This window comes from Dysgonomonas sp. Marseille-Q5470 (assembly GCF_951230145.1).
Taxonomy (GTDB): Bacteria; Bacteroidota; Bacteroidia; order Bacteroidales; family Dysgonomonadaceae; genus Dysgonomonas.
Map to the genome: position 1 here is coordinate 1 of NZ_CATNVE010000011.1, position 115343 is coordinate 115343.

The 115343-nt window shown below is 34.8% G+C and carries 99 protein-coding genes and 1 pseudogene (1 of these 100 running past the window's edge); 45 read left to right on the forward strand and 55 right to left on the reverse strand.

The window, feature by feature from the left end; all coding sequences use genetic code 11:
- The 4 genes and pseudogenes from QOX35_RS14680 to QOX35_RS14695 form a co-directional block, all read left to right on the forward strand.
- Positions 1–1622: pseudogene (locus QOX35_RS14680) on the forward strand (hypothetical protein); the annotation flags it as partial.
- Positions 1623–1741: 119 nt separating this feature from the next.
- Positions 1742–2629: a hypothetical protein gene (locus QOX35_RS14685; RefSeq protein ID WP_283687558.1), complete on the forward strand. Its 888-nt coding sequence runs from the start codon at positions 1742–1744 to the stop codon at positions 2627–2629.
- 112 nt (positions 2630–2741) lie between these two features.
- Positions 2742–3167 carry a hypothetical protein gene (locus QOX35_RS14690; protein WP_283687559.1) on the forward strand — a complete coding sequence of 142 codons (426 nt, stop codon included), beginning with the start codon at positions 2742–2744 and terminating at the stop codon, positions 3165–3167.
- Entirely contained in the window at positions 3164–8887 is a 5724-nt protein-coding gene (locus tag QOX35_RS14695; RefSeq protein ID WP_283687560.1) for a phage head spike fiber domain-containing protein, read from the forward strand. The genes QOX35_RS14690 and QOX35_RS14695 overlap by 4 nt, the downstream gene beginning before the upstream one ends.
- A 48-nt stretch (positions 8888–8935) precedes the next feature.
- On the opposite strand, the gene QOX35_RS14700 is transcribed toward QOX35_RS14695, so the two are convergent.
- Positions 8936–9925 carry a hypothetical protein gene (locus tag QOX35_RS14700; RefSeq protein ID WP_283687561.1) on the reverse strand — a complete coding sequence of 330 codons (990 nt, stop codon included), beginning with the start codon at positions 9923–9925 and terminating at the stop codon, positions 8936–8938.
- A gap of 215 nt (positions 9926–10140) precedes the next feature.
- Between QOX35_RS14700 and QOX35_RS14705 the strand changes: the two genes are divergently transcribed.
- From QOX35_RS14705 to QOX35_RS14720, 4 genes are read left to right on the forward strand one after another with little or no spacing between them, the layout of a single operon-like run.
- Positions 10141–10425 (forward strand): hypothetical protein, encoded by a 285-nt coding sequence (locus QOX35_RS14705; RefSeq protein ID WP_283687562.1) that lies wholly within the window; start codon positions 10141–10143, stop codon positions 10423–10425.
- 4 nt (positions 10426–10429) lie between these two features.
- Positions 10430–10858, forward strand: a complete 429-nt coding sequence (locus QOX35_RS14710) for a phage holin family protein (protein WP_283687563.1) — start codon at positions 10430–10432, stop codon at positions 10856–10858.
- The gene (locus QOX35_RS14715; protein WP_283687564.1) at positions 10848–11396 is read left to right on the forward strand and encodes a glucosaminidase domain-containing protein; all 549 of its coding nucleotides are present in this window, start codon (positions 10848–10850) and stop codon (positions 11394–11396) included. The genes QOX35_RS14710 and QOX35_RS14715 overlap by 11 nt, the downstream gene beginning before the upstream one ends.
- Positions 11393–11950, forward strand: coding sequence for a hypothetical protein (locus tag QOX35_RS14720; protein ID WP_283687565.1), 558 nt, complete (start codon positions 11393–11395; stop codon positions 11948–11950). The genes QOX35_RS14715 and QOX35_RS14720 overlap by 4 nt, the downstream gene beginning before the upstream one ends.
- Before the next feature lie 359 nt (positions 11951–12309).
- Here the strand turns inward: QOX35_RS14720 and QOX35_RS14725 are convergent, their stop codons facing one another.
- Complete coding sequence (locus tag QOX35_RS14725; RefSeq protein WP_283687566.1) at positions 12310–13356, reverse strand: DUF8426 domain-containing protein; 1047 nt, start codon at positions 13354–13356, stop codon at positions 12310–12312.
- Between the two features lie 697 nt (positions 13357–14053).
- On the opposite strand from QOX35_RS14725, the gene QOX35_RS14730 reads away from it, so the two are divergent.
- Genes QOX35_RS14730 through QOX35_RS14745 form a run of 4 tightly spaced genes read left to right on the forward strand, consistent with a single transcriptional unit; the run spans position 14054 to position 22692 of the window.
- Complete coding sequence (locus QOX35_RS14730) at positions 14054–15211, forward strand: T9SS type A sorting domain-containing protein (RefSeq protein ID WP_283687567.1); 1158 nt, start codon at positions 14054–14056, stop codon at positions 15209–15211.
- 4 nt (positions 15212–15215) lie between these two features.
- On the forward strand, positions 15216–18752 hold the full coding sequence (locus QOX35_RS14735; RefSeq protein ID WP_283687568.1) for a SpvB/TcaC N-terminal domain-containing protein: 3537 nt from the start codon (positions 15216–15218) through the stop codon (positions 18750–18752).
- A 12-nt stretch (positions 18753–18764) separates the two neighbouring features.
- Complete coding sequence (locus QOX35_RS14740; protein WP_283687569.1) at positions 18765–22160, forward strand: DUF6443 domain-containing protein; 3396 nt, start codon at positions 18765–18767, stop codon at positions 22158–22160.
- Position 22161: 1 nt separating this feature from the next.
- On the forward strand, positions 22162–22692 hold the full coding sequence (locus QOX35_RS14745) for a hypothetical protein (RefSeq protein WP_283687570.1): 531 nt from the start codon (positions 22162–22164) through the stop codon (positions 22690–22692).
- Between the two features lie 104 nt (positions 22693–22796).
- On the opposite strand, the gene QOX35_RS14750 is transcribed toward QOX35_RS14745, so the two are convergent.
- From QOX35_RS14750 to QOX35_RS14760, 3 genes are all read right to left on the reverse strand, one after another.
- A complete protein-coding gene (locus QOX35_RS14750; RefSeq protein WP_283687571.1) occupies positions 22797–22961 on the reverse strand; it encodes a hypothetical protein in 165 nt (54 codons plus the stop codon).
- Positions 22962–22998: 37 nt separating this feature from the next.
- A complete protein-coding gene (locus tag QOX35_RS14755) occupies positions 22999–24336 on the reverse strand; it encodes a tyrosine-type recombinase/integrase (protein WP_283687572.1) in 1338 nt (445 codons plus the stop codon).
- 205 nt (positions 24337–24541) lie between these two features.
- Positions 24542–25606, reverse strand: coding sequence for a type I restriction endonuclease (locus tag QOX35_RS14760; RefSeq protein ID WP_283687573.1), 1065 nt, complete (start codon positions 25604–25606; stop codon positions 24542–24544).
- An 823-nt stretch (positions 25607–26429) separates the two neighbouring features.
- Here QOX35_RS14760 and QOX35_RS14765 point away from each other — a divergent pair.
- Complete coding sequence (locus QOX35_RS14765; RefSeq protein WP_283687574.1) at positions 26430–27251, forward strand: hypothetical protein; 822 nt, start codon at positions 26430–26432, stop codon at positions 27249–27251.
- 146 nt (positions 27252–27397) lie between these two features.
- Positions 27398–27727: a YnfA family protein gene (locus QOX35_RS14770; RefSeq protein WP_283687575.1), complete on the forward strand. Its 330-nt coding sequence runs from the start codon at positions 27398–27400 to the stop codon at positions 27725–27727.
- A gap of 82 nt (positions 27728–27809) precedes the next feature.
- Here the strand turns inward: QOX35_RS14770 and QOX35_RS14775 are convergent, their stop codons facing one another.
- The 7 genes from QOX35_RS14775 to QOX35_RS14805 form a co-directional block, all read right to left on the reverse strand.
- Entirely contained in the window at positions 27810–28118 is a 309-nt protein-coding gene (locus QOX35_RS14775; RefSeq protein ID WP_283687576.1) for a hypothetical protein, read from the reverse strand.
- A 98-nt stretch (positions 28119–28216) separates the two neighbouring features.
- Positions 28217–28612: a VOC family protein gene (locus QOX35_RS14780; RefSeq protein ID WP_283687577.1), complete on the reverse strand. Its 396-nt coding sequence runs from the start codon at positions 28610–28612 to the stop codon at positions 28217–28219.
- 107 nt (positions 28613–28719) lie between these two features.
- Positions 28720–29754, reverse strand: a complete 1035-nt coding sequence (locus tag QOX35_RS14785) for a 2-oxoacid:ferredoxin oxidoreductase subunit beta (RefSeq protein ID WP_135104343.1) — start codon at positions 29752–29754, stop codon at positions 28720–28722.
- A 4-nt stretch (positions 29755–29758) separates the two neighbouring features.
- Complete coding sequence (locus tag QOX35_RS14790; protein WP_283687578.1) at positions 29759–31606, reverse strand: 2-oxoacid:acceptor oxidoreductase subunit alpha; 1848 nt, start codon at positions 31604–31606, stop codon at positions 29759–29761.
- Between the two features lie 228 nt (positions 31607–31834).
- The gene (locus QOX35_RS14795) at positions 31835–32488 is read right to left on the reverse strand and encodes a hypothetical protein (protein ID WP_283687579.1); all 654 of its coding nucleotides are present in this window, start codon (positions 32486–32488) and stop codon (positions 31835–31837) included.
- Between the two features lie 95 nt (positions 32489–32583).
- On the reverse strand, positions 32584–32889 hold the full coding sequence (gene glpE, locus QOX35_RS14800) for a thiosulfate sulfurtransferase GlpE (RefSeq protein ID WP_283687580.1): 306 nt from the start codon (positions 32887–32889) through the stop codon (positions 32584–32586).
- A 43-nt stretch (positions 32890–32932) separates the two neighbouring features.
- A complete protein-coding gene (locus tag QOX35_RS14805) occupies positions 32933–34387 on the reverse strand; it encodes a sodium:solute symporter (RefSeq protein ID WP_283687581.1) in 1455 nt (484 codons plus the stop codon).
- 564 nt (positions 34388–34951) lie between these two features.
- Here QOX35_RS14805 and QOX35_RS14810 point away from each other — a divergent pair.
- The gene (locus QOX35_RS14810) at positions 34952–36463 is read left to right on the forward strand and encodes a Do family serine endopeptidase (protein ID WP_283687582.1); all 1512 of its coding nucleotides are present in this window, start codon (positions 34952–34954) and stop codon (positions 36461–36463) included.
- 227 nt (positions 36464–36690) lie between these two features.
- Positions 36691–37551: a sigma-70 family RNA polymerase sigma factor gene (locus QOX35_RS14815; RefSeq protein WP_006843542.1), complete on the forward strand. Its 861-nt coding sequence runs from the start codon at positions 36691–36693 to the stop codon at positions 37549–37551.
- 92 nt (positions 37552–37643) lie between these two features.
- Here the strand turns inward: QOX35_RS14815 and rbr are convergent, their stop codons facing one another.
- Positions 37644–38222 carry a rubrerythrin gene (gene rbr / locus QOX35_RS14820; protein ID WP_006843541.1) on the reverse strand — a complete coding sequence of 193 codons (579 nt, stop codon included), beginning with the start codon at positions 38220–38222 and terminating at the stop codon, positions 37644–37646.
- A gap of 240 nt (positions 38223–38462) precedes the next feature.
- On the opposite strand from rbr, the gene QOX35_RS14825 reads away from it, so the two are divergent.
- Both QOX35_RS14825 and QOX35_RS14830 read left to right on the forward strand, forming a co-directional pair.
- Positions 38463–40163, forward strand: coding sequence for a SulP family inorganic anion transporter (locus QOX35_RS14825; protein WP_283687584.1), 1701 nt, complete (start codon positions 38463–38465; stop codon positions 40161–40163).
- Positions 40164–40271: 108 nt separating this feature from the next.
- Positions 40272–41957, forward strand: a complete 1686-nt coding sequence (locus tag QOX35_RS14830) for a B12-binding domain-containing radical SAM protein (protein WP_283687586.1) — start codon at positions 40272–40274, stop codon at positions 41955–41957.
- Positions 41958–42109: 152 nt separating this feature from the next.
- Here QOX35_RS14830 and QOX35_RS14835 read toward each other — a convergent pair whose 3' ends face one another.
- Positions 42110–42814, reverse strand: a complete 705-nt coding sequence (locus QOX35_RS14835; RefSeq protein WP_283687587.1) for an SAM-dependent methyltransferase — start codon at positions 42812–42814, stop codon at positions 42110–42112.
- 6 nt (positions 42815–42820) lie between these two features.
- Complete coding sequence (locus tag QOX35_RS14840; protein ID WP_502846773.1) at positions 42821–44065, reverse strand: hypothetical protein; 1245 nt, start codon at positions 44063–44065, stop codon at positions 42821–42823.
- 379 nt (positions 44066–44444) lie between these two features.
- Between QOX35_RS14840 and QOX35_RS14845 the strand changes: the two genes are divergently transcribed.
- A complete protein-coding gene (locus QOX35_RS14845) occupies positions 44445–45812 on the forward strand; it encodes a methyltransferase RsmF C-terminal domain-like protein (RefSeq protein WP_283687589.1) in 1368 nt (455 codons plus the stop codon).
- A gap of 1 nt (position 45813) precedes the next feature.
- On the opposite strand, the gene QOX35_RS14850 is transcribed toward QOX35_RS14845, so the two are convergent.
- From QOX35_RS14850 to QOX35_RS14945, 20 genes are all read right to left on the reverse strand, one after another.
- On the reverse strand, positions 45814–46635 hold the full coding sequence (locus QOX35_RS14850; RefSeq protein ID WP_283687590.1) for a glycosyltransferase family 2 protein: 822 nt from the start codon (positions 46633–46635) through the stop codon (positions 45814–45816).
- Between the two features lie 3 nt (positions 46636–46638).
- Positions 46639–47520: a glycosyltransferase gene (locus QOX35_RS14855; RefSeq protein ID WP_283687591.1), complete on the reverse strand. Its 882-nt coding sequence runs from the start codon at positions 47518–47520 to the stop codon at positions 46639–46641.
- 147 nt (positions 47521–47667) lie between these two features.
- Positions 47668–48873, reverse strand: a complete 1206-nt coding sequence (locus QOX35_RS14860) for a hypothetical protein (protein ID WP_283687592.1) — start codon at positions 48871–48873, stop codon at positions 47668–47670.
- 51 nt (positions 48874–48924) lie between these two features.
- Positions 48925–49878, reverse strand: coding sequence for an aspartate aminotransferase family protein (locus tag QOX35_RS14865; RefSeq protein WP_283687593.1), 954 nt, complete (start codon positions 49876–49878; stop codon positions 48925–48927).
- Between the two features lie 62 nt (positions 49879–49940).
- Positions 49941–50636 carry a WbqC family protein gene (locus QOX35_RS14870; protein WP_283687594.1) on the reverse strand — a complete coding sequence of 232 codons (696 nt, stop codon included), beginning with the start codon at positions 50634–50636 and terminating at the stop codon, positions 49941–49943.
- Positions 50633–51754, reverse strand: a complete 1122-nt coding sequence (locus QOX35_RS14875) for a DegT/DnrJ/EryC1/StrS family aminotransferase (protein ID WP_283687596.1) — start codon at positions 51752–51754, stop codon at positions 50633–50635. The genes QOX35_RS14870 and QOX35_RS14875 overlap by 4 nt, the downstream gene beginning before the upstream one ends.
- Positions 51755–51760: 6 nt before the next feature.
- The gene (locus QOX35_RS14880) at positions 51761–52615 is read right to left on the reverse strand and encodes a glycosyltransferase (RefSeq protein WP_283687597.1); all 855 of its coding nucleotides are present in this window, start codon (positions 52613–52615) and stop codon (positions 51761–51763) included.
- A gap of 65 nt (positions 52616–52680) precedes the next feature.
- Positions 52681–53526 carry a glycosyltransferase family 2 protein gene (locus QOX35_RS14885; protein ID WP_283687598.1) on the reverse strand — a complete coding sequence of 282 codons (846 nt, stop codon included), beginning with the start codon at positions 53524–53526 and terminating at the stop codon, positions 52681–52683.
- A gap of 10 nt (positions 53527–53536) precedes the next feature.
- Positions 53537–54325 (reverse strand): glycosyltransferase family 2 protein, encoded by a 789-nt coding sequence (locus tag QOX35_RS14890; RefSeq protein ID WP_283687599.1) that lies wholly within the window; start codon positions 54323–54325, stop codon positions 53537–53539.
- Entirely contained in the window at positions 54322–55227 is a 906-nt protein-coding gene (locus QOX35_RS14895; RefSeq protein WP_283687600.1) for a glycosyltransferase family 2 protein, read from the reverse strand. The genes QOX35_RS14890 and QOX35_RS14895 overlap by 4 nt, the downstream gene beginning before the upstream one ends.
- 2 nt (positions 55228–55229) lie before the next feature.
- Positions 55230–56027, reverse strand: coding sequence for a glycosyltransferase (locus tag QOX35_RS14900; RefSeq protein ID WP_283687601.1), 798 nt, complete (start codon positions 56025–56027; stop codon positions 55230–55232).
- Positions 56028–56049: 22 nt separating this feature from the next.
- Positions 56050–56901: a glycosyltransferase gene (locus QOX35_RS14905; protein ID WP_283687602.1), complete on the reverse strand. Its 852-nt coding sequence runs from the start codon at positions 56899–56901 to the stop codon at positions 56050–56052.
- Positions 56902–56977: 76 nt separating this feature from the next.
- Entirely contained in the window at positions 56978–58090 is a 1113-nt protein-coding gene (locus tag QOX35_RS14910) for a glycosyltransferase (RefSeq protein ID WP_283687603.1), read from the reverse strand.
- A 6-nt stretch (positions 58091–58096) separates the two neighbouring features.
- Positions 58097–58813: a class I SAM-dependent methyltransferase gene (locus QOX35_RS14915; RefSeq protein WP_283687604.1), complete on the reverse strand. Its 717-nt coding sequence runs from the start codon at positions 58811–58813 to the stop codon at positions 58097–58099.
- Positions 58803–60080 (reverse strand): ABC transporter ATP-binding protein, encoded by a 1278-nt coding sequence (locus QOX35_RS14920; RefSeq protein ID WP_283687605.1) that lies wholly within the window; start codon positions 60078–60080, stop codon positions 58803–58805. Before QOX35_RS14920 ends, QOX35_RS14915 begins: the two co-directional genes overlap by 11 nt.
- 12 nt (positions 60081–60092) lie before the next feature.
- On the reverse strand, positions 60093–60899 hold the full coding sequence (locus tag QOX35_RS14925; RefSeq protein WP_283687606.1) for a glycosyltransferase: 807 nt from the start codon (positions 60897–60899) through the stop codon (positions 60093–60095).
- A complete protein-coding gene (locus tag QOX35_RS14930; RefSeq protein WP_283687607.1) occupies positions 60893–61840 on the reverse strand; it encodes an O-fucosyltransferase family protein in 948 nt (315 codons plus the stop codon). Before QOX35_RS14930 ends, QOX35_RS14925 begins: the two co-directional genes overlap by 7 nt.
- A complete protein-coding gene (locus QOX35_RS14935; protein WP_135104369.1) occupies positions 61840–62700 on the reverse strand; it encodes an ABC transporter permease in 861 nt (286 codons plus the stop codon). The genes QOX35_RS14930 and QOX35_RS14935 overlap by 1 nt, the downstream gene beginning before the upstream one ends.
- 161 nt (positions 62701–62861) lie before the next feature.
- Positions 62862–63083 carry a hypothetical protein gene (locus tag QOX35_RS14940; protein ID WP_006843518.1) on the reverse strand — a complete coding sequence of 74 codons (222 nt, stop codon included), beginning with the start codon at positions 63081–63083 and terminating at the stop codon, positions 62862–62864.
- 177 nt (positions 63084–63260) lie between these two features.
- Complete coding sequence (locus QOX35_RS14945; protein ID WP_283687608.1) at positions 63261–64928, reverse strand: AMP-binding protein; 1668 nt, start codon at positions 64926–64928, stop codon at positions 63261–63263.
- A gap of 190 nt (positions 64929–65118) precedes the next feature.
- Between QOX35_RS14945 and mtaB the strand changes: the two genes are divergently transcribed.
- The 4 genes from mtaB (at position 65119) to QOX35_RS14965 (ending at position 69083) form a co-directional block, all read left to right on the forward strand.
- Positions 65119–66429, forward strand: a complete 1311-nt coding sequence (gene mtaB / locus QOX35_RS14950) for a tRNA (N(6)-L-threonylcarbamoyladenosine(37)-C(2))-methylthiotransferase MtaB (RefSeq protein ID WP_283687609.1) — start codon at positions 65119–65121, stop codon at positions 66427–66429.
- A gap of 2 nt (positions 66430–66431) precedes the next feature.
- A complete protein-coding gene (locus QOX35_RS14955) occupies positions 66432–67346 on the forward strand; it encodes a lysophospholipid acyltransferase family protein (RefSeq protein WP_283687610.1) in 915 nt (304 codons plus the stop codon).
- A complete protein-coding gene (locus QOX35_RS14960) occupies positions 67343–68371 on the forward strand; it encodes a glycosyltransferase family 2 protein (protein WP_283687611.1) in 1029 nt (342 codons plus the stop codon). Before QOX35_RS14955 ends, QOX35_RS14960 begins: the two co-directional genes overlap by 4 nt.
- Positions 68372–68459: 88 nt before the next feature.
- On the forward strand, positions 68460–69083 hold the full coding sequence (locus QOX35_RS14965) for a DUF4294 domain-containing protein (RefSeq protein ID WP_283687612.1): 624 nt from the start codon (positions 68460–68462) through the stop codon (positions 69081–69083).
- Positions 69084–69168: 85 nt separating this feature from the next.
- Here the strand turns inward: QOX35_RS14965 and QOX35_RS14970 are convergent, their stop codons facing one another.
- Positions 69169–70818: an alkaline phosphatase gene (locus tag QOX35_RS14970; protein WP_283687614.1), complete on the reverse strand. Its 1650-nt coding sequence runs from the start codon at positions 70816–70818 to the stop codon at positions 69169–69171.
- Between the two features lie 519 nt (positions 70819–71337).
- Between QOX35_RS14970 and surE the strand changes: the two genes are divergently transcribed.
- Positions 71338–72111: a 5'/3'-nucleotidase SurE gene (surE, locus tag QOX35_RS14975; protein ID WP_283687615.1), complete on the forward strand. Its 774-nt coding sequence runs from the start codon at positions 71338–71340 to the stop codon at positions 72109–72111.
- A gap of 26 nt (positions 72112–72137) precedes the next feature.
- Complete coding sequence (gene lpxB, locus QOX35_RS14980; protein ID WP_283687616.1) at positions 72138–73280, forward strand: lipid-A-disaccharide synthase; 1143 nt, start codon at positions 72138–72140, stop codon at positions 73278–73280.
- A 17-nt stretch (positions 73281–73297) separates the two neighbouring features.
- Here the strand turns inward: lpxB and QOX35_RS14985 are convergent, their stop codons facing one another.
- From QOX35_RS14985 to QOX35_RS14995, 3 genes are read right to left on the reverse strand one after another with little or no spacing between them, the layout of a single operon-like run.
- The gene (locus tag QOX35_RS14985) at positions 73298–74260 is read right to left on the reverse strand and encodes an alpha/beta hydrolase (protein ID WP_283687617.1); all 963 of its coding nucleotides are present in this window, start codon (positions 74258–74260) and stop codon (positions 73298–73300) included.
- A 12-nt stretch (positions 74261–74272) separates the two neighbouring features.
- Positions 74273–74893, reverse strand: coding sequence for a hypothetical protein (locus tag QOX35_RS14990; RefSeq protein ID WP_283687618.1), 621 nt, complete (start codon positions 74891–74893; stop codon positions 74273–74275).
- The gene (locus tag QOX35_RS14995) at positions 74883–75146 is read right to left on the reverse strand and encodes a DUF2089 family protein (protein ID WP_135104380.1); all 264 of its coding nucleotides are present in this window, start codon (positions 75144–75146) and stop codon (positions 74883–74885) included. The genes QOX35_RS14990 and QOX35_RS14995 overlap by 11 nt, the downstream gene beginning before the upstream one ends.
- A gap of 183 nt (positions 75147–75329) precedes the next feature.
- On the opposite strand from QOX35_RS14995, the gene QOX35_RS15000 reads away from it, so the two are divergent.
- The 15 genes from QOX35_RS15000 to QOX35_RS15070 all read left to right on the forward strand — a co-directional run bounded on the left by QOX35_RS15000 (position 75330) and on the right by QOX35_RS15070 (position 93664).
- Positions 75330–76403 (forward strand): glycosyltransferase family 4 protein, encoded by a 1074-nt coding sequence (locus QOX35_RS15000; protein ID WP_283687620.1) that lies wholly within the window; start codon positions 75330–75332, stop codon positions 76401–76403.
- A 393-nt stretch (positions 76404–76796) separates the two neighbouring features.
- A complete protein-coding gene (locus tag QOX35_RS15005; RefSeq protein ID WP_349630739.1) occupies positions 76797–77627 on the forward strand; it encodes a polysaccharide biosynthesis/export family protein in 831 nt (276 codons plus the stop codon).
- Between the two features lie 5 nt (positions 77628–77632).
- Positions 77633–79975 (forward strand): GumC family protein, encoded by a 2343-nt coding sequence (locus QOX35_RS15010; protein ID WP_283687622.1) that lies wholly within the window; start codon positions 77633–77635, stop codon positions 79973–79975.
- Complete coding sequence (locus QOX35_RS15015; protein ID WP_283687623.1) at positions 79932–80942, forward strand: SDR family oxidoreductase; 1011 nt, start codon at positions 79932–79934, stop codon at positions 80940–80942. The genes QOX35_RS15010 and QOX35_RS15015 overlap by 44 nt, the downstream gene beginning before the upstream one ends.
- Positions 80943–80947: 5 nt before the next feature.
- On the forward strand, positions 80948–82183 hold the full coding sequence (locus QOX35_RS15020) for a nucleotide sugar dehydrogenase (RefSeq protein ID WP_283687624.1): 1236 nt from the start codon (positions 80948–80950) through the stop codon (positions 82181–82183).
- Positions 82180–83604 carry a lipopolysaccharide biosynthesis protein gene (locus QOX35_RS15025; protein WP_283687625.1) on the forward strand — a complete coding sequence of 475 codons (1425 nt, stop codon included), beginning with the start codon at positions 82180–82182 and terminating at the stop codon, positions 83602–83604. Before QOX35_RS15020 ends, QOX35_RS15025 begins: the two co-directional genes overlap by 4 nt.
- Positions 83605–83699: 95 nt before the next feature.
- Positions 83700–84581 carry a glycosyltransferase family 2 protein gene (locus tag QOX35_RS15030; protein ID WP_283687626.1) on the forward strand — a complete coding sequence of 294 codons (882 nt, stop codon included), beginning with the start codon at positions 83700–83702 and terminating at the stop codon, positions 84579–84581.
- An 8-nt stretch (positions 84582–84589) separates the two neighbouring features.
- On the forward strand, positions 84590–85708 hold the full coding sequence (locus QOX35_RS15035) for a glycosyltransferase family 1 protein (RefSeq protein ID WP_283687627.1): 1119 nt from the start codon (positions 84590–84592) through the stop codon (positions 85706–85708).
- A 4-nt stretch (positions 85709–85712) separates the two neighbouring features.
- Positions 85713–86867 carry a hypothetical protein gene (locus QOX35_RS15040; RefSeq protein WP_283687629.1) on the forward strand — a complete coding sequence of 385 codons (1155 nt, stop codon included), beginning with the start codon at positions 85713–85715 and terminating at the stop codon, positions 86865–86867.
- A complete protein-coding gene (locus QOX35_RS15045) occupies positions 86848–88203 on the forward strand; it encodes a phenylacetate--CoA ligase family protein (RefSeq protein ID WP_283687630.1) in 1356 nt (451 codons plus the stop codon). The genes QOX35_RS15040 and QOX35_RS15045 overlap by 20 nt, the downstream gene beginning before the upstream one ends.
- Positions 88203–89351, forward strand: a complete 1149-nt coding sequence (locus QOX35_RS15050) for a glycosyltransferase family 4 protein (protein ID WP_283687631.1) — start codon at positions 88203–88205, stop codon at positions 89349–89351. Before QOX35_RS15045 ends, QOX35_RS15050 begins: the two co-directional genes overlap by 1 nt.
- Positions 89351–89956: a sugar transferase gene (locus QOX35_RS15055; RefSeq protein ID WP_283687632.1), complete on the forward strand. Its 606-nt coding sequence runs from the start codon at positions 89351–89353 to the stop codon at positions 89954–89956. Before QOX35_RS15050 ends, QOX35_RS15055 begins: the two co-directional genes overlap by 1 nt.
- Positions 89957–89966: 10 nt before the next feature.
- The gene (locus tag QOX35_RS15060) at positions 89967–90548 is read left to right on the forward strand and encodes an acetyltransferase (RefSeq protein ID WP_283687684.1); all 582 of its coding nucleotides are present in this window, start codon (positions 89967–89969) and stop codon (positions 90546–90548) included.
- Position 90549: 1 nt separating this feature from the next.
- A complete protein-coding gene (locus tag QOX35_RS15065) occupies positions 90550–91692 on the forward strand; it encodes a DegT/DnrJ/EryC1/StrS family aminotransferase (protein WP_502846774.1) in 1143 nt (380 codons plus the stop codon).
- A 16-nt stretch (positions 91693–91708) separates the two neighbouring features.
- Positions 91709–93664 carry a polysaccharide biosynthesis protein gene (locus QOX35_RS15070; protein WP_283687633.1) on the forward strand — a complete coding sequence of 652 codons (1956 nt, stop codon included), beginning with the start codon at positions 91709–91711 and terminating at the stop codon, positions 93662–93664.
- Between the two features lie 62 nt (positions 93665–93726).
- On the opposite strand, the gene QOX35_RS15075 is transcribed toward QOX35_RS15070, so the two are convergent.
- The 3 genes from QOX35_RS15075 to QOX35_RS15085 form a co-directional block, all read right to left on the reverse strand.
- Positions 93727–95046 carry a TolC family protein gene (locus tag QOX35_RS15075; protein ID WP_283687686.1) on the reverse strand — a complete coding sequence of 440 codons (1320 nt, stop codon included), beginning with the start codon at positions 95044–95046 and terminating at the stop codon, positions 93727–93729.
- A 114-nt stretch (positions 95047–95160) separates the two neighbouring features.
- Positions 95161–98196: an efflux RND transporter permease subunit gene (locus QOX35_RS15080; RefSeq protein WP_283687634.1), complete on the reverse strand. Its 3036-nt coding sequence runs from the start codon at positions 98194–98196 to the stop codon at positions 95161–95163.
- Between the two features lie 67 nt (positions 98197–98263).
- Positions 98264–99364, reverse strand: coding sequence for an efflux RND transporter periplasmic adaptor subunit (locus QOX35_RS15085; protein ID WP_283687636.1), 1101 nt, complete (start codon positions 99362–99364; stop codon positions 98264–98266).
- Positions 99365–99746: 382 nt separating this feature from the next.
- Here QOX35_RS15085 and QOX35_RS15090 point away from each other — a divergent pair, with 382 nt between their 5' ends.
- From QOX35_RS15090 to QOX35_RS15110, 5 genes are all read left to right on the forward strand, one after another.
- The gene (locus QOX35_RS15090; RefSeq protein WP_283687637.1) at positions 99747–100955 is read left to right on the forward strand and encodes a hexokinase family protein; all 1209 of its coding nucleotides are present in this window, start codon (positions 99747–99749) and stop codon (positions 100953–100955) included.
- Positions 100956–101096: 141 nt separating this feature from the next.
- Complete coding sequence (gene nadA, locus QOX35_RS15095; RefSeq protein WP_283687638.1) at positions 101097–102101, forward strand: quinolinate synthase NadA; 1005 nt, start codon at positions 101097–101099, stop codon at positions 102099–102101.
- Between the two features lie 86 nt (positions 102102–102187).
- Positions 102188–103771: an L-aspartate oxidase gene (nadB, locus tag QOX35_RS15100; RefSeq protein WP_283687640.1), complete on the forward strand. Its 1584-nt coding sequence runs from the start codon at positions 102188–102190 to the stop codon at positions 103769–103771.
- Positions 103764–104624 (forward strand): carboxylating nicotinate-nucleotide diphosphorylase, encoded by an 861-nt coding sequence (gene nadC, locus QOX35_RS15105; protein ID WP_283687641.1) that lies wholly within the window; start codon positions 103764–103766, stop codon positions 104622–104624. Before nadB ends, nadC begins: the two co-directional genes overlap by 8 nt.
- Positions 104625–104641: 17 nt before the next feature.
- Complete coding sequence (locus QOX35_RS15110; protein WP_283687642.1) at positions 104642–105691, forward strand: winged helix DNA-binding domain-containing protein; 1050 nt, start codon at positions 104642–104644, stop codon at positions 105689–105691.
- Here the strand turns inward: QOX35_RS15110 and QOX35_RS15115 are convergent.
- The 13 genes from QOX35_RS15115 to QOX35_RS15175 form a co-directional block, all read right to left on the reverse strand.
- Complete coding sequence (locus QOX35_RS15115) at positions 105688–106665, reverse strand: DUF3667 domain-containing protein (RefSeq protein WP_283687643.1); 978 nt, start codon at positions 106663–106665, stop codon at positions 105688–105690. The two genes, QOX35_RS15110 and QOX35_RS15115, sit on opposite strands and share 4 nt — an antisense overlap.
- Positions 106666–106687: 22 nt before the next feature.
- Positions 106688–107452 carry a porin family protein gene (locus tag QOX35_RS15120; RefSeq protein WP_283687644.1) on the reverse strand — a complete coding sequence of 255 codons (765 nt, stop codon included), beginning with the start codon at positions 107450–107452 and terminating at the stop codon, positions 106688–106690.
- A gap of 11 nt (positions 107453–107463) precedes the next feature.
- Complete coding sequence (locus QOX35_RS15125) at positions 107464–108570, reverse strand: PCMD domain-containing protein (RefSeq protein ID WP_283687645.1); 1107 nt, start codon at positions 108568–108570, stop codon at positions 107464–107466.
- Positions 108571–108728: 158 nt separating this feature from the next.
- On the reverse strand, positions 108729–108953 hold the full coding sequence (locus tag QOX35_RS15130) for a winged helix-turn-helix domain-containing protein (protein WP_135104478.1): 225 nt from the start codon (positions 108951–108953) through the stop codon (positions 108729–108731).
- 57 nt (positions 108954–109010) lie between these two features.
- The gene (locus QOX35_RS15135) at positions 109011–109205 is read right to left on the reverse strand and encodes a hypothetical protein (protein ID WP_135104402.1); all 195 of its coding nucleotides are present in this window, start codon (positions 109203–109205) and stop codon (positions 109011–109013) included.
- 6 nt (positions 109206–109211) lie between these two features.
- Positions 109212–110189: a UDP-3-O-acyl-N-acetylglucosamine deacetylase gene (locus tag QOX35_RS15140; protein ID WP_283687646.1), complete on the reverse strand. Its 978-nt coding sequence runs from the start codon at positions 110187–110189 to the stop codon at positions 109212–109214.
- Between the two features lie 24 nt (positions 110190–110213).
- A complete protein-coding gene (locus tag QOX35_RS15145) occupies positions 110214–111161 on the reverse strand; it encodes a 3-oxoacyl-ACP synthase III family protein (protein ID WP_283687648.1) in 948 nt (315 codons plus the stop codon).
- A 29-nt stretch (positions 111162–111190) separates the two neighbouring features.
- Positions 111191–111628 carry a thioredoxin family protein gene (locus QOX35_RS15150; protein ID WP_283687649.1) on the reverse strand — a complete coding sequence of 146 codons (438 nt, stop codon included), beginning with the start codon at positions 111626–111628 and terminating at the stop codon, positions 111191–111193.
- Positions 111629–111630: 2 nt separating this feature from the next.
- On the reverse strand, positions 111631–112536 hold the full coding sequence (locus tag QOX35_RS15155) for a phospholipase A (protein ID WP_135104406.1): 906 nt from the start codon (positions 112534–112536) through the stop codon (positions 111631–111633).
- Between the two features lie 138 nt (positions 112537–112674).
- Positions 112675–113292, reverse strand: a complete 618-nt coding sequence (locus tag QOX35_RS15160; RefSeq protein ID WP_135104407.1) for a TetR/AcrR family transcriptional regulator — start codon at positions 113290–113292, stop codon at positions 112675–112677.
- Between the two features lie 214 nt (positions 113293–113506).
- Positions 113507–114208 carry a LytR/AlgR family response regulator transcription factor gene (locus tag QOX35_RS15165; RefSeq protein ID WP_283687650.1) on the reverse strand — a complete coding sequence of 234 codons (702 nt, stop codon included), beginning with the start codon at positions 114206–114208 and terminating at the stop codon, positions 113507–113509.
- A complete protein-coding gene (locus QOX35_RS15170; protein ID WP_283687651.1) occupies positions 114205–115293 on the reverse strand; it encodes a sensor histidine kinase in 1089 nt (362 codons plus the stop codon). Before QOX35_RS15170 ends, QOX35_RS15165 begins: the two co-directional genes overlap by 4 nt.
- Positions 115294–115295: 2 nt before the next feature.
- Positions 115296–115343: the 3' portion of an ABC transporter permease gene (locus QOX35_RS15175; RefSeq protein ID WP_135104410.1), read on the reverse strand. Its footprint extends 1173 nt past the window's final position; the window shows 48 of its 1221 coding nt (coding positions 1174–1221); its start codon lies off the right edge, out of view — the gene reads right to left on this strand; the stop codon is at positions 115296–115298.

The following is a 115343-nucleotide window of genomic DNA, read 5'->3' on the forward strand; positions in this document are numbered from 1 at the left end:
TGTTAGTATTTGTTAATAAAATAAAGAATCTTAACAACCAAATGAATGTTAAATCATCCTATTTTACTCCCATAGGTGGTATACTTTTGAATTATTCTGGTGGTATACTTTTCAAGTATTATTTACAATTAAGTAATGAGCAACTACGCCAAAAATTAGACTCTAAGCAAAAAGAGATAGATGCGGATGAAGAAGGTTTTAATAAGCAACTAAAACAAAATGCACTCAATTACGAAAAGGAGCTTCAACAGATAAAAGAATTCGAGGACGATAAAACCAAAGAGAGAGAAGAAGCGACACTTAAATTCGGAAAAGATAAAGTTTCTGTACAATTACCAGAGTTATCTGAATCTAATATTAAAGCTCAGGTCGAAAAGCTCAAACAAGACGCGTTATCTGCATTTAATAAATCAGACAATGATGTATTCAAAAAAATAACAGAGCAATATCAATCTTATGCAGATCAAAGACTCGATATAGAAAAGAAGTTCAACAAGGACATTGATACCCTTATAAAATTAAGGGAAAAGGCTCAAGAGAAAGGAGATAAAGAAGCAGTAAATAAACTTAATAGATCCATTGCAAAAGCGACAACTGATAAGGGAAAAGATCTTATATCATTCGACTTTGAGCGCATGAAAGAGGCTCCAGAATATATCAGAGCATTCGAAGATCTGGGAACAACATCAACAGAAACGCTTAATTCTCTTCTTGGTCAATTTGAAAAATTCAAAGAAGAGGCTGCAAAAACATTATCGCCTAAAGATCTTCGGGAATATACAGCTACCATACAATCTATAGCCGATGAGCTTTCTAATCGCGATTTGTACAGTTCTCTTATCAAGCAAAAAGATGAAGCTGTAAAAGCCAATCAACGATTAATAAAAGCTGAAAATGATTTAAGACTAGTCCAATTAGGTATTGGTGATCCACTATTAACGGAAGAAGAAGCAATAAAGAGGGTAAATAAAGCCAAAGATGAATATTATAATAAAAACAAAAAGGTTTTAGATACTCAAAAGAAAATAAGAGATCAGATATCTGCATTAGCTAAAGAAATGTCCGGTCTTGGAAATGCACTTGGTGGCACATCAGGTGAAATAATCTCATTCATAGGGGATATTACATCGTTCTACACAACTGCAAGCGAAGGTATAGAAAAAGTTGCCCAGACTGGTGCACAAGCTATTTCTGTTGTAGAAAAAGCATCTGTCATATTAACTATTATCTCTACCGCTATCCAGTTGATGAAACAGCTTAATTCTATCCTTCCTGACGCTTTCAGTCAATACGAAAAGTATGATGAGAAGATAGAAAGAATAAACGATATGCGTGATGCTGTCAATGAATATGAAATTGCAGTATTAAAAGCTAGTCAAGCTGAAAACTCATGGTTTGGAAACGATAGCCTTCGAAACCTAAAAGACTATAAAGAACTACAAGCTAAGATATTTGATTCTTATAGGGATAAAATGCTTGAAGGGCAGGCTATTTATGAAAATAAAGGTTCTGGCGGATGGCTTACAAACTCACTCAAATCTGCTGTTAGTTGGGTTAGTAAGATACGTACGGATTCGACTTACTTAACAAAAAGTACAAAGAAGGTACTACTGCGGCTGTAAATAATCTAAGGATAGAGACAAGAAAAAAGAGTAGCGGTTTTCTCGGTTCCGGCATCGGGGGTAAATCTCAAAAAACAGAAGATCTAGTAACATGGACTAAAAAAAATCTAGGATTCGATTTGTTTGATGCAGAAGGATGGATCAATAGAGAGGCTTATGATGCAATAATCTCTAAATATGGAGATAAGCTTGTCGGTCAAACAAAAGAGACTTTAGATGAATTAAAAGGGTTAAGAGATCAATATGACGAATATTTAAATCAGCTTCATGAATATGTAAGTTCTTTATATGAGCCGTTAGTTGATAATATGGTTGATTCAATATGGGACTGGTTCGATGAAGGTAAAAACGCTTTAGATAGCTTTAAGGATTATGCCAAACAAACATTCAGAGATATAGTCTCTGATATGATAAAAACTATATTGTTGAAAGATGTTTTCAAAGACTTCAAAGACAATATAGCAAAACTCTACGAAGAATACTCAAAAGGGAATCTGACTGAGGCTCAATTATCCGAAGCTGTAGCAAAAGAAACCAACTCTGTAATGGATAGGTATAAAACCCAACTTCCTGCAATACAAGGTATGGTAGATGCTATCAATAAAAATTTAAAGGATACTACCGGAATAGATTTGAATAAATCAACTAGCTATTCTCAATCTTCATCCAAAGGCAGTTATGAAACAATAACACAGGATCAGGCAGGTGAAATGAATGGACGTCTATCTGGAATACTGGAGACAAATATTCGAAGCGAAGGTTACTTAAAAAGCATATCAGAATGGAATAAACCTATCAGTGAAAAGATAGATATGAGTTCTATTCTAATGCCACTAAACCTAATCAAAGAATCATCAACTAAGATTGAGCAGATGATAGAAGAGAATAAGAGTATTGCAATTCATTCCTATTATGAACTAAGAGATATAAATAAGAATACAAAGGAGTTATATCAAATCAGAGAGGATATAGCGAGTTTGAGGAAAGATGGCATAAAGGTTAAATAACACAAAAGGACTTGCACCTAAGTAATTATCAAACAAAAAAGATACTGTTCGGTTAAAGCTTATTGCTTACAAGGCAGGCTTTTTCTGTATCGGTATCTTTAAAATAAAAAAAATGCTGGGAGAACTATATATAAATGACAAAGATGCTTGGTCTACATGGAAAGCTCGATTAGTTGATGATTCGTTAGACATTCTGGAATCCTCAGCTTCTATGAAATCTTACGTAACGAATAATGCACGATCACAGGATGGAGTTCAAATATTCATCTCCAATCCGAGAATAGATATGAGAAGCGTAATCCTCACTTTTGCAATAACATGTGAATCTCGACTAGATTATTTGTCTAAAAAGAGAGATTTGGAAATGGAGTTAAGGAAAGGTTTGACACTATTTAAAGTCGTACCTCTCTCTTTAATCTTCAAACTACATTTAGATGAAAATAGCACAATGACATTATTATCCGGAACAGGACTCAGAGATGGTAAATTCACAATCCGATTTACAGAGAAAAACCCCAAAGACCGTATATCCCTATGATAAGTAAACTAGAGAACTACAGATATAACCTTTCGTTGATAGGCATTACGATAGATGAAGTTTTGTTGTTGAACCTGTATCAAAATCTACCTATTGATGTTCAGACAGGAGCAAAGGTTATATTATTGCCTATCGCAGCAAAGGAGGATGTTGTATATGCAATGGATAATATATCAGGAGATCTGGTTCCGTTTAACTTCTCGCGTGCTTCATCCGCTACACTATTCGACAAGGATAAAAATATGGAGCTTGTAGGAAACAACATTCCACGTATAGACTATGGGAACTATACGGACGATGTTAAGCTGCTTGTGGAAAAGGAAAGTGCAAATCTGTTAGTAGATAGCGCTTTGGCAACATCATTACAGGCTGTTTACTATACAGGATTACCACTTATAGATTTAGATTGGTTCAATTATATAAAAACAGGGCGAACAGTTCCTCACATTGACAATGTAGATACATATATTTACAAAAGAGGCCCTGTTACAACCGGACTTTCTTATGCCATGTCGGCATTTGTGAGAATGGTAGATAATTCTGTTCCTAATTTCCGACTAAACGAAAGTAATGTAAACGGAGCCCTTTTAATAGATACACAGCCTTTTTCTCCCAAAGCTATAAACAAGTTAATTAAAGATAACATATATAGAGTTTATGGAACAAGATCTGCCACTAGGACGATCACAGGTAATAATGGGATCGTTAAATATAGATCCAATTACGGAGCTGACATAATCACATCAGGTTATCAACTTGAACAAAGCGACACTGTCACCTCTTATATTCCTACAACTACAACGACTGCCACACGTGCCGCCGATAAGCTGACATACACCTTGCCTGCATCATCGGGGATATATCTAAAGACCAATAAGCAAAGTACGTTATTGAACAAACCAAAAGGAATATGGAATATACATGAAGACCTGAATAACGAAGGAATAGAGGCCTTAGCTATTTTCTATGAAGATATAATCATTGGGTTTGACGAAGAAACAGCCATAGAGGAATTCATTATTCCAATTCGTGATAAGAACCAAGTTGTAAAGGCACGATATGCCCTAAAAGATACAGACATCGAGAAAAACGCCCTAATGAGCGAGCATTATATCGAGATATCTTTTGCATTGGATAGCTTCGTGAGGTTCGTACGATCTGATTATATCATCTGGGAAGGTGAAAAGTATATCATCAAGGAAGATTATATACCCGATGAGGTAAATAAATGTAATTACAAATACACACTTCGTTTCGATCACTGGACGACACTACTTCAAGACGATACGTTCTATTATATGAACCAAAACCTTGAAGAGGCGGAGTGGTCTTTGATGAGTAATGCAGCTACTCACTTTCAGTTGCTGGCTAATAATGCAAATCGTTATTTCGGCATTAATTCATTTAATGTCGGTACTATCGAATTCACGGAATTGAAAAATATTCGATTCGATAAAGTGTCGATATGGGATGCAGCGACACAGATAGCAGAGGAATACGGGGGAGAATGGCATCTGACGGGCACAACATTCCATTTGGTAAAGAAATTCTCTTACGGATCAGAAATCGATTTTGATAGTGAAGTATCGGTCGAAAAGATGGAACGTTCAAAAGGTGAAGATTCGGAGAAATATACACGCATTCTTGCATTCGGTTCTACTCGTAATATCCCAGCTAATTATAGAGAGCCAACACCGGGAGAGGCTGTAGATGCTATCTATCAGAAAAGGCTTCGTATCCCTGCTTCCAAAGGCAAGTTCATTGATGCAAAGCCAAACATGTCAGCTGAAGAGATAAAATCGGCTGTTGTTATTTTTGAAAAGGTGTACCCGAAAAGGATAGGAACGATGTCTTCTATATCCACTGTAGAATATACCGATACGGATACCGATACTGGAGTAGTCACCAAGTGGAATGCTTACAGATACAAAGATACAGGCCTGCAATTCAAGGAAGAATATTTAATGCCGGGTGTTGAGCTCCGTATTGCCATTCAAAGCGGAACGACTCTTAATGGTTTGGATTTTGCCGTTAAATTCAATCCCCTTGGTAAACCTGAAACAGATCCCGATTCTCAGCTATTCGAAATAGTGCGCAATGAAGATTACGGTAAAGCCTTACCCAATGATACCTTAAAACCTCAAAACGGAGATACGTATATCCTTTACGGCTTCAATATACAGCTCGTTTCCGATCAATATATACCGGCAGGAGAAGAAGAGTTGTATGATACTGCTGTAGAATGGCAGCAAGATATGTTGAAGGATAAATCGGTATTCGAATGTCCTACCATGATACAGCATTTCGCCGATAATGAGATGGATCTGGAGATTGGACAAAAGGTAAAACTCATACACGACCAATTTGAAGGCGGTTTTCGATCATCACGCATACAAGGGTATGAAAAACGTCTTTTAAATAAATATCAGGCTACTTATACTGTAGGGGATAATGCCGCCTCCTCATGGGCTAAAAGTGTTGATAACTCGATAAAAGAACTACAAATAGCAGGTATTACCTATCAGGCTACAGGTAAGAACGGGGTGTATCTAATTACTCAGTTTGACAATACGCCGGCGAGTGACTTTAATGCTTATTCTGCTAAAGCATCAGATGCCCGATACCTGAATAAACAAGCAGGCGGGACCGTACAGGGTGACGTCCTTTTTCAGAAGAAAATAAAAGCGAAAGAAGCTATCTCGGATCAGTTCGGCAATGAAACATTTACATCGGGCATGTTGGGTAACGGTTTTCGGTTCTGGATCGAGAACGGTTTGTCATTCGGGCAAATAGATTACCTGACAGTAACAAGGGAGATGCTTATAAGCGTCCTCACTGTAGCTGAGGTTAAGAGCGTCGACGGTGGTATACTTATTTCTTCTGCTAATATGGTATGCAGTAAGGTTGAAGATATAACCACAGGTTATAAATGCTACTTCGATAACGACGAAGGAAATATACCCAATAAGTTTATTGTGGGAGATCAGGCGATGTGTCGCCGATTTAACGGTGCAAACGTGAAATACTACTGGCGTCTGGTCACTGAGGTAGGTGCAGATTATATCCTGTTATCAAAGACAGATAAAGACGGCAGCGGAATACCCGAAGCTAAAGACAATATAGTTCAGTTCGGTAATAAGACAGATACACAACGTCAGTTTGCGATCTATTCAGTTGCCTATGGAGATGCAGGTACTTTCTACTATTACGGAGTGAACTCTTATGATTTGACAGGTAAGGCAAAAACATACTTTTCGAAATCCGGAGCAAGAATAGAGGGTGACTCTATCGTATTTTCTTCATCGGGAAAAACGGCAGCTACCGCCATATCGGAGGTCGATACAAAGGCGGGTAATGCCCAGACAAGTGCGAATACGGCAAATGCGGGGTTATTGTCAAAGGTTGCCTATTCAGAGTATAATGCGCAAATGCAGGTGTTGGATACCCGGATATCATCTAAGGTTAGCCAGACTGATTTTAATACTTTAGGCGGCAGGGTATCTGCAACAGAAAGCAGTATTACACAACAGGCGGGGCAGATTTCAAGTGTTGTTGAGAAAGTGAACGTATTAGACCAGAAAGGTATTAATCGTTTTATAAGAATAGGTTGGATAAGCGGGGGCTGGTCTCCTATCATTGGGTCTGTCTTAATAGCACAAACCAACTCTACCCGTATTCGACCAAATACGGATGCTTTTCTGGCTGCATTATCAAATGCGCTATATTCATTCAAAAATGATAATAGCACATATCAGGCAGTTATTTACGAGTTAGACAAGAACAAGAAATTAATAAAAAATCACGGATGGGTAGACGGTAATTACCAGTTTACGACACTTTCGACAACAGCTTATTTTGCGTTTTTAGGTAGGAAAAGGACAGATGCAAACATATCTGCTTCTGATATATGGAGCTTTACATGCAAGTTAGAGCAAGGTGACTTTACCGATTATTCTGAAGCCCCCGAAGACATGGGCTATCTTGTTAACAACGCTCAAGCAACAGCTGACAGTAAAACTCGCACATACTATCAGGATGCACAACCTACAGCTCCGAGTGGCGGCTTCTCGGTCGGTGACATCTGGCAGAAGGTGACTTATACAGATACATCAGGCGTCGTGAATATGGATTCATCTAAAAATGTCTGTCGGTTTGAATATAGGTGGAACGGCACAACATGGGTACAGATCAATTTCAATGTATCAGGATCGTATGTCACACAGACTAATGATTCTATATCGTCACTTGTGACTAAGACGGGAATCAACGGTTTAGGAACAGGAGAAACTCTTAAATCGTTGATAGATCAGACGCCGGATAAAATTACCCTTGCTGTTTCGCAAATACAGATAGGCGGAAGAAATTTAAAGCGAAACTCAAAAATATTGACGGGTTTATTTAGGACAATAGGACAGGTGGTTAATGCTACACCTAATGCGGAATGGATGCGATTTTCTATAGTAGATTTTACAGGTGAGATATTGCAAAGTGGAAGTGTTTCTGTACAACCAGGAGTAGAATATACTCAATCCGTATTATTCCGTACAGATGCTACCAGTGTGGATCTAAATTTCTCATGGTGGAATGCAACCAATGGTCACAGGCTTCGACAGGCAATTATAGAAAAGATAGGGACGAATTTATATCGCGCCTATTCGACATTCAAGACGGTTACAAATGATACAACTATTCGTTGTTTAGACATTTATCCAATATCTAAATCAGGAGGTACATATATTGAATTTGCATATCATAAGTTTGAGTTGGGCAACAAACCCACAGATTGGACGGAGGCACCAGAAGACACCCAATCGCAAATAGACGGTAAGACTACTTTGGCTGAGGTTGCAAGTTCTTTGAGTATTGCCGCCAATAAAATAACGTTATCTTCTAAAACCATAGAACTGAAAGGAGAAACAATTGCAAGTGCTATTAAAGCCGGGCAACTAAACGTTGGCAATGGTAACTTAACAGTAGATCCGTTGGGCATCTTGTCAGCAAAGGGTGCTAATATTGAAGGTGCGTTGAGGGTATCGGGAAACAATCAGATTACAGTTGCTGATGCGAGTGGAAATACAAGAGTAACTATTAAGCCGACGAATATCACTCCGAGGGCAAATATTGGCGGACAACTTACAAACGCTTATGTAAATACTGGAGGAGCAGCGGCAAGTGACTTAGTTACAAATCAAACAAAAGTATGGTACGGTCAAACATTCACATTGCCGGCAGGTAAGGTATACGATTTAACCATACCTGCTATTACAATTGGTGCTACTGTAAGGATGGGTTCAAGCGATCTGACTTATGCAAAAACATCAATTAGACTGCGAAATACTACAACAAATGCAGTATACATGGTAGCTTCGATAGAAGCAATTCCTCGTGAAGATGGAGGAGGAGAGACATCCCAATCGGTAAAGGTTAATAATGTAGTTGCAGGCAATTGGCGGATAGAAATAGAAATAATGGCTATCACAGATATTTATTCAGGTACTGCTTATTTTAGTGTACCGAGCCAGGCGACAATTCAAATAATACCTCTCAGTCAATTTACAGAGATGGGGCTAGATGGATTTCTGACAGCACTGAGCAGCACTAAATATCTTCATGTTACAACAGATGGTGTGTATATTAGTATGGATCCTTACATACTCAGGATAACAAGTGCGGGTATATCTAAATCAGCCAACAATGGAGCTACTTGGACTAATTTGTAAACATAAAAAAGGCTATCTAGTTTTTTAGATAGCCTTTTCTGATATTTTCTAATTGGTTGGCTCCGGAGCATAATACCAATAAACTTTACTGACATCTCCATTCCATCCTTGCCCAATGCTGTTAAAATAAGGATGACTTTTTATTTCCATTAAGGCTGATTTTATTGCTTCATAGACAGTACCGTCTACAGCCACAAAAGGCTCTCCTGAATAATGAATACCACTAGGTGCTGTGAAGGGTTGGCCGTCATTAGTAATCCACCACCATTTAGTCCTAAATGATACCTGATCTGATTCATCCATTAATGTGTAAACCCTTTCTACCTGTTTTACTTCATCGGTATTCGACACTTTAAGCGTATCAGGAGCTCCATACACATAGACATAAAAAGTAACCTTTAAACCTTCCTCAATATTAGAGACATCGTCAAGGCTTAATTTTATACCGAAAACAGAACGCTGCATGTTTATTGCGGGATCGTCGGCATTGTTTCCGTTATATTCTACAACCTCTCCATAGTAACGATCGAGATTAGGGATCTTGTATTCATTAGGATCAGCAACATAATTTTCTTTTGTTGACTTCTTGTTAGACCCTGCAATAGTAGTTGTGCTTTGGTTTAGTAATGTCATTGCTTTCGTATTACTAAGTACAAACGAGTTAGTCAATGGCACTCCTGTATTACCAATCGAGAATGGCTTTAGATAACCATTACCGTCTTTTGCGACCTTGGTTTTACCTTCTATCACAATAGTAGATGTTATTTTGTATTCAGCATCTTTGGGTAATTCGAGTTTGATTTTACTGAAATCATCGAAAAGGCCATAAGCATAAGGGCTATATTGTACTAAGCTACCTGCCTTAATTCCTTTATAAATCTGAACACCCATCAGGTTGTTTGTGCCTGTAGGTGCAGTATTGGTATTGAACTTATACGTAATCGTTCTTTCTTTAGACACGGGTAGGGGATCATTGCCACTATCGCCGCAAGCAATAAGTAAAGGCAAACATAATAAAATAAGTAATAGTTTATTCATAATTAGATAGGAATTAATTTTTAACAAATGTAATAATTAATTTATTTTTTAGAAATGATATATCCATATTATAATATATAAGATAAACTGTATTTAAACTGTTCGCTCTAACAGGTTAACCTTCTTTACTTTTACTATAGACTACTATACCTTTATTCCATCGGAAATAATCAAGAATCATTATATTTTATATAAAATATCAAATTTATACCATTATGCTTAAACTAATAAGTGCATCAGTAACAAAAGAGTCAACTTTGACCGTAGGAGGTTATGAATATCGTGTTGTATATACGATTGTTAACGGAGTGATAACCTTGATTTCATGCTCGATTCGACAAGAAGTTAACTCTGTACCAAATGAGGTCGGCAATATCCGGAAGGAAAACGGACAGGTAAATTTATTTCTCAGGGATACTGAGGATTATATTGCCCATGCCTCTCAATTCAAAGCAATTGTCAGCGAGATAGAAAAAGAAGTACAACCAATAGAGGGATAAGGCTATGGATAACAACTATACAGATGGTTTCCTTATTGGATTACTCGATTTCTTTATTTGGGCTAAATGGCTTTTAGCATTGGCTTTTCTTTTGACAATGGCAGATTTAAAGTTTGGCATATCGGCTGCTAAATATCGAAATGAGATAGTGAAGCGATCGAGAGCTGTAAGGCGCACACTCGATAAGATAACAAACTATTGTCTATGGATCATATTGGCCTATACTTTTGGGCAGGCATTCGGCCAACCGTTCGGAATTGATCTATTACCGCTAATTATCTTACTAGTCATTTATGGTGTTGAGCTTGAAAGTATCTATGTGAACTACTTTGCTGCAAAAGGCAAAAAGGTGAAAGTAAATGTATTCAAATTTTTCTCTAAGAAAAACGATATTATAGAAGTAGAAGAAAAGGAGGATGATAATGGCAACTAAAAAACAGATCGATTTTGTCAAGGCGGTTTATCCAGCAGCAAAGAGACTGCATGAAGAAAAACCGAATGATTCTATACATCCGATCTTTGAAACGATGCAAGCAGCTTTGGAACGTGGTTGGAGTTTAGATGGCAAGCTTCCGAATAATTTATTCGGGATAACTAAAGGTAGTTCTTGGACTGGAAAAACACAGCTCGTAAGAACTACCGAGTACTTCAGCAATCCGAATGTAACTTTTAAGTCTCCTGAAATGGTTGTCGGTACTCCCGAAAAGCTTTCAAACGGTAATTACAAATACGTAGTGTATCGTTTATTTCGAGTGTACGACACACTTGAAGATTGCTTATATGACCATCAATCGTTATTTCGAAAGTCCGGTTATGCAGATGCTTGGCCATATAGGAATGATCCAAGAGAATTCGTAAAAAGGTTAATGGATGATACAGGCTGGAAATATGCCACCGGTCCCGAATATGTAAAGACTGCTCTGTCAATGATAAACACAGTTGAACAAATCGTAAAAGAAGAAGGATTATGAAAAAAGCTACATTAATGGTTCTCTGTGGAATTGTCTGTCTGGTTATAGGCTTCTTTATCGGTCGATCATCTATTGATTCCGAACCGAAGAAAGAATATATAAAGGGTGAAACGATTACAGGATCAGTTAGTCCGACACAATTTGAACCAATAAAAGAAGAAAAGCTAAATATCCATTATCGAGACACAGGGAGTATAAAGTATTTGAGCATTCCGGTTGATACATCTGCGATAATTGCAGATTGGGAGTTAAAGCGAACATATAAACTGACGCCCTTTGATAATAAGACGCAAGGTAAATTAGAGCTATTTCCGGTCATTCAGTATAATAAATTGTCCGCATTAGATTATAATTTTACTCCGGTAATAGAGCGTCAGACAATTTATAAGACCAAAGTATGGCAGTCGTTTATTTCAGCTTCATATTCTACCCTTAATTATATAGGGATTGGAGGAGGAATATTCTATCACAATCTAGGATTCGAATATCAATATCAAAAAAGTTTAGGCAGTCAGAGTAACGGACAATTGTTTGGGGTGAAATATAAGTTTTAATTGTATAGGTTGAGGTTGTTATTGAAGCCGTTTATCTGGTAAGATAGGCGGCTATATATCAAAACAATAATCAATTATCTATATTTAAGAAACGGTAAATACAAATAAAAAAAGAAACAATATTAGGTTTTTAGAAGCTATCAATATATATTTGTTTTATGAAAAAGATCTGGCATATTTTAATTTCTTATATAGGAGCATATTTGTTTTGCGCAGGATCCTTATCTTTTGTATTTAAGGTAATAGGTACTTATTTTATATCTGAAACTCAAAACTCATATTATATAGCCACCTATCTATTGTCAGCTTTAATCTCTTTCATATTCGTAATCAAAACCTATCATCCTGTAAAAAAGTAATTAGCCCTCTAATTTGTGTTCATTATCTTCAATTTTTTTATTGGGAGTTCCTAATTCTTGCATTATAGATATGATAGATTGTGGCGTTTCAATTTCCATATTATCTAATTTGGTTCCTAATTTTTTAATTATTTGTCTCTTAGATCTATCATTTAAGAAGCCATTCAAAGCTGTTGCTATTTTAGCAAAAGATTCACTCATTGTAGGCACTTTTATATTCAAATCAAATCCACCCCAATTAATAGAAAAGGTACCTCCTTTTATAAACATAATAATTAGTCCTATGACAGCAATACCTTCAGGAGAACTCGCGAAAGCTGTAATATCTCCAGGTGACTGAACGCTCATTTTCATTTTAACGTCAGCGGATGTTACACCTAACCCATATTCTTCGGAAAACTCATTAAATAAAGACATTAAATCTCCCACTAGTGTAAAATCTTCGGCAGATAACTCATCCTCTTGCCTCACTCTTAATACAATAAATGTCTTGTCTCCTTTTATGTAAAAGTCATTAAGTAGATTATCTATAAGAGAGCCGTATCCATCAACATTAGATATAATATGTCTAGAGTTAAACATTAATTGTAATTCTGCATGAAGATCATAGCGAGATGAATGCTTCAACCATTCAACACTCCGTCTTTTTTCGAATTGGCAGACCTCCGCTTTATGTGCATTCTCGGTGTACTCATATGTATCGCTTGTCACTATACCAAAACTTGCCATATGTGAATTACGGCCAGGTACAATAATTATATCACCAATAGTTAGCTCTCTTTCAAATCGTAATATTTGTGATATGATATAGCCTGACCTCTCTTTAGGTATTTCAAGTTTGATATCAAGCTTTTCTGCCAATATATCCTTCGCTAAAGTGTAATCTGGAGGTAAATTACGCAGGTCTTCTATTGTAATTTCATTGTATCCGATTGCTATAAATCCATCAAGTACATACTCCTTATAATAGTCTCCACCCATTGTTCTTACAAGCCAATATCGTCTTTCTGTACTTATCGAAAAATCATCAATTCCTAGGTTCTCCATTATATTATTAAAAAGCTTATGTTTCAGGACCGGCATGTCTCTACTCTATAAGCTCTAAATTCTTTTTTTATTTTAAATCAAAATAGATGCCGCTATTGTGATTTTAACTAAATATTTGCGAATATATAAAATAAGTTTAAATAAAGGCTATCACATTTAAATAAAAGCGATTAAGAAAGATGGATATATTTGTGTGGGAGATTCCGAAGAATAAGAGTATTAATTTATTATTTCTGTACTTTTCCCTTCTTATGCTTTCTCCACTGCCGCGGATCGACAGCATTTTTATCTTTCCAGATACCATTTCAAAGTTTCGATAGCCTCTTTTACAGATCGAACAATGACATACTGATCTGATCGAATTTGATGATTTTATTAATTTTCCATTAAAACTCAAACATTTTTTATGCATTTAGAATGTATTTTAAAATAATTTAATACATTTGAATAAGAAGTATTCAGAAGAGAAAAGCAAAGTAATTAAAAGGGCTAATTAACTTTTTAAATAATTACTTATGAAGACAAATTACATTTTTTCAGACTGGATATTCGCTTATATAAATCTAAAAGGGATACATTAACCTTCCATCCCATTAAATACTTTATATGTAAGAACAACTGTGCTAAATCACTAGAAATAGCAACAGAAGGGATATCTTTTTATAATCCGAAATTAACGCTTAATATAAAATATAACATGAAAGCAATTGCATTAACATTGGCAAGTGTTTTGGGCTGTGCTTTTTCTTTGTCTGCACAGTTGAACACTTCCCATAATCAATACCGCGCTGGAGATGTACTTGTCAAGCAGCAGGTAGAGTATATAAATCCCGGCGAAAGCGGAACCAATAAGCTTTGGGATTTCAGTAAGCTCAAATCCGTCAATGATGAGTATACCCTTGCCTATTCTCTTCCTCCTTTGGAAGGTGACAGTGTATATATACTGGGTAATACCCGTTATTTGAAGAAGGACGTATCAGATAATGAACTGATCGTTGGTACAGAACACAATACGATGTACTATTATCATTTAACGAATGATTCCCTCTTGCAAAGAGGACATGAGAACCCTTCGGTGGTATTAAACTATACCGATCCTATGCTACTGGTACATTTCCCGTTAAACTACGGGCAAAAATCTTCATCAGACTACAGATCAAAGGGAGTTTATTCCTCTACAGTGGATATACAGACACAAGGGACAATGATTACTACAGCTGATGCTTATGGAAAGATGATCCTTCCTTCGGGAGATACACTTAGCCCTGTACTCAGGGTAAAGACCTTACAAACAATTTTTGATGTGCCTCAGGAAGGCAGTTCTGTTACATCTGAGGCAGACAATGCAGGTAAGCAACTTGAAACCTGCCGTTGGTATAGCAAAGGGTATCGCTATCCTGTATTCGAAACAATAAAGAATATCAACCTGAAGGACAGTACGGAGATATTTAAGACAGCATTCTTCTTTCCACCTCAGGATCATTTATATCTGGATACCGATCCCGAGAATCAGGCACTGCTGGATGAACTGTGGAAAGAGCCGAAAGACAACAATCAGAACACAGATAAAGGACAAGTCAAGACCGTCACATTGGAAGATGTGATGACTTGCAGGCTGTATCCGAACCCGGTGGAATCATTCTTGAACATAGAATATGAATTAAAGGAAGATGCAAAAGTATCTTTTGAGTTGTATTCTCTGGAAGGTATGCCTGTCAAAAAGATCACTTTGAAGAACAGGACAAAAGGCACATACTATGAAACGATCGATTGTTCGTCGCTGTATCCGAAGAACTATGTGTTAATGATTATAGCAAATAACCTGTTTATAAATGAAATTATTATTAAAAAGTAATATTATGAAAAAATATATTATTTACATCTTCTTTATCTTATGTTCTTTTTTAGTGAGAGGATATGGACAAGATATAAGTATATTACCTTCTCCTGTTGCCCCTAATGTGGAAAGTATCCTTAAATTTAATGAGTTTCCTGTATCATACCATACAGGAATACCAGATATTAATATTCCAATATATACAATAAAATTAAATGATATAAGCTATCCTATATCAATCAAATATAATGCATCAGGCATAAGAGTAAATGAAGAATCCGGCACAATTGGTTTGGGATGGGAGCTCAATTCCTATGGTCTTATTTCGAGGACAATAATTGAAGCTAATGACTTCTCAAATAGTGATCCTAGTTTAGGATACAGAACATATTTTAACAGTAACATTCCAGACTTCTTGATTCCGGATAATTATATAAAATATCCGGTGTTCCACCTTTTTGATTATTATGCTACAGCTCCCTATATGAGAACCTATACAGACTTATTATATTATGCCAATAAATTACCTGACACACCAAGTACACTGGCTGAACTAGCCCCTGATATATACACCTACAATTTTAATGGATTTTCTGGAAAATATGCATTAACTCATACAGGAGAGATATATAAACAATCTATTAATCAGATAAAGATTAATTATAATGATGGAGAAGTTGGACGTAAAGATCCAGATAAATGGACCATTATAACACCTGATGGAACAACATATACTTTTGCTCAAAAACAATTAACAGAAATGCCTACTATTTCGTCGAAACCTAATAATGTTTCATCCTGGTATCTAACAGAAATAAAAACAATAAATGGGAATTTAATTACTTTTAATTATAGTATAGAAAATGAACTTAAATATTCTATTTCTGGTCTTGAATTGCATAATCGTACATCTTGGATGGGAGAACAACCAGAGTCATCTCCTTTTATTCCTGTATTGAATCAGACAATAGTTTTAAAAAACATAAGTTTTCCTAATGGAGTAGTAGAGTTTTCTTATAATTATGACCGTCAAGATTTACCCTCAGATCCAAGACTTACAAGTATTATAGTAAAGAATGTTAAAAATGAGATGGTTAAAAAGGTAGAGCTTACTCATGATTACTTCACTGCAAACGCAACGAACGAATCTGAAATGCTTTCATTGAGTCACATACGCAGTACACTGAATGTACCTTCAACAAATACCCCATCATATTATTGCAACCTAACAGAAAATTGGAATTTAAAAAGACTTAAATTGTCAAATATAAACTTTTATGGAGCTTCTCTTAAAGAAACTTATTCATTTGTTTATAATGAAAAGTCTTTGCCAACAAAGCTATCTACAGCAAGAGATCATTGGGGGTATCACAATGGCAAGAAAAATAATGGATTAGTTCCTAAACAAATAATTTGGAATCCGCTATTAGGAATTGAAACTTTTGAATCTACTAATGGAAATGCTAATCGTGATGTAGATCCTACATATAATCAATCTTTCATTCTAAATTCAATAACACTACCAACAGGAGGAAAAATAGAATATGAATTTGAACCAAATTCACAAAAGTTATTTGACAATGATGGAGATCCTAATATTGAAAATTATTTGAGCACTAAACTGGGGTTTGAATTTATTGGAAGTCGATCAGAAAATATCGGAGCTCTTTTCACAAACGACTTTCGGTATACTTTTACAATACCTAGTGGGTATAGTCTGCAAAGCTTCCCTTTAAAAATAGATCTGGAACTTCTCCAAAAAAGAACATCTGCTGATATGGGTAAACAGTTAGGGATTTATATAAGAAAAAAGAGCGATCAAAGTGTTGTATATCAACTTTTGGAGTCTATGCGATTAAATTCATTTGTTAATGGTGATGATATTAATGCGACCCAATTTAGTATAAAAGTAATACCTAATATAAAATTAGGAACAGGAGAATATGAAATACAAATAATCGGATATTCAGGGTTGGATAAGTCTTACATGTTTAGTAGTATTAAAATGGATGCGAATATATATATAAAAGCTACACCTCCTGCGACAAGAGTCAGTATGCTTACAGGAGGGCTGCGAGTAAAAAAAGTCTCAACGTTCGATAATACTAGAACTTTAAGTAAAAAAATATATGAATATTCTTTGCCCAAATTAATAACAAACTATCCTAGATATCGTCGATTTACTTCCAATAAGATTGATCCAGGCTCTAAACTTCCATTATATAATTTTTTTGAGACATCAGATGGTATCAGAAATAAATCTTATCCAGTAGGATATGGATCTGTTACAGTTTATGAAATAGACGACTTATTAGAGAATAATGGTAAAAGCGTATATAATTATATTACAAAATCCGATAAACAACTAGACTATTCTTCAAGATCTTTATCTAAATATGAATATGAAAACAACTGGGGAAATCAAACTGTTGGACGAGAATTTGATAGAACTCCTGAAGGATTAGCTTCGAATTCATTTATTACTTATGCTGAAAATGGCCTACTTAATAGCGAATCTTTTTATAGATATAATGTCTCAAATAAAGATTATACGCTATTGAGGTCAGTAAACTATGAATATGATATAAGCAATTATGGAATACTATGGGGGATAAAACGAGCAAAGACTCAGAATCAAGATGATGTATTAGATAATATAAACCTTGATGTAATAAAGTCTCTATATTTTCCTGGTATACGTTTTACTTCTGCTTTACCGACCGCATTTATATATCCTGTTATTAATCAGCAAAAAATCAACATTAAAAATAAAATAATAAAAGTATATGATGATCAATCAAAACAATATATTATTGAAAACACATCGTACACATATAATGTGACAAACAATCAGATAAAAGAAGAGCAAACTTCTAGTAGTAACGGTAATAATATAACCACAAGGTATATTTATTCTGTAGATAAGCAGGAAGATATATATATGAAGCTAACGCAACAGAACAGAGTAAATGATATTATTGATATTATCAAAGATAATAATGGAAAAATGCAACAAAGCCAAAATGAATATTCTTCTTTTCTTAATATACCACGTATCAGTGGAATCAAAACGAATACAGATATAAATCAAGTATTAGAGAAAAGGCTAATTTATCATAACTACGATAGCTATGGAAATCCTGTTTATTTATCGAAAGACGGCTCAAATGAGACCTTTTATCTTTGGTCATATAGTGGCCAATATCTGATCGCAGAAATAAAAAATGCATCCTACTCTTATACAGAGTTAGAGACCATAGTGAGGAATGTCTTTTCGGTAAATAGTTTAAATGCTTTATCAACATTGCTAATACCTAATGAGACCAAACTGAAAGATGGTAGCCTTCAAACTGCATTGCCAAATGCTTTAGTAACCACCTATACCTATAAACCTCTAGTGGGTATGTTATCGGCTACCAACCCTTCAGGTATCACGACTTATTATGATTATGATAGCTTTGGACGATTAAAGGAGACTTACATATATAAAGACAATGTTGTAAGTACAGCTAATAAGCAAACTATCCAAAAGTATGATTACCATTACCAAAACCAATAAACGATTTTCATTATGAAAACAAGATATATTTTTATATTTATGTTTGTTGTTTTAGGCATTGCTAATCTGCAAGCTCAAACAGCAAGCCAGAATTATATTCAGACGCGTACTTATACAAAAGAAGATGGGACGACCTATTTGGATGCCATTCAGTATTTCGATGGACTGGGACGTCCTGTGCAAGTCGTTCAAAAGGCTGTAACTCAATTGAAGGCAGACCTGGTGACCTATCAGGAGTATGACTCCTTCGGACGTGAAGAACGCTCGTGGCTTCCGTCAGTAGCTGCGGGTAATAACGGTGCTTATATGCCATTGGCCACTTATAAAACAAAAGCTATGACCACCTATAACAGCACGACATACAATACTGCGGCAGACTCGATAGCATACAGCCGCCCTGTTTATGAAGCATCCCCCCTAAACCGGGTACTTGAACAATACGGAGCAGGTGTGGATTGGAAAAACAATAAAAAAGCCGTACGTACGGGTTCCCTGACCAATATAGCCAAATCTGCGACTACATGGGCAGATGCGGATTCATTAGTTTGTGGGCTGTATAAGACTACTGATGCAACGGGAACGATCAGCCTTTCCAGAGCAGCGAATTATGGAGTGGGAGAATTGTATGTAACCCGAATGAAAGATGAGAATGACAATGTATCTTATGAATTTAAGGATAAACAGGGTCAGGTCGTATTAACCCGCCAGATAAATGCAGGAAAGCTGCATGATACCAATTACATCTATGATAGCTTTGGCAACCTCCGTGCAGTGCTTCCTCCGGAAGCATCGGACAGGCTTTTGAGTTCATCGAGCTGGACAGAAACCGATACAAACCTGAAGCTATACGCTTACCTCTATAAATATGACGACCGCAACCGTTGTATAGCCAAGAAGTTGCCCGGCTGTGAGTGGATATATTATGTCTATGACAAGGCTGACCGTTTGATCTTTACACAAGATGGTGAACAGCGGGCAAAACAACCAACTCCCGAGTGGACTTTTAATAAATACGATGCCTTCGGCCGGTTGATTATCTCAGGGATATATCCATCCTCTGCATCACATGCGAGTCTAATTACTAAATGTCAAAATATTGTTGTAACAGAAAAACCGGGAGGGTATTATGAATATACATGGAATTCCCTGCCTGAAATTTCTTATACAGGCACATTGCTTCTTAATTACTACGATAACTATTACGATTACTTCAATGCCACATTGAGAGAGAAGTTGAAATTTGTAAGGAAGGATGGCTTTCCTGATCGCTATATTCATTCTGGGATGGGAGAAGGAACTCCTAAAGGATTACTTATAGGAACACGGATTAAGACCTTACAGCCAGATGGGAGTTTGGGTGAGATCGCATCTAAGATATATTATGACAACAGGGGACGTGTTATCCAGGTTAAATCTACGAACCACTTGGGAGGAATAGACGAAGAACATATCGCCTATAACTTCATCGGCCAGCCTACGAAGAAAATGTATGTGCATGCCAAGGATGCCAATGGAGGAGGAAAACAAACGGAGGTCTATACCTATACCTACGACCATGCAGGAAGATTGCTGACCACAACCCACCAATTGATCGACGGTACAACAGTCAGGCAACAGGTCACTCTTGCAGAAAACACGTATGATGAATTGGGCAGACTCAAAACCAACAAAAAAGGCGGGGTAGCTAACGCTTTGTCTACCTATGGTTATAATATCCGCTCGTGGACAAAATCAATTACAAGTCCGTTATTTACGGAAACATTGTATTATAATGATACATATGGAGGCAGTAAAGCTCAGTATAATGGTAATATTGGGGCAATGAGCTGGAAGATATCGAGTGAAACCAATACGCTTGGCTATGCCTTTATCTATGATAACCTGTCGAGATTAATTACCTCCAATTACTTGGTAAACGGTACAGCTAATACCAACTATAAAGAAGCATATACATACGATAAGCATGGAAATATTGCAACTTTGCAACGTTATGGTAAAACAGCTGCATCAACTTATGGTTTAATTGATAATCTGACCATGACATATACCGGTAATCAATTACTGAAAGCAGATGATGCCATTGCAACTATCAGCCTTGCCGAATCAGCCGACTTCAAGAACTATAGCAGTGTAGCCACAGAGTACTTTTATAATGCTAATGGGGCGATGTCAAAAGATTTTAATAAAGGAATAACAAAGATTCAGTATAATTCCTTAAATTTACCACGACAGATGGATATCAAGAGTCCCGTTGCGGAGGCAAAGAACGAATATACCTATTCGGCAGGAGGTCAAAAGCTGAAAGTTGTCCAGAAATGGAATCCAAACTATTCCACAACCCCAATTATTGGTTCGGCAATCGATACAGCAGCATTGACCCAGACCAAAACAACAGATTATGTAGGTAATAAGATCTATGAGAATAACGTTCTGAAGCGAATATTGGTAGACGGTGGTTATATTGAGGGTGGAATATACTATTTTTATCTGACAGACCATTTGGGCAACAACCGTGTAGTATTAAATGCCAGTGGAACAGTAATACAGAAGAATCATTATTATCCGTTTGGTGCAGCCTTTGCTGAAACAACGACAACTGAACAAGGCAAGCAGCCGTACAAATACAACGGCAAGGAACTGGATCAGATGCATGGCTTGAACCTGTATGACTACTCGGCAAGGTATTATGAAAGTGCTGTGGGGAGGTTTACGAGTGTGGATCCGTTGGCGGAGAAGTATTATAATATTAGTCCGTATACGTATGTGGCGAATAATCCGATTAAGTATGTAGATTTAAAGGGAGATAGTTTGACATTATATGGACAACAGGATCATATAGATCAAGTTAGTGCGGTGCATAATAGTTATTTGGATGGATATTATACTTTCTCGGCAGTAAGGGGTAGTAAAACATCATTAGTTGCAACAAATAAGGATAGAACAACAGATCCTACTGCATTTGCAAAAGCTAAAACTTATTTTGATGAATTGAATGCAGTTGTAAACGGCACGGAAGGCACGGCATATGTTAGAGTTGTCAGTAATAGTGAGAATGCTCTGGTCGGCAACTTTAATGATGCCATGATTGATATTGGAGATATTCAGCAATTGCCTTTAATACAAGGTAATAATATTGTAACTCAGGGAAGTACATTGATTCATGAAACGGTAGAACAGTATCAAACGCAAGTCATGGGTCAACATAACTATGCGAATGCACATCAATTAGCAACAACTTCAGAATCTAATATTATTGGAGTTGTTATAAATCCTAACAGAGAAATAAATAATATATCAAGATCCGGTCCGGCAACTGGATTTATGACAACTCAAGCATCAGATGGAAGGAGGCAGACTATAATGTTTCGTTACAATAATAATATCAGACTAGGCAACGTATTCAGATAATATGATGAAAAAAATATTTATTATTTTATTGTTAACTTCAAGTTATAATTTGGAGATAACCGCATCCAAAATAGATATAGACTCACTATTTGTGAAAAATCTAACATCTATAGATGAATATCTTAAATTGGTGATAAATGGTTATGTATTACCCTCAGGTAGAATTGATAATCCTATTATGGCTAGTATTGACGGGAAGCCTATAGTAACAAACTATAATGACTCTACTAAATTTTATATTTATGGAGAATCTGTATATTTTTTAGAAATGTTTGAAAATATTAGTGATTATCATTGGGAAAGAAATTCATATGTACCCAATATTTTAATTAGTCGTCAAGAGATTCAAATGATTAGAGACTGGTATCAGATGAATAAGAATAGATTAAATAAGGAAAAAATAGAAAAACTTTTTTTATGGTATCAAGATTATAATAAGAACATGGAAGGTGGCTTATATAATGAGGAGATATCTAAAGCCTATTATGAAAGACTTAATTGTATAAGAAGGCTTAGCTCTTTTATTGAATAATCCCTCGTTTGACATAGGCTCCGCTTCTCGTCTCTTCGGTTTTGCAATCCGAATATTAATAACGTAATACAAATTAATCCTGCCAATATCATCATTGGCAGGATTTATTTAATAGTCCTAATCTCAAACTCAATATACTCCTTTCCTTTCTTTATTATTTCTGTTTCAACGATAGCCTTACGAATAAGTTTATCATTGAACCTGTATTTCTTGCTTAAGATATCTTGAGTCGGTTTTACCGGATTATCCCAATCTGAAATGTATCTCATAGGGGAGGTTGGGGTATCTTTATTCTACGAAATCAATTTATTCGCCTGTAAAATACGGATTATTCTTCATGCTATTAGCTAATTCCTTTGTCGTAATTTTTAGATATTTAACTGTTTGCTCTATTTTAGAATGTCCTAAAAGCCTCGAAATATAAAGAAGATCTATTCCATTTCGATACATATTTGTCGCTCCTGATCTTCTAGCGGTATGGCTAGTTACTAATTCGTATTTGGCCTTGATCTCTTCAATTCGTTTACCTCCCTTAGTGATTGTCGTTTTAATAGGGTTGTTCACTTTGGCTATTTTAAAAATTTCTTTCAAGGCATCATTATGCTTTTGATCTGAAATTTTAGGTAGCTTTAATCCCTTATTCCGTTCAATAATATCTCTCAAATATCTATGCATCGGAAGATATACTTTTTTATCTTTCTTTTTAGTCCATATTGATATCAATCCATCTTCAATATTATAGTCATTTATCCTAGAATAATCGGAAATCCTGAGAGCTGTGCAATATCCTATAAGAAAGCGGTCGCGTTCGGTAGTGAGACTTTTAATCATACTTCTCAAATTATTTTGGTAGATATCCGGATAGAATTCTTTAATTAATTCTTCAGTGAAAATAAGATTATATACTTTGTTTATTTCTTCTATTGTTAAAGCAATAGTATCGGCGTCTTCTTTTTCGACAATAAATCCTTTCGGTTTTTCCCATTTATAAAGATTATCTTCTTTTGCGCCATTCATAAAAACTATCACATTTTTTATTATACCGCCGATGTGATTTTTCGATAAGTCTTTATCTAACAGATATTGCCTGAAACTATTATAGAAATTCATGTCAATATCCGCAAACTTTATAGATATGGGAGTTTTAGAATTTTCGTTCAATTTGGACTGATATTCCATTAAATGCTTGATTGCAGTTGAGTAAGTGTTTATAGTACTTTTACTCTTTGTACTTTTGCTTTTAAACAGTTCCGCATAATCAATAAAACGCTGAGATTTCTCATATTCATCTATTTCTTTTTGTTTGGATTCGGAGATCGTTCCCCCTTCAGTTAAATTCAACTCATCAATTTTATTTTGAATAGCCTTCTTGAAAGTCTCTTGTGTGGGATTAATTAACTTTTCTTGGAACTCATTCAAAGTATCTTCAATCAGTTGCTTGTATTTTTTTATTTGAAGATTGTTTAAATATCCATCTGGGTATTGCTTATTTTCTTTACACCAGCGACTATTATCTATCCAGAATTTAGTTTCAACTGAAATACCGGGAACAAATCTTAATCTTTGCCCTTTTAGACGAATAATAAATTGGATAGTTGTTTTATCCTTACGTTTATCTATTAAATATGGTATTGCTTCAATCATAAATATATGTAACAGAATTTGGAACGCGTCAATTCTTTATATGCAAAATTATAAGAAATAAACATTTGTTGGTATATCATTTAGTTTTATATTTCTAGTTCTAACCCATAGTAAGAAATGTATCGCGCTCCCTTCATGCGCACAGATTAATTTTAAAACCCTTTGATTATCTACAAATAGTCAAAGGGTTTTTCTTTCATATCTTTTATATATAGTTTTTAACTACTTCTTTTATTTCATTGGCATATTGGTATATATCATCTAAAGAAGATATATTGTGCCTTGTTTCCTTTTTTTCTTTATCAAAAGTTACAATGTATTTATTTGTAGGTGAGTTAAAATACAATCGGACTATAGGTTTTCGATTATTATTATCAAATATTATTGCAAAGTAAGTTTGAGCATCCCTATATGTTATTCTCGATACATTTACAACTTCTCGAAGTATAGCCTTAATCAACATGAAGCCTTCTAATTCTTCTTCTGTAGTAACTATACCATTGTTTTTATCTTCAACAATTAGTGATTCTGGTTGTTCGGGTTGCTCTTCTTGGGCAACTTCTGTTTTTAAAGCCGTTTTCAGACGGTCTGAAATAGTATCACTAATTAAACCTGAAATAGATTTTTTGACTAGAGATGTAAATTGTTCTAATAGCTTAGGGGTGATAACACCATCATAAACCTGTTTTGCAAATAATTTAACAAACTCAGGACTCGGATTTGAGAATTCGTTGTTAATAACCATTTTCAACTGACTTGTGTATTTTAATTCACTTGCAGAGCTCAATATATTATCAACATCAAAATATGTTTTATGGAATTTTTTTAATTCCTCGACTGTGTTACTTTTGAGATCAAATAAATTTATTTCAAGAAATGGCTTCTCATCCATTTTATTAGGAGTTTCAAGGTCTGTATAGAACTTGTAGACTATTCCATTAGTCAATAACCCGAATTTAGCATTTGATACATGGAAGTAACGCAACAACTGATTGTCATGTAATGTCAGATCTTGCTTCCAGTGCTTGCACTCTACTAAAACGACAGGCTGATTATCTCTGAATATAGCATAATCTATCTTTTCTCCCTTCTTAGTTCCTATATCACAAGTAAACTCTGGCATTACTTCTAATGGATTGAACACATCATAACCCATTGCTTGAAGAAAAGGCATAATTAAAGCATTTTTAGTCGCTTCTTCTGTTTGAAGGCTGTCTTTTAGTTTTTCGGCTCTGTCTGAAAGCTGTTTGATTTGATCTTTGAAGTCCATGGTATCATTTGTTTAAAATTAATCTTAAAAATGAGCTATTAGATGTTTTGTTCTAAATTAAAATAGTTTCCTCATTTTGTTTAAGTCTATAATAAAATCAATATATTCTGAAAATAGATTTAAGGAATGTCAAGAAGTCTGATCCGAGTCTAAAGCTTTGATTAATTATTTACTTGATAAATTGAATTATCTATAAAAATAATTCAAATCAAATGGATTTTACCAATTAACCTTTCACTTATAAAAAATTAATTTTCTAGGATTAACAATGTCTTCATGTTTGGATCTTGATGATATAACCTTTTTATATCAAGGTGTTTAGTCCTTTTTCAAAAGTAGATAAAAGGAAAATATAAATCAAATAAATTTAAGAAAAACTTATTTAAAATAAACATTTTGGTACTAATACCCGAAACTAAAAAATATTCAGAGGGATTCTATAAATATTTATTTACAAAATATGAAGTAAAAAAGGAGTAGCATAATTTCATCGTAAAGTAAATAGAATAGACTTTAATAAAGAAATCAATCCCTTTTCCCTTTAAATAAATTATTTAAGATACAATAAACTAGAAAGGCAAGGTAGGATACCACCACTACACTCAGCATAACCAAATTAACAGCATTAATATCCATAGCATAAATTGTTTTTGTTTACTCAAATGTATTATATGATTATTTCATTTCGATTAAAATTTTATTAAGTATTTGCTAAATAATAATTTATGTAGGAGTTGTGAATTCTACTTTTGCATGCAACTTTTTATAGAAGACAATCATCTATGTATTATAAAGAGAAGTAGTAACCCTTATATATATTATAATGAAAAACATAAGCTCGTATTTTAAATTATGTCTTGTGCTGGTCTGTTTATTATTTGTAGCATGCTCGGATGATAACAGTATACAGAATTTTCCCGGTGGAACTTCTGCTCTATTATTGCCGGTAAAAATCTCCGGAGAAAAGAATGGTGGTCAGAAAGTGTTCGTATACGACGATTACAATCGCCTTATAAGTTGTAGTTATTTTTCTAAATCAGATAAGAAGCTATCTAAGATCAGCGAACTTAAAATACAATACGATGCATTGGGGCGTGTAGATAAAGCTATACAGGAATCCTCAGAAGGCGAAAGTTATACTTATACAATAACTTATCACGAATTGCAGATAGTAGTTCAGGATAAATATTATACACGATACATTGACATTGATACAAAAGGCAGGGTGTTGAAAATGAAGCAATATTATGCAAATAACAGAGATACATCGATAGAATATAATTACCAATACGATCAGAAGGGTAATTTGATAAAGAACGACTTTAACAACAATTATTATTCATACACCTATGATGTTCATAATGGTATATATAGCTCTGTGAATACACCTCAGTGGTTTTTGGTGACTATGCTGGAGGCTACTCTTATCTATAATAATTATACTCAAATACAAGTATCTTTTTTAGATGAGAATGGAAAAGAGCAAACACCTACCACCTTTAAGATAACCCACACTTACAATGAAAATGGATATCCGGTTAAATATCATGTTCCTAATATGACGTTTTGTGGAACGCCACCCTTACCGGAAAGTGATTTTAGAGTGGAATACCAAGAAGCCAAGGTTATGGGGGTATATTTTTGATTTTAATTTATTCTTTAATTATACAAGGACAACATTTGTTGTCCTTTTTTATTAAGGGAATATCTTATATTGAGTATTCCAGATGAATCTGAGGACTGTTTCTCTTAAATAAATTAATACTTTTGTCTTGTTTAAATGAAAAATCTATGGATATTTTAAGGTCTGTTTTTATATTTATTCTTGCCGGTATATGCGAAATTGGCGGTGGATATCTCATTTGGTTATCTATAAGAGAAGATAAGCCTCTATGGTATGGAATTCTTGGCGGAGCTATTATGATTGCATACGGTATAGTTGCTACTTTTCAGGAGTCTAATTTCGCAAAGGTTTATGCAACGTATGGCGGCTTTTTCATCGTTTTGTCGCTTCTTTGGGCATTTGTGTTTGATAAATATATTCCTACTAAATATGATGTTATCGGGGCAATCGTTGCATTGATCGGTGTTTGCATTATCTATTATTCTCCTCGCGAATAATAAATGCTAGTTGATTATTGTATTCTTTTTGTTGTTGGCTAAAAGAATACACGCTATTTAGATATAAAAGTAAAAATGATAACTATTCCGGGTCAGTATTGAACTTCCATTCTTTGTTTACAAAATCAAATACAATGGATAATTCCGATACAGAAGGGAGTTTTAGGAACTTATATTGAGTAATTATAGCTATTCTTGCTCCTTGTAGTTTCGATACATTCTCATTCCATTCCGAAATTTTATTGAAGTAGGTATTTATACTTTCAATATCGGAAGAGGATATCGCTTTGTTAATATCATTTACTAAACCTGCAATATTAAGATTATTATAAGACTCGTTAAGTTTCTTATAATTTTCCATATAACTATCTTGAATTTCTTTTACGTCCATAGCATTGAGAGTTTTGTATATTAAACCTGTTATATGATATAAAGTTAAGTAAAATAAATACAAATAGATAAGATAGAGGGTGGATATTTTACCTTGTTTTAAATGATTCTTTCAGCAAATGCTATTACATGCCCATCGGGATCTGCGAAATAACATGCTCTGTCTCCCCAATTTCTTTCAATAATGGGACTTATTAGTTTTGCTCCACTATTAATTGCATTCTCAAACTCCAATTGAATATCCTCAACATACAGGTACAGTTCACATCTGGGGATTCCATTGCCATCCTGAGGGTGGGGGAGTTGATTTGCTAATATTCTGGCGATTCCGTTGTTAGGCATTAAGCCTAATTTGCAATGGTCGGATAAATTAAATTCTGTCATCCCGGGGACATTAAGATCCGGAGCTTGGCGAAATATCTTTTGATAAAATAAACTGCTTCTTTCTTGATTATCTACAAACAGAATTGTTTGAGCGAGTTTAATGTGCTTCATGATTTTGACTTTATATTGTCATTTTTTTCTGGACGAGACAAATAATTAAAAAACCTCTGAAACTTTATAAGAGATCAGAGGCTTTTAAGTTTAATATCTATATTGTATTATTTCACTTCCCATACATCCTGTTTCATCAGGTAATCTGTAAGCTTACGAACCGGATTTTTAGCTTGTACTTCTTTTACTTGCTCTTCTATACCTTGGTCGTATGTCGGCTCTTCTACATCACGAATAACACCTAGTGCTAAAGGTAAGCCATTTTGAGGAGACATCAATCCTAGTTTTAGGTGTAATGTATCGTCCTTCGTAGTAGCGTCATGTACCAAAACATCATCGATTGTATAACCATTCTGGCCGATTATTACATCCTTAATTTGCCAGCCATCAATTACCAATCCTTTATCTTTGTTTGCTCCGAACAGCATCTTTTCTCCATGTTTCAACAAGATGGTACGTTCGGCTCTCCATGCTCTGTCTACAACATTATCGTGGATAGCATCGTTGAATATTACACAATTTTGCAATATTTCTACAACAGAAGTGCCTTTATGCTTTGCCGATAAAGTCAAAACTTCAGTCGTGTTAGCTAAATCGACATCTATACAACGAGCAAAAAAGGTTCCACGTGCTCCCAGTGCTAATTCTACAGGGTGGAATGGATCTTCTACCGTCCCAAAAGGAGAAGACTTAGAAACAAATCCTCTGTCAGATGTTGGTGAGAATTGCCCCTTTGTTAAGCCGTAAATTTTATTGTTTAGTAGCAAAATGTTAATATCCACATTGCGACGTACTGCATGTATAAAGTGGTTACCTCCAATAGCAAGACAGTCGCCATCACCGGTAGCAAGCCAAACGGATAACTCCGGTTTTGCTGTTTTTACTCCTGTCGCAATAGCAGCCCCACGTCCGTGAATGGTATGAAACCCATATGTGTTCATATAGTAAGGCAGGCGAGAAGAGCATCCGATGCCTGATATAACAGCTGTTTTATGAGGCTCTATACCCAACTCAGCCATTGCTTTGTGCAAGCAATTGAGAAGAGCGTGGTCTCCGCATCCCGGACACCAACGTACATACTGATCGCTTTTATAGTCTTTAGCCTGATGAGAAGAGGCCATTTTTAAATTTACATCTATCATAATTTTACTCTCCTAACTTCTTTGTGAATGCTTCAATCAATTCAGAAACAGCGAATGGCTGTCCCTCCACTTTGTTGTAACGTGATACTTGCAATCCGGGGATTTTGTCCACCAAATAGCCGGCGAATTGACCGTTGTTTAACTCTGCAACAATAATATTTTTAAATTTACGGAGTATCGACTCTGTATTCTTAGGTAATGGACTAATAAATCGGAAATGAGCTAAAGCCACTTTATGTCCGAGGATATTCATTTTTTCAACAGCTTCTCGCAAATGTCCGTATGTTCCACCCCATCCGATAACCAGTAATTCTGCATCTTCTCCGCCAATTAGCTCCAGTTGAGGAATTATATCCGCCACTTTATCTACTTTTTGTTGTCTGACATCAGTCATTTTTTGATGGTTAGCTGCGTCGGTAGAGATGGCTCCGGTTTTAAAGTCTTTTTCAAGTCCACCAATACGGTGTGTATAACCTTCTAAGCCTGCTTCAGCCCAGTAGCGAACCATTGTTTCATCATTACGTAACGCACTATTCCATTCGTTGCCTGTGTATTGCGATACGTCATGCGGAGTTATTGTCGGATATTGGTCTAAATCTGGAATGCGCCATGCCGAAGAACCGTTTGCTATATAACCATCTGTTAACAGGATCACAGGCATAACACGCTCTAATGCGATCTTAGATGCCCAATAGGCCATATCAAAGCAATCTGTAGGACTAGCTGCTGCCAGTACTACAATAGGACTTTCTCCATTGCGACCATATAGAGCTTGTCTGAGGTCGGTTTGTTCGGTTTTAGTTGGCAGGCCTGTAGATGGGCCTCCTCGTTGAACATCGATAACAATAAGTGGCAATTCAGCCATTACAGCCAATCCTATAGCTTCACCTTTGAGGGTTAAACCCGGTCCGGATGTAGATGTAACTGCTAAGTTACCTGCAAAACTGGCGCCTATAGCCGTACATACACCGGCTATTTCATCTTCTACCTGAATTGCTTTAACTCCTAGCTGTTTAAATTTAACAAGTTCTTGCAAAATATCTGTCGCCGGAGTAATGGGGTATGAGCCCAAGAACAGCGGTTTACCAGAATTTTCGGAAGCAGCAATCAGTCCATATGCTGTTGCTGTATTTCCATTAATATCTATATAGTATCCTTTGTCAATATTTACAGTCTCTACCCTATATGAAGAGATAGACATATTGGTATTATGTCCGTAATTAAATCCATCGGCTAGTACTTTAAGGTTTGCTTCGACCAAAACCGGTTTCTTTGCAAATTTGTTAGAAAGTATATGGTTAGCTACATCCAATGGACGATTAAATAACCAGCATACAAGTCCTAATGCAAACATATTTTTACTTCTGACACGAGATTTCATATCCATTTCCATACCTTCGAGGCTACTCTTAGTTAGAGTTGTTATCGGTACGGAGATTATCTGCTGTGTTGTCAGTCCTAATTCTGTAAATGGATCTTCGGTAGCAAATAGAGCTTTTTCCAAATCACGTTTGCCGAAAGAGTCTGTATCGATAATTATAACAGAATCTTTTTTCAATGATTTGGCGTTTACTTTCAAAGCAGCAGGGTTCATTGCAACCAAAACATCAGACATATCGCCTGAGTTGTAAATTTGATTACCTAAATGTACTTGAAAGCCTGAAACTCCATACAGAGTACCTTGAGGTGCTCTGATTTCTGCAGGAAAATCGGGGAATGTAGCTATCTGATTTCCAAAGATAGCAGAGAGGTTTGAGAAAATGGTTCCGGTTAACTGCATACCATCTCCCGAATCGCCAGAAAAACGTACGACTATGTCTTTTACGTCCTTAATTTTTACTGTGTTTTGCATTACTTACTTTAATAACAGATAGTATTTATTTAATCTTAAACAAAGGAAAAAAGTATTCATGAATAAACAAACTTATTTATATGAAAAATATCAAAATAATACTACTTTATTGATAAAACTTTTCTATGTTCGGATAGGCTAAACTAATAGAGTTCTTATATTTAAAAATAAATTACGTTTTTCTATATTTTTTAGAGAAAAAGCATAGTTGGAATTCCTTTTTTTATGTCATTCAACAAATTGAGAACAATATTCAACAGCCTTTTTTACATCTTCAATGTTTTTGAAGTCAAGATTTAGTTCCTTTAGCTGTTCTTTTATTGTACTTTCTTGGTCTTTAAAAAGCTTGGCTAGGGAGTTGATAGAATTGAAACGCTTAAACTTTGATTCTAATTTTAGGTAATAAGAGTCATTAGGATATACAGAGTATCCACTAGAGTTTAAATTGTATTTCTTATCTTCCGCAAGTATACTGCCAATGCTCATTATTGCTGTTGTATTTGACTTTGTGCCAAATGCACCAGAAGTCCCTTCTTGTATAATGTTAGAGGATCTTCTGATATAAAAAAAGAGATCTTTAACTTTTATTTTTTCATAAAAAACATTGCCTTTTATATGCTCGAATATGCGCTTATTAAATTCAACATATTCAATATCTGAAACATCAGATAATTCCATAATTTTTTTTTCGGATAGAAAAAGTAGCTTCTCACTGACCGTGTCATAATTAAAGAACCCTTTTGATATTTTTTTGTTATCTTTATATATAATTTTTCCATCCATAAATTGATCACATAAATACCTTTTTGTCTGACCTTCTTGAGAACTCATCTCTAAAACAGAGAATAATAAAAATAAAATTACTACACCTTTAGTTTTCATAATTTATAAATGTTTTAAGTGAAAATTATAGACTACAAGAAAGAAGTTTTTATAATTAAATTAGTGATATGTTGATATTTCAGAATCAACTATTTTTATACTTGAAATGATTCCTTCCACTCTTCATATCCTCCATCAATGCTATATACATCAGAGAATCCTTGTTGCGATAAAAAATCTGCCGCTAGTTGGCTACTATTGCCATGGTAACAAATAACTAATACCGGAGTATCTTTCTCTGTCTCGGATAGAAATTTTGGAAGCGATGATTGGGTAAGGTTTATTGCTTGATCATCATGAGAAAGGCTAAAACTTAGTTCATCTCTGATATCTACAAGTACTGCGTGATTCTCAACCAATAATGCTTTAGCTTGAGAGGGATTGATATGTTTAAATGCCATAATAGTCTACTTCTTTAATTTTATATATACTATTATAACAAAACTATACGGATGTTGTTTGTTTATCGTGCTTCAGGCACAATAGTCCAATAGCAGTTAGCAGCCCGTTAAGTAATAATATTTCATATCCTACTGTGTAAGAAAATAACCTTAGGGAAAGAAATTCAATGAGATAGCTTAATGCCGGTGCAAGTATGCATATGTATGGCACATACTTGTCTCGTATGCTAACTTTTGAGAAAAGACCGAAGAAAAATAATCCTAGCAATGGTCCATAGGTATATGATGCTACTTTGTAAATAGTATCCAATACGTTTTCTTGATGAATAGAATTTATGATAAGGATTACAATTAAGAATGCCAGACTCACAAGTTGATGTACCCTTTTTCTTATTTTCTTTGCTTGCTCTTCATTATCTCGTTTGATGTTAAGGATATCTATACATACAGATGTTGTTAATGCAGTTAATGCCGAGTCTGCACTGGAGAAGGCGGCGGCAATTATACCGATCGTGAAAAATATAAGTACGGGAAAACCTAAATATTCGGTTGCCATAACAGGCAATATCTGATCGGAATGTTGGGGTAGGGTGATATTAAATTGGCTTGCAAACAAAATAAGTAAGACACCCAAAGATAAAAATAACAGATTGATGGGGATAAATGCAAATCCGTATGTCACCATGTTCTTTTGTGCATCTTTGAGGCTCTTGCATGTTAAGTTCTTCTGCATCATATCCTGATCAAGTCCTGTCATTACTATTGTAATGAATACTCCACTAAGGAATTGTTTGAAAAAGTTTTGACGGGAAGCCCAATCGTCAAAAACAAATATGCGGGAATGTTCGTTGTTGCTAATCATATTTACTGCTTGTGATATATCTAAGTCCATCTTTGATGCAACCTGCCATATTATGAGTATAACACCCAGTATCAGAGATGAAGTTTGTAATGTGTCTGTCCATATAATGGTCTTGATGCCACTGCGGAATGTATACGCCCAGATGAGTAGGATGATACCGGTAACGGTAATAAAGAACGGTATATTCCATTGATCGAAAACAAGTGTTTGCAATATGATAGCTACTAGGTATAGGCGTGCGGCAGCTCCGATGATTTTAGATAAGATAAAAAAAGAAGCTCCCGTTTTATATGAATAAAAACCAAAGCGCTTCTCTAAATAACCATATATGGTCGTGAGATTTAGCTTGTAATAGAGGGGGAGTAATACGAAGGCTACGACGAAATATCCAATGGTGAAACCAAATACCATTTGCATGTATGTCATATCAAATTTGCCAACCATTCCCGGAACGGATACAAAAGTTACACCGGAGATAGATGTGCCAACCATCGCTATGGCAACAACAAACCAAGGAGATTGCCTATTCCCTAAAAAGAATGCTTCATTATCACTGCTTTTTTTACTTACAAAATGAGAAATAACCAATAGCGTCGTAAAATAGACTGCAATAATAACAAGTATGTATATCCCCATAAGATGATTAGCTATATATTCTTTATATATTCCTGTAAAACGATTCTATGTAGACAGTATTGCTTACAAAGCCAATGTCAGTCATCTCTATATTTTACCAATGTAGAAAAATACAATTAGAGGTGACAATTTGGCATAGGTTTATGTCTGAATCAATTTTTAAGTCTTACTTAAAATAATTAAGCAGGGCTAAAGGTAAGAAATAAAGAAGTTGAAAATAATTCGTTGAATATATTTTTTTCTGAAAATGACTATTAATAAACAAATAGATTTAGTGAAAGCTTATGATATTATGTGTTGATTATATCCTGATTTAACCCCTTTCTCTAGACTTTCTTCAAAGTTAATGATACGTTATATTATTTGGAATAAAAAAGTACTGTTTGATTATAAATCAGACAAAAAGTCGGCTCCAATTGTTAAAATAATAATAAAGGATTTTTACTCGGTTAAAAGTGTTAAAAAATAATCTTATCTTGCATCAAGTGTACAGTTTTTGTATTTAAATTTGAAAATAAATTGAACGACAATAATCAGTTATTAAACAATTAAAGATACTTGCATATGAAAAAGATTTGGAAAAATATTTCAACCTATGCTTTGGTTGCATTAGTGAGTATAGGTGCTACTTATGGTATGTATACCTTTATGGATCATCGTAGAGGATATAGTTCAGCCGACTTTTATAATTATGGGGGAGAGTTTAATCAGAAAGGAGTTCATCTCGCCAGTTTGACCGCGGAAGGATATCCTGATTTTACTAAGGCGGCTGAGAATTCGGTACATGCTGTAGTACATATAAAATCAACCGTAAAATCACAGGCTCCTGCGCAGGGGCGTCAAAGGGCAATCGATCCATTCGAATACTTTTTCGGATTTGGTGATAGAGGTCAGGATTTGGGTACTCCCCAGCCGAGTGTAGGCTTTGGTTCGGGTGTTATTATCTCAAAGGATGGCTATATTGTTACTAACAATCACGTTATAGACAAGGCAAATGAGATAGAGGTTACATTAAACGACAATAGAAAGTTTACGGCTAAACTAATCGGTACAGACCCGCAGACAGATATCGCCTTGCTGAAAATAGAAGGAAATGAATTTGCATATATACCATTTGGCAATTCAGATAACCTGAAAGTAGGAGAATGGGTGTTGGCAGTAGGGAATCCTTTCAATCTGACATCTACAGTAACCGCCGGGATTGTAAGTGCTAAAGGTCGTGGTGGCATTGGTGCAAATAGTGGAGATATTCAATCGTTTATACAGACAGATGCTGCTATTAATAGAGGAAACAGTGGTGGTGCGCTTGTAAATACAAATGGAGAACTAGTCGGTATCAACACTGCCATCTATTCACAAACTGGTGACTTTGCCGGATATGGTTTTGCTGTTCCGATCTCTATCGCAGGAAAAGTTGTGGCAGATATAAAAGAATATGGTACTGTGCAACGTGCTGTGTTGGGTGTTATGATTCAAGATATCTCTGTAGCGAAAGAGGCTAATCCGGACAAGACAAAAGGTCTTAAAGCAAATGAAGGTGCTTATGTTGGTGGTTTTGCAGAAATGAGTCCGGCTAAACAAGCAGGATTAGAAGAAGGTGATGTAATCACGGCTATCAATGGCGTGAAGGTTAAGGGAGTGAGTGAACTTCAAGATCAGGTAAACAGGTTCCGTCCGGGAGATAAGGTGAAAGTAGATATAATCCGTGGAAGCTCTACTAAGACCTACGATGTTACACTCAAAAACAGTTCGGGTAATACATCTGTAGTCAAAAAAGGCGACGGTATAGCTGCTGTAGGAGCTGCGTTTAAAGAGCTGTCGGCAGACAAGAAGAAAGACCTGGGCGTAAGCTATGGTGTTGAAGTTGCAGGTGTTGATAATGGTGGTAAATTCTACAAAGAAGGGATAAGTAAAGGTTTTATTATCCAGAAGATAAATAATCAACCTGTATCATCTCCAAGTCAGGTAGAAAACATTATTACATCAACAGCAGGAAGTCAGGATAAAGTATTGTTCATATCCGGGATAACCCCATCCGGTGCAAGGAAATATTATGCGGTAGATCTTAGCGAATAAGTATCATATTCGTATTAAAATATAAATAACGCTTAAGTTCAAAACAATAATGTTACTTAAGCGTTATTTATATGTATAAACTTTATAAAGTACAAAATAATTATTCTGTTTAATAAGTATTATTTAAGCCATTCAACAATAAAACCAGACTGTTGATGGTGGCTATCTAGTATTTTTTTACTATATTTGCAAACATTTTTGGGGTATTTTATTATACATATCTGTATATGAGGCAGTTAAAGATTACAAAGTCAATTACTAATCGCGAGAGCGCGTCATTAGACAAGTATTTACAAGAAATTGGTCGTGAAGATCTAATTACGGTTGAGGAGGAAGTAGAGTTAGCACAGGCTATTAAAAAAGGTGACCGTGCAGCACTCGAAAAACTTACTAGAGCCAATCTTAGATTCGTGGTATCTGTTGCAAAACAATACCAAAATCAAGGATTAAGTTTACCCGACCTAATTAATGAGGGAAATTTGGGACTAATCAAAGCTGCGGAAAAATTCGACGAAACCAGAGGGTTTAAATTTATCAGTTATGCGGTATGGTGGATTCGCCAATCTATATTGCAAGCTTTAGCGGAACAATCGCGTATCGTACGCCTTCCGCTCAATCAGGTAGGCTCGCTGAATAAGATCAGCAAGGCATTCTCTAAGTTTGAGCAGGAAAACGAACGCAAGCCATCGGCAGAAGAGCTAGCAGAGCAATTAGATATACCGGTTGATAAAATCGCCGATTCGCTGAAAGTCTCAGGACGACACATTTCGATGGATGCTCCTTTTGTTGAAGGAGAGGACAACAGCCTGTTAGATGTACTTGTAAATGATGACGCCCCAATTGCAGACCGTAAGTTGATAAACGAATCGCTCCAGCAGGAGATCGAACGTGCATTATCAACATTGACAGAAAGAGAAAGTGAGATTATCAAAATGTTCTTCGGTATTGGGTATCAAGAAATGACCCTTGAAGAAATTGGTGATAAGTTTCAATTGACACGTGAGCGTGTACGTCAAATCAAGGAGAAAGCAATTAAGCGTTTAAGACAAAATTCGAGAAGCAAATTATTGAAAAGTTACCTGGGCTAAAAATAAATAGTCGGGTATTAAAAATTATAAAGGGAATTAGTAAAACTAATTCCCTTTTTTCTTTTTTGTCAAACCAAATTAGAATTTCTTTTTTAGAAATTCCATTTAAGTGGTTCGAAATAAGCCTGTGGGTGAAGACAAGCAGGACAGGTCTTGGGTGCCACCTTGCTTTTGATTACAAATCCACAGTTGCGGCATTGCCAGTCGATAGCTTCTTCGCGAGAGAAAACGCCATTGCTTTGTACACGAGCCAATAGAGCTTTGTAACGGTCTTCGTGCATGTTTTCTACTTTGGCTATCATTCGGTACATTACTGCAATTTCTTTGAATCCCTCTTTCTCTGCTATTTCAGCAAATGCAGGGTAATCAATAGCCCATTCTTCATGTTCTCCGGCTGCTGCTTCAATTAAATTTTCTTCGGTAGTACCAACTTTTCCGGCAGGATACATGGCTGTTATTTCAACCATACCGCCTTCTAGAAATTTAAACATACGTTTTGCATGTTCTTTTTCCTGATCTGCTGTTTCAAGGAATATTGCTGCTATTTGCTCATATCCCTCTTTCTTCGCAGTGCTTGCAAACATTGTGTAACGCATTCTTGCCTGTGATTCTCCGGCAAAAGATTTGAGTAGGCATTTTTCTGTTTCTGTGCCTTTAATACTTTTTTCCATAACCTTGATGATAGTTTTAAAAAAATGATTTTTACAAATTTAATATTTAAAATCCTTTTCTAAGAAAGAATTCAAATGATTTTATACCTTTGTGCCCTGAAAATTGAACTTCAGGACTTGTTATTACGTAATTGGAAGAAGCGAGTATAAGTGCTTCTAAATATTGTAATTTCAGAATATTAGATTTTTTATGTATTTTATAGCAAATAATAAATCACATTAATCCATTCCTCGTTTGTTATGAAAAAAGATTTCCTAAAAGACTTTACCCCTCAGTTATTTATTTCCTTAAAAACATATAGTAAAGAAAAATTTATAAACGACCTGATGTCAGGCCTTATAGTCGGGATTGTTGCCCTGCCTCTTGCTTTGGCTTTTGGTATAGCATCGGGTGTTACTCCCGAAAAGGGTATTATAACGGCCATTATTGCCGGATTTATTATATCGTTCATGGGTGGAAGCCGGGTACAGATTGGAGGTCCTACAGGAGCTTTTATCGTTATTGTATATGGAGTTGTTCAAACCCATGGGATCAAGGGACTTATTATTGCAACTATTATCTCGGGTGTTATACTTGTACTTTTAGGTGTGTTTAAGCTCGGGAAGATTATAAAATTCATACCATATCCTATTATTGTAGGTTTTACGAGCGGTATCGCCGTTACTATATTTACAACCCAGATAGCAGATGTTTTCGGATTGAACTTTGGCGGTGAAAAACTACCCGGAGATTTTATCGGAAAATGGATAATGTATTTTAAATATTTTGGAACGATCAACTGGTGGAATACACTTATCAGTATAGCCAGTATTTTTATAATTGTGATCACTCCCCGCATTGTGAAAAAGATACCGGGGTCACTCGTCGCAATTTTGATAATAACAGTAGTTGTATATCTATTAAAAACGTATGCCGGCATAGAAGTGATAGATACTATTGGGGATCGCTTCAGAATCAAGGCTGAGATTCCCGATGCAGAAATTCCGGTAATTAATATGGCTGCAATTATAGATTTGTTGCCCGTTGCTATCACTATAGCTATGCTTGGTGCGATAGAATCCCTTTTGTCGGCAACGGTTGCTGATGGTGTGATCGGAGGCGAGAAGCATAATTCTAATACTGAACTTATAGCACAGGGAATGGCAAATATAGTGACACCTTTGTTTGGCGGTATACCTGCAACAGGAGCTATAGCTCGTACTATGACCAATATTAACAACGGAGGACGAACTCCTATTGCCGGGATCGTACATGCAGTGGTGTTGTTACTAATTTTGCTTTTGTTTATGCCGTTGGCTCAATACATTCCTATGGCTTGTCTTGCCGGAATACTTGTCATTGTATCATATAATATGAGTGAGTGGCGTACATTTAAAGCTCTTTTGAAAAATCAGAAATCCGATATTGCCGTATTATTGATTACATTTTTCCTGACGGTAATATTTGACCTTACAGTAGCGATAGAAGTTGGACTACTATTAGCTGTTGTCTTATTCTTGAAGCGAATAAATGAGGTTACGCAAGTGTCTGTTATAAAAGACCAACTAGACTTGACGGATGAAAGTGAGTTTACTCAAAATGAAGAGATCTTATCATTGCCCGAGGGTGTTGAAGTATATGAAATAGATGGGCCGTTTTTCTTTGGTATAGCCAATAAGTTTGATGAAAGTATGCGCGAGATTGGCGAAAGCTCCAAAATAAGAATTATTCGGATGCGTTTAGTTCCATTTATAGATTCTACAGGATTACATAACCTGACCAGTTTGTGCAGAAAATCGATGAAAGACGGAATACAAGTTGTATTGTCTGGAGTAAGGCCGGAAGTGCATGCTATGATAGAAAAGTCGGAAATTCCGAATATGATAGGAGAGATTAATATTTGCGATAACATAAACCTGGCTATTGCGAGAGCAAAAGAGATACTCGAAAATGAAGATTAGAGCATCCAAAGCTCAACATATCATCAGAGGGTAAGGTATATTGTTTAATTGATTAAGTTACGCACGATGTATAAATGTATTATGAGTTAATCATAGTATCTTTACATAATGAAAGTATTACTGACCACGCTCAATGCTAAATATATACATACTTCGCTAGCTCTACGATGGTTGTATGTAGCCAACAAAGATAAATTTGATATCTCGTTTAAGGAATATGTAATAAAAGAAGAGATAACTACAATTGTAGACGATCTTTTATTACAGAACCCTGATGTCATTGGTCTCAGCGTATATATCTGGAATGTGGAAAAGGTGAAACTTTTGATTGATTTGATCAAAGAAAAAAGTCCACAAACCATTGTAATCGTAGGAGGCCCCGAGGTTACTTATGAGCCTGATTATTTTGTGGAAAATTGGAATGTCGATTATCTGATTAGCGGGGAAGGTGAATTTGTACTAGGTGAATTACTTACGGCTATAAGCACTAAAAGTAAGCCTATTATAGATGGTGTGTCGAAAAGAGGATCGGTAAGTAAGATTGTCGCTAAAGCTGATTTGGAGAAACTGGCATTTTTACCCTCTCCATACCAACTGGAAGAAGATAAGGAAAATATGAAAAACAGATTACTGTATTTCGAAACATCTCGAGGTTGCCCTTATCAATGTCAATACTGCTTGTCTTCACTCGAAAAAGGAGTCCGTTATTTCCCCAAGCATCATATTGTAGATAATCTATCTTATTTTATCCGGAGTAACGCCAAACAAATCAAGTTTCTTGATCGTACCTTTAATCTGAATAAGGAACATACACGATTTGTATTTGATTTTTTGATTGATCATTACCGCCCGGGTTTAAGCTGCCAGTTTGAAATATATGCGGACTTGCTGACTGACGAATCAATAAATTACCTCAATAAAAACTTACCGGAAAACTATTTCAGATTTGAGATTGGTATTCAATCTACTTACGAACCTACTAATATTGCAGTAAAACGTAAGCAGAATTTTGAATTGCTGGCAGGCAATATACAAAAGCTGATGGATGGCGGTAGAATATATTTGCATTTAGACCTTATCGCCGGATTGCCTTACGAGACTTATGAGCGATTTGTAAAGTCGTTTAATGATGTATTTCGTTTGAAGGCGAAAGAATTGCAGCTTGGCTTTCTAAAGATGCTGAGAGGTACATCTCTTAGACGCAACGCCGATAAATATGGATACAAATACAGCACTCTCGCTCCATACGAAATAGAGTCGAATAATGATATTACCCACGAAGAGCTGGAACGTATACATGATGCCGAGCATGCTCTCGAGAAATATTGGAATAGCGGGAAATTTAGCCGTACCATGCAGGTATTGACCGATACGTATTATAAAGATCGATATTTCGAGCTATTTGATGAAATCGGGCAGTATTATAATTTACATAATCTTCCGCATCATGGTTATCGGTTAGAAGATATATTTTTGTTTTTGCACAACTTCTTATTATCCCGAGGCATTGATTTGTTTAGAGAGTTAAGAACAGACTATTACTGTAACTTTAAGATACGTCCGCACGGATTTTGGGACGATAAAATAGAAAAAAGAGAAAGAAAGCAGCTGCTGTATCAAATAGGGAATGACAAACCATTTTTACAAAAATACGGATTGAATAGAAAAATTATAGAAAAGCAAGCCGCTATTGATATTGTAGAAAATAGTGACAATGAATATTTATTGACTGTTTTTCTTCAGAAGGATAATAGTGTAGAGCATTTGTTTCTCTCCTATACATTTAAAGAATAATATTATCTTATTGATAGATATTGTTCTTTCACATGATTATCTTTTCAGTAAGAAAAGTGACATTTAAAAAATTATATAAAAGTGTCACTTTTGTCACCTTTTGTCTGTAAATTGCTGTTTGTCAGTTTGATGAAAAAGTGACAGTAGCTATCTTATTTATATAAAAGGAAGATACATAGTTGTTTTGCCATATCGGGTAATTGCTTTGCCCATTGTTTTACGGACAGAGTTCTGATATACTCATTTTCACAAGTAATGTTCATTGCAATGCACAGCTTTGTGGAAGGCGTACAATGCTTGATAATATCTTCAACCAGCTTCTGATTACGGTAAGGGGTTTCTATAAATATCTGTGTCTGGTGCTCGTGATGTATTAGATTTTCAAGCTGTTTGATCTTTCTGATACGTTCTGTTCCATCTATAGGCAAATAACCGTGAAATGCAAATCCTTGTCCGTTAAATCCGGATGCCATAAGCGAAAGAAGAATAGACGACGGTCCTACTAACGGAACTACTTTATAATTCTTCTTCTGGGCAATAGCTACTATGTCGCTTCCCGGGTCGGCTATCGCCGGGCAGCCCGCTTCGGATATAATACCCACATGAAATCCATTTACCATAGGGTTGAGGTAATTCTCGATGTCCTCGGGCTTGGTATGCTTATTCAGCTCGTAGAAGGTAAGTTCATCTATATTGATGTTGCTCTCTACTTTTTTCAAGAAACGACGGGCAGAGCGGATATTCTCCACAATAAAGTATTTTATTTGTAAGATGATCTCTTTGTTGTATGTAGGCAATACCTGTTCGATAGAAGTTTCTCCTAGTGTGACGGGTATGAGATATAACGATGCTTGCATAGCACTTTAGTCTTTTAGTTTATATAAATAATAGGTTTTGAATTTATCTTCAATATATGTGTCTACTATCTTATAATTCTCATTCAAAGCCGGTAAGTTGAAGAAATAGTCGAAGTTGAGAGAGAATTGGGATAATATGATGAACTGGACTTTTTTATTTTCTATGTACTTCGTCTGCTCATCCCTCATTTCGGGATAGATAGAATGAGGTAGATTTGGTGAAATAAAGTATTTGACATTCGGTACAATATTCGCTTTTGTAAATACGCCACTACCGAGGTCTAAACCAAGATTGAGCAGTGTGGGGTTGCTTTCCTTCATTACAATGTTACTAAAAACAAAGGTCGGATTGTCAGGTTCTTCTTTTCTTAATAGTTCCGCTTTGGATAATGAAAAAAAGTTCTTTTCTCTTGTTCCTATTCCAATAGCTAATACAAAGAAGAGGATATAAAAATACCATTTGGGTTGTAGTTTTAGGAATTTGCGAATAATATCTACTATTGCAATCCCCCCTAACAGGCTGAAAATGTAATAAGGAATAGTATAATAGTACATAAAGAGAAATGTCATAGATATGATAATATGTACAGCAAAGAAAGACAATATGATCGAGGCTTTGTATAGTGTATTACGAATATATTTTGTAGGAAAGTAAAAAGAGCCTGTATAGATAAAGAAATAAGTGAGTGGTTCAAATCTTATACGTTGATAAAAGCGTACAATAACTAATTCTATCATCTCATTCGCATTAAATCTGGCATATTTGCTATTCAATACGATATATGTATTCCAAGCATCAGAAAGAGCATTATTGTAAATAAAATAAAAGATTATGGGCAAGAATAATATTAGTAGTCCTGCAATATAGGCAAGAATATTCTGAAATAAGTTTTTATAATTTTTTCCTATGATAAGATTAATAAATACAGCTGCCAATGGAAAGAACCAAAAAACAACTAAATTGATTTTTATCAGCATGGTAGCAGCACACATAATACCATGAATAAGCATGATTAGAGGTTTATGTGTTTTGCTATTGTCTTTAAAATGAGATAAAAAGAAGAAGAGACTAATAGTTGCAAATACAAGTATCATTTCTTCTGCCGAACCTCCTTCCAATATATGTGGCAAGGTGAATAAAGGATAGATAAGAGCTACGATGAAGGCATATATTTTATCTATATATAGCTTGGCTGTAAAATATCCGGCACATATCATAAAAGCCCACATCAGCACTTCAATGATATACATTCCAAAGAAGGTTGTGTTAGAAATAAGATACGCTATGCCATAAATGAAAAATATTAGCGGTCCCTTATGATCAAATAATTCAGAGTAAATAATTTTTCCATTAAAAATTCCTTTTCCAATTGTAAAATATAGATTTATATCATCCCATTCATTAAAAGGGTATAACGGTGACATTTTAGAACAAAAAAACAGTAAAAGGAATGAATAAACGAAAAGTATAATTAGTGTTTTTTTCTCTGAAATTATTTCTTTTCTTATCATTAATTTAAATTATTACTTTGAATCGAAAGTAAAAGTAAAGAATATTATTCAAAAGAATAAATAATTGTATTTATAATAGTTTTGCAAATTAATATAACTTTGTAATAAATATATGATAATGGATTTATCTTCTGACTTTATTACCCGTACAAAAGTCCTTTTAGGGGAAGAATGGGATGCTTTTGTACAAGCTCTAAACAGTCAATCTCCTACGAGCATTAGAATAAATAATCATAAGACTGAGAAACCGTTACTCAATAGAGTTCTGTGGTCTCAATCAGGATATTACCTACCTCAAAGGCCTTCATTTACTTTCGATCCGTTGCTTCATGCCGGATGTTATTATGTACAAGAGGCCTCTTCAATGTTTATAGAACAAGCTTTCAGACAATATGTTGCAGAGGATGATGTGCGTATCCTTGATCTTTGCGCTGCTCCCGGCGGTAAATCGACTCTGATAGCTGATATAATGGGAGAGGGTAGTCTTTTAGTTTCTAATGAGGTAATCCGCACCAGAGCGAATATATTGGCTGAGAATATAACAAAGTGGGGTAATCCTAATACGGTCGTGACTAACAACGATCCGCACCAGATCGGAAAACTACAAGGCTTCTTTGATTTTATATTAGTGGATGCTCCGTGCTCAGGGGAGGGTATGTTCCGAAAAGATGAGGGTGCAAGATCGGAATGGTCGATAGACAATGTCAAGCTCTGTAAAGAACGTCAGCAACGTATTTTGGCAGATATATGGCCGGCTCTCAAAACTGACGGCTTGTTATTATACAGTACATGTACATACAATGTGGATGAAAACGAAGACAATGTACAATGGATTTGTGAAGAGTTGGGAGCAGAGGTTTTACCAATAGACGTTAAAGAAGAGTGGGAGGTAAGCCCTTCTTTACGAGATAGTTTTCCTGCTTATCGATTCTTCCCCCATAAGACTAAAGGAGAAGGATTCTTCTGTGCTTTACTTAGAAAGACTTCTGACGAAGGTTCTTTAAAGAGGAGGAAGGATAAAGAGAAAACATCAAAAAGTATTATTCCATTTGATTGTAAAGACTATGTGAAAGATAATGAATCATTTACATTCTATTCTCAAAAGGATAGATGGTTTGCTTTTCCTTCACTTCTGTATAATGACCTTACTCTGATAAAGTCGCAGTTGAATGTTATCTCAGAAGGAATCTGCTTGGGAGAGGTTAAAGGAAAGGATTTTATCCCGGATCAGTCTCTAGCATTAAGTACATGTCTCAATGCTGTGAATTTCACTACTTATGACGTGGACTGGAAAACCGCTATAGCTTATCTACGCAAAGAGACGCTATTATTGCAAGATCAGCCAAAAGGCTATATCTTAATTACCTATAGGAACAAGCCATTGGGGTTTGTAAAGAATATAGGTAATCGTGCTAATAACCTTTATCCACAAGAATGGCGAATACGTTCAGCAAATATTCCTGAGGCTGAGGTGAATGTTATCTAATCTAATCAGTTTTTATAAAACCTAGGGTACGACCAATCTTTGCAAATACACGGAATCCGTTGTATATCCATGTTTTAGATTTCATTATGTCGGTCACAAATCCATTCTGATCGAGATAATATAATCTTTTGAGTTTTTCTGTCAGTGAGGGACTAAGAAGTTCATTGCATACTTGCAGCTTCTCTTTGTATATAATTGCTCCCCCAATTTGTGTGCTAAAGCCTTCCATATTATAAATGGAAATAAAAGTGTCTACATATCTCACAGGTAAATGGTCGAGTGCAATTCCTTGGAAAAATAACTTCCAGTCGGACATAACTTTAAGGTCTTCGCTGTATAGTCCGTATTGTTCGAAGTTCGATTTGTGTATAAAGAAGGCCTGATGACATAAGAAACCGGCAAACAAGTCATAGATAGCAAAACACCAATCACGACCTTTGTACGATTTATCTGCCTCTAACTTTCCTCCAACTTCCATATAAAAATTTCCGCAGATAAAAGGTTCGTGGGGATCATCATTGAATATATCATGAAGGACATTCTCATTGTATAATACATCGCCAGAATTGAGAAAATATAGATATTCGCCTTTAGCTTGTTGGATACCTTTATTCATAGCATTGTAAATACCACTATCTTTTTCACTTACCCAGTAGCTGATCTTGCTTTTATATTGATCTATTACATCGATACTGCCATCTGTAGACTGACCGTCAATAATGATAAATTCAAAGTCGGAGAAAGACTGTGAAATAACACTCTTTACGGTTTTTTCAAGACCCGCTTTATCATTCAAATTGACAGTTATAATTGATAGTTTCATGATTTACTTTCGCCTCGATTTTATTAAGAAAGGATTTAAGAATACAAGCTTCTGATAAAGTGATAAGACTGTGGCCGCTTTACGCAGGCTATAGCCCTTAGCGTAATATATCTGTATTTTGTACATCCTTTTTATCCGCTCAATGATTGTTCTCTTATAGCTACCGTTTGTATATGTATTAAACTCATGCAATAAATAAACCATCCAGGCTGTTTGATTTAGAGGCTTTAGAGTAGAAGATATTCCTCCGAGATGTTGCCTATAGACCGCCATATAATCAGGTAGGAATTTTATCTTACCCGATAGTGACACAATCAGTTGAAGAGCGTAATCTCCATTTTTTACAGTATAGTACCAGTCCGGTGTTTTATGTGCATCTTTACGAAAAAGGATAGAGGCAGTAAGTAACCCCCAATCTTTTTGAATAATGTCTGTTGTAGTCAATACATCCCGTTCCATCTCTATATTTTCATCCAAATGTCCGCACATCAGAGTATGTACCTTATGAGAGCACATAGCAAAGTCGGGATTAGCCTCCATAAAATCGACTTGCTTTTGGAGTTTGTAAGGGTCAGTCCAAAAATCATCACCATCACACAGCGCTATATATTTTCCACGCCCGCTATTAATATTGTTTATCCAGTTGAGCATCATCCCCTGATTGGTTTCAGGTAATCTTAATCGTATAATGTCGGGATACTTCTTCTGATATTCTATACAAATAGCACGGGTATTGTCTGTACTGCAATCCTCACCGATTACCAATTCGAATGGAAAGTCGGTTTTCTGCATTACAACTCCTTCTATAGCCTCCGCTATAAACTTTTCATGATTATAAGTAATCATGGAGGCAGATACGATTATGTTGTGCTCTTTGTTTATCATTGAATAATGGTGTTCAAACTCTTAAAAGGTGACAAAAGTAACAGGTTTATTATTCTTTTTGATTGTTATTTTATCTTTCCCCAATAAAAACATTTTATAAAGATAATTTTTGTGTAAGAATATATGATCTAATTAATAGAGAATTAATTATAGATAAATATTTAGCTTCCAACCTATATTGTCTTTGTCTAAGAAACTTTCATAATACAAACCTATTGAAAAGTTATGGATATTTTCTGCGTATAATCGAAATCTTTTTGATAATGATATCTTATAGTCAAACTGTTTGTTATATATAAAATATTCAGAAGCTATGGTTATTTGAGCTTGAGAGAATGATTTGTCGGCATAAATAGTCCCTCCAACTTTCTTTTTTCGTCCTATTAGGTAATTAGCACCTAATCCCAAGCTTATATCTTTTATATTATAACGATAAAGAAGAGAGTGATTTTGCCATTTTATTTTGTTATCTATATATTTTAGTTTTCGTATTCTGTATCCGTATGATAAATAATCATTTGAGCTTTTCTTACTTTTTATAAATAGATTATGATAGCCTATAATTGTGCTAATATCATATGATCCTTTGCTATCGAACTGATGAGTCAAAGATAACCCTAGATTTGTCTTTATGTTGCTTATCCCTCCAAAATAGATTTTTGCTTCATAGCCTAACGGTAATCTGGTAGAACCTGAGTATCCAAAAGAATATAAGTCGTATAAGTAGCACATAACCAACATTCCTTCTGTCTTATAACATCCTGTCGCTGAAAATTTAGATTCAAACTTTCTTTTACTTTCTTCTAATTCTAAAATTCCAGATATCTTATTTATGAAATCACTAACTATAATAGCTTCTTTTAATGATCTATTAGTTTCAGGATTCCAATACTTCTTAAAGTGATATTCATCCTTATTTGTATATTCTATACAATAAGTTATGCCATCAAAACCTTGTTTCCATCCCTCAATCTCTCTATCTATTTTTAATTCTAAGATTTTTGAATCGTTTATAATATTGTATATCTTAGCTATTTTAGTTTGGTTTATTTCTTGCTTTAAATATATAGTATCACTGTCTTTATTCGAATTCTTTTTCGTTTTAAATCTATAATTAGTCAATGTCCCTCCCATAAGCCCTTGATCCATCCATATGTCAATAATCTGACCATAATTTTTGAATCTAAAATAAAAATCATGTTTGGAGCTGAGGAGATCGGGTAAATCAAGTTTTTTATAAATTTTTTCATTCGTTTTTAAATACAAGGTATCATCACATATCTTCTTAATATTTTGAGCATTAAGATTCCAGAATAATGAACTGAAAATAATCAAAGATAAACAACGATTCATAATTATAGGATATACTGTTTTATGTTGTTAATATTTATTTGTATCACAAAATCAGCTATTTATCACATTTATTATTCTTTCCATATCCTCTTCATCATATCGATGATCGCAAGGTAGAGGCAACAGGTAGTTGACTATCTTATATTCGGGAGAGCCTTTTTCTACAAGTCCTAGTGTTTCCTTCCAATATGTAGATACATATATTTTGTTATCAATCAGATTCTTTCTTAAATCACGATCTTCTGAATAGAACATATAACTCAGTGGGCACGTATCTGAGGGAAAGTTATCATATTCAAACTTATTATCTTTCCCCAAGACAGAATGTAAATAGTTAAAGTTTTTTATCTGTCTTTCTTTTAGATTTTCGTAGTCTATGTTAGATAGCAATGCAGAAGCAAGATTCGACATCCGCTTTATTGGTTGGCCAACGAGGCTTGCGCAGTAGTCAAGATAATCCTCATAGGCAGCACTGGCATTACCGTATTCGATCCGTTTCATCAAATGTGTCATATGTGGAATAGAGAAGTCTTGCTCAAGCTCTTCATTCAGAAAAGTATCTGTATATAGATAAGCTCCGTCGGGGAGTCCAAAAAATTTGCGTGGAGAATATATTGTGTCGATACCTTCGTAAGGTTTCGAAAAGAAAGCATGCGTATTATCAACTATCAATTGTTTTCCAAATTCTTTGACAAGCTGCAAAACGGTGCAACACTTTATGCCATAAGTGTCGGAATAAAAAAACACTTCATCTTCTTTTAATTCTTTATCGAAAATAGGATTGAGGCGGGAATCTACAGAATAGAATTCAGATTCGATCCCTAGTTTCTTTATAGGTTCCCAGATAACTTCAGAGTTCAAATATGGAATATATATCTTTTTATATTTCTTTGCTCTTAGTATATATTCAAGACAGTTGCGAGCAGTATTTAGATGTAATGCTCCTTTATGATAATGTTCTCCTTTGCGAAGTTGAAGTTCGAAGTATCCTCCTATCTCTTTCATGTCTTTAATATTTTCTATGAAGTATTACCTATGATTAATAATATTTTAGCTTTTTTGTAACGTTAAATCAATTTGTACTCATTTAGCATATCTTGTATTTCTGCCAAACTGTTGAACATCATAACGTCTATAATCGATAGCCAAGGGATGAAATCATTATTGAATTGTTTATAAGCAACAAGATTGGATGATAAGAAGCGGAGGCTTACTCCCTTTTTCTCGAAGTCCTTTGGATGGTACAGTTCTTGTCCGCCAATTGCATTATAATAATCTTTTGCTCCTAGAGTCTTACATATAGCTATTACCCTATCTTGTCCCGCAAGAGTTTGATCTATATCAATTGTTGATGAAATAATAATTTCAGTATGAATATTCAGATATTTACAAACCTCTTTGATTGAATTATAAATATATAAGAAAAGATTTTTCTCTTCGTAGTTGATAATATCTTCCACAATTGGTATCACCTGCTCAAAATAAGGAGCCTTGCGATATGATTCTCTTATCTGATTTATTAATTTTTTCTTATCGAAAGAATCGGCTACAGAGCGATCTTTTATATCCAGATAATCGGAATCTTTTTCTACCGATATTGAGATTAGCGTATCCTTGTTGTTTTGTAGGATGCGATTACGGTTGATCCATCCTTTTTTTGTATATTTAGCATTATCGTATATTACATACTTATCTACGGCATTCAGTAGCTGAAAATAGCCAATGTATGGCATAAAATAAGGCTGCATTATTCCTAAAATCATTTTTCCCAAGGTTTATTTTTAATTAGCTCGCATATTTTTTCTACTTCTTCAAACTCCAAATCTGTGTACATCGGTAAGCATACAATTTCTTTAGACACTTGTGCTGCAACTGGCAGGTTGCTAACACTGGCAGAAGGCAGTCCTCTATATGTCGGGAAATCACTTATAAGAGGATAGAAATAACGGCGTCCGAATATATCATACTCCTGTAACTTGAAGTACAGATCATCACGATTCATGCCATACCCAGCTGTATTTACTCGTATTGGATAATAAGGGTAAGTATGCTCTACTCCTTCGCCTACAGCCATATAAGTGATTCCTTTTACATCTTTCAGCAGGTTGTCGTACAATTTAGCCAGCTCCAGACGTTTAGCGATATAATTATCTACATGTTTCAATTGCAGTGAGCCATAAGCTGCTTGCAATTCATTCATCTTGGCATTTATACCCGGCTCAATAACAGTTGTTTCGTTCCTGAATCCGAAGTTCTTTAATAAATCGATACGCTGTTTCGTCTTTTCATCCTGACAAACAATCGCACCTCCTTCTATTGTATTGTAAACCTTTGTTGCATGGAAACTGAGAATAGATAAATCACCCCAATTCATTACCGACTGTCCATCTTTTTTAACAGCAAAAGCATGAGCAGCATCATATATTACACGTAGCCCGTAGGTGTCTGCTATGCGTTGTATTTCTTCTACATTGCACGGATTGCCATAGACATGCACCGGCATGATGGCGGTTGTCTTTGGCGTAATGGCTGCTTCTATCTTTTCGGGATCTATATTATAGTTCTTGCTATCTATGTCTACAAAAACAGGCTTGATGTTGTTCCACCACAATGAGTGTGTTGTTGCAACAAAGCTGAATGGAGTGGTTATAACTTCACCTGTGATACGTAAAGCCTGTAATGCTGTTATTAATGCCAGTGTCCCATTGGCAAATACAGAGATATGCTTAACGCCAAGATAGTCTGCCAGTTCTTTTTCGAACTGTTCATGAAACGGACCATTGTTTGTCAACCATTTATTATCCCATATTTTTTGCAGATAGGGAATAAATTCATCCAAAGGTGGAATTGCCGGTTGGGTAACCATTATTTTCTTGTTCATAATCTTTTACCTAATAAGTTTATTGTATAAGTTTCTAATCCATAAAGGAGTAAAGCTCTTTATTCTGCCTCTAAAAGATTTATCTCCGTAAAGCAAAATTTCGAGTCTCCGTTTATGTTTTGTGAAGGTTTCTGTATAGTTATAGTTTAAATACTTATCGTATTCATTAATCAGCTCGATAATCTTTGCACACTGGTCTTTTTCGTCCATCCGCGACCATTGTCCGTTATCATGTATCCTATATGCCGAAGTTACGTCTTTGAGATATAGCAAGGGTGCAAATTGTCCCATATACATCCCTAGCATCCAATCGGCTATTTCCATATCAAACAGTTTTGGGTCTAATTGCTGTATATGTTTTCCTCTGAATACGCAACAAGACAGATTACCTATGCGGTTTCCCAATGCCAACTGATCGGTAGTGATCAGTTCATAGTCTGTATCAAGAGTCCAGTCAAATATTTCTTCTGTATGTTGATCTTCAAACAAGCGTATGTGTCTGTTGTAACTCATAGAGGAGTTTGGTATCTTCTCCAGATGATTGATATGATTCTCCAGGTGGGATGCCTTTACCCAATAGTCGTCACCTTCCATGATGGCAACATAGTCTCCTGTACATGTTGCAAAAGCCTGTTGGTAATTGCGTATATATCCTACATTTTGGCCTTTATGTAGATAATGAAAAACAAATTTTGTTTTCGATTCATACTCCTTTATAATCTCTACAGTATTGTCGGTAGAGCAATCGTCGGCAACAATAATCTCAACATTGTGAGATGTTTCCTGCATCAAAATACTCTCCAATGCCGGACGTATATAATTGCTGTGATTGTATGTGATGAGTATGATATTTATTTTCATATTTTGTAAAACTCTGTTCTTACATTCGAATATTGTCCAATGGTCTTTTCTCTGTAAAAATACAGTTATGAAAAGAGCTTTCTTAATACTTTTTGTACAAAACGGAATGGTTTGTATATCATTCTACCCAATTTGTATTCTGGGGTATGATAATGCCAGTAAAGTTCTTTATTGTATGTTTCTGCTTTAATCCGATCTCTAACAGGATTCAAATACTCAAGAAACAAAGGTATATGATTCTTAAACATTTGTAAAAGCATTGCATCATTTTTATCTGTTTCACGGAATATACGCATCGATCGTGAAACTTCTTTTATCCTATAATAATAGTGAAAGTCATTAAGTTTTATAACCCTATCATTCGGTGTGATCAACGAAAGGTAAAAATCCCAGTCCTCTATACCGTCAAACATATTCGGATTGTAACCTCCAGCTTCAAGAAAGTCAGATTTTCGGAATATGGCTGAATTGTAGATTTGATTTTCCGTAAGCATTTTTTCAAATACAAAATCAGGATTTATCCTTTTTTCATTTACATCGCCAAATAATATTGTATCACTATATATTAGTTTTATCTCAGGGTCTTTTGTAAATGCCTTTATTGCCTCGCTAAAATAATGAGGACCTAACTTATCGTCTCCATCCAAAGGAACTATATATTCTCCAATAGCTTGAACAACTCCATAGTTTCTGGTATCACAAACCCCGCTGTTTTCTTTCCAAAAATATTTGAACCGCTTGTCTTTTTCTATCCATAGCTTTGCAACTTCTTCTGTATTGTCAGGTGAACCATCATTAACCATAATACATTCCCAATGAGGATAATCCTGATCGAGAAGTGATTGTAGTGCCTCAGGCATATATTTAGCCTGATTATAGCACGGCATGATAACGGATATGATAGGGTTCATAATATAAAGTTTATAGTTTAAGCCATTTTAGTAAACCTAGCTTCTTTAAGTACCTTACACTTATTGATGTTTTTAATTTATATAGCTCTTGTCTTTTATCCATCCAGTCTTTATATAAGGTATTATAGATAGGATAAGAGCGAGCTATATGTTCGTTGCGCTCATCTATAAGCAATTGCTTGTTTGAAGCATTCGAACTGATTCCATCAATATAGAAAGTAGAGAAACAACCATCAATATGTCTGTATGTACATCTTAGCAGGCATATAGCATCCATAAAGAAAGCCCAGTCTGAAGTTATCTTTTTTTCTTCCGAATAATAGCCATATTTTACCAAAAGTTCTTTTTTTATAAAAGAAGCTGTGTGTGGTAGCGTGTCTTCTGCAAAATATTTAAAATCAGGATTGCTAGGATATTGTTTTATATAGCTTGTATTTGATAAACTATCGGCAATTTCCATATCAAAATATACGATATCTTCCCCTGTAATTTGGGATATAATCGATTGTAAATCACAATCCTCTTTTATTACATCTCCACTGTTTACGAACAATATATATTGCCCTGTTGCTTGCCTGATCCCTTTATTCATAGCATTATATATGCCAGAGTCAGGTTCGCTGATCCAAAAGTTTATTTTGCTTTCGTATTTTTTTATAACATCAACACTTCCATCGGTAGAGTTCCCATCAATAAGAATATATTCAATGTCATACAGATCATTAGAGATAACGCTGTTAATCGTTTTCTCTAACCCTGCGGCATTGTTATAGTTAATTGTTACAATAGATACTTTCATCTTATTATAAGTCTCGATATTAATCTTTTGAGTTCATAATAGGCAACCATCGGGCGTTTTTTTATAAACATTGATAAAATAGCTTTGTTTACAAAATCCGGGTATGAAAATTTTAATTTATATGATTGCCATTTGTAATACCAATTCTTGCTATATTCTTTATCTAACTTCAAATGTAGCCTTTTTGCTATAATTTCGGAAACTTTATAACCCTCTAATATTCCCAGTCCTCTATCTTCGGATTTGTTTGATACATTTACCGAATGTGTTCTAAAATAATTTAGATACTCTTTTACTTCAGACACCGTAACTTCTCCCTCACCGCAAAAGCTGCCCCATAATAACCAGTCACCACAGTATTTGAAATTTATAATATTGTTCCACAGATTTGCGGCGATAGCATCTTTCTTGAAAATCACCATACTGGCATTGCAAATAGGATTGCTATATAATAAGTAGTTCTCAGTGAACAGATTGATATCCATCGAGTAATCGGGTAGGATAGTGGGTTGCTCCATTACTCTATTGCCGCCTTTGTCAACGATTGTTGTAAGAGCAAAGCAGAGTACTGAATTATATTTAGAAATAGAACCCATCGTTTTTTCAAGAAACGTAAGCTCTGCATAATCGTCACTTTCAGCAATCCAGATATATTCTCCTTGGGCTAACTCAATCCCTTTCTTCCACTGTTTGAATGTAGAACCGGAATTAGTCTCATTATATACAATATGCGATATATGAGAATTACTTCTATATTCTTCAATTACATCTTTACTATTGTCCGGTGAACAATCATCCAGAATGATCAGCTCAAAATTCTGGTATGTCTGATTTAGTATTGATTCAATACGTTGTCTCAGATATGGAGCATGATTATAATTGGGAAGAATAACTGATACCATTTTTAGCTGTTTTTAATATCTATTTTCCAGGAGTTGGAATCGCTTGCCGTTTTGAAATAATATATCTCTTCATCTGTTAGATTCTGGTCGTCAATATACCACCCCTTATGTTGTGCTGTATAATCTCCGGCTATTCTTATTGCCGAATAAAAATTCAACAAATTATATTGATATTGTGGTGGATATAAAGCAAACGTTGTATCCAGTTCATTCAAATACAAATTTTCTCCAACAAGATTCTCCCAATGCTTTTTTTCCCACTCTAAAACTTTTGCCTTATGTTGGTAATAGTCAGGAATATCATCAATCTTGAGAGCAAAACCAACTTTGGTAATATGTTTATTATTATCCAGTGTGTTTATCATTTTATGTAAATATTCTACCGGTAGATTTGCGTTTGGGATAATATCCGAATCTGTTACAATATGATATCCTTTAGAATATTTCTTATATAAATCTTGATTTTCCCAAAAAACCATGTGACCATAGTTTTTCTGCATATATTCTATCTTAATATCCTTTTCGATCTCTTTATAGTATTCTAAAAGAGGTGGATATGTTGAATTGTTGTCAACTATAACAATGTTTTTATGTCTTCTTCCCTTTAAAAACTTTACAAGGATTTTTAAATCGGCAAGACGGTTATAATTAATTATAATTATAGGAATAATCAGAGGATCATTTTTTTGTTGACGAACTGTCTTATTGAAAAGATAGATCAAAGAATTCTTTCGACGATTGTAGATATACTCTTTCCAAAAAGAATATGAAAACAAACTCAAAAAAGCAACCCTTTTCATAAATAAAAATAAATTAATTCTATTATTTTATCAATCCGAACTTCTGTTTGATATTTCGTAAAAAATCATTTAGTTTACTGTATTTCTTTACTTTTTCATATTTATTTTTGAGCATTTCATATTCATATCTAGTAACAAAATTTTCTAAGAAGAAATCTTCAATATTTATACCTCTTCTTTTTGCTGCACTAAGTATTGTAAACCATTTCCAGTAGTATGCTTTATCTGAATTAGATAAAGTTGATATTCCAGAGTTATGAACTCTATAATAATAAAGAAACTTGTCGAGGAAAAATGTTTTCCCTGTTTCGTACAATTTATAATATAAATCTTGATCTACAGCTCTAATTAAATATGAATCTATTCCATCTGTTTTGTCATAAAAGCTCTTTTTGAAAGAAGCAAATGCGGTAAATTCCCCATGCATATTGAAAAACATTTTTTCTCCAAAAGGTACATTTTTTGCTGCCGAATATTCTCCTAGTATTTTTAGTTTTTCATCACAAAAATAAAGTTTGGAATGTACTAGAGAACAATCCGGATTTTGCTCATGAACTGCAATCATTTCAGCCAAAGCGTCTTTAGATAGAATGTCATCCGGATCTAAAAAACCACAGATTACTCCAGAAGCTTCATCAACACATCTTCTTTTGGTATATCCACATCCTTTGTTTTCTGTATTACGAAAAATTTTTATTTTCTCATTCTTTTGATAGCTCTCATAAGCATCGGATGACGAATCTGTCGAAAAATCGTCTACAATAATTATTTCCCAATTATTATATGTCTGATCGAATATACTCTGGATAGCATCCTCGATATATATTCCGTTATTATAATTGGCTATAAGAACAGAGAATAATGGATTATTCATTTTATCAAAATATATTCAATTCTATATCTATATTATTTTCTGTAAAAATATCATCAATATTAAATTGATAGTCTTTTTATTTTGCATATTCAGAGATAATAGAGTTTAAATTATCTATATGAATTTTCATACTGAAATTTTCATAAATATTCACTCTTCCCTTTTCTCCCATCTCTTTTGCTTTAAGTTCATTTTCTAATATATATATCATGTTTTGAGCCATGCCGTCAACATCATGTTCTTCTACAAGTAAGCCTGTTTCCCCATTTATTATCACGTCAGGGATTCCTGCATGTTTTGTTGATATTACCGGAAGAGCCGCAGCAGAGGCTTCAATAATAGCAACTGGGGTTCCTTCCATATCGCCATCGATTGCTGTTACGGAGTGTTGCACAAAAGCTCGAACTTTCTCATAATAGCTCATCAATTCTTGATGTTTGGCTTGCCCTATAAATATAATGTTTTCTTCGATCTTTAGATATTTTGAAAGATTGATACATGTATTTAGTAGTACTCCATCTCCAGCCATATATAGTTTAGCCTTCGGAAACTTCTCTAACACCTTTTTAAAGGCCAGTATTGTAAGATATGGTGCTTTTTTGTCAACAAAGCGGCCGATAGATAGAAATGCTTCTGTCTTATATGAGGGGGTAACGGAGAAGAAATTATCTTCAGGACCATAGGTGATATACTTTAGCTTCTCAGGAGGGCATCCTATTTTAATTAAATCCTGTTCCATTATTTTAGAGACAGCTATGATGACTGAGGCATATTTAAACATTTCTTTATAAGCATCCCTGTATTCCTCTAAAACTCTTGTCATCGAAGCATCATATCCATGGAAATGAACAATAAGTGGTAATCCCATTTTTTTGCAGATGTCCATCATTGCATATCCTGTAGGACCATATTCTGCATAAACAATATTAATTTTTTCCCTTTTGAAGCTTTTTTCTAATGCTTTATATTCTGGTGATGGAATATTCTTTATCTGAAATACATTTGCTTTAATATAATCAGCTAATCTTTCTTTGGATGATATCCACAAATGACCACTTCCTTCTAGATATGTCGGGAAGTGCCCACCATAATAAAACTTCACATTTCCTTCGAAATTTTTTTTATGGTTTTGAATGAATGTTTCTGAATATGCATTCAAGTTAGGTGAAATTAGAGCTATATTTTTCATAAAAGTCTATTTTGTAGCTGTGGCAAATAAATTAGGGATCATCAGTCCTTCGTAGAAATTCGTAGGTACAGTATCTTTTTTAATTAAAAATTTTATGATTGGTTTTAGAATCTTGGACAGGATTTTTTGTTTTTGACAAGAAATACCACTTCTTTTGACCCATAATCCTAACATTTGTGCCATACTTGCATGCCATCCTCCACTAGATTTAACTTCAATATTTCTGAATCCGACATCTTCTAAGAGCCGTCGTAAAGCAAACGGAGTGTATCTATATTCATCATGTGGTGTTTCATGTAGTGGCCATAAGAAGGGAACAGTCAGCAGAATATATCCATCTTTTTTCAATACCCTGTACATTTCTTTCAATACTAGCTCGGGCGTAGGGCAGTGTTCTAACACTTCTGTAGCTAAAAGTGTATCATAACTCTCGTCCTTAAATGGCATTTCTTTGCCATCCCATGTATAGTCAGGTTTTATTATAGTGTCGTATTTCATAGCAGTCTCTATATCAAGACCTATATATGTATTCACTTCACTATTTTCTAATATATACTTCTTATATGGCATTTTACCACATCCTACATCCAATAAGGTCCCCTTTAATGATGGTAAAGTATTTTTAACTACATTAAAAATAAAGCTACGCATTAAATATCTATCCAAATTATCTGAGGTAAAAGGAATATTAATAAAATTATCGTATGGTTTCTTATTTGCCATTATCTATTTTTTTTACATCCCATATAGAGTCCTCTACATAAGTCGCATTTCTTGGGCCCCAATAATAATCACGAATTTCTCCAAAAACTTTAACCTCAAAAGGAGTAATATTTTCTATGGTTTCATATTTTTCTCGAGATATCCTATCTGAAAAATGAACGACCAAACTATATGTCCCCGGGTATAGATGTACGAATGGAATAGAAGATTTTAACCTATATATTCCTTCTTCATCACAAAAAGGGTTTTCTTCATATAAGTTCAATATATGGGTTATCGGTACCCCTTCACTATTAAGTACCTGGTAGGAGACAGCTGCTGACGGTATTCTGTAGGGAGTATGAACATCGATAATAATATCCATCGGTTTCCCAAATTGTTGAATATTATTATTGTGAGATGTTTTACATTCAACTTTAATCACATTCGGTTTGTTATTATTTATCTTGCGTTGATATATATTCTCTTGAGTTCCACTCATAGATAAATATTTCTGAATAACAATATCCGTTCTGTCATAAGCACAAACCTGTCCATTTTCTAATAAAACACTGTTCTGTGTTAATGTGGAAACAGATTGCATATTATGACTTACAAACAATACTGTACGACCATCTCCTTTCGACACATCTTGCATCTTGCCAATCGCTTTTTTCTGAAATTCGGCATCTCCTACAGCCAATACTTCATCCACAACGAGTATTTCGGGTTCCAAATGTGCTGCAATCGCAAAGCCAAGACGAACTGTCATACCCGAAGAGTAACGTTTAACAGGAGTATCTATATATTTCTCTACACCTGCAAAATCTACAATCTCATCTAGTTTTCTCTTTATTTCAGCTTTAGTCATTCCCATGATTGAGCCATTCATGAAGATATTTTCACGACCGGTCATTTCGGGGTGAAATCCTGTTCCTACCTCCAATAGTGATGCTATCCTACCTTTAGCTCTAATTGTTCCGGTAGAAGGAGATGTTACTCTCGATAATATCTTAAGCAAGGTTGATTTTCCTGCACCGTTTTTACCGATTATGCCTAACACTTCTCCTTGTTTTACATCAAAAGTTATATCTTTAAGTGCCCAGATATATTTGCTGCTAGCCTTTGATGAACGGTCATTGACTTCTCCTATTTTCAAATAGGGATCATCCTTGCCTCTTACAACATGCCACCAGCGGTTTAGGTCGTGTGCTATAGTTCCTGTGCCCACTAATCCTAAACGATATTGCTTAGATATATTTTCAAATTTTATTGCGATGTCTGACATATTCAGATTTGTTTATTTCTGTTGTTTTTGATATTTATATAATCTTATCTCGGCACATGTATCGTACCATGCCCAGAAAAAAGATAATAAGAGTCCATACAATCCGTCTTTATACCCTTTCATCTTGAGAAAACAGGAGTGAAAAGCTTTGAATGGACGTTTTATGATACCTTTTTTTGAAGCAATAAATCCCATGAAATTTCTTGATTCAGCTTCCATTTTCAAGTATCTTAAATGTTTTTCCCGCAATTGAGAAAAACTGATCATCCAATAATGATGATCTATATTTTTTCCATTGTATGCAATCCAAAACGGTTCATAAGGAGGAAGTACGGTTCTGCCCGCATGTACTACGCCTGTCATTTTACATCTGTCTTTGTGAAACAATAGCATACGGGAGTGAATACCGCCCCAGCGTGTTCCTTTCAATGGATGCTTTTTGTAATAATATATACAAGGAACGAGTATTGCTCCAATATTATCAGGGATTCCTTTTTCAAAAAGTGCTGTTATATCTTTATATAGCTCAAAGCTAATTCGTTCATCGGGATCTATTATAAGTATCCAATCATTTTTTTCCGATTTGTAATACTCTGCAACAATAGCTTCGCCTAGCGGTACCCTTTTATGCTCTATGATTTCATTACTATATTGCTTCGCTATTTCTATCGAATTATCATTAGAGCCTTGATCTACATATTTTATATTCTCGCAAAAAGAAATTGATTTAAGGCAATCTTCCAAAATGTATCCTTCATTGTATCCTGTAACAATGGCGCTGAAAGGAAGCTTTTTGTATGTATTAACATTGTCTACCATATTTGCCAATCTATGTCTATACTTATACATTTAGCAGAATCCATCCTCATGCCTAGATACATCCCCGGATTTGAACCAAAAGTCCCTACGAAAAATGTACTGTTGTTTAGCACATCTAATGATGCAAATAGATTTAAATGTGCTTCTTTTATTATAGATTTATTTTCTTTTTTGAATTTAGTATGGTCGTACCCTTGCTCAGACTCTTTACAGAATGTGAATATCGTCCACTCTTTATATTTATTCCTTATTTCAGATATTACTCTAAAATCATCAGTTAATATAAAAGTATTCTTTATATTACTTATATTTTCTGCTCTATTCAGATAACTTGATGTTTCGACTAAATCTTGTTCAATATGCTTATCTCCGCGCCGTATATGAAAACCGATATAATCTTCTGGTAAATTTAGTAATCTTATTTTATTTTTTATCTCCGGAGCAGTTATTTCATTGTATTGCCATGTTAGTGAGATTAGCTCTCGGCATGCATCCTTTAATGAACAGTTTATAATTCCAATCTCTGGAATATTATATATGTTTTTTTCGTTTTTTCTGTCCCTAAGCAGCAGCCATAAGTCCTGAGATAGAAAATTTATTCCATTAAATACCTTATATGCCTTAATTTTCAGTTTGTCTTTTATCCCTAATCTTTCTTGGATGAAATCGTAGTTTCTAAAGTTATATTTTTTGTGAAAATCATCGTTAGTTTCGTCACAAAAAGGGAAAAAATAGTCAGTCCACCCGTATTGATACCCGAAATTAGCATCTTCAGAATATAGTATAAATTGGATCTTGTGTGTTAGGCAGTATAACATTGCTAATATCATATTGTTATACTCTGAGAAGAATCCTGCATCATATCCCAGATGAAAAACGAATTTTCTCTTGAAGGATTTATTTAGAGCATAATATTTTTCTCTCATTTCTGTAGCTTCCATCACACTACATCAATAAAGCTGCGTTCTACTTTGTTAAATACCCATGAACCGAGAATGATGACTATTATTGTAACAACAAAACTATAGCTGAGCCAAAACCAATCAACTGTACCTGCTCCCATAAATCCATATCTTAATGTTTCTACGATAGATGTTAATGGATTCAGCTGTATAAGCCACATATATTCTTCATATTTTTCTTTCATTACTGAGAGTGGATATATTATTGGTGTTGCATACATCCATAATCCGGTTACAAAACCAAATAGGATAGCCATGTCTCTATACTTTGTTGTAACAGACGATATTATGATGCCAAACCCCAGTCCCAATCCGGCTAGCATTAGAACCAATAACGGAAAAGAGAGAATATATATATTAGGCTTGATGTCTGTGCCGTTATATACAAAATAAAAATATACGGCAAGGAATAGTCCTAGTTGGATTATTAATCGTACTAAATTGGAAATAACACTTGATATAGGAACTACTAATCGAGGAAAGTATACTTTGCTGAATACTCCGGCGTTACCGAGGAAGGTTCCTGAGGCTTTTCCCATACAGTCAGAAAAGTATCCCCAACATAATATTCCAGATAGGTAGAACAATGGCTGAGGTAGTCCATCCGTTGGTATTTGGGCTATATTTCCAAATACAAACATATACATTATTGTAGTAAATAGTGGTTGAATGATGAACCATAGAGGGCCGAGTACAGTTTGTTTGTATATAGTTACAACATCGCGGCGAACGTACATTTGTAATAAGTCACGATATTGCCAGACTTCTTTTATATTAAGGGAAAAATTGCTTCCGCGCGGTTTGATCTCTATATCCCAATGTTCTTTTTCAGTTTCCATTTAGATATTATATTGTTTCTATATTTGTTTGTGTGATTTTGAGTGTGCAAAGATAGTTATTTTTAATGTTAAAGATCTTTAAATAAAAAATAACTATAATAAAAAAACCCGTATGAGTGTATTACCTCATACAGGTTTCATAAATCTTAACTGTCGCTGGATTATTTTTTTACAGCAGTAGCTACAGAGTCAGCAGCAGCTTGAGCAGCAGCAGCGATTGAGTCAGCTTGAGCTTTAGCAGCAGCTTCAGCAGCTACTTGAGCTTCAACAGCAGCTAAAGAGTCAGCTTTAGCCTTAGCAGCAGCTTCTTCAGCAGCTTTGTTATTACATGATGCGAAAGAGATTGCGATAGCAGCAACAGCAAATAAAACTAATTTTTTCATTTTCTTTTCTATTAAAACTTAAACGGTAAATGTATTTGAGTTATAATTTCTGATAACACGATGCAAATATATACATATTTCTTTACATGTTGTACAGCACAATTATATTTTTTTTAGTGTTTTTTTTATTTTTTTCTGAGGGGGGGACTTTTTTACTGTTGCATTGATTGTAATTGTCTAATTATCATATAGATATCTTTTTATGCTTTTTTTAGGAGTTTTTTCAAATTCACTCGGGTAAATTTGTACTGCCGATATATTTTCGTATGCTGCAAGCATCTTATTCAGGTTTTGCCTGTTTTGTTCCATTATTGCCGGCAACATTTCGTGATCTACATGGGCGGCATCCATAGTTTCATAATCAGGATGAGCTAATGCAACCAATTTACCATTTCGCTCTACGACGAGGCTTTCCAATACGAATGGCATATTGTTAAGCTTAGATTCTATTTCTTCCGGGAATATATTCTGTCCATTAGGGCCTAGCAACATCGTTTTGCTGCGTCCTCTTATGAAAATTGTGTTATTTCTATCTATAGTTCCCAAATCTCCTGTTTTCAACCAGCCATCTTCAGTAAAGGCTGCTTTTGTAGCTTCTTCATTTTTGTAATAACCTTTCATTACATTTTCTCCCCTTACCTGTATTTCTCCTACAATATTATATGGGTCTTGCGAGTCTATGCGGACTTCCATAATATTATCTAATATCCTACCGCAAGATGTGGGTATAAAATCGTAATGATGTTCGTATGAAATTAAAGGAGCACATTCTGTCATACCATAACCAACCGTAAATGGAAATTTTATTTTGTGAAGAAAGGCTTCCACTTCTCCATTTAGAGCTGCACCACCAATGATTACTTCATGAAAATTACCACCTAAAGCATCTATTAAGCCTTTTCTTATTTTTGCATAAATCTGATCCTTTACAATCGGAATTTTCAAGGCCATTTTTATTGCAGGCTTCTCTATTTTAGGTAAAATTGCTTTTTTGTATATTTTTTCAATAACAAGAGGTACTGTTATGATAAGGTGTGGTTTTATTTCGGCAAAGGCCTCTGTCAATATTTTGGGCGAAGGAGCTCTTCCTAGTAGTGTCGTATGCGAGCCTTCGGTCAAGGAGTACAAAAATTCAAACGCACAGCCGTAAGCATGCGCCAGTGGAAGAAAAGAAACGATATCTTGTCCTCTGAATAGTAATTTCAGATATTGAGCATGAGTTATATTTCCGGCAAGGTTATTGGCTGTAAGCATAACCCCTTTGCTAAAGCCTGTTGTTCCCGAAGTATAATTAATGAGTACTACTTCCGAGTTATCTACTTTAGTATAATTGATATCATTAGGAGAGTAACCATTGAGGTACTTCTCCTTCATTTTCTTGTCTAACTCTTCTACTGCCAGGGAAAGCTTTTCTCCTTTTCCCTCGTGCAAGCAAGTAAGCTTGAAATCATTAATAGAGAATACTCCTCTTACTCCCGGTATATGATCTTCATCCAGAGAGTCCCATATATTATTGGCTGTGAATAGTAATTTTGATTCAGAGTGATTGATTATATGCTGTATATTGTCTGCATGGAAATCCTGTAGGATAGGTACAATGGTAGCACCATAAGTGATAACGGCAAGATAGGTAACACACCAAGGAATATTATTTTTGCCAATAAGAGCAACTTTATCTCCTTTTGCTATTTGAGCATCATCCAGTAATATGTGTATTCTAGCTATTTCACGAGCCAGATCTTTATAATACAATGTTTTTTTTTCGGAATAGTCAGACAAGCCCTTCAAGTCCCAATTGTTTCTAAAACTGTCTTCATATAAGGTTATTAGATTCTTGTCAATCATGATTTGTTGCTCATTTTTATAAATTTTGTGCAAAAATAGAGACTATCATCATAATCTACAACTATTTTATATGTAAAGTTTCACGTAATTGTGTAGTTTTGTACTCTTTTTATATGACAATAATTAATAAATTGCTTGTAGAACAAAGTTATTTATTTCAATATTATTAAATTAGGTTCTGTAATATACAATGATAGATAATTCAATTTTTGAGAATAAAAAAGCAGCCTATCTCACATTAGGCTGTAAATTAAACTTTGCAGAGACATCAGCTATCGGGCGACAATTGTCCCAAGTTGGTGTTCGTAGATCCAGAGATGGGGAAGTTGCAGATATATGTGTTATAAATACTTGCTCGGTAACCGAATTTGCAGATAAGAAGTGTCGTCAGGCTGTACGTAAAATGATTAAAGAAAACCCCGGTGCTTATGTTATAGTAACAGGATGCTACGCTCAGCTTAAACCCGAAGATATTGCGGGTATAAAAGGCGTGGATATTGTACTGGGATCGGAGCAGAAGCTTGATGTAGTAGCTTATCTTGACGAACTAAAGAAAAAAGATAAAGGGGTAGTACATACTTCTAAAACGAATAAGATAAAGTCATTTGTTCCATCGTGTTCGCAGGACGATCGTACCCGCTATTTTCTGAAAGTACAGGATGGGTGTGATTACTTTTGTTCTTTTTGTACCATTCCTTTTGCCAGAGGACGCAGTCGTAATGGTTCGATAGAAAGTATGGTACAGCAGGCAAAAGAGGTTGCTGAAAAAGGCGGCAAGGAGATTGTTCTTACAGGTGTAAATATAGGAGACTTTGGTAGAACTACCGGCGAAACTTTTTTTGACTTGGTTAAGGCTTTAGATGAAGTGGAAGGTATTGAACGTTATCGGATTTCATCAATAGAGCCGAACTTGCTTACCGATGAGATTATACAATTTGTAGCTCAATCAAAACGTTTTGCGCTTCATTTTCATATCCCTTTACAGTCGGGTTCGGATGCTGTGCTTAAATTGATGCGTCGCCGCTACGATACTGCATTATTCAGGCATAAAGTAGAAAAGATTAAATCTGTAATGCCTGATGCATTTATCGGAGTTGATGTTATTGTTGGTACAAGAGGCGAGACTGATGAATATTTTGAAGAAGCAAAAGCTTTCTTAGAAAGTCTTGATTTTTCACAATTGCATGTTTTTACATATTCTGAACGTCCGAATACACAGGCTTTGAAAATAGATCACGAAGTAGATCCTAAAACTAAGCATGCACGTTGTAAGGCTCTACTAGATTTATCAGACGAAAAATTACAGGCATTCTATCGGTCGCAGCAAGGTACAAAGCGAAAAGTGTTATTTGAGCATACTCAACATGATAGCGTTATGTATGGCTTTACTGAGAATTATATAAAAGTAGAAACTCAGTATCATGCACATAAAGCGAATGAAATAAAAATGATAACTTTGGGCGATTTTAATTCCATAAAAACAGCTCTTACTGAGATCTGAAGATGAATAAGATATTATATTATATATTGTATATCTGGATGTATTTGCATGCGCTGTTACCATTCAGAGCATTATATATTTTATCTGATTTTCTCTATTTTCTAGTATATAAGGTTATTCGTTATAGATTGAAAGTCGTACGTATCAATCTTAAAAATAGCTTTCCCGAGAAAACCGATAAAGAGTTGCACGTTATCGAGAAAGAATTTTACCATCATTTTTGCGATTACTTTGTAGAAACACTAAAACTATTACATATCTCTGATGAAGAGATGCAGAAGCGAATGGTTTTTGAGAATATGGATATAGTGAAAGATTTGATGAAGGATGGAAATTCTGCCTTAATGTTCTTAGGGCATTATGGTAATTGGGAATGGGTTCCGTCAATCACCATGTCGTTTCGCAATAAAGAGGATCAAAATAAGCTTTTAGGACAGATCTATAGACCTTTGAAAAATAAAGCTACCGATGATTTGTTTCTCAAGATACGTAGCCGGTTTGGTTCGTTCGGAATAGCTAAGAATGAAACCTTGCGTGTTATTGTAAAGCTAAGAAAGGCAAAACAGCAAATATTAATAGGCTTCATGGCCGATCAGACACCGTCTTTTCACAATATACATTATTGGTCAACTTTTATGAATCAAGAATCTGCTATTTTTACAGGCGTTGAGCGTATTGCAAAACAAACCGGATTTGCTGTCGTTTACCTTGATATGGAAAAGGTGAAAAGAGGACATTATAAAGGAACAGTAAAATTGATTTCGGATAAGCCCCAGGATGCCCCCGAATTTTATATAACAGAAACTTATATACGAGAGATGGAAAGAACCATTCTGCGTAATCCTGCTTATTGGCTATGGACTCACAAGCGATGGAAAATGACTCGGAAGGAAGTTGAATTAGCACAACATAAATGAAAAAAATAGCAATTGTTATTCTTAACTGGAACGGGAAAAAATTACTAGAAGAGTTTCTTCTTACAGTTGTACGGTATTCATCTTTTCCTGATGTCGAAATTGTTGTGGCTGATAATGGTTCCACAGATGATTCTTTTTCTTTCTTAGAGACATCATATCCTCAAATATCATTGATAAGATTATCTGAAAACTATGGTTTTGCAGGAGGATATAATATTGCATTGAAAGAAGTAGTTGCCGAATATTTTGTTATTCTCAATTCTGATGTTGAAGTAACCGAAAACTGGTTAAAGACGACTATATCCTATCTGGATGAAAATACAGATGTTGCTGCCGTTCAGCCTAAGATATTGGCTCAACGAAACAAAGCTAGTTTTGAATATGCAGGAGCTGCGGGTGGATTCTTAGACAAGTATGGTTATCCATTTTGCAGAGGTCGTATTTTTCAGAAAATAGAAGAAGATCATCATCAGTATGATACGCCAATAGATATTTTATGGGCTACGGGAGCTTGTCTCATTATACGTTCTGCAGACTTCTTTGAAGCAGGAGGGTTCGACTCATCCTTTTTTGCACACATGGAAGAGATTGACCTCTGTTGGAGGTTGAACTCAAGAGGCAGGCGTATTGTTTGCTTACCTTCTTCGGTTGTATATCATGTTGGAGCCGCTACATTGAAAAAGGAAAATCCCAGAAAAACATTTCTCAATTTCAGGAATAACCTTATAATGCTTTATAAAAATCTGCCTCAGGATAACTTAAAGAAAGTGATGACTATACGGCTGATCTTAGATTATATAGCAGCGTTCCAATTTGCTGTAACAGGAAAGTATGCTAACGCAAAAGAGGTTGTTAGAGCCCATAAAGACTTTTATAATAATAGGAAGATGTATCGGTCTGCAAGAAATGAAAACCTTGAAAAAATGATTGTTGAATACCCTGCAACTATCTACCCGAGAAGTATTCTTGCTGCTTATTATCTGAGAGGAATAAAGTTATTCTCAAATTTGAAGTTTGGACGTTAAGCTCTTCAACTGCAATTAAGTTTGATATTTCTTATCTGAATTTTCTTTTTTCTTGTATATTTGGACTGTATTTATACTGCGTAACCCAATGAGAAAGATTGTATTTTCTTTTGTCTTGTTATTGTTGGTTTCTGTGGCTCTCAAGGCACAGGAAAAGCAAGATACGTATATAGATATGGCAGTTATCTATCATGGGGATACGATTGCTATTATGAACCTCAAGCCGGTTTATATATATGCTCCAATAAAATTTAAAAATAACAAGCAAAGACAGGAATACTCAAAACTAGTAAGGGATGTCCGCATAGCATACCCTTATGCAAAGATGATTACAGCTGCTATTGTTGAAACTTATGAATATATGCAATCCTTGCCCAATGATAAAGCGAGAGATAAGTATATGAACGATGTGCAGAAATATATGATGGAGGAATACAAACCCAAGATGAAGAAAATGACCAAGAATCAGGGTAAGGTGTTAGTGAAGCTTATCGATCGTCAATGTAATACCTCGTCATATAATATTGTAAAAGCCTTGGTTGGTAGCTTCAAAGCCGGTGTATATAATGCTTTTGCCGGATTGTTTGGCAATAGCCTGAAAACAGAGTATGATCCTGAAGGTAGAGATGCCGAAATAGAAGCCATCGTTACTCAGTTGGAACAAGGTACATTAGATTATTATTATTCCATCAATTATCATGGATATAAATGATTGATAGCAATTAGATTATATAAATAAAACAGCGACAAGCCCTTTTGAGTTTGTCGCTGTTTTGTATATGAGGATAACTATCTTCTTATAGCTTATTAATTAGGCTTTTAGGAACATAGAATGTGTCGTTCTTGTCTATGTATACAGTCACTGTACTTAACGAGATTGGCTGATTGTTGAGATAAACTACCGACTTGAACGCAGGTATAGTTAACGTCATATTTCCTTTCTTCACTTTTAATAGAGGGAAATCAGTAGACTTATCGATGCTATACTCTAATCCTTTGAAGACTTCTGTGTGTTTAGCAAAGACTTCTTCTGTCATATCTTTCAAAGATGTTTTGAGCCCTATAGCGTCAGATAGATATTGGTTTATTTCTACATTCGTATTCATACCTATAGGCAGATCACCATCAGGATGATAAGCTGCGAGAAATACTTCTTCGCCGGTATGTCCTCCCGTTGTGAAACCGAAATATGTATGTTGATTCATTATATTGATAATACTCGAACCCATATTCACGCTGTTGCTTACTTTCATATAGTCAGCTTCTTGATAGTTCTTAGAACTGAGAAGTAAGTTTAATTCATCGTCGTTCAGGTCTATATTCGTATATTCTTTAAATATGCTTTTGAAATCTTCCGGTTTCGATTTTAATAAGATACGCTCCAAACCTTCTCCTGTTTTTTTGTATTGCGATACATTTTTGAATAGTTGATCGATGGTTGCTTTATCATAGCTTTTCAGGTCTCTACGACCAATTGTGAATCCGCTATTTCCATGATCGGGAAGAACTATTACTGTTGTTTCTCCATTTTTGCGGGCAAAATCCATAACTGTGGCAACTGCTTTGTCGAATGCTAAATATTCTGTAATACAGCCTACTGCATCGTTTCCGTGAGCAGACCAGTCTACTTTACTGCCTTCTACCATCAGGAAAAAGCCGTTTTCGTTCTGAGAAAGCCTGTCGAGTGCTTTTTTAGTCATTTCATTCAGTGACGGAACTAAAGTAGAGTCTCTGTCGATGTCGTAAGGTAGCTCTCTTTCTCCGAACAATGCCCAAACTTTATCTTTTCCATTAAAGTTACGGAAAGCTTTTAAATCATCCTGAATAAGTCTGGTTCCCGTGTTTTTGAAATGTTGTTTAATGTCGTCAGTAAGTATAGAATTACCACCACCAAACATGACATCTAAGTTTTGATATGCCATTTGTGATGCGATATATTCATATTTGCCTCTGGCATAATAGTGTGCAGAGCAGTCTGCGGGTGTTGCATGCGGGAATTCCACCGTAACAACCAATCCCGTAGCTTTGTTTTGTTGATGTTTAGCAGCTTCCAGTATTGTAGCTAATGGTTGGTAAGCTTTTGCCGGATCTACAGGTACTAAGTCATTTTGAGGATCGGCAACAGGATAGATCGATACATTACCTGTCTGTTGGGGCATACCGGTCATATAACAAGAAGTTGTAGGAGCCGAGTCTCCAATGGGAGCATTTGATGAAAATGTTTTTACAGTACCGCATAGATAAGGGTCGATAGCTAAATTGTTGCTTCCAAGCTTGTTGTAAATCTGATACCAACGTGCGGCAGAAACTACACCGATAGATGTTCCGTCAGGTATCATCACAATCACATTTTTGGTAGGTCTGACATGCTTGCGGTACTGCTGTTGGGCATATATCGCGGTCGAAAAAATCAGCAGAAGCAATAAGACCGTACTTGTTTTTCTCATGTTGGGAATATTTTGAATGATTAATAAATTGAAAAAGTATACCAAAGTTACAAAATATGTTTGCATCGCAAAGACGCTGGATAATAATTTAAAGCCATTTCAAACCTTTTGTAAATAACACAAAAAAAGAGTTTGTTTTTAATGGTTATAATTCATTTAAGTCGCACTTTTTATTGTACGTGGGTGTTACTTTTTTATGGTTTTGTATATTGTTGTACATCATTTATTTAGATGTTTAGTGTTGTTAAAAAGTAACAAAAGTAACAGTCTCTATGCTCTTTTTTAATGTCACTTTTACTTCTTTCAGATCACTATAATGTCTTATATAAGATAAATCTGCAATATAAGATTAAAAACAGTTATTTGTTGATAAATATGACTGCTCGGAGTCGTTCCTTTCGTCGATTTCTTTTTACAAAGGAAATAAATACGCTCTAAAAATATTGATGTATCTTTGTTTCTTAACTGAAATTTAATTTTTAGTTCTTAGTTTTGTTTTTTAATGATAAATAAAGATAGATGGAGAATAAGAAGCCTCTGATACTGATTACGAATGACGATGGTTATCAGGCTAAAGGTATAGAAGCATTGATAGATAGCGTAAAAGATTTAGGAGATATTATAGTTGTAGCACCCGATGGACCTCGTTCGGGAATGTCGAGTGCAATAACATCATTACAGCCATTACGGGTATATTTGATAAGTGAAAGCCAGAATATCAAAGTCTATGCGACAACAGGAACTCCTGTGGACTGTGTAAAGTTAGGCATAAGTGAATTAGCTGAACGCAGACCTGATATTGTTCTTTCGGGTGTAAATCATGGTTCGAATGCAGCGGTAGCTGTCCTTTATTCGGGAACAATGGGAGCAGCAATAGAAGGAGCGGTATTTAAAATACCATCTATTGGTTTTTCGTTGCTTGATCATAGTCACAATGCTGATTTTACTTACTCAAAAAAAAATATTCACTCTATTACCAAGCAAGTATTGGAAGATGGGCTGCCTAGTGGAACATGTTTGAATGTAAATATTCCGAAAGGAGACGATATAAAAGGAATCCGTGTTTGTCGTCAGACATCCGGACAGTGGGTGAATGAATTTATGCAGTCGAAAGATGGTGCAGATAAAGATATATATTGGTTGACAGGAAACTTTGAGAATGATGAACCTAGTGATGAAATGACGGATGAATGGGCTTTGGCTAACAGGTATGTTTCAGTTGTGCCGGTGAAGGTGGATATGACAAATCATGATCTTATTGCCTCAATAAAGTTTTGGGAAGCCATTCTTTAATTCTCTATCGATAAAATTACAACACAATGAAATATTTTTTGGTGGCAGGAGAAGCTTCGGGAGATTTGCATGGGTCTAACTTGATGGCAGCACTCAAAGCGCAGGATGCAGAAGCTGAATTTTGTTTTCTGGGGGGCGATCTCATGTTGGCTCAGGGAGGACGACTCGTAAAACATTATCGCGAAATGGCTTTTATGGGATTTATTCCTGTACTTCTCAATCTTAAGACTATTCTTCGTAATATGAAGATGTGTCAAAAGGAGATTATGGCGTTTAATCCCGATGTGTTGATATTGATCGATTATCCCGGATTTAATCTGAAAGTTGCCAAATATATTAAAACGCATACCAACATTCCTGTATATTATTATATCTCCCCAAAAGTATGGGCTTGGAAAGAATATAGGGTGAAATCCTTTAAGAAATATGTTGACGAAATGCTTTCTATTCTTCCTTTTGAAGTCGATTTCTATAAGAAGCATAACTATCGTATCGATTATGTGGGGAATCCTGTGGTAGATGCTGTAGCCAATTTTAGAGAAGAGAATAAGAATGATGTTAAAGATAAGTTTATAGCGGAAAACAACTTAGATAATAAACCTATTATAGCTTTACTTGCCGGTAGCCGCCAACAAGAGATAAAAGATAATCTGCCCGCTATGCTCGAGGCAATTGAAGGCTTTAAAGATTATCAAGCTGTGATAGCCGGAGCACCCGGTATAGATCCTGATTATTACAAAGAATATATAGGTCGTAATTCTTGTAAAATTGTATTTGGTCAAACTTACAGACTTTTGCAGTATGCTGATGTGGCATTGGTGACATCCGGCACGGCTACATTAGAAACTGCTTTATTCAAAGTTCCGCAAGTTGTCTGTTACAAAACGCCTATTCCTCATGTGGTTTATTGGGCATTCAAGAATATACTTCATACAAAATATATTTCGTTAGTAAATCTGATAGCCGATAGGGTAGTGGTACAAGAGCTTTTTGCCAAATTTTTCTCTGTAGATACAATTAGGGAGGAAGTTAATAAGCTTTTGAATGACAAAACCTATAGTGAAACGATGTTAGCCGACTATGATGAAGTTATAAGAATATTGGGTGAGTCTGGTGCGTCGCAAAGAGCTGCAGATATTATTATACAAAAACTAAAGAGAGGAAAATAATTCCTCTCTTTCGCTTTCTAATTTTTTATAAAGTTTATTATAACTTTTCCTATTTCTTTGTTTAGCGGAATACTTTTGTTGCTGTATGTTGGCGTTTGTTCTGCCATGTCGCTACTTTTGCAGTCTTTCAATACATGGTTCATATTCTCTATAACAACCTTTTTTGCTTTAGGATTTGCTACAGATAGTAGGTTTGCCTGTTCTGTGGGTACTTGTATGTCTGTTTTTCCTTGTATAATTAAAGTTGGAATGGTAAGTTTTGCTATCTCTTTCTGAGGATTATATTTCATTACTGATATCATATATGGTTGTACGCTTGGGCGAAATAGTGCATTGAGCGTTGGAGGTACATTTGAAATGGTTTCACCTTCTTTCAATTTATCTAAATAAGAGAATATCAGATCTTTTGTAGCTTGGGGCTGTCCCGCCAACTGCTTTTCTAATTGTTCTTTGAGTATCACATCAAAAGGTACACCCATTCCTGCTATAGAAATGTATTTTGTAACTTTTGGATTGTTTTCTGCGGCAATCATCCCAATCAACGAACCTTCGCTATGCCCTATAATTATTATGTTAGAAAACCGCTTGTCTTTCGATAATAAATCTATCCAGCCTTTTACATCTTCAATATAATTCTCAAATCGGATATCCGATTCCTCTTTCATTGCTGATTTGCTCGCTGATATACCTCTTTTGTCGAAGCAGAGTGTAGCTATTCCACTGTAGAATAATTCATCAGACAACATTTTATATGCATCGTTTTGAGTAAGTTGACTATTTCCATTGCGGTCTGTTGGTCCCGAACCTGCTATAATAATTGCTATTGGTACAGGAGTTTTACTATTCGGAACTTTTAATGAGCCAAATATATCCCCTGTTTCCGTTTTTAATACAATAGGCTCTTCACTTACGATTAATTGTGCTGATATATTTAGGGATAAGAGTAATAATAAAATAAATGATAGTTTTTTGCGATTCATATTGGTCTGTTTTTAGTGTAAATAAGGTATGATGATAAAAATAAGTACTTTAATTAATATTTCGGATATGATAAGAGCTGCTGTAAAAGAGATTCCTCCAATAACTCCTTTTATATTACCCGAAACGGAATAGGCATTGTATTTAAGAACAATGGACCAAGCTAATATTACAACAGACAGTAGAGAGGCTATTACTAATATTCCAATATTATCTTTCAGTATAGAAAATATTTCATTTGTATTTACTGCATTTATGTTTCCAAAATCTAAATGAACAGCGGGTATTAAGCCTACTAGTCCAAACAAGATATGGGGTGCTTGTGATAAAGACATTGTGCCTGCAATATCAATAATACGGACAGAAGATTTGGATACAATACGGACCGCAATATAGAAAATCACTGTCATAGAAATGAGGGTGATGATCTGATAAACTATGTGGACTGCATAGTGTTGAGGTTGATTGGGTGGTGCATATTGCATCCCGATCACTCCATTGAAATGAGTATTTCCCAGATACCCCAAAACCGATAGTAATAACATTACAATTAGCCCTAGTATAAGAGCTTTTGTACCGGCAATGTATTGAAATGGTTTGAATAACCAGCTTGCCACAGAAGGTTTACTTTTCATATTCTTTTAGTTTATCAATTATATCGTCTAATAAATTTCTCACGGTAGGGTAACTCAATTTTAAATCTTTAGCCATCTCTTTTAAACTTCCACTATTTTTCACAAATTTTAGAATAAAGTCTTGATCTTCTACAGACAGACGGGCTAGTATGGGGAGTGCATAGAGACCGTGCACCTCTGTTGCACAGTTTTCACAAACAAGGCTTTTTACTTTTAATTGTGTTTTACAACTTGGACAATTACATGGTAACATATTTACTTCATTTTTTTTACAAACATAATATTTTATTTAATAATATTAAATATGTATTTAATAAAATTTATTTTTATTTTAATTTTATGTTCACTGTATTGTTTTTAGAATTTCTAAATAAGAGTTTTAATAATGATAAAAGAATTGCTAAACTCATTATATTTGTGAAGAAAAGATGAAGAAATGAAGAACAATATAAAAATCAATTTTATACTACCATTCAAGCCTCGTCGTCCGGCAGGTGGATTTCGGGTTATGTACGAATATGCAAATCGATTGGCTTACATGGGGTATCAAGTTCATCTAACATTTCCTATCAAAACAAAGTATATGAAGTACCGTTTTCCATACTTCGTACGCTGTATTTTATCTAAAATTGAACGATTTGATAGAAATAAATGGTTCGAGTTTGATCCGGATATTACGATGTCTTATGTAAAAGAAGTAAAGGACAAATATGTGGTTGATGCTGATATTGTTATTGCTACTTGGTGGTCTACTGTATTGGATATGGGAGCACTATCTCCAGAAAAAGGTAAAAAAATCAACCTTATACAAGGCTATGAAAATTGGGAAGGACATGAAGATTTACTCTTTTCTTCGTATAACTTGAAAGATACGGTTAATATCGTTGTTGCTTCTTATTTAAAAAAAATAGTAGCTAAGCATACCAATAATAGAGTAGAATTGATTGAAAATGGAGTTGACAACAATGTATATTACATTAAGGAAAGAATAGAGAATAGAGAGATTGCAACCGTTGCTATGATGTATTCTGTTCAAGAAATAAAAGGTTCTAAATATGGGTTGGAAGCACTACATCTTGTAAAAGAGCAGATTCCCGAGCTTAAAGTTGATTTATTCGGCATTTATCCCTCACCTGAAGATTTGCCCGACTGGATTCATTATCATAGAGATCCGGATGATTTGTGTGCAATCTATAATCGTAACTCTATATTTATATCCAATAGCTTTACTGAGGGGTTTGGCCTGGTATCTGTAGAATCTATGTTTTGTGGATGTGCTCTTATATGCACTAATATAGAAGGGCATAAAGAATATGCGGTTGAAGGAGAAACGGCATTGTTGGTAGAACCGGGTGATGCGAAAAATATGGCTGATAAAATTTGCTATTTAATTAAGGATAACGAATATCGCATAGACTTGGCTAAAAGAGGACATGAATATGTGCTTCGTTTTAGTTGGGATAATGCTATAGGAAAAATGGAAACCATTATTCGAGGTATGTTGAACTAAAATTTTAATAGAGAGTGATTAACGTGAATAAATGTTGTTTTTCTCATGGTTTGAGTCTTAAATCCTTTATTATGATCGTGGATATTGATATTGTTAAAGTTTTGTAAATAAAGGTTAATTTGATGAGGCTTTTAAATGATTTGTTTTCTTTTTTGTAAAATTTTACAGCAGTTTTTTTATTAATATCCGAATTCTTAAATCCTATATACCATAACACTTTCAAGATTTTTTATAGTTTGATATCTTCTTTTTTTCAGGCTTTTTCCTTTTTATTTATTTAGTGTTGATTGCATTTCTTAAAAAGTTATTATTTTTTCTTTAGTCAAAAAAGATAAAAAATAAATTATCTTTGGCAGGAAATCTCTTTTATAAAACATTATTTATTTTAACACAATGAAACCAAATAGGAGTTTGCTCAGAATTCTTCACTCATTAATAGTTTTTTTCTTAGTCGTTTTTTTAGCTTCATGTTCGGGTTATAAACAGTTACCTTATTTAAAGAACGCAGAAACAGTTTCCCCTGAAATTTTATCAAGCGTGGCTGCTATCCATGAAGCGAAAATTATGCCTAATGATATAATTACCATTACTGTCAATTCTAATATACCAGGTGCTGCAACAGATTTCAACCTACCGATGGTACCTACTAATCTGAGTTCTGTAATACAAACAACGGCAACATATTCTAGTACAGCAGGGAGTCTGCAAAATTATTTGGTAGATAAAGACGGGCAAATAAATTTTCCAATATTAGGGCAATTAAGTATTGGTGGAATGACGTCTAAAGAGGCCCAAGATTACATTGTTTCGTTAATTTATCCACGATATATAGCTGAAAAACCGATCGTAAATGTTCGGTTCATAAATTTTGGAGTATCTGTTCTTGGCGAAGTTGCCCGCCCCGGAGTATATACTACACCCAATGGTCAAATGACAATTTTAGATGCTTTGGCTGCAGCCGGAGATATGACAATATACGGACGTAGAGATAATGTATTGTTGCTCAGGATACAAGAAAATGGAGAGATTGCGATGCATCGAATTGATATGCAAGATAAGAACTTAGTGCTTAATAAAGATCTCTTTTATTTACAACAAAATGACAAGTTATATGTTGAAACTAATAAAGCAAAAGGAAATAATTCTCGATTTGGAACCTTTGAATCGATTAGTTTATCCGCATTATCAATCGTAATCTCAGTAATTGCTATCATAACCCGCTAAATTAAATGGAAACCAATAAAAACTGGAAAGATACAAGTGCTTCAACTTCTGTAACTGATATCATATTTGATTATTTACGCTACTGGAAATGGTTTATTCTATCAGTAGCTGTGTTTTTGATTATTGGGGTCACAATCATTCTTGTTACTCAAAAGCAGTATAAATCTTCACTTTCTATATTGCTGAACGAGGATAAAGGAACAAGTAAAGGAAATGCAGCTGCAGAGTTTGATTTAGAGGCTCTCGGTTTGCTTTCTACAACAAACAATATAGAAAACGAAGTTGCAATTTTATCTTCTCCCGATTTGATGCGTTCTGTTGTAGATACACTGAATTTGCAAACTGTATATTATATTACGCAGAGACTTAGAAAGGTTGAATTATACAATCAAACGCCTTTTCATGTCACTTTAGAACCTGTAGATAAAAAAGGAATAGGAAATATTCAATTCTATATACAGAAAAATGGAACGGGATATGAAATTAGCGGGACATATGAAGATCTATTTGCTTCAGAGGAGAAAAAAATAAATGAAAAATATGAGTCTCTTCCGAACGAAATAAAGTTAGACGATGCCGCTATCAAAATTGAATTGACAGGTAAAAACGTAATTGAACATGAAAAATACTATGTTCAGATAAATGATATATACTCTACTGTTTCTGCTCTAAATGGCGCATTATCAGTTTCGCCAACAAGTAAAACGTCTTCTGTTCTTAATATAGGATTGATTGGTAATAATACTGCCAAGGGTGCTGCTATTCTTAGAGAACTTGTGAAGCAGTATAATGAAATGAACGTAAACATAAAGAATGAGATAGCATACAATACTGCAATCTTTATTAATGATAGATTGAAAGAAATATCGGTAGAACTAGGAGATGCAGAAGAGAATGTTGTTGATTTTAAACAAAAGAATCAAATAACAGATCTGAGCACAGAAGCACAGCTGTTTGTACAACAAACAGGTGAAAATGAACAAAAGTTATTGGAGGTAGAAACCCAACTCAATGTGATATCTTTAATAGAGCGTTTTGTGCAAAATCCTGCAAATAAATTTTCAGTGATACCTAACATTGGAATTGCTGATCTCGGTTTGGCTCAAATAATAAATGATTACAACAATAAGCTACTTGTTTCAGAAGTTCAGTTAAAAGGGCTGGGTGAAGAAAACCCTACACGTATAAGACTAACTGATGATATAAATAATATGCGTAGTAGCATATCCAACTCTCTAAAAAATGTCAAGCAGACATATAATATATCGAAACAAGATTTATTGAAGCAATCATCATCTACCAAATCTAGAGTATTGTCGGTCCCTCAACAAGAAAGAGGACTCATCGAAAAAGTAAGGGAGCAGCGGATTAAAGAGAACTTATTTTTATTCCTAATGCAAAAACGAGAAGAGACTAATTTGTCTATTGCTTCAACCGCGAATAAGGCACGTATAATCGTTTCACCACTCGAAGATATTCATCCGATAGCCCCTAAGTCCAATATCATTGTTCTTTCGGTATTAATACTCGGTTTTTTATGTCCGATTGTAATTATATATTTAATCAACCTATTCAAAGTTCAGATCAGAAGTAGAAGTGAACTTGAAAGATTATCGGAAGTACCTATTATCGGACAGGTAGGGAAAAATGAGGTTAAGGATCAGGTCGTAATCAGATCAAATCAAAGTTCCGGTATCGCAGAGATGTTCCGGTCATTAAGAAATAACTTAAATTTTATCCTTAAGCATAAAGTAAATCAAACAATATTAGTGACCTCTACTGCTTCCGGTGAAGGAAAAACTTTTATAAGTGTCAACTTGTCGATGAGCTTTGCTCTATCGGGTAAAAAAGTTTTAATAGTAGGTGGGGACATAAGAAATCCAAAACTCAGAAATTATGTTCAAGTATCAAGAAACAAAGGTTTGAGTGATTACCTAGTGAGTGATGATTCTTGGCGAAACTATGTTAATGATTCGGGGCTAAATGATAACTTGAAAGTGATGGTGGCCGGAACTATTCCACCTAATCCGAATGAGTTATTAATGGAACCACGCTTAAAAGAATTTATGCTCCAAGCAAGAGAAGAATTTGATTTTGTAATATTTGATACTGCTCCGGTAGGATTAGTCTCGGATACATATCTAATTGATGAGTATGTTGATGTTACATTGTATATTGTTAGAGAAAATGTAACACCTAGAGCTGCTGTAGACTTCATGAATATGCAAAAAAGTGAAGGTAAATTAATAAATATGTATCTGGTGCTCAATGATTCATATTTAGATAGTAGTTACAGATATGGATATGGAAAAGAATATGGATATGATTCAAAATCAAAAACTCGATAATTCAAGAATTCTTATTACTGGAGGAGCCGGCTTTATAGGTTCTAACCTTTGCGAAGAGTTATTAAAGTACAACTGTGAGGTTATCTGTTTTGATAATTTTTCTACAGGTAAAATGGAAAACATACTTCCATTCTTTGATAAAAAAAACTTTCGGTTAATAGTCGGGGATGTTCGCAATTATGATGATTGTTTAAATGCTATAAAAGGCGTTGATTACGTTCTTCATGAAGCGGCTTTAGGCTCTGTTCCCCGTTCTATAAAAGATCCGATAACAAGTAACGAAGTGAATGTTTCGGGATTCTTAAATATGCTATTCGCCGCAAAAGAAGTTGGTGTTAAGCGGTTTATTTATGCTGCAAGTTCTTCTACTTACGGAGATTCTGTCTCGTTGCCCAAAGTAGAAGACGTTATTGGCAAACCCTTATCTCCATACGCAATAACTAAGTATGTTAATGAGCTTTATGCTGATGTGTTTTCACGTACATACGGAATTGAATGTATTGGGCTAAGATATTTTAATGTGTTTGGAAAGCGTCAAGATCCCAATGGAGCATATGCTGCTGTTATACCGTTATTCGTTAAGAGGTTAATTAATCACGAATCACCCGTAATCAACGGAGATGGTGAGTATTCAAGGGATTTCACTTATGTAAAGAATGTGATACAGATGAACTTGCTGGCTCTGACTACATCTAATCTCGCAGCATTAAATACAATATATAATACAGCTTTTGGAGAACGAACAACTCTAAATCAATTGGTAGAATATCTAAAAGAATATCTGACTGAGTATGATCCTCTGATTGCAAATGTGGATATTATACATGGCCCAAATAGAGTTGGAGATATCCCTCACTCATTAGCAAGCATAGATAAAGCAAAAGCTTTGTTAGATTACAATCCGAAATATAGTATGAAAGAAGGATTGAAAGAGGCTGTAGAATGGTATTGGAGTAATTTAAAATAACACAAATGAACAAAATTAAGATCGCAATTATTGGCCTAGGGTATGTAGGCTTACCTCTAGCTAGGCTTTTTGCCACCAAATATCCGGTAGTCGGTTTTGATATTAATAAGGCACGTATTAAGGAATTAATGTCTGGTGTTGATCATACCTTAGAGGTAGATGCTGATATTTTACAGTCTGTTTTGAAAAACGAAAACAGTGGCAATATTGGGTTGTTTTGTTCTTGTAACTTAGAGGATATTAGTGACTGTAATTATTATATAGTAACTGTTCCAACTCCTGTAGATAAAAACAATAGGCCCGATTTGACCCCTTTATATAAAGCAAGTGAAACAGTTGGGAAGGTTATCAATGAAGGAGATATCGTTATATATGAGTCAACAGTTTACCCCGGAGCTACAGAGGAAGACTGTATTCCTGTAGTAGAAAAAATTTCAGGTCTGAAATATAATGTTGATTTTTTTGCGGGTTACTCTCCTGAAAGAATAAATCCGGGAGATAAAGAACATACTGTCGAAAAAATTAAGAAAGTAACATCGGGTTCTACACCTGACGTCGGAGAAAAAGTGAATGCCCTTTATTCCTCAGTTATTAAAGCAGGAACGCATTTGGCTCCAACTATAAAAGTGGCAGAAGCGGCAAAAGTTATTGAAAACTCGCAACGGGATATAAATATTGCATTTGTAAATGAATTAAAGAAAATATTCGATAGAATGAATATTGATACTAATGCAGTATTACAAGCTGCCGGAACGAAATGGAATTTCCTTCCATTTAAGCCCGGGCTGGTTGGAGGACACTGTATCGGTGTAGATCCATACTATCTGGCTCAAAAAGCGCAGGAATATGGCTATCACCCCGAAATAATACTTGCTGGTCGTCGCCTGAATGACAGTATGGGCGAGTACGTTGCTAGTGAGGTTGTCAAGAAGATGATTAAACAAGGTATACAAATAAAGGGTTCTAATATACTAGTTTTAGGAATTACATTTAAGGAAAATTGTCCCGATGTTCGTAATACAAAGGTTGTAGATGTTATTCGCGAACTCAAAGAATACGGTACACATATAACAATTTATGATCCTTGGGCTAATCCAGAAGAAGTGGAGCATGAATATGGACTTAGTATTGAAAAAGAATTTCCGAAGAGAAAGTTTGATGCTATTGTTAAAGCTGTTGCGCATAGAGAATTTAAAAATATGGAATTAGGAGATACTATATATGATTTAAACAATAAATGAAAAGTAAAACTATAAATGGTTTATTTTGGAGCTTTTCGGATAATTTATTACAACAGCTGATAAATTTTATTGTTGGAATTATTCTTGCTCGATTATTATTACCGGAAGAGTTTGGATTATTAGGTATCATTACTATTTTCATTTCTCTTTCTAATGTATTCGTTGATGGAGGTTTTAGTGATGCTCTTATTAATAAAAAAGATGCGACCCAAGAAGATTATAGTACTATTTTCTGGATAAATATGGCAATAGGTGTATTTTGCTTTGGTCTATTATCTTTATTGGCACCATTCATAGCTGTTTTCTTTCATCAAGAAAAGCTTGTTGAATTAATACGTATTACAGCCCTAAGTCTTATCTTTTTTTCATTATCCTCTATCCAACGTACAATGCATGTGAAGAAAATAGATTTTAAAACGATCACACTTGTATCTTTAATTTCCGTATTAATAAGTGGTGCTATTTCTATATATATGGCTTTTAGTGGATTTGGTATATTAAGTTTAGTTTATAGAATTGTGATTGGGCAGATTTTGACTGTATTGTTATTCTATATAATCTCTCCATGGAGACCATTGTTTGTATTTAATACAAAGTCATTCCAAGAAATGTTTGGCTATGGAATAAATTTATTTTTCTCAAAATTATTAAATACATTATATAATAATTTTTACTATTTCATAATAGGAAAATGGTTTTCTCCCATTGTATTAGGATATTATACTAGGGCCGATAGTTTTAAGAATATCACATCTATAAATATATCGAATACAATAACGAGAGTAAGCTTCGCTTCTTTATCTGCCATGGAAAAAGAAAAACAACTTATAAGCTTTAAAGAGTTTCTTTTAGGTACCATATTTATTACGACATTTTTAATGGCAATTCTATTTTGTTGTGCAGATTCAATTATTATTATATTGTTGGGCGATAAGTGGTTTCCTACTATAGAATATCTGAAAATTATTTCTTTATCAGGCTTGTTTCTACCTGCTTATTTTATGAATCTGAACTTTTTAGCAGTCATAAGAAAAACAAAATATTACTTGACATCAGAACTAATTACTAAAATAGCAATTATTCCAATTACTATTTTGGGAATAATATATGGAATAAAGGTTCTTTTATGGCTTATTGTACTTCATTCTGTTTTTAGTTATCTATTTATATCCTATCAGGTACAACGAGCTTCAAATTATAGAATGTTATCTCAGCTAATGATGTTTTGTCGACTTCTTATCATATTTATATCGACAGCTATTATCGTTAATTTAGTTCAAACGGTTTATGAACTAAATGTTTATATAAATATGTTGCTTGGAACTGGAATTGTATTCTTGGTCTTTTTTCTAGGGTATATTGTTTTCAAAAAAGATTTCGCTTATTTAATGATAATCTTAAAAGATAATTTTAAAAGATAATTATAGGTGTGTCTTCAATAATTCCAGTAATACAATTATTTTTTCTGTTTTCAAGAGTGTAGCTTTTACAAATTAGTTAAATTATTAGAATTAATATGGATGAGATTACTGTTTTTACACCAACATATAATAGAGCATATTGTCTTGTTAGACTTTATGAGAGTTTGATAAATCAGACCGTCAAAAACTTTATTTGGCTCATTATTGATGATGGGTCTGCCGATAATACACCGGAACTTGTCGATAAATGGAAGGAAGATGGTTTAATTCAAATCGTATATATATATCAGAAGAATCAAGGTATGCATGCGGCTCATAATACAGCATACGCTAATATTACAACAGAATTTAATGTCTGTATCGATTCTGATGACTTTATGCCGATAAATGCTATTGAGATTATATTAGATTCTATTGAGAGTATAAGAGATAATAAAGAATATGCTGGAATTGTTGGGTTGGATGCAGATTTATCTCAGAATATTATAGGAACTAAAATACCAGATCATTTGTTACGGGTTCGATTGTCGGATCTTTATTTAAAATATAAAGTAAAAGGCGATAAGAAATTAGTTTATAAAACAGATATTGTAAGAAAATATCCGCAGTATCCAATTTTTGATGGTGAAAAATTTGTTCCTTTAGGTTATTTATATCAGCTTATAGATCAGCATTTTTATTTAAAACCTGTAAATGAAATATTATGTATCGTCGAATATCTGAGCGATGGGTCAACTAAAAATATCTTATATCAATATAGGAAAAATCCAAGAGGATTTGCTTTTTCTAGATTGCATAGAATTCAGTTAAGTCACGGATTGAAAGATAAATTTAAGAATTTAATTCATTTGGTATCATCCTGTATCTTTGCTAATGATTATTCCCATCTAAGCAAAATAAAGAATAAAATATTATTATTATTAGCATTCCCCTTAGGACTAATATTAAACATATATATTAGAGTTAACACAAAATAGTATGTTTTATGATAGTACGAGTTTTACAAGTTGTTACAATTATGAATACTGGTGGTATTGAAACTCTATTAATGAATATATACAGAAATATAGATAGAGAACGTATCCAGTTTGATTTTTTAGTTCATCGGACTGAAAAAGGTTTTTATGATGATGAAATTATTCAATTGGGAGGTAATATTTACTACGTTCCACCAATAAACCCATTGAAACATAAGAAATATATAAAAAAATTAGACTCTTTTTTTAAAGACAAAGCATCTCTCTATAATATTGTGCATTCACATATCAATACATGGAGTTTATATATATTACGGGCTTCAGAAAAAGCTGGAATACCGATAAGAATATCACATAGTCATGTTTCATCACCCAAGTTAAGTTATAAAAGTTTTTTTCAAGAATATAATAAATTATTTATTAAACAATATGCGACGCATCTGTTTGCCTGTTCTATAGCAGCGGGAAATTATTTGTTTGGAGAAGATTGTGAAACTTTAGATAATTTTTATTATTTTAACAATGGGGTGGATCTTGATAAATTTGCATTTAATCTAGAAACTAGAAAAAAAATAAGAAAAGAACTACTTCTAGACGATTCTCTTATAGTAATCCATGTTGGTAATTTTAGTAAACCAAAGAATTATCCTAAGCTAATCGAAGTGTTTTATAATATAGTGCAATTAGAAAATAAATCTAAACTACTTCTTGTTGGAAATGGGCCATTAAGAACAAAGGTCAAGAATATTATATCAAAATATGGTATAGAAGAAAACGTAATTTTTTTAGGTGTAAGATCGGATGTTTATGACCTGCTTCAAGCTGCGGATCTTTTTATATTACCTTCTCTTTTTGAAGGACTGCCTTTATCTGTAATTGAAGCTCAGGTTTCAGGTATCTTAACTATTATTTCGGATAAGGTTCCAAAACAGGCTCTAATAACAAAAAATGCAGCAAGTATATGCCTGAAATTATCATCAAAACAATGGAGTAAGGATATTTTAAAAATGTATTTAACTTCTAGTCGACAAACTCAAAGTAAAGAGTTCATAGATGCAGGCTATAGTATTAATCGTAATACAAAATGGCTAACTGATTTTTATTTAAGGGAAATTGATAAATTATAATCATATGGTTTCTGAAATAAAAAGTAATTATAAAGAGATTCTAATCGTTTTTTTTGCTACTTTATTAAGTATCTATTTTCCCTCTTTAGGGAATCTCAGGATATTTGATTTTGTTAGCTTTGTGTTAATATTATACGTTTTGACTAAGGATAAGGAAAGTATAAATAAAGATATATTGCCTTTTTTCCTTTTTTTTACTCTTTTTATTACATTCTCTATTATAATTTCTATAATAAATCAAGCTGAAATTATATATATACCTAGAATATTAGGTAGTTATTTTACTGTAGCTTATTCAATATTATTCTATTCTTATTTTGTTAATAGAATAGATAGATTAGCAATAGCCTTAAAATATACGATTTATATCCATGCTATCTTTTTTTATATTCAATATATAAGCTTCCATCTTGCAGGAATATATATAGATTTTGTAAAAACGATTACAGGTAATGATTCTCGAAATATAGGTGGTATTTTTAACTTGGATACTTCAATTAGAGCTTCTGGGTTATATTCCGAGCCTGCAACATATTCTTTATTCATCTTGTCTTTAATGAGTGCTTTTATATTATATAAAAGGAGGATGAATTTTATAGATTGCATAATATTAATGTCAATAATTTTGTCAGTATCTGCTTCTGGTATTATATATTTATCTGTATTTATTGTTATTTATTTTATATTATACTCTAACTTGAGTTGGCTGAAAAAGACTGTTATATCTATTAGTTTTGCTAGTATATTACTTTTTTTCAATCTAACTTTTATAGAATCAGATTATCTATATACTAAAATATATAATTTTGAGAAAAGTGGTTCATTTCAGTATCGTATAGGGAATATATCAAAAGATGTTGATAATTTACCTTTTTTTAAACAACTTTTTGGAATAGGATATGCAAACTTAGATGCTAGTGTAGATAAAGGATCAACCTTTTCTTCATTATTTATTGAACATGGGTATATTTTAGGGGGATTTTTTTTACTTATACTGCTAGTATTCCTTATTAAAAACCATGTCAGATGGTATATTTTAGCATACATTGCATTGTTATTTATGGGTACTCATACATTTGCACAAATCCAGTTTTGGATTTGGATATTATCAATAGCAATCATTTCTAATTACATATATTATGACCGACAGAATTTATAAGGTAATGCCTCTATTTATTCAAAACTTAATGATAAGTATATTTAATTACTTAGCCTACCGAAAACGTTATGGTGGAAATTATAAATATTATAGAGATTTATTACTTCGTAGAGAAAGCCTAGAACTAAAAGAACTTCTTGAGATACAAAAAGAAAAATATGATCAATTTATTTTATATGTTTTAGAGAACTCACCCTTTTATAAAAAAATATATACAGAAAACAAAAATGAATTTCCGATAGTAACAAAAGAGCAGATACGAAGAAATATAAATAATATATATACAATTAATAAAAATAATGGTATAATATCAAAAACTGGAGGAACTACAGGTAAATCATTGGAGGTTGTATTTACTCATAACGATATGCAAGAGCGGTTTGCTATGCTGGATAACTTCAGATCAAAATATGGATATGAACTAGGAAAGAAAACAGCTTGGTTTTCAGGAAAGGCTTTATTAACTAATAGGGATATTGAGCAAAATCGTTTTTGGAAGACAGATGTGTTTTATAATGTTCGATATTATTCAACATTTCATATTAAAGAAGATTATCTGAAATTTTATATACAAAATCTCATTAAATACAAACCCCAATATTTGGTAGGATTTCCATCCTCGATTCTAGAAGTTGCAAAATATGGGATAAAGCATAATTATAACTTTCCTACTAATATCGTTAAAGCTATATTTCCCACAGCAGAAACCATAACTGATGAAATGAGAAAGACTATCGAGTTTTTCTTTAAAACGAATATATATAATCAATATGCTTCATCAGAAGGTGCTCCTTTTATATTTGAATGTGAGAACCATAAGCTACATCTAGAATTACAAAGTGGTCTTTTCGAAGTTCTGGATGACTTTAATGTACCAACAAATAAAGGTAAACTCGTAATTACAAGTTTTACAACACATGGTACTCCTCTTCTCAGATATGACATTGGCGATATGGTCGAACTATCAGACGAAGTTTGTACCTGTGGAAATAACAATCCTGTAGTAAAAGAAATTCTAGGTAGAATAGATGATTATATATATTCTCCCGACAATGGGAAAATCAACCTAGGGAATGTTTCAAATACATTAAAAGGGACAAAAGGAATTATCAAATTTCAGGTAATTCAGAATGAAGTTAACTCTATTGAGATACTAATTGTAATTGACAGTAAAATATATAATGAAAAAATAAAAAATGCTTTTCTTGCTAATTGGAAGGATCGAGTAGGACATAATATGATAATAAAAATCACGCAAGTTGAACACATACCAAATGAAAAAAGCGGTAAATATAGGATTGTAAAGAACAATATTAAACATCTTCTTAACAAATAATGAAAAGTAAGCTCATTCGCATAACCACAGTTCCAATATCATTAGATAAGCTTTTAGATAAGCAGATGGCTTTTATGAAAGATTATTATAAAGTCATTGCTGTTTCTTCAAATGAATCTTTCCTGAAGAAAATTGGAGAAAAAGACGGTGTTGATACCTACTGTGTTGAAATGACAAGAAAGATTACACCTTTTCAAGATGTAAAAGCGATATGGAAACTTTATTGTTTTCTCAAGAAAGAGAAACCTTTATTTGTGCATACCCATACGCCGAAAGCTGGTATGGTTGGCATGGTGGCGGCATTGTTGGCAAAAGTGCCTAATAGACTGCATACTGTAGCGGGTTTACCTCTGATGGAAACAAAAGGACTGAAGCGAAAAGTACTGAGCCTTGTAGAAAAAATAACTTATAAATGTTCTACAATAATATATCCTAATTCCAAAGGTCTAAGAGACATTATAATAAACGAGAAGTTGTGTCCTGAGAAAAAAATAAGAATAATAGGAAATGGTAGTTCCAACGGAATAAATACATCTTACTTTGATCCCATTAATATTTCTACTCTGGAAAGAGCCGATTTAAAAGAGTCTTTAAATATTGATAGTGATAACTTTGTATTTATTTTTGTTGGACGCTTAGTTACGGATAAAGGAATAAATGAGTTGATCAGTGCTTTTGATGATATATCACATCGTAATAGAAAAGTGAAGCTCTTACTTGTTGGTAATAGAGAGCCTGAACTCGATCCATTGAAAAAAGAAACACTGGAGTTAATTTCTAAAAACTCGAATATTATAGAGGTTGGTTATCAGCCTGATGTAAGACCATATTTTGCTATTTCTGATGTACTAGTATTTCCTAGTTATAGAGAAGGGTTTCCGAACGTAGTTATGCAAGCCGGAGCGATGGGATTAGCGTCTATCGTTACTGATATAAATGGCTGTAATGAGATTATAATCAATGATACAAATGGAGTTATTATTCCCCCTAAAAGCTCATTTGAATTGCAGCGTAGAATGGAATTGTATTTAAATAATAATGCATTACTTGCAAAACATAGGTCTAATTCACGTAAAATGATTGTATCTCGATATGAACAGGAAATTATTTGGAGAACTTTATTATCAGAATATAAATCCTTAGAGTAATGTATCGCAACTTGTTTAAACGCATTTTAGATTTTGTATGTTCACTAATAGGCTTCATAATTCTATTGCCAATATTTCTATTTCTGACAATATTTCTGGCAATAGCAAATAATGGGAAACCTTTTTTCTTTCAACAACGCCCCGGTAAGAACAATAAGATATTTGAAGTTGTTAAGTTTAGAACAATGAATGATAAAAAAGATGCGCAAGGAAATCTACTGTCAGATAAAGACAGATTAACGTCTCTTGGCAGATTTATTAGAAAAACTTCATTGGATGAAATTCCTCAATTAATAAATGTAATAAAAGGAGATATGAGTTTAGTTGGTCCTCGTCCTTTACTTCTCGAATATCTTCCTTTATATAATGAACAGCAGATTCGCAGACATGAGGTTCGTCCAGGAATAACAGGATGGGCACAAATTAATGGTCGAAATGCTATTTTGTGGAAAGATAAATTTGAATTAGATGTATGGTATGTAGATAATATATCTATATCTTTAGATATAAGGATACTACTCCAGACTATATTAAAAGTGTTTAAATCGGAAGGTATAAGTTCTGACACAAGTCTTACCATGGAAAAATTTGAAGGGAACAAATAGTATGAAGAAGGTGTATTTATATGGTGCAGGAGGGCATGCTAAAGTAATATTAGATATTCTTCAGTTAAACAATATCGTTGTTGAAAAAATATTTGATGATGATATAACCATAAAAGACTTTATGGGAATTCCTGTATCAAGAGAGAGCGGATCACCTCTGATTGTAAGTATAGGAGATAACATGATTCGAAAAAAAATTGTTTCTACCTTCTCTAATATTAGATATGAAAGAGCAATATCACAAAAAGCAATAATATCTGAATCTGCTTTGGTAGAAGAAGGTACGGTGGTAATGCAAGGCTCAATTATACAATCTTGTGCTCGTATCGGCAAGCATGTAATAATAAATACTGCATCAACTATAGATCATGACTGTATTATTCACGACTTCGTACACATTGCACCTGGCTCAAATCTATGTGGAGAAGTTGAAGTAGGGGAAGGAACTTTGATTGGTGCAGGATCTACAATTATACAAGGAGTTAAAATAGGAAAATGGTGCAAAATTGGAGCGGGATCAGTAGTTACTCGAAATATTCCGGATAATGTAGTCGCTATAGGAGCTCCTTGCAAAGTAACAAAACTTTTATAAAATGATGAATACTAATGAACGTATCTGGCTCTCTCTAGCACATATGGGAGGGCACGAACAGCGGTTTGTTCAAGAAGCTTTTGATACCAATTGGGTAGTGCCCATGGGCCCAAATGTGGATGCTTTTGAAACGGAATTAGCCGCATTCCTTCAGAGCAATGTATATGTCGCTGCGTTAAGTGCAGGAACAGCTTCTTTACATTTAGCTTTGATTATTTTAGGTGTAAAACAAGGAGATGAAGTCCTTTGTCAAAGCTTTACTTTTTCGGCATCGGCCAATCCTATAGTCTATCAAGGTGCAACTCCTGTCTTTATTGACAGTGAGAAAGATACGTGGAATATGTCTCCGGAACATTTAGAAAGAGCTATAAAGGATCGGATATCTAAAGGCAAAAAACCGAAAGCAATTATACCCGTGCATCTCTATGGTATGCCCGCAAAGATAGAAGAGATACAAAGTATTTCCTCAAAATATGAAATACCGATCATTGAAGATGCCGCAGAAGCATTAGGATCGAGATATAAAAACCAGCATTGTGGAACTTTTGGTGAAATGGCTGTACTCTCCTTTAATGGGAATAAAATAATTACGACATCCGGAGGTGGTGCACTTGTCGCCCATAATGAGGAATATATAAAAACGGCACGATTCCTGGCAACTCAGGCTAGAGATGCTGCGCCACATTATCAACATTCACATATCGGATATAATTACCGAATGAGCAATGTCGTAGCCGGAATTGGTAGAGGGCAAATGCTTGTTTTAGAAGATAGAATCAAACAAAGACGAACAAATAATGAGTTTTATCGTAAAGGTTTAGAAAAAGTTGAAGGAATAAGTTTCCAAACAGAGCCTTCATCTGATTATTTTTCTAATTATTGGCTGACATCTATACTTGTTAATCCTTTAAAAACAGGAGGGAAAACGAGAGAAGATATATATGATGTATTAAACGAAAATAATATAGAATCCAGACCTTTATGGAAGCCAATGCATATGCAACCAATATTTAGCGGTTGCCCATATTATGGAGACGGAACATCTGAACGATTATTTAGAGATGGGTTATGTCTTCCGTCTGGGACTAGTTTAAGTTTTGATGATATAGATAGAGTAATAAAAGCTATAGAGAGTATGTTCTAAACTCAGAAGAATAAAAATGATAAACAACACTACACGAAAAATATATAAGAGATTCTTAGAGAATCGTCTGCTGAGCAGATGGTTCGTCTTGTTGATCGATTTGGCAATAGTCACTTTTGCGACTATCATATCATATATTCTAACACTTCAGATATACAAAAATATTCATATAGTATATCATCCGGTATTCTTCGAATATCTGGCTATAACCGTATTATTTAATGCCGTCTGTTTTAGTATATTTAAAACATATAAAGGAATTGTCCGTTATTCTACAATTCATGAATTTCAAAAGATACTTACATCCTTGTTGTTTGCTGATTTACTTATATTTCTTACATTATATAAAGTTATAGGTCCATCAGGAAGCGTTGCTGTCGCATATTGTAGTACACTCTTTTTAGTTTCATTGGTTTGTTTGTACGGGTTTCGCTTAGTTGTCGTTTATACTTATCAGACATTAACACGACGGTTTGGGAATAATCCTTCTATACCTGTATTTGTGTGGGGGTTAAATGAAGACAATATTGTTCTTGCGCAGCTGTTAAGTACAGGAAACAATAGATTCAGGATTATAGGCTTTCTTACAACAGAGCCTGATTCAAAGTTAAAGAAACTCACAAACGTACCCGTTCTTACTATTCAGAAGCCCGAAGATTTCGTAAAATACAAAATAAAAGATATATTGTTTACCAAAGAAGATGAACTAAAGAATGAAGCTAATTATGTTGAAAAACTATTAAGCTTAAATATTCGCATCTATATAAGTAAACAAATGAATATAGATAGTTTATCTCAACTTTCAGATATTAGTCGAAGTATTCGTCCTGTTCAGATTGAAGATTTGCTTGGGCGTCCCGAAATAAATATCAGCTTGAATGTTATAGCTGAAAATGTTCAAGGTAAAAATATTTTGGTGACAGGTGCTGCAGGTTCAATAGGAAGTGAAATAGTCAAACAGCTAGCTCAATTTTCTCCTGCTTCTATTATTTGCCTCGATCAGGCTGAAACGCCATTGAATGATTTGGATATTGAATTAAAGAAGCTTTACCCTTGCTTAAACTATACTACTATTATCGGAGATGTTCGCAATCATACAATTATCAATTTTGTGTTTGATAAATATAAACCTAATATAGTTTATCATGCCGCTGCTTATAAGCATGTCCCAATGATGGAAAGATATCCATGCGAAGCTATAATTACCAACGTATTAGGCACAAAGGTTTTAGTCGATTTAGCAATTGAGTATGATGTTGAGATGTTTATTATGGTCTCAACAGACAAGGCTGTAAACCCTACAAATATCATGGGGGCAACTAAACGTATCGCAGAAATATACGTTCAGTCTTGTGCTGCTGATCAGAAGAAAAATAAGTCTCATACTAAATTTGTGACAACACGCTTTGGTAATGTATTAGGAAGTAATGGCTCTGTTATTCCATTATTCAGAAGGCAGATAGAAAAGGGTGGTCCAATAACTGTAACAGATCCTGAGATCACTCGTTATTTTATGACCATTCCGGAGGCATGCCGCTTGGTTTTGGAAGCTTCTGTCATCGGTAAGTCCGGTTATATTTACGTCTTTGATATGGGACAGCCTGTAAGGATCTATGATTTAGCAAAAAAAATGATAGAGTTGGCCGGTTTAGTTCCGGAAAGAGATATCGAAATTCAATTTTCAGGATTAAGGCCCGGAGAGAAGCTGTATGAAGAGTTATTGAATGACTCTGAAATAACAGAACAGACTTCGCACAAAAAGATTATGATGGCTAAAGTAAGGGAATACCATTTTCAGGATATTTTACCTCAAATAGAGCAGTTAATTTTAGTCGCCCAGACAAATGATAAATACAAACTCGTACGACAGATGAAAGTACTCGTACCTGAATTTGTTAGCAATAATTCAGAATTTGAACAACTTGATCAAAACAATATAGATACCACTAGCAATTCTCAAATTTGGGTATAAAAGAAATACCTGTATTTATTTTTACAAAACAGACAACAGAATCCGACAGATGCTCATTGTATTTACTCCGAATATGAAATCACTTGCCCACTAATTTGCATAAGCGATATTTCACATAATTTTGTATTATATTCAGCTTGAACAAGTCTTTCTTCGGCTTCTAATAGACTGTTTTGTGCCTCTCGTAATTCTATACCTGACAGGTCTCCAAGTTTGTAGCGTTCGATAGCTATTTCATGGTTTTCTTTTGCTGTTTGTACATTTTCTTTTTCAAGATTTGTCAGATCTATATTATTTCTATAAGCCATCCACATATTCGAAAAATCGGCTTTTATAGAGAGTATAGTTTGCTCGTATTGGAGTTCTTTGTTTTCAACTTCTATACGGGCATTCTTTTGTTTTCTTTTTCTATTGAAGCCATCAAACAGGTTGAAACCTAGAGTTAATCCATAGGTTAAGCCCAAATTGTTTTGATTATCTATAGTCCCCGTATTGTAAATGTTTTTTGTATAACCATAGCCTGCATTAAGTTTCAAATACGGATAGTTCTCACTCTGAGCTGTTTTTAAATCAAGCAAACTAAGATTCTTGTTTTTATTTGATAACAAAAGGAAAGTATTCGAAGATAGCGTTTTTTGCCAAACATCTTCTTTATTTATAAACTGATTGAATTCAATTATAGAGTCCGTGGTTACAATGAGTTGCTCGATATTGTCTGCAGCCATCATTTGGTTAAGTGATATGCGAGATGTATATAATACTTCATATTGTTTAATCAAGCGAGAGCTGTCACTGTTGAAGTCTACCTTCGCTTGTTGAAGATCGAGCCGAGAGCCTGCTCCAATTTCGTATCTAGCTTCAACAATACGCAATCTTTCTTTAGATAACTTAACGGCTGATTTCAAATTTTTTAATCGGATATTCTGCTGGATGTAATTGTAATATTCTGAAGTTAAACCCGATACGAAGTTCTCTATCGTTAAGCGGGTATTCAGTTCCCCCATCTTTTGCAGCTCTTTTAAGCGTTGGTGATTCGTTTGGATATTGAAGCCATCAAAAACAGTCCAATTCAAGTTTACACCTGCATTCAATAATTGATTGTGAATGCCGTTATTCTTATTTTTCTCTCCATTTGCCAAATTCTGTGTTGTATTGTTTACCGAACCCGAGTAACCCGTTGTGAGATCTACAGACGGAAGGTATCCTGCATTTCCCACTGTGAGATTGTTGTCCGATATTTCCTGATTATTACGCATAATACGAATATCATAGTTCTTTTGCAATCCCGTTTCTATACATCTTTTCAGATCGAATACAACCTGAGAATTACATATGCTTGGTGCAGCTATTGCTAGAATGATAATTAATATATATTTTTTCATCATCAAAATTCTTCTTAGTCAAAAGGTGACAAAAGTAACAGCTTTTATCTCTTTTTTATTTGTTACTTTTTGTCCTAGTATATAGTTGTTATATTATAGATAAATTTATATTTACTAAATCCTATCTTTCTTCTTACTTCTGTCGGTAGATATATATAAATACATAGCCGGTACAATGAATATCGTTAATAGAGTAGAAATCATCATTCCTCCAATTACAGCCACTCCCATAGCCATACGCCCATTGGCTCCTTCGGCACTGGCAAATATTAAGGGTAACAATCCCAACACGGTAGAGAAGCTCGTCATAAGGATTGGTCGCAAACGTTGTACTGCAGCTCCCTGTATGGCTTCAAGTTTACTCATTCCTGCTTCTTGACGCTGATTTGCAAACTCCACAATAAGAATACCATTTTTAGCGACCAGCCCGATAAGCATAATAATTCCTATCTGGCTGAATATATTCATCGTTATATCTTTGATATACATAAACAAAAGAGCTCCGGCAATTGCAAGGGGTACTGTAAGCATAATAACAAACGGGTCTTTGAAACTTTCGAACTGTGCGGCAAGGATCAAAAAGATCAGTAATATAGCAAGTATAAATGCAAACATCAAACTGGAAGAGCTTTCGCTAAAATCCTTCGAATCTCCCGCCAATGCTGTTCGAAATGTATCATCAAGGGTTTCTTTCGCTATGCGATCCATTTCTTCCAACCCGGCGCCGATTGTTACTCCCGGAGATAGACCCGCGGATACTGTTGCAGACTTAAATCTGTTATACCTGTATAGCTGGGGAGGGGCAACACTTTCTTCTAAGCGCACAAGGTTATCCATCTGAATCATATTCCCTCCTAAGTTTTTAAGATAAATAGATTTCAGGTCGAGAGGTGTATTCCTTTGTTGGCGATTAATTTCCCCTAATATCTGATATTGTTTCCCATTCATATAAAAATAGCCCATACGTTGCCCACTTAGTGCATACTGCAACGTTTGTCCTATATCTCTGGTACTTACTCTTAGTATGGCGGCTTTATCTCTGTCTATGATAATACGGGTTTCAGGTTTCGTGAATTTGAGGTTTACATCGGCCATTTGAAACATTGGGCTCTCTTGTACTTTTCTCATAAATTGAGGGATGAATTCCTCTAACTTTTCAAGGTTGGTAGCTTGCAATACATATTGTATAGGCATACTCGATCGTCTTCCACCGAAGGTAGACTGTTGTTGCACAAATGCCCGTGCCTCTGTTTCTTTTCTTACAGCCTTTGTCAGTTCGTTGGCAATCTCCATTTGGCTTCTTTCTCTATCTTTAATATTGGGCAACATGAGGTTTATCATCCCGCCTCCCGTCCAGGCTCGCATTGTATTAATGAGACGTTCGGGTGCAACGGAATCAGCTATCACTCCAATCTTTTCTGTATAATTTCGATTAAATTCATAAGTAGAGCCTTCGGGTCCGCTGGTTCTTATTGTTATCTGTGAGCGGTCTTCCAATGGAGCCATTTCGGAAGGGATCGCACTGACTAAATAACCTATTCCTGCGAGTGTAAGGATTATGATAGGCCATATTATTATCTTATGTTTAAGGAAATGTTGCAAACCATTGTCGTAAGCTTTGGTCAACCATTGAAAGAAAGGATCTGTTTTACGGTAAAACCATCCCGCCTGATCTTTCTTCTTCAATAACTTGGTTGCAAGCATCGGTGTAAACGTAAGAGCTACAAATGCTGAAATAAGGACAGCTCCGGCAATAACAATACTAAATTCACGGAACAAACGTCCTGTCATCCCTTCAAGAAACACAATAGGGAAAAATACTGCAACCACAGAGACTGTTGTTGAGATAACGGCGAAGAATATTTCTTTAGAACCCTCTATCCCTGCTTGCTTGGGAGTCATACCTCCCTCAATTTTCAGATAGATGTTCTCTGTGACCACAATAGCATCATCGACTACCAATCCCACAGCCAGAACTACGGCCAACATGGATAAGACATTGATAGAGAATCCTGCAACATACATCACAAAGAAAGCTCCTACGAGTGATACGGGAATAACAACGCAAGGAACCAACGTCACACGCCAGTCGCGAAGGAAAAGGAATATTATGATAACGACCAATGCAAATGCTATATACACGGTTTCTTCCACTTCTGCTATCGAAGCCCTTATAAATTTAGTATTGTCGAAAGCAACATCAATTTTGACATCCTCAGGTAAGTCTTTCTTTAGTTGTTCGAGACGAACCATCGCTTCATCAGAAATTTCAATCTGATTGGCTCCCGGTTGTGGAATAATAACAGTACTTACAGCAGGAACACCATTGCGACGCATAATGCTCTTATAGTTTTCTGTACCCAGCTCCGCTGTACCTACGTCTCTAAACCTTACAACATTATAATTGTCTTCTTTGATAATCATATTGTTGAATTCTTCAGGAGTTTGCATCAACCCTAATGTTCGTATAGAAAGCTCAAGGTTATCGCCTTCTATGCTGCCGGAAGGCAATTCCACATTTTCTTTATCTACGGCACTTTTTACATCCATCGGGGTAATGCCATACGATGCCATTTTTACCGGATCGAGCCATAGTCGCATCGAATAGCGGTTTTGTCCCCAGATCTCTACAGCGCTTACATTGGGTATGGTTTGTAAACGCTCTTTTACTGTCAACTCAGCTATTTCACTTAGTTCGAGCAAAGAACGCTTTTCGCTTTGTATACTTATTTGTATAATCGGGTTGGCATCGGCATCAGCCTTCGATACAGTAGGAGGATCGCAGTCGCGAGGCAGATAACGTTGTGCCCGCGAGACTTTATCCCGCACATCATTTGCTGCTGTTTCGAGGTCTACAGATAATTCAAATTCCACTGTTATACGGCATGACCCCTGACTACTACTACTTGTCAAAGACCTGATGCCCGGTATTCCATTTATATTTTGTTCTAGTGGTTCTGTGATCTGATTCTCTATAATTTCGGCATTAGCCCCGGGATAACTCACGTCTACAGAAATAATGGGGTTATCTATATTGGGATATTCGCGCACCCCTAAATATGTATATCCGATCAATCCTAAAAGGAATATAATCAATACAAATACAGTGGCTAATACCGGGCGCTTTATACTTAATTCAGATATAGTCATCTTTTAGAGGTTTTGGATGTTTAGAAATCTACGATCTTAAATATCCGAAGCTATTATATAAATTGTTTTACTGATTGTTTTCTATAAAATTATCGATAATAACAGGCAAACCGTCACGCAATTGCATGACACCGGTTACTAAAAGAGTATCGTCAACATTTAATCCGTTTAATACCTGAACGGATGAAGCTGTACGCATACCTTTCTTTAGTACTATCTGGTGGGCTACGCCGTTCTTATATACGTATGCAATATCACGTCCCATTTCTGCTATCGTAGATAAACTAGGGATGACTAAAGTATTCTTTATCTCCTGTAATTTTATCTCAACATTAGTAGAGAGACCCGGTTTTAATCTTCCTCCGGGATTGGCATACAAAGCTCTGGCTTTTAGAGTGAGCGTTTGTCTATCGAGGTTAGACTCTACGGCATAAACTGTAGCTTGGTATTTGTTTAAATCATTATCGAATGTAAAGGTGAGAGGTGTTCCGGGCTTTACATTATTTACTTCTGATTCATTTACCGAAAACTCTATTTTTAATGGAGTTATTTTGGTTAGCCGAGATATTATTATAGAAGGTGAAGCATATGTTCCTTCACTCACTTGTCTCAAACCTATGATACCATCAAATGGAGCACGTAGTTCCGTCTGGGCTATTCTTGTTTTTACCAGTTCAATATCAGCCTTCAATTTTTCCAACTCTGTATTGACAGACTCGTAAGCTTCCTGACTTACAGCGTCTTTTGCCAACAATGCCTTTTGACGGTAAACTCTGTCTTCGGCAAGAGGTATTTGTGTTTGTAATTTCTTCAACTCTGCTTGTAGCGGTTTATCATTCACTTTGGCTAAAAGCTGTCCTTTTTTTACATTCGAACCCTCTTTGAAGTGTATTTCTGTTATCATACCTGATGTTTCGAATGATAGATCGACTTCCTCATCAGGGATCAATATACCTTTCACTCTGATGGTATTATCCAGATTACCGTATTTTAAGATCTGGGCATTAACATTCAGTATCGTACGATTGCTTGTCCCTTTATTTCCTGGTGGAGTTGGTGACGGATCGGTATTCGTTGTTAAAAGACCTTTGATCTTTGGGTAAAAAGCCATTCCGGCAATAAATAAAAGAATAATAATCAGAAGTCCTATTTTTGTTTTTTTGTTCATAGTAAATATTCTATTTTGGGCTTATAATACAGGTTTCCAAGAATACGATTTAAAATAGAAGGAAAGGTTTAATCTATCGGATGTATTTTAATTTTTGTTTACATTGCTAAACAAAAATTAAACAACTTATTCTTCTCTCCATTTTCTTTTGGCTCATCGTTTATTGAGAATGTTTTTTAAGTTTTGTGTCGATCTATTTTACAAATATAATATTTAAAATAGAAGTGTTACATGATTATAAAATGTCCTTAAAAAGTGATGTCTGAGAATGTCCTAAAAATAGTTATTTATTCAGATTCATTGCCTCTGTAATGGCTCAATATTCAAATGAGATAGTTATATTTGTAGAGTTTAAAAAATAACCTAAACATAAAGATACCTTATGAAGAAAGATATTTTTCATCTTAAGTCGAAACAACTAAAAGAAATAGCCCAGTCGCTCCAACACAAGGTAGAGGTTGGTCTGAGTAAAGAGAATGCCGAAATACAGTGTATTCCTACTTATATTATACCTAAAACAACCAGTGTGAACGGTAAGGCTACTGTTTTAGATTTAGGAGGAACTAACTATCGGGTTGCTGTAGTTGACTTCGTTGATGGTAAACCAACAATTCATCCTGAAAATGGATGGAAGAAGGATTTGTCTGTTATGAAAACTCCGGGTTTTACAGAAGAAGATTTGTTTAAAGAACAAGCCGATCCGATAGGAGAAATCAAACGTGATCAAGAAACTCCAATAGGATATTGTTTTTCTTATCCGGCTGAATCTCTGCAAAACGGAGATGCCAAGCTTCTTAGATGGACAAAAGGTGTTGACATCAAAGAAATGGTAGGAAAACCCGTAGGACAACCATTGGTAGATTATCTGAATCAACGTAATGATGTTAAATTCAATGGTGTAAAAGTAATCAACGATACAGTCGCAAGCTTATTTGCCGGACTTACTGATTCTAGTTATGATGCTTATATCGGGCTGATTGTTGGAACAGGTACAAATATGGCTACTTTTATCAACGCTGATAAAATAAAGAAACTAAATCCTGATTACAAGCTAAGCGGACTGATTCCTGTAAACTTAGAGTCTGGTAACTTTAACCCTCCTCATCTCACAGCTATCGATGATAAGGTAGATGCTTGCTCTGATGCAAAGGGTGCTCAACGTTTCGAAAAAGCTGTATCGGGTATGTATTTGGGAGAAATCCTAAAATCGGTTTTTCCGTGCGATGAATTCGAACAAAGATTTGATGCTCAGAAGCTGACTAATATTATGAATTATCCTGATATTCATAAGAAAAGATATGTAGAGATTGCTCGTTCAATATACGAAAGATCAGCGAAATTAGTTGCTGCATCTATCGCCGGATTGGTTTTGGTTCTTGTTTCACATGACCCATCTATCAAGAAAATAAGATTGGTAGCCGAAGGTAGCTTATTCTGGAGTGAATACAGAAAAGGCAAAAATTATAAAGATATGGTAATGTCTGAGTTACAAAAACTTCTTACAGAGTTTAATCATGGAGATGTTCATGTACATGTGGCTCAAATGGACAATGCAAATCTTATAGGTTCTGCTATAGCTGCTTTGTCGTAAACTAAAGATATAATAGCAAGTAGGGGTTTGGATGTTTCCAAATCCCTTTTTTCTTATAATCAATATCGGTTAAGTCACTTTTTATAAGTATTTTTGCCCTGCAAATAACTATTTGTCGTTTTATTTTATCTGGACTATTGTATGACTATGTTAGAAAAAGCAGTTGCCGCACTCCCTATAAAAGGATATCTGAATATGGAAATACCGAAAGGTATAAATCTGGTAGAAGAGATTAATAAAATGCGAAAAGAAAAGAATGCTATTATTCTTGCGCATTATTATCAGACAGGCGATATTCAGGATATAGCCGATTTTTTGGGAGACAGTTTGCAACTGGCACGTGCCGCCGAAAAAACAAATGCAGATCTGATTGTATTCTGCGGAGTGCATTTTATGGCCGAAACGGCTAAAATTTTGAATCCGACCAAAAAGGTAGTTCTTCCTGATTTATTAGCCGGTTGTTCTTTGGCCGACTCAGCGTCAGGGGAGGGGATTCGTGAAATGAAGAAGAAATATCCGAATGCCATCGTTGTGAGTTATATCAATTGTGACTCTACCGTTAAGGCTGAGAGCGATATAATTGTTACGTCATCCAATGCCGAGCACATCATAAACTCTTTGCCGGAAGATCAAGAAATTATATTTGCCCCAGATAAAAATCTGGGTAGATATATCAATCAAGTGACTGGACGAAATATGATACTTTGGGACGGCGCTTGTATTGTGCATGAAGCATTCTCTCTGGAACGGATTGCGCAGCAGATGTTAGAACATCCGAAGGCTAAACTTATAGCTCACCCCGAAGCTCAAAAACCGGTTTTGCAGGTAGCTCACTATATTGGCTCTACAGCCAACTTGCTCAACTATGTGGTGAATGATAGCAGTCAAGAATTTATTGTGGCTACAGAAGAAGGTATCTTACACGAAATGAGAAAACGCGCACCACACAAAACTCTAATTCCTGCACTGACGATTGATGATAAATGTAATTGTAGCGAATGTCATTTTATGAAATTAAATACAATGGAGAAATTGTATTTGTGTATGAAGTATGAGCAGCCGGAGATATTGATGGATGAAGAAATCCGACTAAAAGCATTGAAGCCTATAAATAGAATGTTGGAATTGTCTAAGGCTATTAAATAAACAAATAACAAAAAGTGATGATTTATGAATTGTGAGCACATAATGTTGTGTGTTTGTAATCCGTAATTTATAATTCATAACAAAGAATGATATATACTGATGTTTTGGTGATAGGTTCAGGAATATCCGGCCTGTCGTATGCTTTAAAAATAGCACAACAGAGACCCGATACTAGGATAACAATTATCACAAAATCAGACGATGAAGAGTCGAGTACCAAGTATGCACAAGGAGGGGTTGCTGTTGTAACCAATTTCGAAAAAGATAGCTTTGATAAGCATATTGAGGATACATTACGAGCGGGAGACGGCTTGTGTAAACGTGAAGTTGTAGAGATCGTAGTGAAAGAAGGCCCTGAGCGTATCCGCGAAATGGTGGAGTGGGGTGCTAATTTCGATAAAGACGAGTTTCAAAGTTATGATCTGGGACGTGAAGGCGGACATACCGAAAACAGGGTAGTGCACCATAAGGATATAACCGGAGCAGAAATAGAAAGAGCATTGTTGCAAGCTGTAGAGCGACTCGAGAATGTTACTTTGCTCAACCATCATTATGTTATCGATTTGCTTACCGAGCATCAAGTACCTCAATCCGAATTTGATAAGTATAACCTCCACTGCTATGGAGCATACGTATTGGATATGAAAGCCAGCAGGATCATTAAAATGACAGCAAAAATTACACTAATGGCTACCGGAGGATGTGGGCATGTATACAAAAACACTACAAACCCGACTATAGCTACAGGTGACGGTATTGGCTTGGCTCATCGTGCAAAAGCCAGAATCAGCAATATGCAATTTATACAGTTTCACCCGACTGCATTCTATAGTAATACGACCGGTCAACTACCTTTAATATCGGAGGCTGTAAGAGGCTTTGGAGCTAAATTGCGTACTGCTTCAGGAGAGCCATTTATGCATAAATACGATGATCGGGAAGAGCTGGCATCACGGGATATTGTAGCACGAGCCATTGATAATGAAATGAAGCTGCGTGGAGACGATTATGTTTGTCTGGATTGCCGACACTTAGACCAACGAAAGTTTCTCGAACATTTTCCAAATATCTATAAGCAATCTAAAGATGAAGGGCTGGACATGTTCATGGATTTGATTCCTGTAGTACCGGCGAGCCATTATCTATGCGGAGGAATCGATGTCGATTCATTTGGACAAAGTACTATAAAGAATATGTTTGCTGTCGGTGAATGTTCGAATACCGGACTTCACGGTGCAAATCGTTTGGCTTCCAATTCTTTACTTGAAGCTCTCGTTTTTGCACATCGTGCAGCTATCAAAACAATAGAACGCTTGCATGAAGATAATTTTAATTATGATCATCTTCTAAAAATTCCGGAATGGAATCAGGAGGGGATGCGAGTGAACGAAGAAATGGTTTTGCTAAATTATCTTCGAAAAGAATTGCAGACATTGATGAGTGATCTTGTTGGCATTGTGCGCAGCAATGCCCGTCTCAAAATGGCAAAGCAGAAAGAAGAAGAAATATACAAGTCTGTAAAAGAAATATATAAATTTTCGATATTATCGCCGCAACTTTCAGAATTAAGAAATCTGGCTAGTGTGGCTTATCTGATTATAACCCAAAGTATAGAACAAACCGAGAATAGAGGTACATTTTATAATAAAGATTTAGATATTCATGAATAGACCTTCATACGTAACTGATAGTAGATTATATCATTTTATTGATGAGGCCATCAAAGAAGATATTGGCGACGGAGATCACTCTACATTGGCCAGTGTGCCTGCTGATCTTCAACAAAGAGCACATTTGATCATAAAACATGACTGTATCTTAGCCGGAGTTGATCTGGCTCGCGAGATATTTCATTATTATGATAAAAATCTGAAAATAGAAATCCTCAAAAATGATGGGGATCAAGTAAAAGAAGGCGAGATCGCATTTATCGTATCAGGTGCGGCTCGGTCGATTCTCACAATGGAACGCTTAGTCCTAAATTGTATGCAGCGTATGAGCGGAATAGCTACATATACGCATCGGATGGTAGAGTTGCTGGCAGATACAAATACACGTATTCTGGATACCCGAAAAACGGCTCCAATGTTCCGTATGTGTGAGAAGTGGGCTGTGTATATCGGCGGTGGTCAAAATCATCGTTTCGGCCTTTTTGATATGATTATGCTAAAAGACAATCATAACGATTATGCCGGAGGAATAACCAATGCTGTAGAGGCCACAGTGAAATACTTGAAAGAGAACAATAAAAATCTCCGAATAGAGGTAGAAACACGCAACCTGAAAGAAGTAGAAGAGGCCTTGGCTACAGGTGCTGTGGACGTTATTATGCTCGATAATATGTCTTTATATGAAATGAGTGCTGCTGTAAAACTGATAAATGGCAAAGTAAAGGTTGAAGCCTCGGGGGGTATTACAGAAGATATGGTGCATGATATAGCTAAGACCGGAGTTGATTATATTTCTTCGGGAGCAATTATATATTCTGCTCCAAATATTGATTTAAGCCTTAAAGCATTTTAATTTTTATCTGAATTGCCATGAAAGCAGAAGATATTCTATCCTTACGTCTATCAAACCATCAGCTGGATGGTTCATTCGTGGGCGAAGCATACGAGTTGGTTTCGTGGATGGGAGCTATTCAGGCACAAGACTATAATATGGCGAAATGGGGCATCGGCATGCGTATACCCGAGATTACCGATCAGAAGATTGAAGCGGCTTTGGACAAAGGTGATATTTTGCGCCTCCATATCTTACGTCCTACGTGGCATTTCGTATCGAAGGACGATATATACTGGATGCTATATTTGAGTGTTCCCAGAGTGAAAACTGCAATGCGATCTTATGATAAGGATCTGGGACTTACCGAAGCATTTATAGCCCGTACAAATTCAATTATAGAAAATGCACTTCAGGGAAATTCATTAACACGCCAAGAGCTGAAAGATGTAATAAATAGAGCAGGTATAGATGCTGATAATAGAACCGTTAATCATATAATGATGCATGCCGAGTTGGATGGCGTTGTATGCAATGGAGAGATGAAAGGCAAAAAACAGACGTATGCTTTATTGCAAGAAAAAGTTCCCAAAATGACCAATCAGTTCGATAGAGATGAATGTCTGTATAAATTAGCGTTCAAATATTTCAGGAGTCATGGCCCTGCTACTTTACACGATTTTATTTGGTGGTCGGGATTGACTACAGCAGAAGCCAGACAAGGAATAGCTCTGATAGGTAATGATTTTATTCATGAAATAATAAATGATCAGACATATATTTTTCACAGAGACTCTAAACTCGTCAGCAGTGATAATTTGATCAATCTTTTACCTGCTTTTGATGAATTTACAGTTAGCTATAAGGATAGAAAAGAAAGTCTGCATATAGACCATCACCATAAAATAATAACAAGTCCGGGAATATTCAGACCTGCTATCAGCCTTGACGGCAAAGTTATCGGTACTTGGAAAAAATCATCAAAAAAGAATGAAACTCTTGATACCGAATTCTTTTACGCATCAAGTAAGAAAACGCACAATTTGGTTACTAAAGCTATCGAAGGATATAAAAAATACCTACTTTAAGTATATATCATATACACTACAAATACAACATAAAATGTAAAAGTAAGGAAGATAAAGAAGCTATTTATTCCTATCAGAACAAAAGATTTTAAATTCGATACGAATCTGTTTTCTTCAAAAAACACCCTGTTTCCTCTGAAAAAATAGAATGTTACGTATAGCGTAGCAAAAGAATATAAAAGAAAATAGAATGTGGTATTTAAGTTTAACCAATCGAACAGACAGCTTAGAGTCGTTGCTATAGTTATCGTTAGCAAGGTCGTAGAAAAGAAATGTAATGTAAAGACAGCACTGTCGAAATAATATTTTTTCTTTTTATTATGGAACAACCATAGCCAAAAGGCAAAGAGAGGCATATATATAAAGAGAACTTTGGGGATGTTGTGAATGAAAAACTCGATAGCTTTTTCTCCTTTTTCTTTATCTTTTACATTTTTTAATATACCTGCTATAAATTGTTTTGTCTCATTCTCTGTCTTTTCATCTACACCCGAATTATTAATTTTATCTTCTATCTTGCTGACTTTCTCCGGTATTTTAGCCTCATTAATGAGATTTTTTTTATTTACGTCCAGCTTTGCTATAATCGTATCTAAAGAGTCACTATTTACATTTTCGCTGATCTCTTTTTGTATTTTTTCTTTGTTAGGTGCTGATACTTCAGGAAGGAGAGGGGGGATAAAAAAGGCAATGAAACTGATGAATATATAAAGAGTAAAAGGGTTCACATACGATTTTCGTTTTCCATTCATATACTCCAATGAGAGTTTACCGGGAGAAAGAAACAGATATTTTGCTGTTCTCCAAAATGAACTGTCGTAATGCAAAAAATCGAAAACAAAATGAGTAAATACATGATGGAAAGATTGCCTGCTTTCGCTGTTTTCTTGTCCACATTTAGGACAGTAGTGCTGTTCAACAAAAGCTCCACAATTTTGACAAGTCTTGTTGATCCTGATTTTATGTTTACTCATAGTTCAAAAAAAGCTATTATAGTTATTTGCTGAATCGATAGGTGATACCTAGTGTACCGTATATATTGTAGAACGTGAATTTAATAGGATTTGATCCCGAATAAAAATAAGGAAGAAGCCCCCAGGTAAAACTGCCATAAAACCCGATACGATTATTTAAGCGATATTCTCCTCCTGCTAATAGTCCAAAATCATAGTCACGAGAGTCGTCCCCAAAGTCGAATGTTGCACCCTCTCCGCTTATTTCTTGTTTCTGACCTACCGGAGAGTCTATTCTGATGTATCCATCATTTACATATCCGTCAAATGTGGATGAAAGGGTTTTTGCTGCATATACGCCCAGTTTCACTTGCCATTTGTCATTGAATCGGTATGTGCCATATATTGGTATGGTAAGATAAGTCATATCTACATTTGTTACATTCTTTCCTACAAAGTAACCTGTAAGCTTTTCGCTCCCTTCGGTCAGAGTAACACTTGTGTACATGTACTTCACGTGATCGGAAACTCGCATCCCTTTCCAATCGAGACTTAGTCCTGTACCTACACCCCATCGTTCGTTGAGTTTATAGACTAGATTGAATCCTAATTGAGGGTTGAATTTTGGGTTGTAACTATTAATCTCTCTTACTTCAGCCGGAATAGGCACAGGAGCAGTTGCTCCCATATTAAACCCTAGGATAAAGCTCAGATCAAATATTTTGTTATCAGAATTCTGCGCTGAAATATTATTACTTATCATTAATACTGTTGCAAGTACTAGGATGATGTTATATTTTAATCTCATCAGATATATTCTTATTTTATAGGATCACATACTAGTTCAAGATCATCAGCAATAAGAGTACTGCCTACAGCTCCCTGATATTCGTTTCCATCTTTGCTTGATGCTAAAACAATGGTAAGACGATAATCATTCTTCGTAAAATCGAGTTCTTCTTTATATCTGAATGGTATAGAAAAATGTATAAACCCATTGTTAGCTGGCGTTTCCACTATACTTTCGTCAGTATGAGACCATTTGGCTGTTCCTACAACTCTAGGCGATGTAAGAATTGATTCCCCATCAAGAAATTCTTCGTTTGCAGGAGCACCTTTACTCACTTTAAATATTATAGCATACATCGACAGCGAATCTGTTCTGTTTGATATAACTTTTCCATCTTTGCCTGTAAAAATATCGCCCGGTGTATATTTGTAGTAGCCATTGAACATGATTGGTTTACCATTTTCTTTCGGATGAGCCTGTCCCAATATTAGTGATTTTAGAGGGTTAGACATATTCGCGGAAAAAGCTCCTCTAAAAAGTGATCCCGAAAAAATAGGGTAGTCTATTCCAAAAACCTTTGTGCCTTTTATTGTGCGTAGTATCGCAGCATATTTTCCCTTAACACAGTCGGTCGTTTTATCGGTAGGATAATGATCCAACTTTAATGATCCGGTGCCTACCAAAATAGATAGTCCCGAGTTTGCATTACTCCATAATAGATCACTTAAAATCGGATACGGTGCTTTTTCTGTACCCGCTGTTGTCCATTCTTCGAACGTATTTTTGAGACTAATCTTGGAGGTTACTGTTACAGTATATGTTTTTGTATACTTCCCATCTTCGGAAGTTACTGTATACATAACATTTTTTCCATTCGAAAAATCTTGAGAAGTTCCCGATTTTGGTTCGATCGTAGCACCCGCAGTAACTTCAATTATTGGTGTAAGGTGTGAGTAATCAGCATTGTCAGAAACGAAAAGCTGAACAGTATGCTCTGTTATAGCGCGAGTGATAAATACTCCATCTTCAACTTTCATATCTATAATGTCCGCCTCCATATTTAGCGGCTCATCTTTTATGCATGAAGTAATACTTAGCATACACAAGATAAATAGTGATAGATTCTTAATATTCATAAATTATTCTAAAAGAAACGATGATAAAGTTACACAATGATTTTGTGGCAGAAGTTTTTAGTTTTGTAAATTAATGCTTTTTAACGCTAAAATCTTCTGAGATAATTTATCATATTTCCTTCTGAGAATATGATATAGTTCCCGAATAGAGTCACTTCCTAGTAGTATATTTCAGTAGGAGTACTACTTAGTTCAACGTATAGGTTTTCATTTTTGACTGAAAAACGTACTTTGTTTTCCTTCGAGAGCCAACCTAATGCAAGAAGTATCAACGAATTTTTGTAATGTGTTAATTCTTCAATTTCCTGAACCGACATTTTGCCTCTTTCTGACAGATACTGCCAGATAGCTGTGGCGTTTATACGAATATCTTTTTTTAGCATGGCGAATAGTTTTAGTTTGGTTAAATAAAGCATATCTTATATGTAAATATACTAATTTTAATTGATTAACGTGACAACTAAGCCTCCTAATATTGTACCAAAACCACAATTTACCCAAGATTCAGCTGAAAGGGGATATGTTCCCCAATAACATGCAAAATAGTACCAATAGATATATGAGGCTATGAAACCGATCAACATACCTATCAGTACAATTTTGTTATGCAATATAAATTGTAATATATCTTTCATTATTGATTAAGCTAAAGAATATAGACCCGCATGACTTGTTTCAGGCAGTATAACGGATTCTTCTTGTACACTTGGAAATACCGCTTCCCTAATAGCTCTGGCAAACATATTGTTTATTTTATGTCCCGGACAATTAGCTATAACTTTTCCCTTTATAAAACGACCGACTAAGGCTAAATCACCTACAATGTCTAACAATTTATGTCTAGCCGGTTCATTTGGATAAAGCAAAGGCTTGTTCATGATATATCCTAGCTTTGTAGAATCTTTTCTTTTTGCTCCCAGCATGTCAGCTAATAGATCGAACTTTTCTTGCTCTATTGGCTTATCGTATATAACAATAGCATTATCCAAATCTCCACCTTTCACTAAGTTATTATTGAGTAGAGATTCAATTTCTTTTACAAACACAAATGTTCGTGCAGAAGCAAAATCTTTTGGAAACTCAGATAGGTCATGCATTGTTGCATCTTGCCTTTTTAGGAATGTAGAGTTGAAGGATATATGTGATTCTATACTAAAAGACTCATCCGGAATTAGTATCATTGACGATCCGGTGGCTTTATCTACAACCTTAATTTTTTTGCGTTTTATTGAAATATATTCTCTTGCTGTATTCTGTATTTCTGTACCGACTTCTTTTATTTTGCTTACATACAAAATAGAGCTTCCATCTAATATCGGGAATTCAGGTCCATCTACATCTATCAGGCAATTGTCTATTTCGCATGCGTATAATGCAGCCATAGCATGTTCTACGGTGCTCACATTAACACCATTGGCTGATACTACAGTTCCTCTTTGTGTTGCCGTAACGTTCTCTGCCAAAGCATTTATTATCGGTTTTCCCGGTATATCTACACGTCTGATCTTATATCCAAAATTTTCAGGTGCGGGGTTGAATGTGATATGTATATTTAGTCCTGTATGCAATCCTTTCCCTTGTAAGGAAAAACTGTTTTTTAAAGTACGTTGATAAACCATAATAATATTTCTTTAATTTTATATTTAGGGAATCTTGATCAGGCATGAGCCTGCAGAATATCCCCCGCCGAAGACCGAAATGCATATCAGATCTCCCCGTGCGATTTTTTTTATATTTTGTGCCAATACCAATAGGGCACCTGTTGAGCCGGTGTTGCCTAACTCTTGAATATTCGTTAATACCTTTTCTTCGGGTATTGCTAGTTGTTTCGCAACATTCTTTAATATTCTCATATTAGCCTGATGTCCTATAAAAAAGGTTAGATCATCTAACGAATATCCGTTGATTTCGACTATATCCTTCGTGTTTTGCGCCATATATGTGCAAGCCTGCATAAAAACATCCTTGCCATGTGGCATTTTCAAACCATCTCCTTTCGGATCAAGATACACTGCTCTCGAAGCTAATCCTATATGACCTAATCCTTGTGTTGTGATATCTATAATCTGAGGATCTTTTTCTGAATAGGACTCGGTTGAAAAAAAGTAAGCCGTAGCTCCGTCTCCCCACAAATGTCCTGATACGCAATCTGTATCATCCGAATATGTTGAGTTCCGATCGGCACAGATAAGCAATGCTTTTTCGGCTATCTGCGATGCGAAGAAAGAATATATGATTTCTATCGCATTGAGTCCCGATGAACATGCTGATGATACAAAGAATACTTTTGCATTTGATATATTGTATTTGCGCTGTACATAATGCCCTGTTGTAACAATTGTATCGCTAGGTGTATATGATGCAAAAATTATCAGATCTATATCTTCTATTTTGTAGGGAAGATCGGGTAATGCCGACTCTATGGCTTTGCTAGACATATAGTCTATCGTTTCTTCCTGCGAAGCTCTTGAACGAGTTAAGATTCCTGTACGTTGACTTATCCAATCGCTTGTTAATCCGTTTATTTCGGTGAAATAATCGTTTGGAATCCTTGTTTTCGGGACGTAATATCCTATTGAGTTAATAAACATATTAGTGTGTTGTTTTATACTACCTACAACTATTTAGCAATCCTACTATAGATAATTTCCAGATTGGAGGTTGGAACTAAACCCATAATGCGACTTATTTCTTCTCCATTTTTAAGTATCAAAGTACAAGGAACCCCGGATATATTATATTTTTTATATAATTCGGAGTTCTTGTTTACTTCCGATCTGTAAAACTTACTGTTTTTGTTTGTTAGCTGATTTATATTATGCATCATTTTACCACAAATATTCGAGTCTTCTTTGTAAAAAATAATAGACACAATCTCAGTCGAATTTTCTATTTCAGACAAATCATATATTTCTTCTATTTGCGCAATCTCATTTTCAATAGAGTATGAGTTCCCGTTTATAGATATTAGTCCGATAATGTTTACCAGAATAAAAAAAAGGATGAATAGTAGAACAAAATGCCATGTTTTGAAACGAAATTTTTTTAATTCAAACATTCTTAAAAGAAATTATAGAAATTAGGTTTTATACAAATACCTACTCTTATATTCATCGTGTATTGATTGTAGCCGAGGAGACTCTCTCCGTACCCTTGGTAGAAACGAGCAAATAAATACTGGTTTGACCTGTCTGACATTTTAAATGCAGCGGTGAGAGTTGTATTTACATTACCCCATCCTTTCCGCGGATTGATATCTGCTGAAAGCCACCAGCGATGTTTATCACTTGTGTAGTTGACCGATACAAAGCCGAGTCCTCTATAATCTAGCAAATCTTTATTATTCCCCCCGTCTACATATGGAATCCAAACTTCCCCAGAAATATTGAATCGGGCGTTGAAATAATATTTCATAGATAAACTTAAATAGTTCCAACTTCTGGATTCTTCTTCATCACGCCCGTTGGATTCATGTTTCAACTGTACGAAGGCGGCACCAACTACTCTGTCTTTATACAATATATACTTTCCAAGCCCTACACCCGGATTGTAGTTTGTATCCCTGAATGGACTTGATTGAGCATATATGTTCCAAAATGATTTTTGTGTATAAGTTAAATACAAAAATGATTTGAAAGGTAGGATACTCCTGGTCAGTCGTTGTCTTATACTTAGCTGGAAAGTTACATCAGCAGAGTTTTCTGAAATTTTCTCATCCAGTGGTACCCCCGTAACAAAATAGGTGTCTCTATATACGGCGAATGCAGGCATCCGGTCTGCCATTTTTATAGCATCCCTCTCAGATATTTCTAAATGCCTTGGACGAAAAATGTGAGGGTCTTTCATTGCACTGTCGTACTGCTGACGTATGCTATCGTTGCCTAAATACATTAAATCTGTATCATTTTGAGCAAGTAGTGTAACTGATGAAATAATAAATATTATAAATATATAGCTTCTTAACATGAGGTAATTAGTATTATAAATTGTCTAATGATGATGAGTATATAAATGAATTCTCTTTTCTGAGCGTTGTCTTGATATTTTTTTCTATGTTGCTGTTTTTATAATGAACATTCATTCACATTTCATTGTTCATCAACGCTATACTTTTATTAGGCTATATAAATAACGCATTACTTCCATCCTCCGATTCATATCCTGCATTACATTAATAGCGAATGATGAATCGTTACAATCTCTGTCAGAGGTTTCTTTCACACTTGTATTATTAAACAAGATAGCTAAGATATCGATGTCTATATCATCCTTAATTTCACCTGCTTTTATACTGTTTCGCATAGCATCTTTCCATGACTCCAAAGATCGATTGTTTATTATTTTGAAGCGTTCCAAGAAATTGGGATAATGCTTACCGGCCTGTATTACAAGAGCTGTATAATTTAAGAAAATAGTATGAGTAACTCCTGCTCTGGTAAAAGCATTGACAAATATTTTTTGTCGCCTATGCATTACTTCTATAAATTTTTCTAAAGAGTATGTATGCTTATCCATATTGTGCTGCAACTTATCGAATATCTTAAAGAAATATTCGTCAATAACAGCGTTAAAAAGCTCTTCTTTATTTTTAAAATAGCGATACAACGCACCCCTAGACATCTGTAATTCTTCTTGTAAGACAGATATTGAAGCACTATCATAGCCTTTATTCATGAAAACATCAAAGGCTCTCCTTAATATATATTCTCTACTATATTTCATTATTTTAGTTAAAAATAAAAGACGTGAACGATCGTTCACGTTGCAAAGATCATGATAAAATTTAAAAATGCAATATCTTTTTTGTTAAAAAATATTTTGCAAATGCTTAGGTTTGGATATGCAATCAATAAGATTAGCGATAATCTTATTGATTGCTAGAGTATAATGGAGGGTGATTATTTGTCACGATAAAAATCGTGGATGGAGAGGGGATTTAAAAAAAATGTTTGTTAAGAAAATCCATGAATTTACTTTTATATGATTCGGAGACAGGAATATATTCTTTCCCGAAAACGATACAATTTCGTTCTATTGTTTTTATTTTTTTCAGATTGACAATAAAAGAACGATGTACTCTCATAAATAAATTACTTGGCAGTTTTTCTTCAAGCGATTGCATACTCATTAAAGAGCTAATTGGTTCTTTTTGATTTTCGAGATGGAACTTCACATAATCTTTCTGGTTCTCTATATACAGAATATTATCAAAATCTATTTTTTCCATTCTGTAACCCGATTTTATAAATATACTTGTTGTTGAATGGGATATATTTGCCATTTTGAACCATTCTAGTGCTTTGTTTGTTGCCTGTAAGAAATCTGTGTAGTTGATTGGTTTGAGTAAGTAGTCCAAAGCGTTTACACGGAAGCCTTCAACTGCATATTGATCATATGCTGTAGTGAAAATTATACGCGTGGATGCATGTATTGTTTTTGAAAACTCAAGCCCATTGATCTGAGGCATATTGATATCAAGAAATAGTAGATCTATCTGTCTCTCATTTATTGTGCTAATAGCAGATAGTGCACTATTAAATGTTCCAACTAGTTCCAGATAAGATGTTTTTAAGACGTATGATTTTAGTAAATCGATAGCCAAAGGTTCATCGTCTATTATTATACATTTGAGAGTCATGCTGTTATTTCTGTTTTTTTGAAATCTATCCTCAATAATGTAAAGAAGCGATCAGAGCGTTTTTCTGCGATGAATTCATATCTGTCGGGATATAACAACTCCAACCTCTTTGTTAGATTTACAAGTCCGATTCCTGAATTATGAGTTTCCATATTTTCAGCTTTTTCAATCAAGCTGTTTTCTACAGTGCATAAAACACCTTTTCCCGGATCAACCAAGATACTTATATTAATGAAGCTATTATCTCCATTGTTTATTCCGTGTTTAAAAGCATTCTCAATAAGTGTAATAAACATCAGGGATGCAATCAGATCTTTGCTTCCTGCGCTATTTATTTCAACATTGAGCTTTACCGTAGAACTAAGACGAAGTCGCATCAAATCGATATAGTTTTTTGTGAATTCCAGTTCTTTATCCAATGGTACAAATTTCTGATCATTATCATACATAACATATCTCAGCAAGTTGCTCAAGCGATGTACTGCATTCTGAGCTCTGTTTTGATCTATGGCAATAAGCGAGTATATGTTATTTAATGTGTTGAATAGAAAATGAGGATTCAGCTGACTTCTAAGATTTCGCAAATCCGCTTCTAATTGTACGCTTTTTACTTTCTCGAAGGTGATAGAATCTTTATACCAACGGGCTGTCATTTTTATGGCAACACTAAGACCAATAAGAAAGAAAATAGACATATAGTCTATAATAAATTTCATCAAAGGAGGACCTCCGGGACCACCTCTTCGATGTTCTTCCATTCGTGGAAATTCTCTTGGATGTTCCTGCATATTGACAGGTATGGAAAAAGCGAGCAGGTCTGATATTACTGTTTGTAATGCAACAATAATGATAACAAACACAATATTTATACTTATATAGGTAATAATCTTACGGTTGAATAAAAATTTCTCTATTAAGTATAAATAATTGAGGTAGAACAGTATCGCTAGTAGCGCAACACGTATGCAATAATTGTAGAAAGGCTTGATATCAAATACCCCTTCTCTTGACATCAGATAGGTCGGAACAATTAAAACAATTGTCCAGATAAGTACATGTGGAAATATTCTTATAAAGTTTTTCATCGTTATTCGTATCTGAGTGCGTCTATAGGGTCGAGGGTCGATGCTTTTTT

Coding starts and splice junctions, on each gene's coding strand:
- QOX35_RS15010 (WP_283687622.1), top strand. CDS start 77,633: ATGGAAACCAATAAAAACTGGAAAGATACAAGTGCTTCAACTTCTGTA.
- QOX35_RS14815 (WP_006843542.1), top strand. CDS start 36,691: ATGAGGCAGTTAAAGATTACAAAGTCAATTACTAATCGCGAGAGCGCG.
- QOX35_RS14810 (WP_283687582.1), top strand. CDS start 34,952: ATGAAAAAGATTTGGAAAAATATTTCAACCTATGCTTTGGTTGCATTA.
- surE (WP_283687615.1), top strand. CDS start 71,338: ATGGAGAATAAGAAGCCTCTGATACTGATTACGAATGACGATGGTTAT.
- QOX35_RS14750 (WP_283687571.1), bottom strand. CDS start 22,961: ATGAGATACATTTCAGATTGGGATAATCCGGTAAAACCGACTCAAGAT.
- nadC (WP_283687641.1), top strand. CDS start 103,764: ATGAATAGACCTTCATACGTAACTGATAGTAGATTATATCATTTTATT.
- QOX35_RS14955 (WP_283687610.1), top strand. CDS start 66,432: ATGAATAAGATATTATATTATATATTGTATATCTGGATGTATTTGCAT.
- QOX35_RS15020 (WP_283687624.1), top strand. CDS start 80,948: ATGAACAAAATTAAGATCGCAATTATTGGCCTAGGGTATGTAGGCTTA.
- QOX35_RS14830 (WP_283687586.1), top strand. CDS start 40,272: ATGAAAGTATTACTGACCACGCTCAATGCTAAATATATACATACTTCG.
- QOX35_RS15075 (WP_283687686.1), bottom strand. CDS start 95,046: ATGAAAAAATATATATTAATTATCATTCTAGCAATAGCTGCACCAAGC.
- QOX35_RS14915 (WP_283687604.1), bottom strand. CDS start 58,813: ATGGCAAATAAGAAACCATACGATAATTTTATTAATATTCCTTTTACC.
- QOX35_RS15025 (WP_283687625.1), top strand. CDS start 82,180: ATGAAAAGTAAAACTATAAATGGTTTATTTTGGAGCTTTTCGGATAAT.
- QOX35_RS15140 (WP_283687646.1), bottom strand. CDS start 110,189: ATGGTTTATCAACGTACTTTAAAAAACAGTTTTTCCTTACAAGGGAAA.
- QOX35_RS15135 (WP_135104402.1), bottom strand. CDS start 109,205: ATGAAAGATATATTACAATTTATATTGCATAACAAAATTGTACTGATA.
- QOX35_RS14760 (WP_283687573.1), bottom strand. CDS start 25,606: ATGGACTTCAAAGATCAAATCAAACAGCTTTCAGACAGAGCCGAAAAA.
- QOX35_RS15070 (WP_283687633.1), top strand. CDS start 91,709: ATGATAAACAACACTACACGAAAAATATATAAGAGATTCTTAGAGAAT.
- QOX35_RS15150 (WP_283687649.1), bottom strand. CDS start 111,628: ATGTTTGAATTAAAAAAATTTCGTTTCAAAACATGGCATTTTGTTCTA.
- lpxB (WP_283687616.1), top strand. CDS start 72,138: ATGAAATATTTTTTGGTGGCAGGAGAAGCTTCGGGAGATTTGCATGGG.
- QOX35_RS14765 (WP_283687574.1), top strand. CDS start 26,430: ATGAAAAACATAAGCTCGTATTTTAAATTATGTCTTGTGCTGGTCTGT.
- QOX35_RS14990 (WP_283687618.1), bottom strand. CDS start 74,893: ATGAAAAGTAAACCTTCTGTGGCAAGCTGGTTATTCAAACCATTTCAA.
- QOX35_RS15035 (WP_283687627.1), top strand. CDS start 84,590: ATGATAGTACGAGTTTTACAAGTTGTTACAATTATGAATACTGGTGGT.
- QOX35_RS14885 (WP_283687598.1), bottom strand. CDS start 53,526: ATGAACCCTATCATATCCGTTATCATGCCGTGCTATAATCAGGCTAAA.
- QOX35_RS15065 (WP_502846774.1), top strand. CDS start 90,550: ATGATGAATACTAATGAACGTATCTGGCTCTCTCTAGCACATATGGGA.
- QOX35_RS14930 (WP_283687607.1), bottom strand. CDS start 61,840: ATGGAAGCTACAGAAATGAGAGAAAAATATTATGCTCTAAATAAATCC.
- nadB (WP_283687640.1), top strand. CDS start 102,188: ATGATATATACTGATGTTTTGGTGATAGGTTCAGGAATATCCGGCCTG.
- QOX35_RS14900 (WP_283687601.1), bottom strand. CDS start 56,027: ATGAAAAGGGTTGCTTTTTTGAGTTTGTTTTCATATTCTTTTTGGAAA.
- QOX35_RS15045 (WP_283687630.1), top strand. CDS start 86,848: ATGACCGACAGAATTTATAAGGTAATGCCTCTATTTATTCAAAACTTA.
- QOX35_RS14735 (WP_283687568.1), top strand. CDS start 15,216: ATGAAAAAATATATTATTTACATCTTCTTTATCTTATGTTCTTTTTTA.
- QOX35_RS14905 (WP_283687602.1), bottom strand. CDS start 56,901: ATGAATAATCCATTATTCTCTGTTCTTATAGCCAATTATAATAACGGA.
- QOX35_RS14730 (WP_283687567.1), top strand. CDS start 14,054: ATGAAAGCAATTGCATTAACATTGGCAAGTGTTTTGGGCTGTGCTTTT.
- QOX35_RS14925 (WP_283687606.1), bottom strand. CDS start 60,899: ATGGTAGACAATGTTAATACATACAAAAAGCTTCCTTTCAGCGCCATT.
- QOX35_RS14910 (WP_283687603.1), bottom strand. CDS start 58,090: ATGAAAAATATAGCTCTAATTTCACCTAACTTGAATGCATATTCAGAA.
- QOX35_RS14945 (WP_283687608.1), bottom strand. CDS start 64,928: ATGATTGACAAGAATCTAATAACCTTATATGAAGACAGTTTTAGAAAC.
- glpE (WP_283687580.1), bottom strand. CDS start 32,889: ATGGCATTTAAACATATCAATCCCTCTCAAGCTAAAGCATTATTGGTT.
- QOX35_RS14985 (WP_283687617.1), bottom strand. CDS start 74,260: ATGAATCGCAAAAAACTATCATTTATTTTATTATTACTCTTATCCCTA.
- QOX35_RS14740 (WP_283687569.1), top strand. CDS start 18,765: ATGAAAACAAGATATATTTTTATATTTATGTTTGTTGTTTTAGGCATT.
- QOX35_RS14965 (WP_283687612.1), top strand. CDS start 68,460: ATGAGAAAGATTGTATTTTCTTTTGTCTTGTTATTGTTGGTTTCTGTG.
- QOX35_RS14840 (WP_502846773.1), bottom strand. CDS start 44,065: ATGTATATCATTGAAGTGCTGATGTGGGCTTTTATGATATGTGCCGGA.
- QOX35_RS14880 (WP_283687597.1), bottom strand. CDS start 52,615: ATGAAAATAAATATCATACTCATCACATACAATCACAGCAATTATATA.
- QOX35_RS15145 (WP_283687648.1), bottom strand. CDS start 111,161: ATGTTTATTAACTCAATAGGATATTACGTCCCGAAAACAAGGATTCCA.
- QOX35_RS15085 (WP_283687636.1), bottom strand. CDS start 99,364: ATGAACAAAAAAACAAAAATAGGACTTCTGATTATTATTCTTTTATTT.
- QOX35_RS14710 (WP_283687563.1), top strand. CDS start 10,430: ATGGATAACAACTATACAGATGGTTTCCTTATTGGATTACTCGATTTC.
- QOX35_RS14860 (WP_283687592.1), bottom strand. CDS start 48,873: ATGAATCGTTGTTTATCTTTGATTATTTTCAGTTCATTATTCTGGAAT.
- QOX35_RS14845 (WP_283687589.1), top strand. CDS start 44,445: ATGGATTTATCTTCTGACTTTATTACCCGTACAAAAGTCCTTTTAGGG.
- QOX35_RS15120 (WP_283687644.1), bottom strand. CDS start 107,452: ATGAGATTAAAATATAACATCATCCTAGTACTTGCAACAGTATTAATG.
- QOX35_RS14690 (WP_283687559.1), top strand. CDS start 2,742: ATGCTGGGAGAACTATATATAAATGACAAAGATGCTTGGTCTACATGG.
- QOX35_RS15040 (WP_283687629.1), top strand. CDS start 85,713: ATGGTTTCTGAAATAAAAAGTAATTATAAAGAGATTCTAATCGTTTTT.
- QOX35_RS14850 (WP_283687590.1), bottom strand. CDS start 46,635: ATGAAACTATCAATTATAACTGTCAATTTGAATGATAAAGCGGGTCTT.
- QOX35_RS14940 (WP_006843518.1), bottom strand. CDS start 63,083: ATGAAAAAATTAGTTTTATTTGCTGTTGCTGCTATCGCAATCTCTTTC.
- QOX35_RS14775 (WP_283687576.1), bottom strand. CDS start 28,118: ATGGACGTAAAAGAAATTCAAGATAGTTATATGGAAAATTATAAGAAA.
- QOX35_RS15000 (WP_283687620.1), top strand. CDS start 75,330: ATGAAGAACAATATAAAAATCAATTTTATACTACCATTCAAGCCTCGT.
- QOX35_RS14970 (WP_283687614.1), bottom strand. CDS start 70,818: ATGAGAAAAACAAGTACGGTCTTATTGCTTCTGCTGATTTTTTCGACC.
- QOX35_RS14870 (WP_283687594.1), bottom strand. CDS start 50,636: ATGATTTTAGGAATAATGCAGCCTTATTTTATGCCATACATTGGCTAT.
- QOX35_RS14825 (WP_283687584.1), top strand. CDS start 38,463: ATGAAAAAAGATTTCCTAAAAGACTTTACCCCTCAGTTATTTATTTCC.
- mtaB (WP_283687609.1), top strand. CDS start 65,119: ATGATAGATAATTCAATTTTTGAGAATAAAAAAGCAGCCTATCTCACA.
- rbr (WP_006843541.1), bottom strand. CDS start 38,222: ATGGAAAAAAGTATTAAAGGCACAGAAACAGAAAAATGCCTACTCAAA.
- QOX35_RS14780 (WP_283687577.1), bottom strand. CDS start 28,612: ATGAAGCACATTAAACTCGCTCAAACAATTCTGTTTGTAGATAATCAA.
- QOX35_RS15015 (WP_283687623.1), top strand. CDS start 79,932: ATGGAAAAGAATATGGATATGATTCAAAATCAAAAACTCGATAATTCA.
- QOX35_RS15170 (WP_283687651.1), bottom strand. CDS start 115,293: ATGAAAAACTTTATAAGAATATTTCCACATGTACTTATCTGGACAATT.
- QOX35_RS14935 (WP_135104369.1), bottom strand. CDS start 62,700: ATGGAAACTGAAAAAGAACATTGGGATATAGAGATCAAACCGCGCGGA.
- QOX35_RS15155 (WP_135104406.1), bottom strand. CDS start 112,536: ATGTTAAGAAGCTATATATTTATAATATTTATTATTTCATCAGTTACA.
- QOX35_RS15165 (WP_283687650.1), bottom strand. CDS start 114,208: ATGACTCTCAAATGTATAATAATAGACGATGAACCTTTGGCTATCGAT.
- nadA (WP_283687638.1), top strand. CDS start 101,097: ATGACTATGTTAGAAAAAGCAGTTGCCGCACTCCCTATAAAAGGATAT.
- QOX35_RS15090 (WP_283687637.1), top strand. CDS start 99,747: ATGAAGAAAGATATTTTTCATCTTAAGTCGAAACAACTAAAAGAAATA.
- QOX35_RS14920 (WP_283687605.1), bottom strand. CDS start 60,080: ATGTCAGACATCGCAATAAAATTTGAAAATATATCTAAGCAATATCGT.
- QOX35_RS14790 (WP_283687578.1), bottom strand. CDS start 31,606: ATGCAAAACACAGTAAAAATTAAGGACGTAAAAGACATAGTCGTACGT.
- QOX35_RS14755 (WP_283687572.1), bottom strand. CDS start 24,336: ATGATTGAAGCAATACCATATTTAATAGATAAACGTAAGGATAAAACA.
- QOX35_RS14700 (WP_283687561.1), bottom strand. CDS start 9,925: ATGAATAAACTATTACTTATTTTATTATGTTTGCCTTTACTTATTGCT.
- QOX35_RS14725 (WP_283687566.1), bottom strand. CDS start 13,356: ATGGAGAACCTAGGAATTGATGATTTTTCGATAAGTACAGAAAGACGA.
- QOX35_RS15125 (WP_283687645.1), bottom strand. CDS start 108,570: ATGAATATTAAGAATCTATCACTATTTATCTTGTGTATGCTAAGTATT.
- QOX35_RS14995 (WP_135104380.1), bottom strand. CDS start 75,146: ATGTTACCATGTAATTGTCCAAGTTGTAAAACACAATTAAAAGTAAAA.
- QOX35_RS14695 (WP_283687560.1), top strand. CDS start 3,164: ATGATAAGTAAACTAGAGAACTACAGATATAACCTTTCGTTGATAGGC.
- QOX35_RS15110 (WP_283687642.1), top strand. CDS start 104,642: ATGAAAGCAGAAGATATTCTATCCTTACGTCTATCAAACCATCAGCTG.
- QOX35_RS15160 (WP_135104407.1), bottom strand. CDS start 113,292: ATGAAATATAGTAGAGAATATATATTAAGGAGAGCCTTTGATGTTTTC.
- QOX35_RS15115 (WP_283687643.1), bottom strand. CDS start 106,665: ATGAGTAAACATAAAATCAGGATCAACAAGACTTGTCAAAATTGTGGA.
- QOX35_RS15050 (WP_283687631.1), top strand. CDS start 88,203: ATGAAAAGTAAGCTCATTCGCATAACCACAGTTCCAATATCATTAGAT.
- QOX35_RS15130 (WP_135104478.1), bottom strand. CDS start 108,953: ATGCTAAAAAAAGATATTCGTATAAACGCCACAGCTATCTGGCAGTAT.
- QOX35_RS14960 (WP_283687611.1), top strand. CDS start 67,343: ATGAAAAAAATAGCAATTGTTATTCTTAACTGGAACGGGAAAAAATTA.
- QOX35_RS15005 (WP_349630739.1), top strand. CDS start 76,797: ATGAAACCAAATAGGAGTTTGCTCAGAATTCTTCACTCATTAATAGTT.
- QOX35_RS14785 (WP_135104343.1), bottom strand. CDS start 29,754: ATGATAGATGTAAATTTAAAAATGGCCTCTTCTCATCAGGCTAAAGAC.
- QOX35_RS14805 (WP_283687581.1), bottom strand. CDS start 34,387: ATGGGGATATACATACTTGTTATTATTGCAGTCTATTTTACGACGCTA.
- QOX35_RS14745 (WP_283687570.1), top strand. CDS start 22,162: ATGATGAAAAAAATATTTATTATTTTATTGTTAACTTCAAGTTATAAT.
- QOX35_RS14865 (WP_283687593.1), bottom strand. CDS start 49,878: ATGAAAGAGATAGGAGGATACTTCGAACTTCAACTTCGCAAAGGAGAA.
- QOX35_RS14890 (WP_283687599.1), bottom strand. CDS start 54,325: ATGAAAGTATCTATTGTAACAATTAACTATAACAATGCCGCAGGGTTA.
- QOX35_RS15030 (WP_283687626.1), top strand. CDS start 83,700: ATGGATGAGATTACTGTTTTTACACCAACATATAATAGAGCATATTGT.
- QOX35_RS14770 (WP_283687575.1), top strand. CDS start 27,398: ATGGATATTTTAAGGTCTGTTTTTATATTTATTCTTGCCGGTATATGC.
- QOX35_RS14895 (WP_283687600.1), bottom strand. CDS start 55,227: ATGGTATCAGTTATTCTTCCCAATTATAATCATGCTCCATATCTGAGA.
- QOX35_RS14720 (WP_283687565.1), top strand. CDS start 11,393: ATGAAAAAAGCTACATTAATGGTTCTCTGTGGAATTGTCTGTCTGGTT.
- QOX35_RS14705 (WP_283687562.1), top strand. CDS start 10,141: ATGCTTAAACTAATAAGTGCATCAGTAACAAAAGAGTCAACTTTGACC.
- QOX35_RS15080 (WP_283687634.1), bottom strand. CDS start 98,196: ATGACTATATCTGAATTAAGTATAAAGCGCCCGGTATTAGCCACTGTA.
- QOX35_RS14715 (WP_283687564.1), top strand. CDS start 10,848: ATGGCAACTAAAAAACAGATCGATTTTGTCAAGGCGGTTTATCCAGCA.
- QOX35_RS14855 (WP_283687591.1), bottom strand. CDS start 47,520: ATGATAAACAAAGAGCACAACATAATCGTATCTGCCTCCATGATTACT.
- QOX35_RS14835 (WP_283687587.1), bottom strand. CDS start 42,814: ATGCAAGCATCGTTATATCTCATACCCGTCACACTAGGAGAAACTTCT.
- QOX35_RS15055 (WP_283687632.1), top strand. CDS start 89,351: ATGTATCGCAACTTGTTTAAACGCATTTTAGATTTTGTATGTTCACTA.
- QOX35_RS14875 (WP_283687596.1), bottom strand. CDS start 51,754: ATGAACAAGAAAATAATGGTTACCCAACCGGCAATTCCACCTTTGGAT.
- QOX35_RS14795 (WP_283687579.1), bottom strand. CDS start 32,488: ATGAAAACTAAAGGTGTAGTAATTTTATTTTTATTATTCTCTGTTTTA.